General features: G+C 72.1%; 97 protein-coding genes and 4 pseudogenes. 52 read left to right on the plus strand and 49 right to left on the minus strand.

From position 1 onward, the window contains the following. The first annotated feature begins 312 nt into the window (after positions 1-312). Positions 313-441 carry a hypothetical protein gene (locus GUY59_RS49820; RefSeq protein WP_269128712.1) on the plus strand — a complete coding sequence of 43 codons (129 nt, stop codon included), beginning with the start codon at positions 313-315 and terminating at the stop codon, positions 439-441. Between the two features lie 198 nt (positions 442-639). Beyond that, entirely contained in the window at positions 640-1,788 is a 1,149-nt protein-coding gene (locus tag GUY59_RS05620) for a serine hydrolase domain-containing protein (protein WP_138200087.1), read from the plus strand. Here GUY59_RS05620 and GUY59_RS48345 read toward each other — a convergent pair. After that, positions 1,742-2,008 carry a hypothetical protein gene (locus GUY59_RS48345; protein WP_138200086.1) on the minus strand — a complete coding sequence of 89 codons (267 nt, stop codon included), beginning with the start codon at positions 2,006-2,008 and terminating at the stop codon, positions 1,742-1,744. The two genes, GUY59_RS05620 and GUY59_RS48345, sit on opposite strands and share 47 nt — an antisense overlap. Positions 2,009-2,233: 225 nt before the next feature. On the opposite strand from GUY59_RS48345, the gene GUY59_RS05630 reads away from it, so the two are divergent. Genes GUY59_RS05630 through GUY59_RS05650 form a run of 5 tightly spaced genes read left to right on the plus strand, consistent with a single transcriptional unit; the run spans position 2,234 to position 7,134 of the window. Then, on the plus strand, positions 2,234-3,739 hold the full coding sequence (locus GUY59_RS05630; protein WP_138200085.1) for an ABC transporter substrate-binding protein: 1,506 nt from the start codon (positions 2,234-2,236) through the stop codon (positions 3,737-3,739). Further along, positions 3,739-4,704: an ABC transporter permease gene (locus tag GUY59_RS05635; RefSeq protein WP_138200084.1), complete on the plus strand. Its 966-nt coding sequence runs from the start codon at positions 3,739-3,741 to the stop codon at positions 4,702-4,704. Before GUY59_RS05630 ends, GUY59_RS05635 begins: the two co-directional genes overlap by 1 nt. Beyond that, positions 4,701-5,513 carry an ABC transporter permease gene (locus tag GUY59_RS05640; RefSeq protein ID WP_138200083.1) on the plus strand — a complete coding sequence of 271 codons (813 nt, stop codon included), beginning with the start codon at positions 4,701-4,703 and terminating at the stop codon, positions 5,511-5,513. Before GUY59_RS05635 ends, GUY59_RS05640 begins: the two co-directional genes overlap by 4 nt. Continuing rightward, the gene (locus tag GUY59_RS05645; RefSeq protein WP_138200082.1) at positions 5,510-6,301 is read left to right on the plus strand and encodes an ABC transporter ATP-binding protein; all 792 of its coding nucleotides are present in this window, start codon (positions 5,510-5,512) and stop codon (positions 6,299-6,301) included. Before GUY59_RS05640 ends, GUY59_RS05645 begins: the two co-directional genes overlap by 4 nt. Continuing rightward, entirely contained in the window at positions 6,298-7,134 is an 837-nt protein-coding gene (locus tag GUY59_RS05650) for an ABC transporter ATP-binding protein (protein WP_138200081.1), read from the plus strand. The genes GUY59_RS05645 and GUY59_RS05650 overlap by 4 nt, the downstream gene beginning before the upstream one ends. A gap of 6 nt (positions 7,135-7,140) precedes the next feature. Here the strand turns inward: GUY59_RS05650 and GUY59_RS05655 are convergent, their stop codons facing one another. After that, on the minus strand, positions 7,141-7,311 hold the full coding sequence (locus GUY59_RS05655) for a hypothetical protein (RefSeq protein ID WP_161714422.1): 171 nt from the start codon (positions 7,309-7,311) through the stop codon (positions 7,141-7,143). A 47-nt stretch (positions 7,312-7,358) separates the two neighbouring features. Next, on the minus strand, positions 7,359-8,237 hold the full coding sequence (locus GUY59_RS05660; RefSeq protein WP_138200080.1) for a UTP--glucose-1-phosphate uridylyltransferase: 879 nt from the start codon (positions 8,235-8,237) through the stop codon (positions 7,359-7,361). A 270-nt stretch (positions 8,238-8,507) separates the two neighbouring features. On the opposite strand from GUY59_RS05660, the gene GUY59_RS05665 reads away from it, so the two are divergent. The 3 genes from GUY59_RS05665 to GUY59_RS05675 are packed head-to-tail and all read left to right on the plus strand — an operon-like array spanning position 8,508 to position 10,342. Beyond that, a complete protein-coding gene (locus GUY59_RS05665) occupies positions 8,508-9,092 on the plus strand; it encodes an ArsR/SmtB family transcription factor (RefSeq protein WP_171055343.1) in 585 nt (194 codons plus the stop codon). A 1-nt stretch (position 9,093) separates the two neighbouring features. Beyond that, positions 9,094-9,828, plus strand: a complete 735-nt coding sequence (locus tag GUY59_RS05670) for an SRPBCC family protein (RefSeq protein WP_138200079.1) — start codon at positions 9,094-9,096, stop codon at positions 9,826-9,828. A 31-nt stretch (positions 9,829-9,859) separates the two neighbouring features. Then, a complete protein-coding gene (locus GUY59_RS05675; protein WP_138200078.1) occupies positions 9,860-10,342 on the plus strand; it encodes a metallophosphoesterase family protein in 483 nt (160 codons plus the stop codon). On the opposite strand, the gene GUY59_RS05680 is transcribed toward GUY59_RS05675, so the two are convergent. Both GUY59_RS05680 and GUY59_RS05690 read right to left on the minus strand, forming a co-directional pair. Continuing rightward, on the minus strand, positions 10,335-11,363 hold the full coding sequence (locus GUY59_RS05680; protein WP_138200077.1) for an ABC transporter substrate-binding protein: 1,029 nt from the start codon (positions 11,361-11,363) through the stop codon (positions 10,335-10,337). The genes GUY59_RS05675 and GUY59_RS05680 overlap by 8 nt on opposite strands. 894 nt (positions 11,364-12,257) lie before the next feature. After that, positions 12,258-12,518, minus strand: a complete 261-nt coding sequence (locus GUY59_RS05690; protein WP_132331565.1) for a WGxxGxxG family protein — start codon at positions 12,516-12,518, stop codon at positions 12,258-12,260. Between the two features lie 572 nt (positions 12,519-13,090). Here GUY59_RS05690 and fusA point away from each other — a divergent pair. Next, positions 13,091-15,106, plus strand: a complete 2,016-nt coding sequence (gene fusA / locus GUY59_RS05695) for an elongation factor G (protein WP_138200076.1) — start codon at positions 13,091-13,093, stop codon at positions 15,104-15,106. 195 nt (positions 15,107-15,301) lie between these two features. On the opposite strand, the gene GUY59_RS05700 is transcribed toward fusA, so the two are convergent. The 4 genes from GUY59_RS05700 to GUY59_RS05715 all read right to left on the minus strand — a co-directional run bounded on the left by GUY59_RS05700 (position 15,302) and on the right by GUY59_RS05715 (position 22,237). After that, a complete protein-coding gene (locus GUY59_RS05700) occupies positions 15,302-17,863 on the minus strand; it encodes a M14 family zinc carboxypeptidase (RefSeq protein WP_171055342.1) in 2,562 nt (853 codons plus the stop codon). A gap of 16 nt (positions 17,864-17,879) precedes the next feature. After that, entirely contained in the window at positions 17,880-19,835 is a 1,956-nt protein-coding gene (locus GUY59_RS05705; protein WP_138200074.1) for a M14 family metallopeptidase, read from the minus strand. Positions 19,836-19,918: 83 nt separating this feature from the next. Continuing rightward, entirely contained in the window at positions 19,919-20,719 is an 801-nt protein-coding gene (locus GUY59_RS05710) for an IclR family transcriptional regulator domain-containing protein (protein ID WP_138200073.1), read from the minus strand. Between the two features lie 84 nt (positions 20,720-20,803). Continuing rightward, complete coding sequence (locus tag GUY59_RS05715) at positions 20,804-22,237, minus strand: amidohydrolase family protein (protein WP_138200072.1); 1,434 nt, start codon at positions 22,235-22,237, stop codon at positions 20,804-20,806. A gap of 158 nt (positions 22,238-22,395) precedes the next feature. On the opposite strand from GUY59_RS05715, the gene GUY59_RS05720 reads away from it, so the two are divergent. The 5 genes from GUY59_RS05720 to GUY59_RS05740 are packed head-to-tail and all read left to right on the plus strand — an operon-like array spanning position 22,396 to position 26,589. Continuing rightward, complete coding sequence (locus GUY59_RS05720) at positions 22,396-23,559, plus strand: CaiB/BaiF CoA transferase family protein (protein ID WP_132331577.1); 1,164 nt, start codon at positions 22,396-22,398, stop codon at positions 23,557-23,559. After that, positions 23,556-24,362: a citryl-CoA lyase gene (locus tag GUY59_RS05725; RefSeq protein ID WP_138200071.1), complete on the plus strand. Its 807-nt coding sequence runs from the start codon at positions 23,556-23,558 to the stop codon at positions 24,360-24,362. The genes GUY59_RS05720 and GUY59_RS05725 overlap by 4 nt, the downstream gene beginning before the upstream one ends. Beyond that, positions 24,355-25,221: an extradiol ring-cleavage dioxygenase gene (locus GUY59_RS05730; protein WP_138200070.1), complete on the plus strand. Its 867-nt coding sequence runs from the start codon at positions 24,355-24,357 to the stop codon at positions 25,219-25,221. Before GUY59_RS05725 ends, GUY59_RS05730 begins: the two co-directional genes overlap by 8 nt. Next, positions 25,218-25,577: a hypothetical protein gene (locus tag GUY59_RS05735; protein WP_132331584.1), complete on the plus strand. Its 360-nt coding sequence runs from the start codon at positions 25,218-25,220 to the stop codon at positions 25,575-25,577. Before GUY59_RS05730 ends, GUY59_RS05735 begins: the two co-directional genes overlap by 4 nt. 55 nt (positions 25,578-25,632) lie before the next feature. Beyond that, positions 25,633-26,589 (plus strand): quinone oxidoreductase family protein, encoded by a 957-nt coding sequence (locus GUY59_RS05740; protein ID WP_138200069.1) that lies wholly within the window; start codon positions 25,633-25,635, stop codon positions 26,587-26,589. A gap of 39 nt (positions 26,590-26,628) precedes the next feature. Here GUY59_RS05740 and GUY59_RS05745 read toward each other — a convergent pair whose 3' ends face one another. From GUY59_RS05745 to GUY59_RS05760, 3 genes are all read right to left on the minus strand, one after another. Next, complete coding sequence (locus GUY59_RS05745; protein ID WP_171055341.1) at positions 26,629-27,249, minus strand: aspartate/glutamate racemase family protein; 621 nt, start codon at positions 27,247-27,249, stop codon at positions 26,629-26,631. Between the two features lie 125 nt (positions 27,250-27,374). Beyond that, positions 27,375-28,310, minus strand: coding sequence for a hypothetical protein (locus GUY59_RS05755; RefSeq protein WP_161714423.1), 936 nt, complete (start codon positions 28,308-28,310; stop codon positions 27,375-27,377). After that, on the minus strand, positions 28,307-29,830 hold the full coding sequence (locus GUY59_RS05760) for an FGGY-family carbohydrate kinase (RefSeq protein ID WP_138205484.1): 1,524 nt from the start codon (positions 29,828-29,830) through the stop codon (positions 28,307-28,309). Before GUY59_RS05760 ends, GUY59_RS05755 begins: the two co-directional genes overlap by 4 nt. 61 nt (positions 29,831-29,891) lie before the next feature. Here GUY59_RS05760 and GUY59_RS05765 point away from each other — a divergent pair, with 61 nt between their 5' ends. Next, positions 29,892-30,668 (plus strand): DeoR/GlpR family DNA-binding transcription regulator, encoded by a 777-nt coding sequence (locus GUY59_RS05765; protein WP_138205482.1) that lies wholly within the window; start codon positions 29,892-29,894, stop codon positions 30,666-30,668. A 41-nt stretch (positions 30,669-30,709) separates the two neighbouring features. Here GUY59_RS05765 and GUY59_RS05770 read toward each other — a convergent pair whose 3' ends face one another. Beyond that, the gene (locus GUY59_RS05770; protein WP_201760543.1) at positions 30,710-31,057 is read right to left on the minus strand and encodes a hypothetical protein; all 348 of its coding nucleotides are present in this window, start codon (positions 31,055-31,057) and stop codon (positions 30,710-30,712) included. Positions 31,058-31,293: 236 nt separating this feature from the next. Here GUY59_RS05770 and GUY59_RS05775 point away from each other — a divergent pair, with 236 nt between their 5' ends. Beyond that, on the plus strand, positions 31,294-33,663 hold the full coding sequence (locus GUY59_RS05775; RefSeq protein ID WP_138205480.1) for a rhamnogalacturonan lyase: 2,370 nt from the start codon (positions 31,294-31,296) through the stop codon (positions 33,661-33,663). A gap of 94 nt (positions 33,664-33,757) precedes the next feature. Here GUY59_RS05775 and GUY59_RS50545 read toward each other — a convergent pair whose 3' ends face one another. From GUY59_RS50545 to GUY59_RS05790, 3 genes are all read right to left on the minus strand, one after another. Further along, a complete protein-coding gene (locus GUY59_RS50545) occupies positions 33,758-34,321 on the minus strand; it encodes a hypothetical protein (RefSeq protein ID WP_330849137.1) in 564 nt (187 codons plus the stop codon). Between the two features lie 242 nt (positions 34,322-34,563). Then, the gene (locus GUY59_RS05785; RefSeq protein ID WP_138205478.1) at positions 34,564-35,301 is read right to left on the minus strand and encodes an ABC transporter permease subunit; all 738 of its coding nucleotides are present in this window, start codon (positions 35,299-35,301) and stop codon (positions 34,564-34,566) included. Then, on the minus strand, positions 35,298-36,011 hold the full coding sequence (locus GUY59_RS05790) for an ABC transporter ATP-binding protein (protein ID WP_138205476.1): 714 nt from the start codon (positions 36,009-36,011) through the stop codon (positions 35,298-35,300). The genes GUY59_RS05785 and GUY59_RS05790 overlap by 4 nt, the downstream gene beginning before the upstream one ends. A 161-nt stretch (positions 36,012-36,172) precedes the next feature. Between GUY59_RS05790 and GUY59_RS48350 the strand changes: the two genes are divergently transcribed. From GUY59_RS48350 to GUY59_RS05805, 3 genes are read left to right on the plus strand one after another with little or no spacing between them, the layout of a single operon-like run. Then, complete coding sequence (locus GUY59_RS48350) at positions 36,173-37,357, plus strand: sensor histidine kinase (protein WP_138205474.1); 1,185 nt, start codon at positions 36,173-36,175, stop codon at positions 37,355-37,357. Positions 37,358-37,385: 28 nt separating this feature from the next. Further along, a complete protein-coding gene (locus GUY59_RS05800) occupies positions 37,386-38,015 on the plus strand; it encodes a response regulator (protein ID WP_289514287.1) in 630 nt (209 codons plus the stop codon). Then, a complete protein-coding gene (locus tag GUY59_RS05805) occupies positions 38,016-38,924 on the plus strand; it encodes a phosphotransferase enzyme family protein (RefSeq protein ID WP_138205470.1) in 909 nt (302 codons plus the stop codon). Between the two features lie 6 nt (positions 38,925-38,930). On the opposite strand, the gene GUY59_RS05810 is transcribed toward GUY59_RS05805, so the two are convergent. Continuing rightward, positions 38,931-39,896: a nucleoside hydrolase gene (locus tag GUY59_RS05810; RefSeq protein WP_132333477.1), complete on the minus strand. Its 966-nt coding sequence runs from the start codon at positions 39,894-39,896 to the stop codon at positions 38,931-38,933. Positions 39,897-40,000: 104 nt separating this feature from the next. On the opposite strand from GUY59_RS05810, the gene GUY59_RS05815 reads away from it, so the two are divergent. From GUY59_RS05815 to GUY59_RS05825, 3 genes are read left to right on the plus strand one after another with little or no spacing between them, the layout of a single operon-like run. Then, complete coding sequence (locus GUY59_RS05815) at positions 40,001-41,326, plus strand: MFS transporter (RefSeq protein ID WP_171055536.1); 1,326 nt, start codon at positions 40,001-40,003, stop codon at positions 41,324-41,326. Further along, positions 41,323-42,855: a sulfatase family protein gene (locus tag GUY59_RS05820; RefSeq protein ID WP_138205468.1), complete on the plus strand. Its 1,533-nt coding sequence runs from the start codon at positions 41,323-41,325 to the stop codon at positions 42,853-42,855. The genes GUY59_RS05815 and GUY59_RS05820 overlap by 4 nt, the downstream gene beginning before the upstream one ends. A 23-nt stretch (positions 42,856-42,878) precedes the next feature. Further along, positions 42,879-43,628 carry a GntR family transcriptional regulator gene (locus tag GUY59_RS05825; protein WP_236666885.1) on the plus strand — a complete coding sequence of 250 codons (750 nt, stop codon included), beginning with the start codon at positions 42,879-42,881 and terminating at the stop codon, positions 43,626-43,628. On the opposite strand, the gene GUY59_RS05830 is transcribed toward GUY59_RS05825, so the two are convergent. Together GUY59_RS05830 and GUY59_RS05835 are read right to left on the minus strand one after the other, a co-directional pair. Beyond that, entirely contained in the window at positions 43,622-44,359 is a 738-nt protein-coding gene (locus tag GUY59_RS05830; RefSeq protein ID WP_138205466.1) for a cupin domain-containing protein, read from the minus strand. The two genes, GUY59_RS05825 and GUY59_RS05830, sit on opposite strands and share 7 nt — an antisense overlap. Then, complete coding sequence (locus GUY59_RS05835) at positions 44,356-45,384, minus strand: LacI family DNA-binding transcriptional regulator (protein WP_246063956.1); 1,029 nt, start codon at positions 45,382-45,384, stop codon at positions 44,356-44,358. Before GUY59_RS05835 ends, GUY59_RS05830 begins: the two co-directional genes overlap by 4 nt. 315 nt (positions 45,385-45,699) lie before the next feature. Here GUY59_RS05835 and GUY59_RS05840 point away from each other — a divergent pair, with 315 nt between their 5' ends. From GUY59_RS05840 to GUY59_RS05855, 4 genes are read left to right on the plus strand one after another with little or no spacing between them, the layout of a single operon-like run. After that, the gene (locus tag GUY59_RS05840) at positions 45,700-48,009 is read left to right on the plus strand and encodes a beta-glucosidase family protein (RefSeq protein WP_138205462.1); all 2,310 of its coding nucleotides are present in this window, start codon (positions 45,700-45,702) and stop codon (positions 48,007-48,009) included. Next, positions 48,006-49,094, plus strand: coding sequence for a Gfo/Idh/MocA family protein (locus tag GUY59_RS05845; RefSeq protein ID WP_138205460.1), 1,089 nt, complete (start codon positions 48,006-48,008; stop codon positions 49,092-49,094). The genes GUY59_RS05840 and GUY59_RS05845 overlap by 4 nt, the downstream gene beginning before the upstream one ends. Further along, complete coding sequence (locus GUY59_RS05850; RefSeq protein ID WP_138205458.1) at positions 49,094-50,020, plus strand: PmoA family protein; 927 nt, start codon at positions 49,094-49,096, stop codon at positions 50,018-50,020. The genes GUY59_RS05845 and GUY59_RS05850 overlap by 1 nt, the downstream gene beginning before the upstream one ends. Positions 50,021-50,034: 14 nt before the next feature. Then, positions 50,035-52,056: a beta-galactosidase gene (locus GUY59_RS05855; RefSeq protein ID WP_236666876.1), complete on the plus strand. Its 2,022-nt coding sequence runs from the start codon at positions 50,035-50,037 to the stop codon at positions 52,054-52,056. A gap of 13 nt (positions 52,057-52,069) precedes the next feature. Here the strand turns inward: GUY59_RS05855 and GUY59_RS05860 are convergent, their stop codons facing one another. From GUY59_RS05860 to GUY59_RS05885, 6 genes and pseudogenes are all read right to left on the minus strand, one after another. Then, positions 52,070-52,789 (minus strand): class I SAM-dependent methyltransferase, encoded by a 720-nt coding sequence (locus GUY59_RS05860; RefSeq protein ID WP_138205486.1) that lies wholly within the window; start codon positions 52,787-52,789, stop codon positions 52,070-52,072. Between the two features lie 224 nt (positions 52,790-53,013). Next, on the minus strand, positions 53,014-53,424 hold the full coding sequence (locus GUY59_RS05865; RefSeq protein ID WP_138204776.1) for a VOC family protein: 411 nt from the start codon (positions 53,422-53,424) through the stop codon (positions 53,014-53,016). 85 nt (positions 53,425-53,509) lie between these two features. Continuing rightward, positions 53,510-54,376, minus strand: a complete 867-nt coding sequence (locus tag GUY59_RS05870; protein ID WP_201760544.1) for a TIGR02569 family protein — start codon at positions 54,374-54,376, stop codon at positions 53,510-53,512. After that, positions 54,373-55,320: an adenosine deaminase gene (gene add, locus GUY59_RS05875; protein WP_138204774.1), complete on the minus strand. Its 948-nt coding sequence runs from the start codon at positions 55,318-55,320 to the stop codon at positions 54,373-54,375. Before add ends, GUY59_RS05870 begins: the two co-directional genes overlap by 4 nt. Before the next feature lie 60 nt (positions 55,321-55,380). Then, positions 55,381-56,151 (minus strand): class I SAM-dependent methyltransferase, encoded by a 771-nt coding sequence (locus tag GUY59_RS05880; RefSeq protein ID WP_132333462.1) that lies wholly within the window; start codon positions 56,149-56,151, stop codon positions 55,381-55,383. A gap of 111 nt (positions 56,152-56,262) precedes the next feature. Then, positions 56,263-57,165, minus strand: a pseudogene (locus tag GUY59_RS05885) (RNA polymerase sigma factor); the annotation flags it as partial. 199 nt (positions 57,166-57,364) lie between these two features. Between GUY59_RS05885 and GUY59_RS05890 the strand changes: the two are divergent. Beyond that, entirely contained in the window at positions 57,365-58,021 is a 657-nt protein-coding gene (locus tag GUY59_RS05890) for a TetR/AcrR family transcriptional regulator (RefSeq protein ID WP_138204772.1), read from the plus strand. Between the two features lie 112 nt (positions 58,022-58,133). Next, the gene (locus GUY59_RS05895; protein ID WP_138204770.1) at positions 58,134-58,637 is read left to right on the plus strand and encodes a GNAT family N-acetyltransferase; all 504 of its coding nucleotides are present in this window, start codon (positions 58,134-58,136) and stop codon (positions 58,635-58,637) included. Here the strand turns inward: GUY59_RS05895 and GUY59_RS05900 are convergent. After that, a complete protein-coding gene (locus GUY59_RS05900; RefSeq protein WP_138204768.1) occupies positions 58,621-59,757 on the minus strand; it encodes a winged helix DNA-binding domain-containing protein in 1,137 nt (378 codons plus the stop codon). The genes GUY59_RS05895 and GUY59_RS05900 overlap by 17 nt on opposite strands. A 16-nt stretch (positions 59,758-59,773) precedes the next feature. Beyond that, positions 59,774-61,204 carry a WS/DGAT/MGAT family O-acyltransferase gene (locus tag GUY59_RS05905; protein ID WP_138204766.1) on the minus strand — a complete coding sequence of 477 codons (1,431 nt, stop codon included), beginning with the start codon at positions 61,202-61,204 and terminating at the stop codon, positions 59,774-59,776. Between the two features lie 213 nt (positions 61,205-61,417). Between GUY59_RS05905 and GUY59_RS05910 the strand changes: the two genes are divergently transcribed. From GUY59_RS05910 to GUY59_RS05920, 3 genes are read left to right on the plus strand one after another with little or no spacing between them, the layout of a single operon-like run. Next, positions 61,418-62,596 carry a cysteine desulfurase-like protein gene (locus tag GUY59_RS05910; protein WP_138204764.1) on the plus strand — a complete coding sequence of 393 codons (1,179 nt, stop codon included), beginning with the start codon at positions 61,418-61,420 and terminating at the stop codon, positions 62,594-62,596. Between the two features lie 57 nt (positions 62,597-62,653). Then, on the plus strand, positions 62,654-64,309 hold the full coding sequence (locus GUY59_RS05915) for an acetolactate synthase large subunit (RefSeq protein ID WP_138204762.1): 1,656 nt from the start codon (positions 62,654-62,656) through the stop codon (positions 64,307-64,309). A gap of 50 nt (positions 64,310-64,359) precedes the next feature. Next, entirely contained in the window at positions 64,360-65,331 is a 972-nt protein-coding gene (locus GUY59_RS05920; RefSeq protein ID WP_138204760.1) for a tyrosine-type recombinase/integrase, read from the plus strand. Between the two features lie 28 nt (positions 65,332-65,359). Here GUY59_RS05920 and GUY59_RS05925 read toward each other — a convergent pair whose 3' ends face one another. Both GUY59_RS05925 and GUY59_RS05930 read right to left on the minus strand, forming a co-directional pair. Then, the gene (locus GUY59_RS05925) at positions 65,360-66,973 is read right to left on the minus strand and encodes a SulP family inorganic anion transporter (protein WP_138204785.1); all 1,614 of its coding nucleotides are present in this window, start codon (positions 66,971-66,973) and stop codon (positions 65,360-65,362) included. Between the two features lie 219 nt (positions 66,974-67,192). Beyond that, on the minus strand, positions 67,193-67,702 hold the full coding sequence (locus GUY59_RS05930; protein ID WP_252375115.1) for an AraC family transcriptional regulator: 510 nt from the start codon (positions 67,700-67,702) through the stop codon (positions 67,193-67,195). A 160-nt stretch (positions 67,703-67,862) separates the two neighbouring features. On the opposite strand from GUY59_RS05930, the gene GUY59_RS05935 reads away from it, so the two are divergent. The 4 genes from GUY59_RS05935 (at position 67,863) to GUY59_RS05950 (ending at position 71,393) form a co-directional block, all read left to right on the plus strand. Then, positions 67,863-68,171: a hypothetical protein gene (locus GUY59_RS05935; protein ID WP_201760545.1), complete on the plus strand. Its 309-nt coding sequence runs from the start codon at positions 67,863-67,865 to the stop codon at positions 68,169-68,171. Between the two features lie 70 nt (positions 68,172-68,241). Beyond that, complete coding sequence (locus GUY59_RS05940; protein WP_132333447.1) at positions 68,242-68,838, plus strand: NUDIX hydrolase; 597 nt, start codon at positions 68,242-68,244, stop codon at positions 68,836-68,838. Positions 68,839-69,091: 253 nt separating this feature from the next. Then, positions 69,092-69,754, plus strand: a complete 663-nt coding sequence (locus tag GUY59_RS05945) for a lysophospholipid acyltransferase family protein (protein WP_236666877.1) — start codon at positions 69,092-69,094, stop codon at positions 69,752-69,754. A 64-nt stretch (positions 69,755-69,818) separates the two neighbouring features. Continuing rightward, entirely contained in the window at positions 69,819-71,393 is a 1,575-nt protein-coding gene (locus GUY59_RS05950; RefSeq protein WP_252375114.1) for a penicillin-binding transpeptidase domain-containing protein, read from the plus strand. A 118-nt stretch (positions 71,394-71,511) separates the two neighbouring features. Here the strand turns inward: GUY59_RS05950 and GUY59_RS05955 are convergent, their stop codons facing one another. From GUY59_RS05955 to GUY59_RS05970, 4 genes are all read right to left on the minus strand, one after another. Then, the gene (locus tag GUY59_RS05955; RefSeq protein ID WP_138204756.1) at positions 71,512-72,381 is read right to left on the minus strand and encodes an alpha/beta fold hydrolase; all 870 of its coding nucleotides are present in this window, start codon (positions 72,379-72,381) and stop codon (positions 71,512-71,514) included. A gap of 226 nt (positions 72,382-72,607) precedes the next feature. Further along, positions 72,608-73,252, minus strand: coding sequence for a PadR family transcriptional regulator (locus tag GUY59_RS05960; protein WP_138204755.1), 645 nt, complete (start codon positions 73,250-73,252; stop codon positions 72,608-72,610). Positions 73,253-73,307: 55 nt separating this feature from the next. Beyond that, positions 73,308-74,033: a TetR/AcrR family transcriptional regulator gene (locus GUY59_RS05965; RefSeq protein WP_138204753.1), complete on the minus strand. Its 726-nt coding sequence runs from the start codon at positions 74,031-74,033 to the stop codon at positions 73,308-73,310. Positions 74,034-74,160: 127 nt separating this feature from the next. Further along, positions 74,161-74,442: a DUF3040 domain-containing protein gene (locus GUY59_RS05970; protein WP_138204751.1), complete on the minus strand. Its 282-nt coding sequence runs from the start codon at positions 74,440-74,442 to the stop codon at positions 74,161-74,163. 134 nt (positions 74,443-74,576) lie between these two features. Between GUY59_RS05970 and GUY59_RS05975 the strand changes: the two genes are divergently transcribed. From GUY59_RS05975 to GUY59_RS05995, 6 genes and pseudogenes are all read left to right on the plus strand, one after another. Further along, on the plus strand, positions 74,577-75,608 hold the full coding sequence (locus tag GUY59_RS05975) for an Rv2578c family radical SAM protein (RefSeq protein ID WP_138204749.1): 1,032 nt from the start codon (positions 74,577-74,579) through the stop codon (positions 75,606-75,608). 460 nt (positions 75,609-76,068) lie between these two features. Further along, positions 76,069-76,305 (plus strand): hypothetical protein, encoded by a 237-nt coding sequence (locus tag GUY59_RS05980; protein ID WP_236666878.1) that lies wholly within the window; start codon positions 76,069-76,071, stop codon positions 76,303-76,305. 9 nt (positions 76,306-76,314) lie between these two features. Next, positions 76,315-76,437 (plus strand): annotated as a pseudogene (locus tag GUY59_RS05985) (mycothiol transferase); the annotation flags it as partial. Between the two features lie 169 nt (positions 76,438-76,606). Beyond that, complete coding sequence (locus GUY59_RS05990; RefSeq protein ID WP_138204747.1) at positions 76,607-78,463, plus strand: elongation factor G; 1,857 nt, start codon at positions 76,607-76,609, stop codon at positions 78,461-78,463. 89 nt (positions 78,464-78,552) lie between these two features. Then, positions 78,553-78,675, plus strand: a complete 123-nt coding sequence (locus GUY59_RS49825) for a hypothetical protein (protein WP_269128714.1) — start codon at positions 78,553-78,555, stop codon at positions 78,673-78,675. Positions 78,676-79,014: 339 nt separating this feature from the next. Next, positions 79,015-80,433, plus strand: coding sequence for a glycosyltransferase family 4 protein (locus GUY59_RS05995; RefSeq protein ID WP_138204745.1), 1,419 nt, complete (start codon positions 79,015-79,017; stop codon positions 80,431-80,433). 82 nt (positions 80,434-80,515) lie between these two features. On the opposite strand, the pseudogene GUY59_RS51255 reads toward GUY59_RS05995, so the two are convergent. From GUY59_RS51255 to GUY59_RS06010, 4 genes and pseudogenes are all read right to left on the minus strand, one after another. Further along, positions 80,516-80,704: pseudogene (locus GUY59_RS51255) on the minus strand (PDZ domain-containing protein); the annotation flags it as partial. A gap of 29 nt (positions 80,705-80,733) precedes the next feature. Continuing rightward, a pseudogene (locus GUY59_RS51260) lies at positions 80,734-80,970 on the minus strand (trypsin-like peptidase domain-containing protein); the annotation flags it as partial. Positions 80,971-81,006: 36 nt separating this feature from the next. Next, positions 81,007-81,363, minus strand: a complete 357-nt coding sequence (gene crcB / locus GUY59_RS06005; RefSeq protein WP_161714424.1) for a fluoride efflux transporter CrcB — start codon at positions 81,361-81,363, stop codon at positions 81,007-81,009. Between the two features lie 58 nt (positions 81,364-81,421). Then, a complete protein-coding gene (locus GUY59_RS06010) occupies positions 81,422-81,883 on the minus strand; it encodes a fluoride efflux transporter FluC (protein WP_138206228.1) in 462 nt (153 codons plus the stop codon). 74 nt (positions 81,884-81,957) lie between these two features. Between GUY59_RS06010 and GUY59_RS06015 the strand changes: the two genes are divergently transcribed. Beyond that, on the plus strand, positions 81,958-82,671 hold the full coding sequence (locus GUY59_RS06015; protein WP_138206226.1) for an HNH endonuclease family protein: 714 nt from the start codon (positions 81,958-81,960) through the stop codon (positions 82,669-82,671). Positions 82,672-82,674: 3 nt separating this feature from the next. Here GUY59_RS06015 and GUY59_RS06020 read toward each other — a convergent pair whose 3' ends face one another. Continuing rightward, positions 82,675-83,505, minus strand: a complete 831-nt coding sequence (locus tag GUY59_RS06020) for an SGNH/GDSL hydrolase family protein (protein WP_132341026.1) — start codon at positions 83,503-83,505, stop codon at positions 82,675-82,677. A gap of 218 nt (positions 83,506-83,723) precedes the next feature. On the opposite strand from GUY59_RS06020, the gene GUY59_RS06025 reads away from it, so the two are divergent. After that, on the plus strand, positions 83,724-84,953 hold the full coding sequence (locus GUY59_RS06025; protein WP_138206224.1) for an isochorismate synthase: 1,230 nt from the start codon (positions 83,724-83,726) through the stop codon (positions 84,951-84,953). Here GUY59_RS06025 and GUY59_RS06030 read toward each other — a convergent pair whose 3' ends face one another. The 6 genes from GUY59_RS06030 to GUY59_RS06055 form a co-directional block, all read right to left on the minus strand. Continuing rightward, entirely contained in the window at positions 84,954-85,574 is a 621-nt protein-coding gene (locus GUY59_RS06030) for a YigZ family protein (protein ID WP_252375157.1), read from the minus strand. A 26-nt stretch (positions 85,575-85,600) separates the two neighbouring features. Continuing rightward, the gene (locus GUY59_RS06035) at positions 85,601-86,890 is read right to left on the minus strand and encodes an MFS transporter (protein ID WP_138206220.1); all 1,290 of its coding nucleotides are present in this window, start codon (positions 86,888-86,890) and stop codon (positions 85,601-85,603) included. Then, positions 86,890-87,471 carry an ArsR/SmtB family transcription factor gene (locus tag GUY59_RS06040; RefSeq protein ID WP_138206218.1) on the minus strand — a complete coding sequence of 194 codons (582 nt, stop codon included), beginning with the start codon at positions 87,469-87,471 and terminating at the stop codon, positions 86,890-86,892. Before GUY59_RS06040 ends, GUY59_RS06035 begins: the two co-directional genes overlap by 1 nt. Before the next feature lie 284 nt (positions 87,472-87,755). Further along, a complete protein-coding gene (locus tag GUY59_RS06045; protein WP_138206216.1) occupies positions 87,756-88,511 on the minus strand; it encodes an ATP-binding cassette domain-containing protein in 756 nt (251 codons plus the stop codon). Next, a complete protein-coding gene (locus GUY59_RS06050; RefSeq protein WP_138206214.1) occupies positions 88,508-89,548 on the minus strand; it encodes an ABC transporter permease in 1,041 nt (346 codons plus the stop codon). The genes GUY59_RS06045 and GUY59_RS06050 overlap by 4 nt, the downstream gene beginning before the upstream one ends. A gap of 22 nt (positions 89,549-89,570) precedes the next feature. Next, positions 89,571-90,548 (minus strand): sugar ABC transporter substrate-binding protein, encoded by a 978-nt coding sequence (locus GUY59_RS06055; protein ID WP_212746306.1) that lies wholly within the window; start codon positions 90,546-90,548, stop codon positions 89,571-89,573. A 253-nt stretch (positions 90,549-90,801) separates the two neighbouring features. Here GUY59_RS06055 and GUY59_RS06060 point away from each other — a divergent pair, with 253 nt between their 5' ends. Beyond that, a complete protein-coding gene (locus tag GUY59_RS06060; protein WP_236666879.1) occupies positions 90,802-91,440 on the plus strand; it encodes a TetR/AcrR family transcriptional regulator in 639 nt (212 codons plus the stop codon). Here the strand turns inward: GUY59_RS06060 and GUY59_RS06065 are convergent. The 4 genes from GUY59_RS06065 to GUY59_RS06080 all read right to left on the minus strand — a co-directional run bounded on the left by GUY59_RS06065 (position 91,437) and on the right by GUY59_RS06080 (position 95,116). Continuing rightward, positions 91,437-91,673, minus strand: a complete 237-nt coding sequence (locus GUY59_RS06065) for a hypothetical protein (RefSeq protein ID WP_132341038.1) — start codon at positions 91,671-91,673, stop codon at positions 91,437-91,439. The genes GUY59_RS06060 and GUY59_RS06065 overlap by 4 nt on opposite strands. Before the next feature lie 14 nt (positions 91,674-91,687). Continuing rightward, positions 91,688-93,025: a TRAP transporter large permease subunit gene (locus GUY59_RS06070; protein ID WP_138206210.1), complete on the minus strand. Its 1,338-nt coding sequence runs from the start codon at positions 93,023-93,025 to the stop codon at positions 91,688-91,690. Positions 93,026-93,092: 67 nt separating this feature from the next. Further along, positions 93,093-93,932 carry an HpcH/HpaI aldolase/citrate lyase family protein gene (locus GUY59_RS06075; RefSeq protein ID WP_138206208.1) on the minus strand — a complete coding sequence of 280 codons (840 nt, stop codon included), beginning with the start codon at positions 93,930-93,932 and terminating at the stop codon, positions 93,093-93,095. Next, positions 93,929-95,116: a CaiB/BaiF CoA transferase family protein gene (locus GUY59_RS06080; protein WP_138206206.1), complete on the minus strand. Its 1,188-nt coding sequence runs from the start codon at positions 95,114-95,116 to the stop codon at positions 93,929-93,931. The genes GUY59_RS06075 and GUY59_RS06080 overlap by 4 nt, the downstream gene beginning before the upstream one ends. A gap of 68 nt (positions 95,117-95,184) precedes the next feature. On the opposite strand from GUY59_RS06080, the gene GUY59_RS06085 reads away from it, so the two are divergent. Beyond that, entirely contained in the window at positions 95,185-95,859 is a 675-nt protein-coding gene (locus tag GUY59_RS06085; RefSeq protein WP_236666880.1) for a GntR family transcriptional regulator, read from the plus strand. After that, the gene (locus GUY59_RS06090) at positions 95,856-96,569 is read left to right on the plus strand and encodes an HAD family hydrolase (RefSeq protein ID WP_138206204.1); all 714 of its coding nucleotides are present in this window, start codon (positions 95,856-95,858) and stop codon (positions 96,567-96,569) included. Before GUY59_RS06085 ends, GUY59_RS06090 begins: the two co-directional genes overlap by 4 nt. Here GUY59_RS06090 and GUY59_RS06095 read toward each other — a convergent pair. Beyond that, the gene (locus GUY59_RS06095; protein WP_138206202.1) at positions 96,513-97,304 is read right to left on the minus strand and encodes an inositol monophosphatase family protein; all 792 of its coding nucleotides are present in this window, start codon (positions 97,302-97,304) and stop codon (positions 96,513-96,515) included. The two genes, GUY59_RS06090 and GUY59_RS06095, sit on opposite strands and share 57 nt — an antisense overlap. Before the next feature lie 120 nt (positions 97,305-97,424). On the opposite strand from GUY59_RS06095, the gene GUY59_RS06100 reads away from it, so the two are divergent. The 4 genes from GUY59_RS06100 (at position 97,425) to GUY59_RS06115 (ending at position 102,264) form a co-directional block, all read left to right on the plus strand. Beyond that, positions 97,425-98,165, plus strand: coding sequence for a GntR family transcriptional regulator (locus tag GUY59_RS06100; protein ID WP_132341100.1), 741 nt, complete (start codon positions 97,425-97,427; stop codon positions 98,163-98,165). A 179-nt stretch (positions 98,166-98,344) separates the two neighbouring features. Continuing rightward, positions 98,345-98,497, plus strand: coding sequence for a hypothetical protein (locus GUY59_RS06105; RefSeq protein ID WP_161714425.1), 153 nt, complete (start codon positions 98,345-98,347; stop codon positions 98,495-98,497). 167 nt (positions 98,498-98,664) lie between these two features. Further along, positions 98,665-100,569 carry a glycoside hydrolase family 127 protein gene (locus tag GUY59_RS06110; protein WP_138206200.1) on the plus strand — a complete coding sequence of 635 codons (1,905 nt, stop codon included), beginning with the start codon at positions 98,665-98,667 and terminating at the stop codon, positions 100,567-100,569. A 15-nt stretch (positions 100,570-100,584) separates the two neighbouring features. Next, positions 100,585-102,264 (plus strand): ABC transporter substrate-binding protein, encoded by a 1,680-nt coding sequence (locus GUY59_RS06115; protein ID WP_138206198.1) that lies wholly within the window; start codon positions 100,585-100,587, stop codon positions 102,262-102,264. Positions 102,265-102,315: the final 51 nt, after the last annotated feature.

Genomic DNA, 102,315 nt, shown 5'->3' on the forward strand with positions numbered 1-102,315 from the left:
GTCCCCGATCCGTGCACGCTGCTGACCGAGGCGCAGGCGGCCTCCCTGTCCGGCGGCACCCCCTTGCCCGAGGACAGCGCCATGTGCGTCCGCGGGGACGTACGACACTCGAAATCAAGATCAACGGCTACGCGCAGGAGAGGACCGCCGGGAGGACCCTCGCGCTGCACCGCTCGGGCGCGAAGTCGGAGGCCGGCGCCGGCAAGGGCCAGGTCACCACCGTGAGCACCTCCCCGTACGGAACGTGTCAGACCTGGGCGACGAGGCACTCGCGCGGGATGAGGAAAGCTGCGGGGACACGCCAGGAGCACCGTGTGGCTGAGAGCCGGGACCACCCTTCTCAAGGTCACCCACACCCTGGAGGAGCAGTCGAAGGCGACCGACGAGATCCGCGACGGCGCGCTCCAGGCCGCCCGCCAGGCGCTGGCCAACCTGCCCTGACGACGCCCGCGGCGCGCCGGCCAGGGGCGGTCCCGCGTGGGGCCACCGCGAGAGAACGGGGCACGCGGGTCAGTCTGTGGTCGCAGCCCGGGTGCGACCACCGGGGCAGGCGAGGTTCGTCAGGAATGAGGACGAGGACGGCCGCGGGCCCTTCGAGGATGGAGATCGTTCACCGCCGTCCATCGAAGGAACGCGTACATGTCCCTCCTGACCGGCCGCCGTGTGGCGGCCACCATTCTCATCGCCGCGGGACTGCTGTCCCCTCTGCCGGCGAACGCGCAGGCGAAGGAGCATGCCGGCGTGCGCCAGGCGCTCGACGCGATGGTGGCCGCGGGCGCTCCCGGCGTCCTGGCCAGGATCGACGACGGTCACGGCACCTGGATCGCCACCAGCGGGGTCGCCGACCTGGAGACCCGCGCGCCGGTGCCGCGTGAGGCGCGGTTCCGGATCGCCAGCCTGACCAAGAGCATGGTGGCCGCGGTGGTCCTGCAACTGGTGCGGGAGGGCAGGGTGAGCCTGGAGGAGAAGATCGCCACCCGGCTGCCCGGCCTGGTCGAGGGTGGCGACCGGATCACCGTACGGCAGTTGCTCAACCACACGGGCGGCCTGGCCGACTACGCGCAAGCACCCGAGTTCGCCGACCCCGCCCGCCTGACCAAGACCTACACCCCGCGGCGGCTCGTCGCCGAGGCCGAGCGGCTGCCGCGCCCGGAGCGGGGCCGCTTCTCCTACTCCAACACCGGCTACATTTTGCTCGGCCTGCTGGTGGAGAAGGTCACGGGCCACGACCTGGGCGCCGAGCTGGAGCGGCGGATCTTCCGCCCCGCGCGGATGACGCGCACGTACCTGCCGCTGACCCGGCCGGGCATCCGCGGCCCGCACGCCACCGGCTACTACCTGCCCAAAGGCGCCGACCCCGGCGTGCCGGGGTCGCTCAAGCCGGTCACCCGGCTGAACCCGTCGTTCGCGTGGGCGGCGTACGGTGTGGTGTCGGACGCCCGGGATGTGAACCGCTTCTACCAGGCGTTGTTCGGTGGCCGGCTGGTCACACGCGAACTGCTCGCCCAGATGCGCACCGGGGTCGGGACGCCGCAGGCGCCGGTGTTCCCGCGGTACGGGCTCGGGCTCGAGTCGGCGGGGCTCACCTGCGGCGAGATGTGGGGCGCGACCGGGGCCATCCCCGGCTACCAGACGTTCGCCTTCGCCGACGCGACGGGAAAGCGCCGGATGACGCTCTCGGTCAACGTGCACCGCAGCGATCCGAAGGTCGCGCCGATGTTGCTGGCGGGTGTGGACGCGCTCAACCGCTACTTCTGCGGCGAGCCGTACAAGCCGCCGACGAAGTGACGCCGAGCCCGGTGATCGCGTAGGCGCCGGCCGCGATCGCCACGTCGGCCCAGCACAGTCCCCTGCCCCAGGCCATGGGTACGGCGGCCGCCAGCGCGGCGAACGGAGCCAGCACGGATGCCCAGAGCGCGGCCGCCGCCACGACCGGCCTGCGCTCCGGCGCGGGCGCGGCGGCGGCCGCACGGTTCTGATCGGCGATGCCCGTTTCCGTTGGAGCCATCCCAGATCCGCCTCCCGTCGAACGGCTGTAAGCGGAAGCCCACGCCTGCCCGACCAGAAACCGTCATACCGCTCATCGGTCCGGATTTGGCATTGACTAGGGTGATTCTGGGCCGGATCGCTGCGCGTGTTTGCCACCGGTCTACCAGCCGCCGCTGAGCGGCGACTCAGGCCCCCGGTATGATCCCACTAAACCTACTCATTTAGTGCATATTGCTCGGGAGTGATGGTGAACAGCAAGCTCGCCGGCGTCGTGGCCGCACTGGCGCTCGTTCTGGTCGCGTGCGGCTCCGGCCAGGAAGGTCCGGCGGGAGGCGGCGCCACGCCCGACACCGCGGCCGTGATCGAGATCGGATCCCTGTACGAGCCCCAGAACCTCGACAACACCGCCGGCGGCGGGCAGGGCGTCACCGAGGCGTTCAACGGCAACGTGTACGAAGGATTGTTCCGGCTGACCGACGCGGGCAAGGTGGACAACCTCCTCGCCAAGGAGTACGCCGTCTCCGACGACGGCCTGACCTACACCTTCGAGCTGCGCGACGGCGTCACCTTCCACTCCGGCAAGGCGCTGACGGCGGCCGACGTGAAGCACAGCATCGAGCGCGTCACCGCCGAGGACTCCCAGTCGGCGCGCAAGAGCAACCTCGAGGTGATCGAGTCCGTCGAGGCGCCCGACGACGGCACCGTGGTCGTCAAGCTGGCCCACAGGTCGGTGTCGCTGGTGTACAACCTCACGTACGTATGGATCGTCAACGCCGACGCCAAGGACCTGGCGACCGCCGAGGACGGCACGGGGCCGTACACGCTGGGGGCCTGGAAGCGCGGCTCCACGCTCAGCCTCGACCGTTTCCCCGGCTACTGGGGCACGCCGCCCGCCAACGGCGGCGTGGTGTTCCACTACTTCACCGACGCCACGGCGCTCAACAACGCGCTGCTGACCAATGCCGTGGACGTCGTGACCAGCCAGCAGAGCCCCGACGCGCTCGAGCAGTTCACCGGCAACCCCGACTACAAGGTCAGTGAAGGCCACTCCACCACCAAGCTGCTGCTCGCCTTCAACGACAGGAAGGCCCCCTTCGACAAGCCGCTCGTGCGCAAGGCTGTCTCGTCGGCCATCGACGACGCCAAGCTGCTGGAGTCGATCTGGGCGGGGCACGGCAGCCTGATCGGCTCGATGGTGCCGCCCACCGACCCGTGGTACGAGGACCTCACCAAGGTGAACCCGTACGACGTGGAACTGGCCAAGCGGCAGCTCGCCCAGGCCGGCTACGCCAAGGGTTTCCGCTTCACGCTCGACACCCCCAGCTACGACCCCCACCCGACGGCCGCCGCGTTCATCAAGAGCGAGCTGGCCAAGGTCGGCATCACGGTCGACATCAACGTCATCACCGCCGACGAGTGGTACTCGAAGGTGTACAAGAACCACGACTTCGCCGCCACCCTCCAGGAGCACGTCAACGACCGCGACGTGGTCTGGTACGGCGACCCCGGCTTCTACTGGGGCTACGACGACGAGCAGGTGAGCGAGTGGATCAAGGACGCCGAGCGCGCCAGGACCCCTGAGGAGCAGACCGAGCTGCTGAAGAAGGCCAACCGGCGGATCGCCGAGAACGCGGCCAGCGACTGGCTCTACCTCTACCCGCAGATCGTGGTGGCCGCGTCGAACCTGTCCGGCTACCCGGTCAACGGCCTGAACTCGCAGTTCTACGCGTACGGGATCAAGAAGAGCTGATGGGGCGCTACCTGCTGCGCCGCACCGCGTTCCTGCTGGCGTCGCTGCTGCTGGCGGCCTCGCTGCTGTTCGTGCTGCTGCGGCTGCTGCCCGGCGACCCGGCCAACGCGCTGGTGTCGGTCGGCGCGACGCCGGAGCAGCTCGCCGCGGCACGCCGGCAGCTCGGCTCCGACCTGCCGCTGCCCCAGCAGTTCGCCTCGTGGCTGGGCGGCCTGGCCAGGCTCGACCTCGGCACGTCGTTCGTCAGCAAGCTGCCCGTCGGATCCGAGATCGCCGCGCGGCTGAACGTCACCGTGCCGCTGACGCTGCTCGCGTTCGTGCTGGCCGTCGTGATCGCCCTGCCGGTGGGTTTCCTGGCCGCGTGGCGGTCTGACCGCTGGTACGGGCCGCTGCTGAACGGGGTCGCGCAGCTCGGCGTCGCGGTGCCGGTGTTCTGGATCGGCATGCTGCTGGTGATGGTGTTCGCGCTGCGGCTGCGGGTGTTGCCCGCGGGCGGCTTCCCGCGCGAGGACTGGGCCGAGCCGGGGTGGGCGCTGACGTCGCTGCTGCTGCCGGTCGTCACGATCGCGCTGGTGATGTCGGCCTCCCTGATCCGTTACGTGCGCTCGGCGACCGTGGACGTCCTGGGCAGCGACTTCCTGCGCACGGCCAGGGCGATGGGCGAGTCGTTCGGCTGCGCGATGTGGCGGCACGGGCTGCGCAACGCGTCGGTGCCCGTCATCTCCATCCTGGGCATCGAGCTGGCGACCACGTTCCTCGGGGCGGTGGTCGTGGAGAGCGTGTTCACCCTGCCCGGCCTCGGCACCCTGTTGATCGAGGGCATCTCCGAACACGACTACCCCGTCATCCAGGGTGTGCTGGTGGTGAGCACGCTCGCGGTGCTGCTGATCGGCTTCGCGGCCGACGTCGTCCAGCGGCTGGTCGACCCGCGGTTGCGCGCGCACGTCGGGGGAGGCCGTTCGTGAAGGGCCGGCACACGTTCGTCGCCGGGTGCGTGCTGGTCGGCCTCGTGCTCGCCGTGGCCGTCGTGTCGCTGGTGTGGCTGCCGTACGATCCGTCGGACACGACGGGCGGGCGGCTCGCGCCCCCGGGCGGCGAGCACCTACTCGGCACCGACAAGCTGGGCCGCGACCTGCTGACCCGGCTCATGGTGGGCGCCCGCATCGCGCTGACGGTGGGCGCCGGCTCCGTGCTGGTGGGCGGGGTGCTGGGCGTCGCGGCAGGGCTGCTCGCCGGGTTCGCCACCCGCTGGCTGGACGACGCGCTGTCGGCCGCGCTCGACATCCTCATCGCGTTCCCGACGCTGCTGCTGGCCATGCTGGTGGTGGCGGTGCGCGAGGCGTCGCTCGGCTCGGCGATCGTCGCGATCGGCCTGGCCATGTCGGGCGTCGTGGCGCGGCTGACCCGGGTGCTGGTCAAGCGCGTGCTCGCCCAGGACTACATCACGGCCTCGCGAACGTCCGGCACCCCGTGGCCGCGCCTCGTGACCGAGCACGTGCTGCCGAACATCTGGCCCACGCTGCTCGTCAACCTGGCTCTCCAGCTCGGCCTGGCCGTGCTCGCGGAGGCGTCGCTGTCCTACCTCGGCCTGGGCCCGCCGCCGCCGAACGCCTCATGGGGCCGGCTGCTGCAGGAGGCGCAGGCCACGGTGCTGACCGCGCCGCTCGGCGCCATCGCCCCCGGACTGCTGCTCGTCGTGCTCGTGGTGGGCGTGAACCTGGTCGCCGACGGGCTGCGCGACCTGGCCGACCCTACGCGGAGGAGCAGCCGATGACCCTGCTGCGGGCGGACGACCTGTCGGTACGCCACCCGGACGGCCACGACCTGGTCCGCGGCCTGTCGTTCGCCGTCGAAGCCGGCGCGCGGCTCGGCCTGGTCGGCGAGTCGGGGTCCGGCAAGTCGCTGACCGCGCTCGCCGTCATGGGGCTGCTGCCCGCGGGCATGACCGCCGGTGGCGGCGTGGTGCTCGGCGGGACGCAGGTCGTCGGCGCGTCCGGCAGGACGCTGGACCGCGTGCGCGGCCGGTCGGCGAGCATGGTCTTCCAGGAGCCGCTGACCGCGCTGGACCCGCTGATGCGGGTCGGCCGGCAGGTCGCCGGGCCGATCAGGCGGCGGCGCGACCTGCGCGGCGGCGCGCTGCGGGCCGCCGTCATGGACGCGCTGTCCGAGGTACGCCTGCCCGAGCGGGTGGCGGGGGCGTACCCGCACGAGATCTCCGGCGGGCAGCGCCAGCGGGTGGCCATCGCGATGGCGCTGGCCTGCGAGCCCGAGCTGCTCATCGCCGACGAGCCGACCACGGCGCTGGACGTGACCGTGCAGGCGGAGGTGCTGACGCTGCTGGACGGGCTGGTGGCGGGCCGGGGCATGGCGCTGTTGTTCATCAGTCACGACCTGGCCGTGGTCGCCGACGTGGCCGACCGGATCGTGGTGCTCAAGGAGGGTTCGGCGGTGGAGTCGGGAAGGACGCGGGACGTCGTACGGGAACCGCGGCACCCCTACACGCGCTCGCTGGTCGACAGCGCGTGGGCGCTGGAGGGTGAACTGGATCGGCTGGCCCCATGACCGGCACCGGAGCGGGAGCCCCGGAAAACGGCGGGGCAGGCGGCGGGGACGTGCCCGTGCTGGAGGCCAGCCGGGCGGGCTTCGCCTACCGGGGCGGGCGGCCGGTGCTGGAGGACGTGTCCGTCTCCGTGACGGCGGGGCGCAACGTGGCGCTGGTCGGCGAGTCGGGCGCGGGCAAGACGACGCTGCTGCGGCTGCTGCTCGGCCTGGCCAGGCCGAGCACCGGGCGGATCCTTTTCGACGGCGCGGAGCTCGCGCCGCGCGACCGCGCGTTCCGGCGCGCCGTGCAGCCGGTGTTCCAGGACCCGTACTCCTCGCTGGATCCACGCCAGCGGGTGGGCCGGATCGTTTCCGAGCCGCTGCGCTCGCTGGGCCTGCCGGCGGCGGGGTCGCGGGTGGCCAGGAGGGCCGAGGCGGCCGAGCGCGCGGCCGAGGCGCTGGAGTCGGTGGGCCTGCCCGCCGACGCGGCGCGCCGTTACCCGCACGAGTTCTCGGGTGGGCAGCGTCAGCGCATCGCGATCGCGAGGGCCGTCGTGTGCGGGCCCCGCGTGCTGCTCGCCGACGAGCCCGTCAGCGCGCTCGACGTGTCGACACGGGTGCGGGTGGTGGAGCTGCTGGCCGAGCTGGGCAGGAGCAGAGGGCTGACGCTCGTGGTCGTCTCGCACGACCTGAGCGTGGTGGCCGCGCTGTGCCCGGAGGCGGCGGTCATCGAGAGCGGGCGGGTGGTGGAGAGCGGCCCGACCGAGCGGGTGCTGGGCTCGCCCGCCCATCCGTACACGCGGCGGCTGATCGAGAGCGTGCCGAGACTCAGCCGCGCCGCCCGCCTCAGGTAGCGAACGTCACCCGCCGCGCCGCCGCTTCAGGTAGCGAACGTCACCCCCCGCGCAGCGCGGCCACCGGTGCGGGCCGTACGTCTTGACCAGGGTGCGCTCGCTCCACAGGGCCTCGCGCACGTGGGTGCGGGTGACACCGTCGAGCCCGAGCCCGATGGACGCCTCGGCGGCCGGCATGATGACCCCGGCGCCCGCCCATCGCCTCGAAGGTCAGAGCGGGCAACCTAGGGGGCGCCGCCGTCCTGGGCGAGTGCACGCAGTTCGGGGCCGTAAGCCGGGTGCGCGAGGGCGGCGGCGAACTGGGCTTTCAGATAGTTGAGCGGCGATCCCGTGTCCCACCAGGTGCCGTCGATGACCTGCCCGTACACGGGGCGCGTCCGCGCGTGGTCGTGCAGGGCGCCGGTGAGGTAGATCTCGCCCTTGGGGTGCCGGTGCCACGCCCGCGTCCTGGCCTCCAGCTCGTCGATGACCCCCGGCGTGACGACGTATCCGCCGATCGCGGCGTAGCGGGAGGGAGCCTCGTCAGGGGCCGGCTTCTCCACGAGCCCCGAGATCAGGAGCCGGCCGTCTCCGAGATCCTCCTTCACGATGGGGACGCCGTAGCGGGAGGCGTCCTCGAGCTCCATCGGCATCAGCGCCAGGACCGGGGCGCGCGTGGCCTCGTACGCGGCCTTCAGCTGCCGCGCCCGTGGCACCTCCGCCACGAAGACGTCGTCGGCCCACAACACCATGAACGGCTCGTCGCCGATGACCCTGGCGGCGTTCAGCACCGGGGTGCCGTTGCCGTAGGGGCCGTTCTGGTGGAGGTACGTGATGTGGGCCAGGGACGACACCTCGCCGACCGCGTCGGCCAGATCGTGTTTGCCCGTGGCGCGCAGTTGCAGTTCGAGATCGGGATCGGGAGCGAAATGCTGCTGGATGAGGCTCTTGCGGCCCGACGTGACGATGATGATGTCGTCGATGCCCGAGTCCACGAGTTCCCTGATGGTGTGCTCGATGACCGGTTTGTCGCCGATCGGCAGCATCTCCTTGGGAAGCGCCCGGGTCAGCGGCAGCAGGCGGCTGCCCAGACCGGCCACGGGAATCACGGCTTTGCGGACCACGTGTGTTCTCCCTTGATCGCGGACCCGACATTACCTGCCCGCCAGCCGGGGGTCGAGGCCGTGACGTGGGTCACGCGCCGCAGGCGGCCCGTACGTCCGCGGCCAGCCGCGCCGCCGCGTCGATGGTGCGGCCGATCTCCTCGGGGGTCTGCCCCACCGAGGCGAGCAGCTCGCCAGCCGGCCTGCGATCGGATGGAGATCCGGTACGCGCACGGGGCCGAGCCCACCCGGCCGTTTGACAAAGTTTTTTGTCGGTGACATGGTTCGTCCATGGACGAAGTGGCGGTGATCGAAGACCCCGCGGCGGCCGAGGCGTCCCTGGACCCCATGCGCTCGAAGCTGCTGGCCGAGCTGGTGGAGCCCGGCTCTGCCACATCGCTGGCCGCCAGGGTGGGCCTGGCCCGGCAGAAGGTCAACTACCACCTGCGCACGCTGGAGAAACACGGCTTGGTGGAGCTCGTCGAGGAGCGCAGGAAGGGCAACGTCACCGAGCGGGTGATGCAGGCCACCGCGGCGTCCTTCGTGATCTCGCCGATTGCGCTGGCCTCCATGCAGCCCGACCCCGGCCGGTCGCCCGACCGGCTCTCCGCGCGGTGGCTGCTGGCGCTGGCGGCGCAGCTCGTACGCGATGTCGGCGCGCTGATCAACGGGGCGGCCCAGGCGCGCAAGCGGGTGGCGACGTTCGCCATCGACGGGCAGGTGCGTTTCGCGTCGGCGGCCGACCGGGCGGCGTTCGCGGAGGAGCTGACGCAGTGTGTGACGTCGCTGGTCAGCAAATATCATGACGAGTCCGCAGCGGGGGGGCGTGATCACAGGCTGGTCGTGGCCGTGCACCCCGCCGTGAAGGAGCAGTGACGTGGGGCACGAGTTCGAGCTGCCCCAGGAGGCGCTGGTCGAGGCGGACCCCGGAGAGGTGTGGGAGGCCATCTCGACGGGTCCGGGCATGGATTCGTGGTTCATGGGCCGCACCGAGGTGACCGGCGGGGTGGTCCGCACGGCCTTCGGCGGCTTCGCGCTGCCGGAGTCCACGGTGACGGCCGCCGAGCCCGGCAAGCGCTTCGCCCACGGCAGCGCCACGGGCGAGGACGGCCGCTTCGTCGCCTACGAGTTCCTCATCGAGGGGCGCGGCCGGGGCAGCACGCACGTCCGCCTGGTGACCAGCGGGTTCCTGCCCGGCGACGACTGGCAGGACGAGTTCGAGGCCATGTCCAGAGGCATGGAGATGTACTTCGCGACGCTGGTCGAACGTCTCGGCCACTTCGCGGGACGGGCGGCGACGCCGGTCACGGAGTTCGGGCCGCCGGTCGGCGACTGGCCGCGCGCCTGGGAGCTCCTGCACACCGCTCTCGGCGGCCCGCCGTCCCCCGGCGACCGCGTGCGGTTCGGCCCCGGGCCGGTCGAAGGGGTGGTGTACTTCCGCAACTCCCAGACCCTCGGAATCCGGGCAGACCATGCGATCTACCGGTTCCTCCAGGGCTTCCACGGTCCCATGATCGCCGCACACCTCTTCTTCGACGACGCGGGCGCGGGCGAAGGTGAGGGCGAACGCTGGCGGGCGTGGCTGGGCGAACCGTACGCGCAGGATACGTGAGGCTCACGGCGACCGGGGCATGAAGGCGGGCATGAAAGTCGTCGCGCTGTCCGATACGCACGCGCCCAGGCGCTGGCGCTCCTGCCCGCCCCGCGTCGCCGAGCACGTACGCGGCGCGGACGTGATCCTGCACGCGGGAGACGTCTGCGTCCCCTCGGTCATCGACGAACTGGCCGCCTACGCCCCCGTGCACGTGGTGAAGGGCAACAACGACGGCCCCGACCTCGACGCGCCGGCGACCCTGGAGCTGACCCTGGACGGCCTGCGCATCGGCATGATTCACGACAGCGGCCCGGCCAAGGGCCGCCTGCCCCGCATGCGTCGCCGCTTCCCGCGCGCGGACCTGGTCGTGTTCGGTCACTCGCACATCCCGCTCGACGAGTCGGACGGCGACCTGCGCATCTTCAATCCCGGCTCCCCCACCGACCGCCGTCGCCAGCCGCACGGCACGCTCGGCTTGCTCACCATCGAGGACGGCAGGCTCACCAGGGCCGAGATCGTGCCCGTCACCTGACGACGTCGTCGCGCGACTTGTCGAGGTTGGCCTTGAGCTCCTCCATGACCTTGGCGTAGCCGAGGTGGCTGTAGCGTTCGGCCGCGTGCCACGGGTAGAGCTGGCCGGCCTTGACCGCGGGCAGCTTGGCCCAGGTGGGCTTCCCGGCCATCTCGTCGATCTTCATCGACTGGGCGCGGGCGTCCACCAGGATCACGTCGGCGTCGTACTTGTCGGCGTTCTCCCAGCTCAGCACCTCCCAGAAGCCGCCCTCGCTCTCCGTGGGCCGGTCCGGTGAGACGATGTTCAGGCCCAGCTCGCCCCAGTACTTGATGTCGGGGTGGTCGGGCAGGTAGGCGACGTACAGGTTGTCCGGGGTGCCTGTGACGATCATCACCTTCAGGTCCGGCCTGGCGGCGGCGAGCGTTCTCAGCGCTTCACCGGCCGCGTCGAAACGCTTCTTGGCCTCTGCCACGGGGGCGGCTTCCGGATCGGCGCCGAGGGCGGCGGCCAGCCTGCCGTACGTCTCGATGATCTCCACCAGGGGCTTGCCGCTGAGCTGCACGCCGACCGTGGGGGCGATCTGGTCGACCACCTTGACCGACTCCTCGGGGACGTACCAGAGGGTGTCCTTCTGGTACATGCCGGCCACCAGAAGGTCGGGCCGCAGCGAGGCGTACTTCTCGACGTTGAACTCGCCCCACACATTGCCGATCGACTCGACCGTGGAGATGTCGACCTCGCCCACCTCGGGGTCGCGGCCGCCGCCCTTCAGCCGGTGCGGGCCGAACACCGCGACGGGCCGCACGCCGAAGTCCCACAGCGCCGCCGCCGCGCCCGACTGGGCGACGACGCGCCGGGGCCGCGCGGGGAGGGAGATGTGTTTGCCTCGGTCGTCGGTCCAGGTCCACGGCCCCTGACCGGACGCGGAAGGCGCGGAGGGCGCCGCGGCTGACGGCGGGGCGGTCCCGCCGCACGCGCTGACGCCGAGCAGTGTGGCGGCGCCGACGGCGGCCAGGATGCGTCGCGGGACAGTGGCCATGGATTCTCCTCGTCGCGGCAATCTTCGCCTTGATGGACGACATATTAGATTAGCCTTACCTAACCGAAAAGTCCGGACGGCCTCGATGCACGTCGATCCGGCCCGCCGGACCGCGCGGGTCGGCCCCGGCGCCCGCTGGGGCGAGGTGGTCGCCGCCGCCGCGCCGTTCGGGCTGGCGCCGCTGTCCGGGTCGTCGCCCTCCGTCGGCGCCACCGGCTACACCCTCGAGGGCGGGGCTCGGATGGCCGGCGCGCGGACACGGGTTCGCGGCCGACAGCGTGGTGCGGGCCGAGATCCTGCTGGGAACGGCCGGCACGTGACGGCGAGCGCCGCTCGGCGCGTACCGCGACTGGATCGACGGCGCTCCCGACGAGCTCAGCGCGGCACTCGTGTTCAAGCGCCTGCCGGACGGCGAGGAGGTGCCCGCGCACGGTGCGCGGGCGGCACGTCGTGATGCTGAAGGTCCTGCACGCCGGGACGGCGGAGGAGGCACGGCGGCTGCTGGCGCCCGCTGTACCGGGCGGCGGGCCCTGCGGGCCGCGGAACAGTCGGGGACGGTGGAGATCCGGCACTGGGGCGGGGCGACGAGCCGGCCGGGGCGGACGCCGGGCCGGGGAGCCACCGCACAACGACGCTCTCGGCCATCGTGGACACGCGGGTCCCCGGGCCGGCCGAGGCGCTGCGGCCGTACGCCAACGGCGGGACGTTCCTGAAGTTTATGGCCGACCCGTCGCGGACGGCGTCCGCCTACACGGCGGGCCGACCACCGGCGGCTGCGCCCGCCCCCTGCGTCGGGCGGGCGCCCTGCTATGAAGGAGCCGCGTCGGCACGGCCGCCGCGCGGCGGCCGTGCCGCTGCGATCTCATCCCGGCACGATCGCCGGGCGGGGACGGCCTATGGGCGCATCCCGCGGTCGGAGACGTGTTCCGAGGTGCCGACGTGGCGCTGTTTACGCATGCCGGCCAGACCCAGCAGGCCCAGCAGACCCAACAGGCCCCACAGGCCGGCGTTACCGCCTCCGTCCCTCTCTTGCTGTGGCGCGGGTGTGACCTGGCTCTGCGCGACGGTGTCGACCGGTGTGTCGGCCGTCGCCGCGGCGGCCGGGACGAGCGTCAAGAAGAACGCCAGGCCCAGCCCGGTGAGCGTCTTACGCATTGGGTTTCCCCCGATCCGGCGGTCTCACAACCGCGGAGACCGCCTATCACGCCTTCCCCCCGGAAGGCTACCGATAGCGGGGCGATCTCCATTTCCCCTGCTAGATGGCCTCTACCATCGTCACGCCCGCCTCAAACGCCTTCTCCCGCCGGGCGGGGCCGAGGCACGCCCGCTCGTACGACGGGCGCGGCGATCCGGGCCCGCCGCCCTTCGGTCCTCCGGCAGCCGGTCCCCGCGGGCGCGCCGGGAAATCCGGTTTCCTCCGTCACCGGCGTGTCGTTACACTCCCCCATCGAACGCCGTACCGCATCGATGAGGGAGAGGAGCCGGCCGTGCGCCACCACAGCACCGCTGCCGTCGTCCCTCCGTCGCGGCACGAGGTGATCCTGGTGTCTTCGTCGCCCCGATGCCGGCTGCGCGGCCGCCATCGGACGCCCTGACGAAGCGACCTCGCCACCCTCGCGGGCCTGATCCCGCGCCGGGACTCTCAAACGGACCGGGCTCCTCCGGCCGTGCTTCGTCCGGGAGATCGCGCTGTCCTGTTCGACGACACCCCGAAAGGGTCATCGACTGTGCGTGCTCACCTTTCCACCTCCCTCACGACCGTTCGCAATCTCGGCATCCTCGCCCACGTCGACGCCGGCAAGACCACCGTCACCGAGCGGATGCTGTTCCTCGCCGGCGCCACGTACAAGCGCGGCGAGGTGCACGACGGCACCACCGTCACCGACTTCGACCCCCAGGAGCGCGACCGCGGCATCACGATCTTCGCCGCGGCGGTGAGCTGCGACTGGGACGGGCACCGGATCAACCTCATCGACACCCCCGGCCACGTCGACTTCTCCGACGAGGTGGAACGCTCGCTGCGGGTGCTCGACGGCGCGATCGCGGTGTTCGACGGCGTCGCGGGCGTCGAACCGCAGAGCGAGTCCGTGTGGCGGCTGGCCGACCGGTACGGCGTGCCGCGGATCGCGTTCGTCAACAAGCTCGACCGGGCAGGCGCCGACCTGGACGCCGCGGTCGAGTCGATCCGCCGGCGGCTGCATCCCGCGCCCCTCGTGGCGCAACTGCCGATCGGGCGCGAGGACGACTTCTCCGGCGTCGTCGACCTGGTCCGGATGCGGTCGCTGGTGTGGACAGGCGGCGCGTATGAGGTCGGCGAGGTGCCGGAGGAACTGCGCGAGGAGGCGCTGCGGCGGCGCCGGCTGCTGGAGGAGTCGGTCGCCGAGTTGCACGCGCAGGCGCTGGAGGAGTTCTGCTCGGGCACGTCGATCTCCGACGGCACGCTGGCGGCGGCGCTGCGCGACCTGACCCGCACCGGCGCGGGCCTGGTCGTGCTGTGCGGCTCGGCGTACCGGGACCGCGGGGTGGAGCCGCTGCTCGACGCGGTGGTGGCGTACCTGCCCTCGCCGCTGGACGTCCCGGCCGTGCGCGGGCAGGACGGCGAAGAACGCCCGGCGGACCCGGCCGCGCCGCCGGTGGCGCTGGTGTTCAAGGTGAACGCGACCGCCACCGGGCGGCTGACCTACGTGCGGATGTACTCGGGCACGATCCGGAAGGGGGACACGGTGCTGGACGCCGGCACGGGCCGTACCGAGCGGATCAGCCGCATCCTGCGCGTGCAGGCCGACCGGCGCACCGAGGTGGAGCGTGCGGCGGCCGGGGACATCGCCGCCGTCGTCGGGCCGAAGACGGCCCGGACGGGGACGACCCTGTGCGCGCCGGGCTCGCCCCTGGTGCTGGAGCCACCGGGCGCGGCCGACCCCGTGGTGTCGGTGGCGGTCGAGGCCCGCAGGAGCACCGACGCCGACCGGCTGGCCTCGGCGCTGGCGCGGCTGGCCGAGGAGGATCCGTCGCTGACGGTCCGTACCGACGCCGAGACCGGGCAGACGCTGCTGTCGGGGATGGGCGAGCTGCACCTGGAGGTGGCGGTGGAGAAGGTCCGCCGCGACCACGGGCTGGCCGTCGGCGTCGGCCGGCCGCAGGTCGCGCTCAGGGAGACCCTCGTACGCGGCGTGTCCGGCCTGCTGTACCGGCACGTCAAGCAGGACGGCGGCGCAGGACAGTACGCCCACGTCGTGATCGACGTGGAGCCGCTGGCCGAGGGCGACTTCGCCTTCTCCTCGACCGTCACAGGCGGGCGGGTGCCGCGCGAGTACGTGCGCGCGGTCGAGGCCGGCTGCCGGGACGCCCTGGCCGACGGGCCGCTCGGCGGGCATCCGGTGACGGGCGTGCGGGTGAGGCTGACCGACGGCGCCACCCACACGAAGGACTCCTCGGAGCTCGCCTTCCGCACGGCCGGCCGGCTGGCGCTGCGCGAGGCGCTGCGAGCCGGCACGATGGCGCTGCTGGAGCCGGTGGCCGAGGTGACGGTCACGGTGCCGGACGACGCGGCCGGCGGGGTGCTGGGCGACCTCGCGGCCCGGCGCGGGCGGATCTCCGGCTCGACGACGCGGTCGGGCACGGTCGTGATCACCGCGATCGTGCCGCTGGCCGAGGTGTTCGGCTACGCGACCCGGTTGCGCAGCCGCACCCAGGGCAGGGGCACCTTCACCGCCCGCCCGGCCGGCTACGCCCCGGCCCCGTAGGAACCGGCCCGTAGGAACCCGGCCCGTAGGAACCCGGCCCGTAGGAACCGGTCTGTAAGGACCGGACCCGGCCGGCGCATCGGGCGCCGCTCGCCGGGTGGTGCGCGCGTGCGGCCCCGTCGCGGGGGCGGGGCCGCACGTGTCCCCGTGGCGGCCAGGCCAGGGACGGCCGGCGCGGACACCGTGACGGCGCGGTCACGGGGTCGTCAGTGTGGAGCCCGTGACCGCGGCCGACCAGTACAGTGCCCTGGCCACCTGCGGGAACTGCCCCTTCGGGTGGTTGCGGAACAACGGCTCGGTGCCGAAGAGCACCACGGCCGCCCCCCGTTCGTCCCTGCCGCTGATCACGGCCGCCTGGCCTCGCGCCGCGTCCTGGCCGCCGGCGCCGTCGGGGCCGGGCCGCCAGTGGCCGGAGACGAGCGGCCCGTCGGCGGCGTACGACTGCTCGGCCGTGACCTCGGCCCCGAGCGCGGTGAACCAGCGCGGCGAGTACACGAACGCGTGCCCGGCCCACCCGGCTCCGGCGGGGCCGCCGGAGGAGACGGTGCGCACGACCCCGTTGGCGTCGCCGCGGCCGGCCACCGCGGTCGCGGTGAGCAGCCCGGCGGCGGCGTTGAAGGCCGCGCCCGTGCCGCCCCTGGCGACCACGCCGCCGGTGGCGAGGAACGCGTCGAGCGCCGTTCTGGCCGCGGCGTCGAGCGCCTGGTGGTTCAGCCCGCTGGAGACGAACAACACGTCGATCCCGCTCCAGTCGAAGCCCTCGTTGAGCACGGCGGTGGAGACGGGGGTGACGTCGAAGCCGAGCTCGCGCAGGGTGAACAGCTCGTCGGCGGACGCGGCGGCGGCGATCCGCACCCGCGGCAGGGGCGTGCCGTGCGTGGACGTGGCGCGGGCGAAGCGCACGCCGTAGCGATCGGACACCGTGGTCGCGGCCTGTCTCGCGGCGGCGGGCACGATCGCGGTGCCGTCGCCTCCCCAGGTGACGGGGACGCCGCGGGCGAGCAGGTCGTTCAGCGCCATGACGTCCTTCGCGTCGCTCACCTGGAGGGCGAGCGGCCCGCGCGTACGCGGCAGCGAGCCGGTCGGCGCGGCGGCCTTGACCGGGTCGGCGCGCACGCGCAGGGAGGTGACGCCGTCCACGCGGGCGCCCCACAGCAGGGCGTGGCTCCAGCCGGATATGTCGTACATGGCGTCCACCCGGTCCGAGATGTCGGCGCCCGCCTCCAGCATCACGTTGGCCAGGCCGCGTTTGGGCTGGCGCATGTCCACGACGTAGGAGCCGGCCGGGTAGGTCGTGCCGTCCGCCCTGAACACGTGCCTGGCCCGCCCGACCCGCACGTCGTTCGCGATCAGGTGGTCGACGAGGCGCGCGGCCGCGGGGGCGGAGCGCTCGCCGGTGATGACGTACGCCCGGGGGAAGGCGGTGGTGTAGACGTCCTCGGGACCGAAGCCGGGCACGATGCCGAGCGGCACGGCCCTGGACGGCTCGCCTGCCGCGCCCCGGCGGAACACCTCGATCTGCCCGGCGATCAGCCGGTCGTGCCCGGCCCGCACGAACCCGTACGTGGCCCGGATGGCGGCGGCGGCCACGTCGGTGTTGATCGCCGAGCGGCGGCGCAGTTCCTCGACCGGCTGCTGGGTGTAGTCGGAGCCGTTGACCCTGAGCGGGATCTCGACGGTGTGCGCGGCGACCGCGCCGTGGAACGGGGCGTACTGCGGGGTGAAGATCGGCGGCCAGTCGTCCCAGCCCTCGGCGGAGTCGCGGAACGGGATTTGCGCGGGGTGCACGCCGTCCTTCTCCACGGTGTAGCCGAGCGCGTTGACCGCGGCTTCCATGCCGAGCCCGTTGGCGTAGGTGTGGGTGATGAACAGGTCGTACTCGTAGTTGGCGCCGTGCGGCGGCGTGGTGGGCTCGATGAGCGTGCCGTTGACGTAGCCGTGCAGGTCGATCATGGCGACCGGCTGGGTGTCGATCATCACCTGGCGCATCGCCCGCACCTCGGGTTGTGAGGCGGTGACGAAGTCGCGGTTGAGGTCGAAGCCGGCGCTGTTGGGGCGCACGCCGGCGACGCGGCCGTCGGGGTTGGCGGTGACGTTGAAGTACAGCCTCGTCGTGGCGAGCAGCCGGGCGATCTCCGGATCGCGGCTGGTGGCGAGCTCCTCGATGGTGCGCAGGGCGGCGTCGGTGCCCTCCCACTCGTTGCCGTGGATGTTGGCGTTGACGAACAGCGGCGCCTTGTAGCGCCTGGCCAGCTTCCTGTCGCGGGCGGCGGCGGCCGGGTGCTCCTCGATGCGGTCGCGGATGCGGGCCTGCTCGCGGGCTTCGGCGGCGCTCTCGGGGGCGGTGACGGTCACGAGGTAGAGGTCGCGGCCCGCGGCCGAGCGGCCGATGATCTCGGCGCTCACCCGGTCGCCGCGCCACTGCAGGTCGTTGAGCCTACGTGCGATGTCGTGGTAGGGCACCAGGCCCAGCTTGACGGAGGCGTCGACGGGGTTCTCCGCGGGCACGGGCAACCGTGTCCGCCGGGGGTATCCGCGGTCGCGGGACAGCCCGTACGGCTGGTCCGTACCGGCCCCGGCGCGCGACGTGCCGGGCCGCTCGGGCAGGCCGGCGGCGACCTCGTTCCGTTCGGGGCCGTTGCCGAAGTCGCGCACGGCGGCGGGCGGCGGCTCGGCCGGTTCGGCGGTCCCGGTCCGCGGGACGGCGAGGAGCGCCGCCGAGACGGCCACTCCCAGGACAGCGGTGGCGAAGCGCAACGCGACCTCCAGAGGCTCAGCGTTCCCGGTAGTCGGCGGCCACCCCGACGAGCGCGATGAGCCCGGAGGCGAACTCCATCGCCTCGGCGTGCCCCTCGCTGAACGGCGGCTGGAAGCCCACGCCCTCCCACCTGCGCGTCCCGGGGTTCCACAGGTCGGCGCCGACCTCGAAGTCCCATCCGTAGACGCCGTGGTCGTACCAGAGCTCGTCGGCGGAGTTGCCGGCCGCCGAGTACAGCACGTCGGTCACGGGACCCGTCTGCTGCGGCCAGGTGACCGTGCCGCGTTCGGCGGCGATGGCCTCCTCGATCGTGCGGGCCGAGCGCAGGAAGTACGCCAGGTCCTGCTCCGACGGCCTGGGGAGGGTGACGCGGCCGTCGAGCTTGTAGGCGCCGGGCGGCCACATGAAGTAGCCGCCGTAGCTGTGGACGTTCAGGGCGAACCTGATGTTGGGGTACGTCCGTGCCAGCCAGATCACGTTGCGGCTCTCCGGCTCGGAGTGCTCGGCCGGTCCCGCGTACGTGCCGCTCTGGCAGTTGGCCGAGGCGCCGAAGTAGCCGTCGTGCAACGAGCCGACGGCGTAGTTGCGGTTGACGTCCACGCCCCAGGTGTTGCGCGAGGCCGGGTCGGACTGCGCGGCGGGGCAGTGGTTGGTCATGTTCTTACGCTGGGCGTTGAAGTCGTAGAAGCTGTAGTTGGCGCCGTCGGGGTTGACGGTCGGCACGATGAAGATGTCGGTGCGCTCCAGCAGCCGGCGGGTCGCCTTGTCGCGGGCGTGGTTGCGCAGCAGCCGCTCGGCCGCCTCGATGGTGACCAGGGGCGTCACCCATTCCCTGGCGTGCTCCTGGGCGTAGGCGAGCACGCCGGTGCGCGAGCCGTCGCGGTGCGCGCCGATGCGCAGCGCCAGCACGCGCGCCGGCTCGCGGGAGACGTCGGCGGGCGCCTGGAGGAAGTCGCTGAGCCGAGCGGGCGGCGCGGGCGCCATGACCCCGCTTCCGGCGTCGTCGCGGTAGGTCGTGGCGGTGAGTCCGGCGCCCTCCGTGGTGTTGATCGCGGCGGCGACCTGGGCGGCGGTGCTGACCGGCGTGCCGGAGCCGTCGGTGGCCAGGCTGACGGTGACGAGCTTGCCGTCCACGTTCACCCGCAGCGGCCGGTCCGGGGTACCGGGGGCGGCCAGCTCCACCGACAGGTCGTTGCCGCCTTCCGAGCCGTAGGCGGCGGAGGTGACCACGACGGCCGCCGCGGGCGGAGCGCCGATGAGGGCCTGGGCCTGGCGCCGGTAGCCGTTGGTCCGGTACGGCAGCGTGATGATCTCGGTGAGCCTCGGGTAGCGCCGGTGCAGGCTCTTGACCCGCTCGTCGAGCTGCGCGGGCGTCATGTACTGGGTGACGAAGTCGCGTTGGTACCCGTGGCCCTCGCGGTCCGGCCGCTCGCCGTCGGGCCACTCCTTGACCCGCGCCTCGGCCTTGCCGCCTCCGGCCGAGGTGACGGTGACCCACCGTGGCCTGCCGTCCGCCGGGACGGGGGCGCTGAGCTGGTGGCCGAGGTACGCGCCCGCGTCGACGTACGCGACCATGGGCGCCTGCCCCTGCGACCCGCGCGCACCCTTCCACGTCACGCTGAGCATGGCCGCCTGCCCCACGTTGCTGGACGCCTCGACGGACAGGAAGTAGCCATCGCGTGACCTGAACCAGACCGCCCGCTCGATGACGATCTGGTCCTTGCCCGCGGTGGTTCCGGGCCGGGCCTGGGGCGGGGCGCCGGGCGCGAGGGTGGCGCCCAGCGACCTCAGGCCGTCGAGCTGGCCGGGAGTGACGACGGCGTCGACCTGGATGCTGCCGTCGGGCTGCGGGCGTACCCGTTCTGTGAGGTCGGCGCCCGAGGCGACCAGGCGGTCGAACGCGGCCTGGTCGGGAACGGCGAGCGTGACCAGCGAGGTCAGAACGACTGCGGACGCCCGTGCAGCGCGCATCGGCCCCTCCTGGATCGCCGTATGGAGATCATTGAAGGACGACTTGACCCGCCGGGCAAGACCCAGACCGCTCCCGGCGTGGCTCAGGAGGCCGTGACGTGAGGGACCTCCTGGTAGACGGCCCAGTCGGCGCTGATCGCGCCGGCCGCCTTCAGCAGCAGCGGCAGGTGCACCTCGGTCAGCTTGTCGATGGAGGTCTCGGCGGCGTGGACGTTGACGTTGACGGCCGCGATGACGTTGCCGAGCCCGTCTCTGAGCGGCGCGGCGACCGACCGGATGCCGAGGGCGAGTTGCTCGTCCGTCATCGCCCAGCCCTTGGCCCGCACCTCGCGCAGCACCGCGTCGCGCTCCTGCGGGTCCGGCCGCCAGCGCGGCTCGATGCCGGAGCGGCTGGGCTCGGTGAGGACCCGCTCCACCTCGGCGGGTGAGAGCGCGGCGAGTAGCACCTTGCCCAGGGACGTCTGCAGTGCGGGGAACCGGGTGCCGATCTGCACCGACAGGGCGACGATCTTCGGCACGGCGACCCTGGCGACGTAGACGATGTCGGAGCCGTCGAGCTGGGCGATCGAGGAGGACTCGTGCGTCTGCATGACCAGCCGCTCCAGGTGGGGCCTGGCGACCTCCCACAGCCCCATGGAGCGCACGTAGGTGACGCCCAGCTCCAGCACCCGCGGTGTGAGGGCGAACCCGCCCGCCTCCTGCCGGGCGTAGCCGAGTTCCTGGAGGGTGAGCAGGATGCGGCGGGCCGTCGGCCTGGCCAGGCCGGCGGCCGTCGCCACTTCCGTCAGGGACATGACCGGGCGCCCGGGCTGGAATGCCCTGATGACATCGAGGCCGCGGGCCAGCGCCTCGATGAAGTCAGGTCCGGTGTCGCCGCGTGCCATCGATGCCCTCTCGTTCGGATCCGCCTGCTCCGACTTTAGACGGTCGGCCTGGTCGGCATGGTCGTCCGTCCGCACGGCGGCAGGTCACAGGCGGTGCGTGGAGTCGCTGCGGTAGTCGGTGTACGTGTAGGGGTTGTCGAGGATCTTTGTGGCCGGGATGTCAGGGTTCATACCCTTCTCCCATGCCTCGTCGCCCATCGCGGAGCGCAGGTGCTCGACCGTCCGCCCGACCTGCCGGCGGGCCGCGGCCAGATCGACGCCGACGAGGCGATGTTCGTGCTTGACCACCCGGCCGTCGACCAGGACGGTGTGCACGTCGCCGCGCTGCGCCTGGAACGCGACGTGGCCGAACGGGTTGAGCAGCGGGAACGACACCGGCGACGCGTCGTTCTTGATGAGCACCAGGTCGGCCTTCTTGCCGGGTTCGACCGTGCCGAGATCGTCGCGGCCGAGCGCGCGGGCGCCGCCCCTGGTGGCCCAGGTGACGACCTCGTCGGCGCGCAGGCCGCAGTGCGTGACGGTGTCGCCCTTGGCGTGGGCCTCCAGGTGCTCGCGTGAACGGTCGGCGCCGAGGGTGGCGCGCATGGCGGAGAACAGGTCGCCGCTCCACCAGACGCTCGTGTCCATGGACAGCGACACCGGGATGCCGTGGGCGCGGATGGCCCACGTGGGCGGGTAGCCCTGCCCGGCGCTCTGCTCGCTCTCCGTGGAGACCGAGATGGAGCCGCCGGTGGCCGCGATGCGGTGGTAGGAGTCGGCCGACAGCGAGGCCGCGTGCACGTAGATGGTCTCGGGCGTCATGAAGCCGTGCTCGTACATCAGCTTGATGCCGTCGTCGCTGGTGGCCCCCCACACGCCGGCGTGCGTGGTGACGGGCACGCCGAGTTCGCGGGCGACCTCGAAGGCGGACTTCTCCGGGAACGACGGGTCGCCTAGCACGTCGAAGGCGAGCTGGAAGCCGAGCAGGTCGTCGCCGGTGACGCGCCGGGCGACGAAGTCGCGGAACTCGGGGGTGGCCGTCCACTCGGCGGGCGGCTGCTGGATGTTGCCGTACGCGAGCACGTACCGGCCGGGGACGGACCGCAGCGCGTCGGCGGCGGCGTCGGCGTGGTCGACGGTCTGCAGGCCGTGCGACCAGTCGACGACGGTGGTGACACCGGCGTCCAGGGCCTCGACGGCGGCCAGGGTGTTGCCCGCGTGCACGTCCTCGGGCCGGAAGAGCTTGCCGTATTCCAGGTAGAACCAGACGAAGTACTGAGTGAGCGTCCAGTCGGCGCCGTAGCCGCGCATCGCGGTCTGCCACATGTGGCGGTGGGTGTCGATCATGCCGGGCATGACGATGCCGCCCGAGGCGTCGATCTCGATGGCGTCCTGCGGGGCCTGCAGGTCCTGGCCGACGGCGGCGATCCTGTCCCCGGTGACGAGGACGTCCGTGCCGGGCAGCACCCGGCGCCCGTCCATGGGCAGCACCGTGCCGCCGCGCAGCACCACGGGGCGTCCGGAGTCGAAGTCGTTCATGGCACGCTCCTCGCTGGCGAACAGTTGTCCGCTATACGGTCATCGTCACTGTGATGAGCGTTCGCCCGGCTGTCAAGGTGCTTGACGTCATAGCCTTTAGATGCTGGGATCGGCTGGGCGGACATATGTCCGTTCAACGGACGCGAGGATGGGACTCGATGACTGACACCGAGCCGCGGGGGCCGCTGTCCGGCGTGCTGGTCGCCGACTTCTCCAGGGTCCTGGCCGGGCCCTACGCCACGATGTTGCTGGCGGACATGGGAGCCGACGTCATCAAGGTGGAAGGGCCCGGCGGGGACGACACCCGTACGTGGACCCCGCCCGCCAGGGGCGAGGCGTCCACCTACTACCTGGGGGTCAACCGCGGCAAACGCTCCATCGCCCTCGACCTGCGCGACGAAGGCGACGCCGAGGCCGCCAGGGAACTGGCCGGACGCGCAGACGTCCTGGTGGAGAACTTCCGGCCGGGCGGGCTGGACAAGTACGGCCTCGGCTACGACGCCGTGCTGGCCGCCAACCCCGGCATCGTGTACGCGTCGATCAGCGGCTTCGGCTCAGGGGCCGGGGCACGGGTGCCCGGCTACGACCTGATGGTGCAGGCCATGTCGGGGCTGATGAGCCTCACCGGCGAGCCGGACGGGCCGCCCTACCGGGCCGGCATCTCCGTGTTCGACGTGATGGCCGGCAACCACGCCGTCATCGGCATCCTGGCCGCGCTGCGCCACCGCGAGGCCACAGGGCGCGGCCAGCACGTCGAGGTCAACCTGATGTCGTCGGCGCTGACCGGGCTGGTCAACCAGAGCTCGGCGTACGTCGCCGGAGGCGTGGTCCCGTACCGGATGGGCAACGCCCACCCGAGCGTGTTCCCGTACGAACCGCTGCCCACGGCCGACCAGGACCTCATCGTCGCGGCCGCCAACGACGGCCAGTTCCGCAAGCTGTGCGAGGTGCTCGGCATCCCCGAGGTGGCCGATGACCCGCGCTTCGCCCGCAACGCGAGCCGCACGGCCAACCGCGAGGAGCTGCGGCCGATCCTGGTCGAGCGGCTCGCCCGGCGCTCCGCGGACGAGTGGTTCGACCTGCTCGTGGAGGCCGGGGTGCCCTGCGGGCCGATCAACACGATCGACGGCGGGTTCGCCGCGGCGGAGCGGTTCGGGCTCGATCCGGTCGTCGTGGTGGGCGAGGGCGAGCGGGCGGTGCCGACGACGCGGCATCCGATCCGGTTCTCCGAGACGCCCGCGGGCTACGCCCTGCCGCCGCCCGAGCTGAACGAGCACGGCGCCGAGCTGCGCACGTGGCTCGCCGAGGAGCGGCGGTCATGACGCCCAGGGACTACCCCACCGCTCTCGGGGCGTCGTCGCCCACGTCGATCACGCTGCTCGGGCACGACCTCGCTGCCGACGTGATGGGCGAGGTGGGCTTCGGCGAGCTGGCCTTCTGGCTGGCCACGCAGCGCCGCCCGTCGCGGGGCGAGGTGCGGGTGTTCGAGGCGGTGCTGGCCGCGCTGGCAGACCACGGGTTCACGCCGACGGCCATCGTGACGCGGCTGACGTACCTGTCGGCGCCCGACTCCGTGCAGGGAGCGCTGGCCGCCGGGCTGCTCGGCGGCGGCTCGCGGTTCCTCGGCGTCACCGAGGACTGCGGGCGTTTCCTCGCCGGCGTGCTCAAGGAGCACGACCCCCTCCCCTCCGACGACGCCGGCTGGGACGCGCTCGCGCTGGAGACCGTGACGGCCTGGCGTGAGTCGGGGCGGCGCGTGCCCGGCCTCGGCCACCACGTGCACAAGGACGGCGACCCCCGCACGCCGCGGCTGTTCGAGATCGCGGCAGGGGAGGGCCTGTACGGCCCGCACCTGTCGCTGTTCGCGGCGGTCGGCCGGGTGCACCCGCGCGTGCTGGGCAGGACGCTGCCGCTCAACGGCGCCGGCGTCTGCGGCGCCGCGCTGGCCGACCTCGGGCTGCCGCTGGAACTGCTGCGCGGGTTCGCCCTCCTGGCCAGGACCGCCGGGCTGATCGGCCAGCTCGCCGAGGAACTACGGCACCCCGTGGCCAACGACATCTTCCTGTCCGTGGACCTGAACAACCGGTCCGTGCCCCCCGACCCCTACGGAGAGTCGCATGGCTGAACTCGTCGCGGTCATCGCATCCACCCACCACCCCTTCTACTACCGCGCCAGCACCTCCACGGGTGAGGACCGCCCGCCCTTCGCCGACGAGTGGGTGCGCAAGGTCGAGGCGTTCCGCGAGACTCTGACCAGGGCCAGGCCCGACGTGCTGGTCATGGTCGGCTCCGACCACTTCCACCAGCTGTGGCTGGACAACATGCCGCAGTTCCTCGTCGGCAAGGCGCCCTTCTACGACGCGAACTTCTACAACGAGGAACGCGAGTTCGGGCTGCCCAGGATGGTGTTCAGCGGGCAGGAGGACCTGTCGGTGTACATCCTGCGCGAAGGCCTCGACGCGGGCTTCGACCTGGCCTTCTCCAACGAGCTGCGGATCGACCACTCGATCACGTGCCCGATCATCACCCTGCGCCCGCAGAACGACCTGCCGATCGTGCCCGTCTACACCAACATCTTCGCCCCTCCCCTGCCGCAGCCGAAACGGTTCGTACAGCTCGGCCGGACCATCAGGGAGCTCGTCGAGTCGTGGCCGTCCGGCCAGCGGGTCGCCGTCATCGGCACCGGGCACCTGTCGCTCGAACTTGGCGGGCCGCGCCAGTTCGGGCCGCACGGCCCCGACCCCGAGTTCGACCGCAGGGCCGTCGAATGGATCTCCACCGGCGACCTCGAAGGCTGCCTGTCGGAGGTCACGCTCGACAGCCTGTGGGAGCCCGGCAACGCCACCCACGGCTTCATGGACTTCATGCTGATGATGGGAGTGGCCGGCGAGGGGAAGAAAGCCGACTATGTGGATACGTACGACCTGTTCCACACCATGGAGGCGTACTTCACCTGGTACCCGAACGGAGGTGACGGGTCATGAGCAAATACCTGCTGAACAAGTTCCTCTTCACCGTCGACCGCGACCCCGAGCTGGTCGAGCGCTACCGCGAGGAGCCGCGCGCCACGGTGGAGATGTGGGAGGCCGAGTACGCCAACCGCATCCTCGGCTGCCACACCGGCGAGTCGTCGACGTGGCTGCGCTTCGACGACGTCGAACGCGAGGCGCTGGCCGCCCACGACTACCCGAAGTTGTTCGAGCTGGGGGCTCATCCGTTCCTCACGCTGACGTTGTTCATCGCGATGTTCGAGCGCGACCATCCGCCGCTGGGCTTCCAGAAGGAGTACGCGCGGCGGTTGTCCCACATGAGCCTGCCGTACCCGGACATCGCCACATGACGGAGGTCGCCTGCCTTGCCGCCCGGGGCGGCCCTGCCACAGGGGTGGTGTCGTGATGCGGGCCGTGCTGATCGAGACGTGCGGCCGGCCGCCCGTGGTGGCCGAGCGGCCCGCGCCCGTGGCGGCTCCCGGAGCGGAGAAGGTCGGGGTCATCGCCGCCCCGATCACCCCGCTGGATTTGCTGTGCGCGGGCGGGGCCTCCTACTTCGGCACGCCCGCCGTCCCCTACGTGCCCGGTGTGCAGGGTGTCGGCACCGTGGGCGGGCGGCTCGTGTGGTTCCCCACGTCGGCGGGGATGGCGCCCGGCGACGGCAGCATGGCGGAACTGGCGGCGGTGCCCGCCGGGGACCTCGTGGAGCTGCCCGGCGGCGCGGACCCATTCGCCGTGGCCGCTCTGGGGTTGTCGGCCGTGGCCGCGCACATGGCGCTGACCTGGCGCGGCGAGCTGGCCGCCGGCGAGCAGGTGCTGGTGCTGGGCGGCGGGGGCGTGGTGGGGCAGGCGGCCGTCCAGCTCGCCCGTCTCGCGGGCGCCCGCCGGGTCGTCGCCGCCGCCCGCTCTCCGCGGGCCCGCGAACAGGCCGGGCAGGCGGGCGCGGACGCCGTCGTCGCCCTGGACACCGACGACGTGGACGCGCTGGCCGCCCGCTTCACCGCCGCCTGCGAAGGGCCGCTGGACCTGGTGCTCGACCCGCTCTTCGGCGTCCCGGCCGCGGCGGCGGCCCGCGCCCTGCGCCCCGGGGGCCGGCTCGTCAACCTCGGCGGGTCGGCGTCGGAGACGTCCCCGCTCGCCTCCGCCACGCTGCGCAGCCGGTCGCTGCGGGTGCTCGGCTACACCAACAACGAGCTGACCAGCGAACAGCGGGCCGGCGCCATCGCCCTGATCGCCGGCCGGGTGGCCGAGGGGCGGCTGTCGGTGGCGCACGAAACCGTACCGCTGGAACAGGCTCCCGAAGCCTGGCAACGCCAGGCGGCGGGCGAGGCCGTGGGCCGCATCGTCCTCAGCGCCACCTGAACGGACCCGCCCTTTGACCGGCTCGGGCCGGCGGGTGGTTCAGGCCAGCTGGGCGACGCCGGAGCGGGGGGAGGACAGCACCGGCACTCCCCCGTCCGCCTGCGTGACGATCCCGGCCATCGACGCCTGGGCGAGCACCACGACGTCCACCTGCCGGGCGAGCCGGCCGAATCCTTCGAGGACCAGGGCGTCGTGACGGGCCGGGTCGCCGCCGCGCAGCGCCTCGAAGGCGCCGTCGCACAGGTGCGGAACGATCTCCCGCGGCACCTCGCGGCGGGTGGCCGCGCGCCGTACCAGCCGGGTGGTCGGGCCGAGCGTGGTGGCGAGCGTCGCCAGCACGCCGATCCGGTCGCCTGCTCGCACCGCCTCCTCGGCCATCGGCTCGTCGATACGCAGGATCGGCAGCTCGGCCAGCGGGCGCGCCCGTTCGGCGGCCTCGCCGATGGAGCTGCAGGTGACGAGCAGCGTCCCGGCTCCCGACTCCTTGGCGTACATCGCGTACGAGACCAGCCTGCGCAGCACGTGCGGGGGCGGGCCGTCGTTGGCGATGGTGTCCTGGAGCAGGCTCTCGTCGGCGAAGTGCATGATCCGCGCGCCGGGCCGCACCTCGGCGGCCAGTTCGGCCAGCGGCGCGGCGAGCGCGGGCACGGTGTGCAGCATGGCGATTGCCGGCCCAGTGATCGGCCCAGTGACCGGCCCAGTGATCGGCCCAGTGACCGGCCCAGTGACCGGCCCAGTGACCGGCCCAGTGACCGGCCCAGTGACCGGCCCAGTGATCGGGGCGGTCATCGGGCGTTCCACGGGCGGGCGTAGGTGTCGACGATGGAGGCCAGCCGCAGGAGCCGGGGCACCGAACGGGTACGCAGCTCGGCGGCCGTGTCCTCGGAGCCGACCACGTCGCTCCAGATCGCGCGCCCGGCCAGCATCCCCGACGCGCCCGACCGGCAGGCCGCCCGGACGGCGGCGGGGAAGTCGTCCCGTTCGACGCCCTGGGAGAGCACCACCCACGGGACGGGGATCGCCTCGTCGAGCCGGGCGCACTCCTCGGCCAGCCGGTCCTCGGGCGCGGCGCCGCCGAGCGGAACCTGGGCCTTGTACAGGCCGGGCCGCAGCCCGGCGAGCTCCGCGGCGGCCTCCCGGATCGCGGCGGACCCGTCGAACTCCGCCTCCCGGCCCTGTACGGGCTTGGCCACCCCTTCGAGCACGGAGAGCACGCCCGCCTCGGCACACCGGCGGACGAACGCGGCGGCCGTCTCCAGGCGGCGCTGCCGGTGTTCGTCATCGCGCCAGATGAGCAGCAGCTTGGCCGCGACCGCTCCGGCACGCCGCGCCGCGGCCAGGTCGATCGTGCCGTCGATCGAGGTGTCCTCGACGGGGCCGTCGGGCGCCTGCCGGAGACTGTCCACGGCGATGATGAGCCCGCCGGGCACCATACCCTCGGCGGCCACCTGGCCGAAGCCGTACTCCTGGTCGATCAGGAACCCGGAGGCGTGCGGCCCGGCCTCCCGCGCCACCGCCAGTTTGAAGCCTGTCAGCGTGTCATCGTCCACACGTCGCCCCGTGGCCGCGGCGAACATCTGCCTGAGGCTCTCGCGCTGGTCCATCGCGACCATGGCGAACCCGCCGGAGGGGCGGGCCAGCAGGTCCAGCGTGGGGGTGGGCGGGGTGGTCTCCTGGCTGGTCAATGGGTGCTCCGATCTGATGGTGTCCGGCCTGGTCATCCGCGCTCCTGCCGGGCGATGGTGAGGAAGCGTTCGTAGAGGGGCCGGTAGGCGGCGGCGAGGCCGGGGTCGTGCGGCTGGGGCTCACGGGGCAGTACGGGAACGTCGTCGAGTGAGCCTCCCGCCTGGCCGGCGATGAGGGCGGCGCCCGCGCAGACCGCGTCGTCCGCGCGTACGACGTCGACCGGCACGGGCGAGAGCGCCGCCTTGACGCGCGTCCAGAGCGGGATCCGCACCTGCCCGCCGAACACCACGAGCCGCTCGGCTTCGGCGCCGGTCACGGCGGCGAGCTCGGCCACGGTCCAGCGGGTGTGCAGGCACGTGCCCTCCATGGCGGCCGCCAGCAGATCACCGTACGTGTGGTCCGGCCCCATTCCGAACATCGTCACCCGGCGTCCGCGGTCGGGAGCGGGCGCCACCCTGCCACGCAGGTACGGCTCGGCGATGATCCCCGTCGGCAGCCGCACGCCGTCCAGCAGCGCGGGCAGTGCGGCGTACTTGTCCGCCGTCGCACGTGCGCCGCCCTCCACCACGCCGCGGGCCGGTGGGTCCTCGGGGGCGGTGGTCAGGCCGAGGAGCCAGTCGAGCATGCCGCCGCTGGTCGGCAGGCCTCCGACGAGTACGGTGCCCGTGCCGTCGAGCGATGGGTCGGCCGTGATGCCCATCGCCAGGCCGGTGCGGGGGTCCGGCCGGTGCGCCGCCGGCGCCAGGACCGCCTCCGCCGTGCCCATGGAGTCGGCCACGTGCCCGGGGCGGCGCACACCGGAAGCCCAGGCACCCACCGCGTGGTCGTGGCCGGCGATCACCACGGGGACGCCTGCCGCCACCCCGCTCACCCTCGCCGTCAGCCCGCCCACGGGCTCCACCGCCCGGACCGTGGGCGCCAGGTGCCCGGGACGGAGCCCGGCCAGGGAGAGCAGGTCCTCGTCGTAGTCGCGGCGTACGACGTCGTAGGCGAGGGTGCGCGCGGCCAGCGTCTCATGGGTGCGCAGCACGCCGGTGAGCGCGTACGCCACCGCATCGGGCACGCTCGCCCACCAGCGCATCGCCGCCGGCACATCCGGTTCGTGCGCCCTCAGCCAGAGCCACTTCGCCAGCGGCGCCTTCGCGTCCACCCACCGCCCGGTCCGCGCGTAGACCTCCGCCACGTCGCCACCCGAGCCGACGTCACCACCGCCCCAAGCGCCGCCACGGGGCGCGTTCAGGGACGCGGCGGGGTCGCGCAGGGCGGCGGCTTCCTGGGTGCCCCGCGGGTCGTTCCACCACAGCAGGGGCGTGAGCGGGCTCCCCGAATCGTCCAGGGGCACGCCGGTCTCGGCCATGCCCGCGATCCCGATCGTGTCCGGACCGCGCCCCGTGCGGGCGGCGCACTCCTCCAGGGCCTCCAGTACGGCGGCCACGAGGGCGGGCAGGGTGCGCGGTGTCGGGCGGCGTACGGAGGAGACGCAGCCGCCCCTCTCGTCGAAGAAGCCCACCTTGACGTGGGTGGTGCCCACGTCAATCCCGCACAACAACGCCATGTTGTCACTATAAGTCCATGAGTTGGCTGAAAAGCGCCAACTTCTGGGGCATCATGGTCATATGAGCGATCTCGAGGCGAGCTTGCGCTACTCGTCCGCCCCGCACCGGCGCGAGGCGATCCTGCGCAGGATCGAGCTCGACGGGTACGTCGCCGCCGCCGACCTGGTCACCGAGCTGGGCGTCTCGCCCAACACCGTCAGGCGTGACCTGCGCAGGCTCGCCGGCGACGGTCTCGTCAGGGCGGTACGCGGGGGCGCCGCCGCTGCCGACGTGGGCGCCACGCCGTTCACCGACCGCTCCGTCCAGGCGTCCGCCGCCAAACGGGCGGTCGCCGCCGCCGCGGTACGCCACGTCGAGCCGGGCACGGCCATCGCCCTCGACTCGGGCACCACCACCCTGGAGATCGCCAAGCTCCTCCCCTCCGCGGCGGACCTGACCGTCATCACCCATTCGCTGCCCGCCATCGCCGTGCTCGCGCCGAGACCCGACGTCACCCTCATCGGGGTGGGCGGCCAGTACGGCAGGGACACGCGCTCGTTCGGCGGGCCGGAGACCCTGGCCTCGCTGGAGCACATGAGCGTGCGCACGCTGTTCCTGGCCGCCACCGCGCTCGACGGGTCCGGCGTCTACGGCGCCACACCGTACGAGGCCGAGACCAAGCGCCGGCTCATCTCCATCGCCCGCAGGACGATCGTGGTCGGCGACGCGCGCAAGTTCGTCCTGAGTGCCCCGATCCGGGTGTGCGGGTGGGACGCGGCCGACCTGCTGGTGACCGACGGCGTGCCGCACGGGTTCGAGGGAGTCGACGTCGAGTTCGGCTCACGGGCTCCCGTCTGACAGAAGCGGCGCGGCCGCCATGATGGTCATGCCCCACGTCATCAGGTGCTTGAACACGCGTCCCGGATCGCCACGTCGGAGTGCGCCACGATCAGCGCGCCGTTGGCGGAGAAGGGGCTGCAGTCCACCACCGAGGAGGAGATCGCCAGCGCCGTGACCATGCCGGCGGCGCCCGCCTGCCCGGTCTGCAGGAAGGGTACGGCGAGCGGGATCAGCGCGCCCAGGATGCCGGTCGTCGAGGCGAAGGCGGAGACCACGGCGCCGATCAGGCAGATCAGCAGGGCGGCCGGGAGCGGAGCGCCGACCTGGGCCACGCCGTCGAGCCGCTTCACGGTGCCCTGGTCCCGCAGGAGGGCGACGTACGTGACGATGCCGCCGACGAGGAGCACCGTACCCTAGCTGATCTTGTCGACGGCGCCACGGGCGGCGGGCGGGAAGATTGCCCCGAATAGCGGTCTATTCAAATCAATCCAGATAAGTCGTGTAAAAACGTAAATCACAGCAGATAAGCACCCTTGACACATCCCCACACCAGGAATAGCCTCCCGGATTATTATATCGATTTAATCCGCCAGGGTGCCGGGCAACCGCATCCATGCGGGCGTCACCCGAGGAGCCCGTGACCATGAGACCCCCCAGCAGCATCCGCCGCGCACTCATCACCTCCTTGGCCGCCCTGCTCTGCCTCCCCCTCATGGCGGCGCCGGCGAGCGCGGCCCACGGGAGCAGACACGGGAGCGGACACGGGAGCGGACACGGGAGCGGACACGGGCGGCCGGACGCGGGCGTCCGGCTCGAACACCTCGACCGCGGCCTGGTGGCGGCCACGACCAGCGGCGGCGTCTTCCTGAGCTGGCGGCTGCTGGGCGATGAGGTGACCGGGCACGGCGACACCGGCATGCGGGGCCCCGCCTTCCGCGTCTACCGCGACGGCCGCCCCATCGCGACGGTCACGGACAGCACCAACCACCTCGACCCCGCCGGCACCCGGGCCTCGGAGTACCGCGTGGCTCCGGTCGCCCGGGGCCGGGAGGGCCGGCGCAGCGCCGCGGTCAAGCCGTGGGTTAAATCGTTTTATGATCTCAAGCTGCGGAAACCGGCCGACGGTGTGACCCCCGCGGGCGAGGCCTTCACGTACACGGCCAATGACATGAGCGTCGGCGACGTGGACGGCGACGGCCGCTACGAGTACGTCGTCAAATGGGACCCCTCCAACTCCAAGGACGTCTCCCAGCGTGGCTACACCGGCAACACCTACGTCGACACCTACGAGCTCGACGGCACCCTGCGCTGGCGGCTCGACCTGGGCGTCAACATCCGATCCGGCGCCCACTACACCCAGTTCCAGGTCTACGACTTCGACGGCGACGGCCGTTCCGAGATGATGCTCAAGACCGCCCCTGGGACCAAGATCATCCGGTACGGGAGCAGGGGCCAGGTCGTGTCGGAGCGTCACGTCACCATGCCGCGCCAGGACGTCAGGGCAGGCTACTCGCACCAGGACGATTACCGGCAGAGCGCAGCAGACTATTTCGACCACATTGTGGAAATGTTCGCGAAATGGCATGAGCGCCCGGAGGTGGTCGCGAAACGCTGGCCGGCCACTCTGGAAGAGGCCTTCGGCATCGAGCCTGCGCACGAATACCCGCTCTCCCATGAGGACGCCGTGGAGCTGGCCACCTACTTCGTCGACGTCTACGCGCCGGGCCGCAGCGGCAACAACCGGTTGCGCGAGTTCGAGGGCTTCGTCCTCACCGGCCCCGAGTACCTGTCCGTGCTCGACGGGGCCACCGGCAGGGAGTTGCAGACGATCCCCTACAAGCCCGGCCGCGGCGACGACGGGCTCATGTGGGGCGACTACGCCATGTCCAGGATCGAGCCGGGCAACCGGGTCGACCGGTTCCTGTCCGCGGTGGCCTACCTCGACGGCAGGCGCCCGTCGGCGGTGTTCGCCCGCGGCTACTACACCCGCACCACGCTCGTCGCCTACGACTGGAACGGCCGGCGCCTGGAGGAGGTCTGGTACGCCGACAGCGGCCACGCCCCGATGGCGAACCCGTTCAACGCCTCACCGCACGGCGTTCCCGGCAGCAACCCGGAATATGCCGACCTGACCACCCAGGGCTTCCACTCGATGAGCGCCGCCGACGTGGACGGCGACGGCAGGCAGGAGATCGTCTACGGCGCCGCGACCATCGACGACGACGGCGACCTGCTGTACTCGTCGTTCGCCGAGGGACCACCCCAGAGCAGCGTCCCTGGCCAGAATGTGCGGCTCGGCCACGGCGACGCCCTGCACGTGGGCGACTTCGACCCCGGCCGCCCTGGCCTCGAGATCTGGACGGTGCACGAGGGCGGCACGTGGGCGCCGTACGGGTGGGCGCTGCGCGACGCGGCCACCGGCGAGGTGATCCACGGCGGCTACAGCGGCCGGGACACCGGGCGCGGCATGGTCGGCGACGTCGACCCGGCGATCCGCGGCATGGAGGCGTGGTCGTCGGTACCGCCCGACGAGGGGATCCAGGCGGGCCTGTGGTCGGCCCGCGGCGAGCACCTGGACCGCGTCACGCCCGGCACGAACATGAGCATCCGCTGGGCCGCCGACATGACCACGCAACTCGTCAACGGCACCGCGACCACCGAGCTGCAGACGCCGACGATCGACGACTGGAAGCGCGGCACGGTGCTCACCGCCGAGGGCACGCTGACCAACAACTGGACGAAGGGCAACCCGGGGCTGGTCGCCGACGTCTTCGGCGACTGGCGCGAGGAACTGCTCGTCCGTACGGCCGGCGGCGACGCGGTGCGGATCTACCTGAGCACCGAGGTGACCGGCAGGAAGATGTACACGCTCATGCACGATCCGCAGTATCGCGCCGACGTGGCCCGGCAGCAGACGGCCTACAACCAGCCGGCGTACCCGGGCTTCTACTTCGGCTCCGACATCGACTGGTCGCGGGTCCCCGTCCCCCGCATCAGCACCCCCAAGGGGTAACAGGGCGCGCATGCCGAGGGCGCTCCCCTGGGACAGGGGAGCGCCCTCGGCGTACGTGTGCGTGCCCGCTCAGGCGGGAAGCCTCACCACGACCTCACGCGGGAAGCTTCACCAGCAGCGGCGTGTTCGCCGGCCGGGTGTCCTTCTCGGCCCACGCGCCGGTCGAGAAGGCGACCGGGTGGTTCTTCTTGCCGACCCCGTCGCCCCACTTGGTGACGACATAGTTGATCTTGATGTGGCCCTTGCCCCCGTTGTTCTCGACGCCGAGCGTCTCGGGGTCGAAGGTGCCGCCGGTCAGCTCGGCGAAGGTCTTGGCGTCCAGGTCGAGCATGACGCCGCGGCTGGAGGGGTCTCCAGGGCCACGGTCGCCGACGAAGAACGGCACCTTCTTACCCTGGTAGATGGCGTACCCCTCGGTCATGAGGGGCCAGCTGGGGCTGGCGGCCAGGCCCTTCTGCATGGGCTTGCCCGCGGCGGGAAGGCCGGTGTCGCCGGCCCGGCCGGAGGCGTCGTCCCAGAAGTACGAGGCGGTCGTGGAGCCCTTGAGCATGACCTGCTGCACGGTGCCGGAGTCGGCGTGCGCCGGCGCGGCGCCCACGGTCAGGGCGGTCGCGGCGGTCGTGGCCAGCATGGCGAAGGTACGCAGGCGAGCTTGCATGATGGTGTCAGGTCCTTTGTTAGGGGACGATGGCAGTTCGCGCTCGCTTGGACGGACGTAGCCGGGCAGCACGCCGGACGGGACGCTACGCGGAGCACGGGGGAATCCAGTGGGAGGATCCGTGGGTTCCGGCGCCCTTCGCCGCGACTGCGCGGGCACGGGTCATCGCCGGACATGCACCAACCTAACCCCCAAACCGGACAAATGCAAATATATCGCCACGAAACGGGTATAGATCTACCTCAGCCGACCTCTCTGCGCATCGTCCGCACCATGCCGGCGGCCATCGGCAACACGATCCAGGCCAGCGACGACACGGCCACCCGGGCGGCGTCGCCCCCGGTCATGGTGCCGTTCACCAGCGGGATGGTGGCGGTGTTGAGGTCCAGCCACTGAGTCGCGGCCTCCCCCGCGGAGCCGAGCCGGGCCACGACGCTCCACATGACCGCGTTGGACAGGAAGACCACGATCGCCGCGGGCGCGTTCATGAGCACCGTACCCAGGGCCAGCCCCTGGGCGGTGAGCAGGACCGACGTGGCCGTCCATCCCGCCAGGGCCGGCAGGGCGACCCGCCAGTCGGCCGGCACTCCCTGGGCCGCCGCGACGGCCGCCGTCACCGGAGCCGCGACCAGCATCGCGAACACGCAGGCCAGGACGGAGGCGATCAGGGGCGGCAGGCACTTGGCCGCCCACACCCGCCCCCTCCGGGGTTCGAGCGTGAACGTGGTCAGCGCCGTGCGGTGGCTCCACTCGCCGGTCACGGTGAGGATGGCGAGCACGGGAAGCAGGATGCCCACCACGATGCCGGCCGTCACCGCGGCGGTGTAGAGCTCGGGACCGGAGGCGATGCCGCGAACGACGACGGCGCCGGCCGTCAGGGCGGCCAGCACGCCGGTGATGACTTTGCTGCTGCGGGTGTCGACGAGCTTGCGGGTCTCCACCCGCAGCAACGTCGGGAACGGGATGCGCCCGGTGGTCATGCGAGGCCCCTGTCGGCGGCGGCGGTCAGCTCCAGGAAGGTCTGCTCCAGGCTGCGGCCCCGGCCGAGCTCGGCCGGGGTGCCCTGGGCGAGCAGGCGGCCCCGCCCGATCATCACGATGCGGTCGGCGACCTGCTCCACCTCGTGCAGCAGGTGCGAGCTGAGCAGCACCGCGCATCCGGAGCGGGCCAGGTCGCGCAGCAGCCCGCGCATCCAGTGGATGCCCTGGGGGTCGAGGCCGTTGGCCGGCTCGTCCAGGATGAGCGCCCGCGGCCGGCCGAGCAGGGCGTGCCCGATGCCGAGCCGCTGCCGCATGCCCAGTGAGTAGCCGCCGACGGGCCTGCGGCCTTCCTTGCCGGTCAGGCCGACCAGTTCCAGGACCTCGTCCACCCGCGTACGGGGCAGGCCCAGCATCATCGTGCCGAGGGTCAGGACCTCACGGCCGGTGCGGCCGGGATGCTGGGCGGAGGCGTCGAGCAGCGTACCCACGTCGTAGCCGGGACGCTCCAGCTCGGCGTACGGCCGCCCGAGCACGGTGGCGGAGCCGGAGGTGGGGCGGGACAGCCCCGCCAGGATGCGCATGGCCGTCGACTTGCCCGCGCCGTTGGGCCCGAGGAACCCGGTGACGGAGCCGGCCGGCACGGTGAAGGACACGTCGTCGAGCGCCTTCACGTCGCTGTACGTCTTGCTGAGGCGATGAAATTCGATCACGCCCACAGTTCATCGAAGACGCGCCCCGCGTACATCGGACCTGGGTCCACGGCGGGTGGCGGCCCGGCCACACCCGCCGCCCCGGGTGTAGACCAGGGTCTGCAGCGCGATGGACCCCGGTCGCTAACCCGGCACGGCGGCGGGTCCCTAGGCTGGTGGACGTGCACGACGCCGACGAGCATCAACCGCCCCTCGACACGCTGGGCATCACGCTGCGCCACCTGTTCGCCGCGCTGCCCCTGCTGTTCTACGTCGTCACGGTGGTCCTGCTGTCGGGCCGCGCGCCCGTGCCGTACGCGTCGACCGGCTGGGTGCTGGCCGACATGGGGCTCGGCGTGGCGGGCCTGGTCGTCATGCGCTGGCGGCGCCGGTGGCCGTGGCAGATCGCGCTGGCCACCGCGCTGCCGACCGTCGTGTCGTTCACGGCGGGCGGGCCCGCGCTGGTCGCCTACACCTCGCTGGTCACGCACCGGCGCTGGCGCCAGATCGTGCCGGTGGCCGCGGCGAGCTGCCTGATCATGTTCGTGGCGGGGTGGCTCCAGGACGGCTCCCTTTCCATGGCCGTCGTCAACGCGGTGACCGGCCTCGTCATCCTCGCCGTCGCCACCGTGCTCGGCCTCTACGTGCGCAGCCGCCGTGACCTGACCACCTCCCAGCGGAAGGCGGAGGCGGCGGTCCAGCGGCAGCGGGTCGAGCAGGCCCAGCTCGCGGAGCGGCTGCAGATCGCCCAGGAGATGCACGACGTGCTGGCTCACCGGATCTCGCTGCTGGCGATGCTGGCCGGCGGGCTGGCGTACCGGAAGGACCTCACCCCCGAGCAGACGCGGGAGGCGGCGCTGGCCATCCAGGAGAACGCCCACCAGTCGCTGAACGAGCTCCGTGCCGTGCTCGGCACGCTGAGGCGCGACCCCGGCCCCGACGGCGGCCCCAACGGCGGCCTGCCAGGCCCTCAGGGCCCGCAGCCGACGCTGGCCCAGCTGGACACCCTGTTCGAGGAGGTGCGGACGGCCGGGCAACGGGTCGAGGTGGACGACGCCATCGACTGCCGCGAGCAGCTGCCCACCCAGACGGGGCGGCACGCGTACCGGATCGTGCAGGAGGCGCTCACGAACGCCCGCAAGCACGCTCCCGGCAGCCGGGTGACGGCCGAGCTGGGCGGGCGGCCGGGTGAGGGGCTGCGCATCCGGGTGAGCAACCCGGCGCCGGCCGGCGCGTCCGCGGGGCCCGGCGGCCGGCTGGGCCTGGTCGGCCTGGCCGAGCGCACCAGGATGGCCGGCGGCACCATCAGCCACACCGTCCGCGACGGGCGGTTCATCCTCGACGCCAGGCTGCCGTGGGAGGCTTGATCTCGTGACCCGTCTTCGTATTGTGATCGTGGACGACGACCCTATGGTGCGCACGGGGCTGAGCCTCATCCTGGGCGGCGAGCCCGACCTCGAGCTGGCCGGGGAGGCGGCCGACGGCAGGCAGGCCATGACCGTGATCCGCGACCTGCGCCCCGACGTCGTGCTGATGGACATCCGCATGCCGCACCAGGACGGCCTCACCACCACCGAGCTGCTGCTCAAGAGCCCCTCCCCGCCCAGGATCCTGGTGCTGACCACGTTCGACGCCGACGACATGGTGCTGCGCGCCCTGCAGCTCGGGGCGCACGGCTTCCTGCTGAAGGACACACCGCCGCCCAAGATGATCGAGGCGGTGCGCGCGTGCGCGCGCGGCGAGCCGGTGTTGTCCCCGAGCGTCGCCCAGCAGGTGATCGCCGCGGCCACCGGCAGGCACGACCCGCGGCGGCCGCAGGCGCTGGAGGAGCTGTCCCGGCTGACCGAACGCGAGCGCGAGGTCGCCGTCGAGATCGCCAAGGGAGGCTCCAACACGGAGATCGCGGCCAGCCTCTGCGTGAGCGTGGCCACGGTCAAGGCCAACATCACGCGCATCTTCGCCAAGCTCGGCACCGACAACCGGGTTCACGTGGCCATGAAGGTACGCGACGCGGGACTGATCTGAATGCCGCTGGACACCGACCGGCTGCTCGCCGCGCTGGCCGCGTGGAGCCTTCCGGTGGTCTCCGCCGAGCCGCTGCCGGGCGGCTGGAACTCCGTGACCTGGCTCGTCCGCGACGCTTCCGGCGCCCCCTACGTCGCCAAGCTGTCCGACGTCGGCTCCGCCACCGCCTTCCTCGGCGGTCTGCGGGTGGCGGCCCGCGCGGAGCGGGGCGGGCTGGCCAGCGGCGCCCCCGTCCCCCTGCCCGACGGCCGGCTGGCCACGGACCTGGACGAGGGGCTGCTGGCCCTGCTGCGCTACGTCCCCGGCCGCCCGCCGGACGCCTCCTCCGCGGGAGACCTGCACCGGATGGGGGCGGTGCTGGCCCGCGCGCACCGCGCGCTCGGCAACGACACCGCCGACGTCGGCAAGCAGCACCGGTGGCCGTGGCCGTGGGCGAGCGACTGCCTGCGCGAACTGCGGATGCCCGGCCACGTTCGCACGAGGGCCGCCCAGGTGCTGGAGGAGGCGCGCGAGGCCGCGCCGCACCTCCGCGCCGGCGTGGTCAACGGCGACCCCGGCCTGGACGGCTTCCGCCTCAGCGAGCGCTCGCCCGAGGAGGACGGCCTCGTCGACTGGGGCGCGGTCCTGCAGGCCCCCATCCTGTACGACCTCGCGTGCACCGCCGTGCTGACCCGCGAGACACCCCACGCGATCCGGCACGTCCTCGCCGGTTACCAGGCCGTCGACCCCGCCATCGCCGACGAGCTGCCCTGTCTGGACACGTTCGTCCGGCTGCGGTGGATGGCGCACGCCATCTACTTCTCCGACCGCATCGAACGTGGCCTGCTCAGGGGCGTCTCCAGCGCGGCGGGCAACGAGGAGGGGCTCGAGGAGGCGTACGCCGGCATGTGCGGGACGCACCGCTCCTAGGGCCCTCTACGCAGGTGGGCCGCTCAGCAGCGTGTCGAGGAAGAGCTTGCGGTAGCGGAGGGCGTCGACGGCGAGCGCGACGTCGACGCCGTTCGCCGTCCCGGCCAGCCCGTGAGCGGCGTCCTCACCGGGCAGCACCCGCCGGTCGACGAGCGTCTGACCCCTGCTGCGTCCGGGGGCGAGCTCCACGCTCACCGGCAGCCGCTCCGTGGTCAGGCCGCCGGGGTCGGCCACCGCGCACACCGCTCCGGCGTCGCCGAGCAGCCCGTCGCCGTTCACGCGGGGGTCGGCCCCGCACAGGGCGATCTGGTGGCGCAGCAGCAGGCCCGCCAGACGGCTGCCCGGCTCGTCGTGCCCGAGCAGCTCCGCGCACGTGGGGGCGTCCACGGAGACGTGGTAGAAGACGTCGAGCCCGTACATCGTCACGGGCACCCCGGCGTCCATGACGATCGCGGCCGCCTCGGGGTCGTGCCACACGTTGAACTCGGCGACGGGGGTGGCGTTGCCGATGGAGGCGCTGCCGCCCATGAGGACCAGCCGCTCGATGTTGCCGGCGACCTCCGGGCAGGCCCGCAGCAGGAGGGCGAGGTTGGTGAGCGGGGCCAGGCCCACGACAACGACGGGCTCGGGTGCGCCGAGGATGGTGTCGCGCAGCAGGTCCACGGCCGGCACCCCGGCCGGCCGCCGGGCCGAGACGGGGAGCCCGAGGTCGGCGAGGCCGTCGGCGCCGTGGATGTGGCCGGCGTCGCGGGCCGGCTCGATGAGCGGCCGTTCCGCGCCCGCGCTCACCGGCACGTCGGGGGCGCCGGCCGCGTCGAGGACCTTGAGCGTGTTGGCGACCACCTGTCCGAGGCCCGCGTTGCCGGCCACGCATGTCACAGCGCGCAGCCTCAGCTCCGGATGGCGTACGGCGAAGAGGAGGGCCAGCGCGTCGTCCACGCCGGTGTCCACGTCAAGAATCAGGTCCTTCATCCCATTCCTTCCTCGATGCACCTTGACAGGTACGCGCACACCATCCCACGATGTCCTATCTGACCAATGAGGTCTAGACGTCTACCTCCACCGGGAGCACCGCCGTGACAGACGTCCCGTCGACCGGCCACCCCACCACCTCCAGCGCCACCGCCCCCCGCACCGTGCCGTGGAAGCTCACCGCGGCCACGATCGTCGGCAACACCATCGAGTTCTACGACTTCACCATCTACGGCACGCTCACCGCACTGGTCTTCGGCCGGCTCTTCTTCCCCACGTCCGACCCGCTCGCGGGAACGCTGCTCGCCTTCGGCACGTTCGCGGTCGGATTCGTGTCGCGGCCGCTGGGCGGCGTGCTCTTCGGGCACCTCGGCGACCGCCTGGGCCGCAAGCCGACGCTCACGTGGAGCCTCGGGGTGATGGGGACGGCCACGTTCCTCATGGGTCTGCTGCCGACGTACGCCGACATCGGGGTCTGGGCGCCCATCATGCTCACGTTCCTGCGCTTCTGCCAGGGGCTCGGCATCGGCGGAGAATGGGGAGGCGCCGTCAGTCTCATGGTCGAGAGCGCGCCCCCGTCCAGGCGCGGCTGGTACGGCAGCCTCGTCCAGACCGGCAGCGGCTTCGGCATCATCCTGTCCAGCCTCACCCTCACCACGCTGCTGGCCACGCTCGGCACCGGCGACCTGCTGGCCTGGGGCTGGCGCATCCCGTTCCTGGTCAGCGTGGTGCTGGTCGGCGTGGGCGTCGTGGTGCGCATGCAGATCCAGGAGTCGCCCGAGTTCCGCGAGGTCAAGGCCGGGGAGCGGGTCGAGCGGGCGCCGGTGTGGCAGACCGTGCGGCAGCACCCGCGCACGATCGCGCTGGCCATCGGCATGTACGTCGCCATCGCGGCCTTCGGCTTCGTCATCGGCGTGTTCGTGATCTCCTACACCGTCCAGGAGCTGGGCCTGTCGCGGGAGCTGGCGGTCGCCGCCAACCTGGTCAACGGGGTCTTCTACGTGATCGGCATCCTGGTGGCGGGCGCGCTGTCCGACCGGATCGGCAGGCGCAGGACGTACCTGCTGTGCGGGCTGCTGCTGATCCCGGCCCCGTTCCTCTACTTCGCGCTGATCGACACTCGCTCCATCCCGCTGATCCTGGCGGGCAGCGTGTTCGTCGGCCTGGTCAGTGGCCTGCCGTACGGCGTGCAGGCCGCGCTGTTCTGCGAGCTGTTCCCCGCCAGGCTGCGCTACAGCGGGATCTCGCTCGGCTTCCAGGTCGCGACCGTGCTGGGCGGGGCGCTCGCGCCGACCGTGGCGTCGCTGCTGTTCGCGACGGCGGGGCACAGCTGGGCCATCTCGGCCTACATCGCGGGCCTCGCCGTGATCATGGTCCTCTGCACGCTGGCCGTACGGCCGTACTCGGAGACGAAAGGCATCATCGCATGACGAACCGGCCCGACATCGTGCTCGTCATGGTCGACCAGCTGGCCGCGCGCTGGCTGGAACAGGCCTGGCAGGGCGTGGTCGACCTGCCGAACCTGCGGGCGCTGGCCGAGGGCGGCGTACGGTTCCCCAACGCGTTCACTCCCAACCCGGTCTGCGCCCCGGCCCGCGCCACCGTCGCCACCGGGCTGACCAGCCAGGGGCACGGGGTGAGCGAGTGCGGCTACGACCTCGACCCGGCCCTGCCCACGTTCATGCGCACGCTCCAGCGGGGCGGGTGGCGTACGGGCGCGTTCGGCAAGCTGCACCTGCGGACGCAGATCGGCGGCGTACACCCCGACTACCGGCCCTACGGGTTCGACGTCACCCACATCACCGAGGACCCCCGCGCGGGCGAATGGCTGGACTGGGTGCGCGAGCACCACCCCGGGCACTACCGCGCGGCACTGTCCACCGTCTGGATGACGATGGTGCCCGAACTGCGCGCGTACGGGCCCGAGCGGCGCGACCTGGTGGCCGAGATCGAGGCCGCGCGGCGCGAGTTCCCCGAATGCACCGGGGAGGCGTACACGCTGCCCTTCCCCGCCGAGGTCTCCCAGACGAGCTGGATCACCGAGCGCGCGTGCGACTTCATCCGCGGCACCGAGCCGGACCGCCCGATGTTCGCGCACGTCAGCTACGTGCAGCCGCACAACCCCTTCGCGCCGCCCGCCGAGTACCTGCGGCACGTGCGCGCCGAGCGCGTCCCCCGTCCGCTGCCCGCGGAGTGGCGCTCCGGCGGGCCCGCCTATTTCGACCGGGAGCAGTACCGGCAGGCCTCCTACGACGTCGACGACTGGGAGAGCCACCGGCTGCACTACTTCGCCGACCTGGCGCACCTCGACGAGCAGCTCGGCCGGCTGGTGGACTGCCTGCGCGAGACGGGGCGGCTGGCGGGCACGTACGTCATCTTCACCTCGGACCACGGCGAGCTGCTGCACGACCACGGGCTGGTCGGCAAGTGGGAGCGCCACTACGACGCCTGCATCCGGGTCCCGCTTCTCGTCTCGGGCCCGGACCTGCGCCCCGGGGTGCGGCCGGAGCTGGTGGAGCTGACCGACCTCGCGCCCACGATCCTCGACGTGGCCGGCCTCGAACCCGACCCGCTGCCCCGCCCCGAGTTGGGCAACCCGCAGCTCCCGCGGCGGCTGCCGGCCCTGCCGGGCAGCTCGCTGCTGCCGCTGTGCCAGGGCCTGGACCTCGACTGGCGCACGGCGGTCTACGTGCAGAGCAACAACAACCACTGGGAGGCCTCGCCCCGGAGCTGGTCGCGTACGGTCCGCACCGCCCGGCACCGCTACACCCGCTATTTCGGCGGGGGCGGCGAGCAGCTGTTCGACCTGAAGGCGGACCCGGACGAGCAGCACGACCTCGCCCACGACCCGGCCGCCGAGCCGGTCCTGCGGCGCCTGCGCGAGGAGTTGCTGGAGCTCGTCGTGCTCGACGGATATCCGAACAGCCCGCGCGGGCTTTACGGCATCGGAACGTGGTGAGGCGGCTCTACAGTTGTACGGTGATGAAACCGCCCAAGCGAGCCGCCATGGCCGCGCAGGCGATCCGTGAGCTCATCGCGGCGGAGTTCGAGCTGGGCGACCAGTTGCCCTCCGAGGCCGAGCTGGCCCGTCGGCTGGCCGTGAGCCGGGTCACCGTCCGCGAGGCCCTCGGCCAGCTCTGGCTCGAAGGCCTCATCTCCCGCCGCTGGGGTGTGGGCACGTTCGTCCGGCAGCGGCCGGGCCCGGCCGCTGGACCGTTCACGAGCGTCTTCGTCGACCTGCACGACATCGGCTCACTGCCGCACCGGATCGCCGCCACGGGCCGCACGCCGTCGCTCCCCCACGCCCGCGCCGAGCAGGTGCCCGCCACGCCGGAGGCCGCCGCCGCGCTCGGCGTGCCGGAGGGTGAGCGGATCTGGCGGGTGGAGCGCTGCCTCGCGATCGACGGCACGCCCGCGATCGTGCTGCACGACCATGTCCCGCTCAAGGTCAACGGCGTCCCGTTCGACCCGGCGCCGGTGACCGGGCTGGGCGGCGACTTCCCCACGCTCGTGCACGCCACCGGCACCCGCATCGTCAGGGACGAAGCCCGGCTGGAGGCGGCGCTGGCGGGCGAGGGCGTGGCCAAGCTGCTCGGCGTCGACGCCGGCACACCGGTGCTGACCACGCGGCAGACCAGCCACGCCGACACCGGCACGGTGGTGTTGTCGACCCGCTGCTATTACCGGCAGGAGGTCTTCTCGATCCTCCTGGTGCGCACGGTCCCTTACTGACCCGGCCCGACGGGGCCGAGCACATCGTGGGTGCGCAGCCGTCCGCACATGCCCCAGCGGGTCTCCGCGCTCTGCGGCGACTCCAGGAGCTCCGACTCGCGCAGGTGCGCGCCGTCGCCGCGGGCCAGGGCGTCGAGCACGGCGGCGGTGTGGCGGGCCTGCGCGGCGACCGTGCGCTCGAAGGTCTCGCGCCAGGCCGCGACCCTGGGCCGCACCAGCGCGACCGCGTGGTCGTAGAAACGTTCCAGCGGGCCGTGGTCGCCGGCGGCGGCGCTGCCGGCGAGTGCGCGGAAACCCTGGACGGCCAGCTCGCGCCGGCGCATCGCGGCCGCCTCCATCGCCTCCTCCCCCTCGCCTTCGGGCAGGGTCGCCGCGGCCCGGTAACGTCCGGGGTCGGCCATGATTTCGGGCGGGAACGTCATGACCGCGTCGCCCGCCTCGGGCAGTCCCGCGTTCGCCATCACGACCACGACCTGCAGGCCCCCGCGGTTGACCGCCCGGTGGATCGTGCCGGGGGTGAACCACACGGTCGACCCGGCCGCCAGCTCCGTCTCCCTGAAGCCGTGCGTGCCGAGGGTCTGCAGCGCTCCGTGCCCGCCGATCACGACGTAGCCCTCGGTGGAGGCGGTGTGCAGGTGCGGGGTGCCGCCCTCCAGGCCGTCGGCGCACGCGCCGGTGTAGACCGACAGCCGGGTGACGGACGTGCCGCCGGGGAACGCCGCGGGCATCATGCGCTCCGCTCGCCGAAGGACGCGGTGCTGCCCCGCACGACGAGCGTGGTGGCGAGCTCGATGCGGGTGCCCGCCGGGCCCCGGGGATGGGTCAGCTCCTCGGAGACGAGCCGGACCGCCTCGTTGGCCATGTCGTCGAGCGGCTGGCGGACGGTGGTGAGCGGCGGCGAGAGCATCTCGCACACCATCGAGTCGTCGAACCCGACGACCGACAGCTCGTCGGGCACGCGGACGCCGCGCTCGGTGGCCGCCTGGTAGACGCCCGCGGCCTGCAGGTCGTTGGCCGCGAAGATGGCGCTGGGCGGGTCGTCGCGGCCGAGCAGCCGCGCGCCGTGGTCCTTGCCGCCGCTGACCATGAAGTTGCCGTAGTGGGTCAGCTCCGGGTCTGGGTCGATGCCGAACGTGCGGTGCGCCGCCAGATAGCCCTCGTAGCGGTCGAGCGTGCACTGCGCGTCGAGCGGGCCGCCGATGAAGCCGATCCGGGTGTGCCCGAGCTCCAGAAGGTGGGTGGTGGCCATGACGCCGCCCAGCCAGTTGGTGGCGCCGACGGTGGAGATGCGCGGATCGCGCTGGCCCGCGGGGTCGAGCAGCACGAGCGGCACGTGCAGGAGTTCCTCGATCGCCTCGATCTCCCGCTGGTCGGCCCGGGTCAGCACCAGCACGATGCCGTCGGTGCCGCGTTTGCGGACCGTGCCGATCCAGCGCCGCAGGTCGAAGTCGGGACGCGCGGAGGAGGTCACGACGAGCGAGAAGCCCCAGCGGGCCGCCGCCTGCTCCGCGCCTCTGATGAGCACCTCGGCCCACGGCGAGCCGAGTCCGTCGATGAGCAGATCGACCAGGCCGACCCTGGGCGAGCTGGGCGGGCGTGGGGTCTCGTAGCCGAACACCCTGACCGCTTCGAGGACTTTGTCCCTCGTGGCGGCGGAGACGTGTTTCTTGCCGCTGAGGACCTTGGAGACCGTCGGCACCGACACTCCGGCGGCCGCCGCGACGTCGGCCAGCGTTGCTCGCGGCGCTCGGGGCACAGGACCTCCCGTTGCCGTGGGTGCCGGTGTCCGGCCGGCACCTGCGAGGTGGATTTTTCGGAAAATGCCCATATCTGTCATGCCGCCAGCTGACCTGGTGATATCAGCGGACCGCCGCCGACTCCTGAGGCTGTTGACATGGATGCAGCTCGGAGCCTAGCGTAACGCATCGGCAATGTCACCGTAATTTTTCGGAAAGCTATCCGGAAACTTTCGGAGCGTTTCGAGGCGCGTTCAGGGCGCACGCCGCGATCGAGCCGACCGCCTGTTAGCGCTATCATCCGTTGGAGATCCCATCCCCACGAACGAGGGTGTATGCCTGCACAAGGTGAGCAGCCGGAGGCGGCGGCGCTCCGGGCCGGAAACCTCCTGGCGGAGATGTCGCTCGACGAGAAACTCGCCCAGCTCGTCGGCCTGTGGCGCCACGTCAACCGCGAAGAGGGCGTCGTCGCGCCGCTGCAGGACGCGATGCAGGGCGACGAGGAGGAGTTCGAGGCGTTCGCCCGCCACGGTCTCGGCCACGTCACCCGCCACTTCGGCACCACGCCCGTGGACCCCGCGCAGGCCGGCGCCGAACTGGCCGACATGCAGCGCTGGCTGCGCGACCACACCCGGCTGGGCATCCCCGCCATCGCGCACGAGGAGTGCCTGACCGGGCTGGCGGCCTGGCGGGCCACGACCTATCCCGTGCCGCCCGCATGGGGCGCGACGTTCGACCCCGCCCTCGTGGAGGAGATGGGGCGCAGGATCGGGGCCTCCATGCGGGCGCTCGGCGTGCACCAGGGCCTGGCCCCGGTGCTCGACGTGATCCGCGACCAGCGGTGGGGCCGGGTCGAGGAGTGCATGTCCGAAGACCCGTACGAGGTCGCCACCATCGGCGCGGCGTACGTGCGCGGCCTGCAGTCCACGGGCGTGATCGCCACACTCAAACACTTCGTCGGATATTCCAACTCCCGCGCGGGCCGCAACCTCGCCCCCGTGCACGCGGGCCCCCGCGAGGTGGCCGACACGTTGCTGTTCCCCTTCGAGGTCGCCGTGCGGGACGCGCGGGCGGGCTCGGTCATGAACTCCTACGCCGAGATCGACGGCATCCCGATCGCCGCCGACGCCCACTACCTCACCCGGATCCTGCGCGACGAGTGGGGCTTCGAGGGCACAGTGGTGGCCGACTACTTCGCCGTGGCCTTCCTGCACACGCTGCACGCCGTGGCCACCGACGCCGAGGACGCGGCCGTGCAGGCGCTCAGTGCGGGCATCGACGTCGAGCTGCCCACCGGGGTGGCCTACCTGGAGCCGCTGAAGCGGGCCGTGACCTCTGGGCGGATCCCGGAGTCGCTGGTCGACCGGGCGCTGCGCAGGGTGCTGACGCAGAAGGCGGCGCTCGGCCTGCTCGACGACGGCTACGAGCCCAGCGGGCCGGGCCCGATCGACCTCGACGACCCCGGTTCCCGCGCCCTGGCGCGGCGCCTGGCCGAGGAGTCGATCGTGCTGCTCGCCAACGACGGTGTGCTGCCGCTCGGCCGGGCCGAGGGCAGGCGCGTCGCGGTCCTCGGCCCGAACGCCGGCAGCGTCGCGGCGTTGTTCGGCTGCTACTCCTTCGTCAACCACGTGCTGCCGCACTCCCCCGGCGTGGAGACCGGCATCGCGGCGCCCACGGTGCTCGACGCGCTGCGGGAGGAGCTGCCGGAGGCCGTGATCCAGGTCGAGCGGGGCACGGGGGTGGACGACGGCGATCGCTCGGGGATCGCCGCCGCAGCCCGCCTGGCCGCCGGTTCGGACGTCGCGATCCTCGTGCTCGGGGACCGGTCGGGGCTGTTCGGCAGGGGCACCTCCGGCGAGGGCTGCGACGTGGAGACGCTCGACCTGCCCGGCGCGCAGCAGGAGCTGGCCGACGCGGTCATCGCCACGGGCACGCCGGTCGTGGTCGTGCTGATGACGGGCCGCGCGTACGCGGTGCCGCGGATCATCAGGGACGCCGCCGCCGTCGTGCAGGCGTACTTCCCCGGCGAGGAAGGGGCGGGCGCCATCGCCCGGGTGCTCAGCGGCGCGGTGAACCCCTCGGGCCGGCTGCCGATGAGCATGCCGCGCTCGACCGCCGGCCAGCCCTACAGCTACCTGCACCCCAAACTGGGCGCGGCCGGCTCGGTCAGCAACATCGACCCGGCCCCGGCGCTGGCCTTCGGGCACGGGCTCAGCTACACCCGCTTCGTCTACGAGGGCCTGAGGGCCGACGAGCGGGTGCGGGCCGGGGAGCCGATCCGGTGCTCGGTCGTCGTGCGCAACGCGGGCGAACGGCCGGGCGCCGAGGTCGTCCAGCTGTACGCCTCCGACCGGATCGCCTCGGTCACCCGGCCGCTCGCCCAGCTCGTCGGCTACGCCAGGGTCGAGCTGGAGCCCGGCGAGAGCGCGACGGTGGGCTTCGACGTGCCCGCGCGGCTGCTGGCCTTCACCGGCAGGGACGGGCTGCGCGTGGTCGAGCCGGGCGAGGTGGGCGTGTCGGTGCGCCGATCGGCCGCGGACGTGGTGGCCGAGGTGAGCGTGCTGCTGACCGGGCCCGTGCACGAGATCACCGGGGAAGAGCGGCGGCTGGGCGCCGTGTCGGTCGAGAAGGGACAGCCGTCATGAGAGTCGCGATCGTCGGCGCCGGCGGCATCGCCGGCATTCACGCCGCCGCCGTGCCGGCGCTGGGCGAAGGGGCGCGGATCGTCGCCGCCGTGGACGTCGACGCCGGCCGGCTGGACGCGTTCGCCGCACAATGGGACGTGCCCGAGCGTTACACGAGCGTCGAGGAGCTGCTCGAACGGTCGGAGTGCGACGTCGTGCACCTGTGCTCGCCTCCCGGCCTGCACCGTGACCAGGCCGTGGCGGTGCTGGAGCGGGGCTGGTCGGTGTTGTGCGAGAAGCCGCCGGCGCTGTCGCTGCGGGAGTTCGACCAGATCGCCGCGGCCGAGGCGCGCGGCCCCGGCTCGTTCGGCACCGTCTCGCAACACCGGTTCGGCGCCCGCGCGCTCGCGCTGCGTGAGGTGATCGCCCGCGGCGACCTCGGGCCGCTGCACCTGGCGCTCTGCAACACGCTGTGGTTCCGTCCCGACTCCTACTTCGCGGTGCCCTGGCGCGGCACCTGGGAGTCGGAGGGCGGCGGGCCCACCATGGGGCACGGCATCCACCAGATGGACCTCATGCTGTCCCTCGCCGGCCCGTGGGAGTCGGTACGCGCCACGGCTGGCCGCAAGGCCCGGCCGACCCGGACGGAGGACTTCTCGACCGCGGTGGTGACCCTCGCCTCGGGAGCCACCCTGGTGATCGTCAACAGCCTGCTGGCCGCCCGCGAGACCAGCTACCTGCGCCTCGACCTGGCCGGCGGCACGGTCGAGCTGGAACACCTGTACGGCTACGGCGACGACTCCTGGCGCTTCACCCCGGCCCCCGGCGACGCGGACGCCGAGTCCCGCTGGAACGCGCTGCCGCCCGGCGTGCCGTCCGGCCACTCGGCCCAGTTCGCGGCGGTCGGGGCGGCGCTCCGCTCCGGCGCGCCGATGCCGGTCACGACGGCGCAGGCCCGCCCGACCCTCGAGCTCATCGCCGCCGTCTACGCCTCCGCCTTCACCGGCCGGGAGGTGGCGCGCGGCGAGCTGACCGAGGACTCCCCGTTCTACACCTCCATGGGCGGGCACCAGGCCCCGTGGCTCGCGACCGAAGGGAACCTCTGATGACCGAACCCGTGGACGGGCTGCGGCTCACCGACGAGCGCGGGCGCGCGCTGACGCTCACGAGCGGCGGCGTCGAGCTGTTCCGTTACGTGTACGGCCCGTGGGACCGGCAGCTGGAGTCGCCCCGCCCCTACTTGCACCCGCTGCGCACGCTGTCCGGCCGGCTGGTGTCGCTCTACCGGCCGTGGGACCACGTCTGGCACAAGGGCATCGCGTGGTCGCTGCCGAACGTGGGCAGCCAGAACTTCTGGGGCGGCGTCACGTACTACCGCGACCGCGGTTACGTGCAGGCGGACAACAACGGCTCGATCGTGCACAACGGCTTCGACGAGATCAGCGGCGGCGAGGACCGGATGGCCGTGCGCGAGTCGCTGACCTGGGTGGCGAGCACCGGCGAGCCGTGGTTCACCGAACGGCGCTCCTTCGGCGCGCTGATCGGCCGGGACGGGTGGACGCTGGCGTACACCACCGAGTTCACCAACGTCTCCGGCGTCACCGTCCCGATCGGCAGCCCCACCACCGAGGGGCGGCCCAACGCCGGGTACGGCGGGCTGTTCTGGCGCGGGCCGCGCTCGTTCAGCAACGGGCGCGTCTACATGGACGGGCGCTCCGGCGGCGACGAGATGATGGGCGAGCGGGGCACGTGGCTGGCCTACTCCGGCGACCACGACGAGGTGGACGCGAGCTCGACGCTGGTGTTCGTCGACGACGGCCCCGCTGGTGAGGAGCCGGTCCGGTGGTTCGTCCGCACGGGGATCTTCGCGTGCGTGTGCCCCGCGCCGTTCTTCGACGTCGTACGGCCGGTCGAGCCGGGTGCGTCGCTGGCCTTCCGCTACGCGGTCACGGTCGCCGACGGCGACACCGGCCCGGACGGCGCGGCCCGCGTCGCCACGGACACCGCCGGCGTCACCTCGCGGCTCCTCTGATCGGAGATCCTGACATGACTCGCATGGAAGCGTTCCGCAGGCGCGTCGGCGGGTTCGCCTACGGCGGCGACTACAACCCCGAGCAGTGGGAGCCCTCCGTGTGGCGGGAGGACGTCCGTCTCATGCGCGAGGCCGGGGTCAACACCGTGAGCCTGGGCGTCTTCGCGTGGGCGTCGCTGGAGCCCGAGCCGGGCACGTACGAGTTCGGCTGGCTGGACGACGTCATGGACCTGCTGCACGAGCACGGCATCAGCGTCAACCTGGCCACGCCGACGGCCGCGCCGCCCGTCTGGCTCACGCACCTGCACCCCGAGGTGTTCCCCATCATGGCCGACGGGGAGCCGTTCGGCTTCGGCAACCGCCTGCACTACGACCCGTCGTCGCCGATCTACCGCGAGTACGCCGCCCGCATCACGACCAGGCTGGCCGAGCGGTACTCCTTCCATCCCGCGCTGGCGATGTGGCACATCAGCAACGAGTACGGCCCGACGGCCTACAACGAGGCCGCATCGGCCGGCTTCCGCCGGTGGCTGCGGCGCAGGTACGGCGACCTGGACACGCTGAACGACGCGTGGACCACCCGCTTCTGGGGCCAGGTCTACACCGACTGGGACCAGATCGAGGTGCCGAGCATCCCCCGCACCTGGATGAACCCGGCCCGCAAGCTCGACTTCAAGCGCTTCACCTCCGACGCGCTGCTGGAGTGTTATCTGGCCGAGCGGGACATCGTGCGCTCGTTCCGCGATGACGTGCCGGTGATGACCAACTTCATGCGTTTCTACCGCCATGCCGACTACTGGCGGTGGGCGCCGGAGGAGGACGCGGTCGCGCTCGACATCTACCCCGATCCGGCCGAGGACGACTCGCACGTCTCGGCGGCCTTCAACTACGACCTGTTCCGCTCGCTCAAAGGCGGTCAGCCGTGGATGCTGATGGAGCAGGCGAGCAGCGCGGTCTGCCAGTGGAGGCTCAACGTCGTCAAGGAGCCGGGACGGATGCGGCTGGGCTCGCTGCAGGCGGTGTCGCGGGCGTCCGACTCGGTGATGTTCTTCCAGTGGCGGGCCGGCCGGGGCGGGCACGAGCGCTTCCACTCGGCGATGGTGCCGCACTCGGGCCCCGGCTCGCGCACGTTCAAGGAAATCGTCGAGCTCGGCCGGGAGCTGCGGCTGCTGGCGCCCGTGGCGGGGACGACCTCGCGCGCGCGGATCGCGGTGCTGTTCGACTGGGACGGCTGGTGGGGTCTTGAGGAGACGCACGGCCTGCCCCGCGGCGACTTCAGCTACACCGGCACGGTCATGCGGCACTACACGCCGCTGTGGGAGCGGCACCACGCGGTGGACGTGGTGCCGGCGGGGTCCTCCTTGGACGGGTACAAGGTGCTGGTGGTGCCCAACGCGTACCTGATCGGCGACGAGGGCGCGGAGCGCATCCGGGCTTTCGCCCGCGACGGCGGGACGGTCGTCATGTCCTTCTTCTCCGGCGTGGTGGATGACTGCAACCGGGTGCGGCCGGACGGGTATCCCGGCGCGTTCCGCGAGCTGATCGGCGCCAGGATCGACGAGTACTGGCCGGCGCGCCCGCACGAGAGCTTCACCGTGGAGTTCGCGGACGGGCGGCGGGCGACGTCGACCTGGTGGCGCGACGACCTCCACCTGGAGACCGGCACGGCGCTGGCCACCTACGCCGACGGGCTGCTCGAAGGGCGGGCCGCGGTGGTCGAGAACCGCTACGGCGCGGGGCGGGTGGTCTACGTCGCGACGCTGCTGGAGCAGGCCGCGCTCGACGCGGTGGTGCTGCAGGCCGTCGAGTCGGCGGGCGTGCGGTCGCGGTTCGAGGGTGTGCCGGCGCACGTGGAGTGCTCGGTGCGGGGTGACGAGACGTACGAGTACGTGTTTCTGCTCAACCACAGCGGAGAGCTCCGCGCGTCCGTCCCCCTCGAAGGGCCGGGGACGGATCTGCTCACGGGAACGCCGGTGGCGAGGCAGGTGGAGCTGGGGCCGCTGGGCGCGGCGGTGGTCCAGCGGCCGCTGCGGTAGCGGCCCGGCCGCGTCACCTCGCGCTCCGGCGCAGCCGGACGGCGGCGCCCAGCGCCAGCGTCGTGGCCGCCGTCACGGCGGCCACGACCACGTGCGTACGGTCGGGGGCGGGCTCGGCCCTCACCGGGACCGGCGTGCCCAGCGCGGCCATCAGCTCGGGTGTGAGCGGCCGCATGCCCACGGTCCGGTCGGACAGCCGCAGCGGCCGCTCGCCGGCCGGGAGGCTCAGGTTGCCCGAGCACGACATCGTGGTCAGCCCGGAGCCGGCGAAGATCCGTGCAGCAGCTCGGGCAGCGGCCAGTGGGCTCGCCCCCACCTTGTCGCGCAGCCCCTGGTTCGTCCACGACGCCGTGGTCCGGTGCCGGTCGAGGTAGCCGGGACGAATCACCACGGCCTCCTGGTCGTCGGTGTGGACCATGACCGAGACGACCGCCGACAAGGCTCCGTCGCGGAACGGCAGCCACCCCGCGTCCGCGCGTACGACCGGCAGCCGGCGCGCGTACCGCAACATGCCCGCCGACAGGTCCGCGCCCACCGGCGTCCACCCCAGCTCTCCGATCAGCCCCGCGTACGCGCCCGTGCCGCATCCGGCATCCAGGCACGGCCCGCTCCCCCCGACCGACCAACCCGCGGATCGAACGCCGGATGCCGAGCCGGTCGTCCGTGTCCCGGCGCAGCAACTCCCGCTCGTACCAGCCGGCGATCTCGTCGTATGCCGCGTCCATGACACCATTGATCCCCGGTCCGCCCCCCGGTCCACCCCCTTTCGCCGGCAGCGTCACAGGAGCCCGAAATGCGGTCGTGGTCCCCGTGCGGGCGTGATATCCCTGGCCGCCGCACGGCAGGGTCGACGGGCTCTGACCTCGCTCCCGGCCGGCCACGCTCAGAACACGGCCTTCCCTTCACCGGGGCCGCCGGCGGCGGGCGAGATCGCGGCGACGGAGGCGCCCACGGCGTTCAGCGCAGCTCCTGGACGCGGACCATGGTGCCGGCGGGATCCCGGAAGGCACAGTCGCGCACCCCGAACGGCTGCTCGATCGGCTCCTGCATGACCTCCGCGCCACGGGACTCCGCCCGCGCGAAAAGACCGTCGAGGTCGTCGGTGGCCAGCAGGATGCCGGCGTAGGTGCCCTTGGCCATCATCTCGGAGATGGTGGTGCGCTCGGCATCGGTGATCCCCGGGTCGGCCGCCGGTGGTTGCAGGACGATGGACGTACCGGGCTGGCCGGCGGGACCGACCGTGATCCAGCGCATCCCGTCGTAGCCGACGTCGTCGCGCACCTCGAAACCGAGGACGTCGCGGTAGAAGACCAGGGACGCCTCCGGGTCGTCGTGCGGCAGGAAACTGGCGTGAATGGTGACGTTCATGCACGTCACCCTAAGCATGGCCGGCGGCGCACGCTTCTCGATTCCTGATCGCTCCGCCAGGTGAGCGCCCCGGCGCTGCAATCGTTCAGGGTGCCTGCGACAGGGCGAGGTCGACGACCGGCCGGTAGGCGGACAGGTGCTCCGGCGTCCACGCCGCGGGACCGGTCAGCGCTTCGTGGGTGACGATCCGGTAGATGAGCGCACGTATCATCATTTGTCCCCATTCGGGGAGATGTGCCCACCGTTCGGCCAGTGCGGGCGAGGCGCCGTACCAGCACAGCGCGTCCACGACCGCGACCGCCGCCGCCCAGGACGGCGGACGCCAGTAGACCGGCCAGTCGATGATCGCCGGTGGCAGGCCGTCCTCGAACAGCACGTTGCCGGGCAGGTCGCCGTGGACCGCCTGGGACGGAAGCTCCACCGGGCGCCGGGCCCGTACGAGCGGTTCGAGCAGCCCGGCTCCTCCGGACGGGCCGGGAAGCTCCTCCCACGCCACGCGGTCACCGTAGGACCAGGGATCCTCACGGACGTCCAGGAACGCGGGCCTGGGCAGGTGGGCGATCGCCTCGTGAAAGGCGGCACCGGTCCTCAGCACGTCGTCCTGCCTGCTCACGTCCGGCTCGCCCGGGACGAGCCGGGCCGCCTCCCATCCGTACGCCGTCCACGCGCCGTCGCACGCCCGCACGGGACGGGCCACGCGGAACGCCGGCGAGCCGGGCAGCGCGGACAGCACCTCAGCCCGCCACAACGTCTCCGGCAGGAACTCCACCTGCTTGACGACCAGGTCACCGACCCTCCAGGCGCCGCCCAGCCAGACCGGCCGCCCCTCGGCCCCGTACGCGTCGAGGACCTCTTCGGGAGGACCGGCAGGTGTCCCCTGGTCCGGCGCCGGGTCGCCGGAGGAACCGCTCGGTGTCGCCTCGGGGGACGGGTCCTGCTGGTGGCCGGTCACGAGGCGGTGGCCCAGGTCTCGACGCCGGCCTTGAGCTCGGCCTTCACCGCGTCGGGGGCGAAGGACGCGTCGATCGACGCGCGGGCCAGGCCGGCGAGGTCGTCGTCGGTGCAGCCGAAGGTGTCGCGCAGCCCGGCGTACTCGCCGGCCAGCGCCGTCTCCCCGTCGGTGTTGATCGTGACGACCAGCCCGGCCGCCCGCAGCCGTGGCAACGGGTGTTCGGGCGGCGACGGGACGAGCCCGAGCAGGACGTTGGACGTGGGGCAGACCTCCAGCGGGATCCCGCGTTCGCGCACCTCGGCCACGAGGCTCTCGTCGTCGAGGACCCGGATGCCGTGCCCGAGGCGCTCGGCGTGCCCCACGTCGAGGGCTTCGCGGATGCTGGCCGCGCCGGCCGACTCGCCCGCGTGGTGGACGAGGTGGAGGCCCGCGTCCCTGGCCGCGTCGAGCACCTCGGCGAACGGCGCCAGCGGGTGCCGCTCGTCGCCCGCCAGCCCCATGCCGATCACGTCGTCGTAGCGGGTGGCCAGTTCGTAGGTGCGCCACAGCCGCTTCACCGGCCGTCGCCTGGAGTGGTCGAGCAGCACCCGGCACTCGACGCCGTGGCGGGCCCGGCCCTCCCGCAGCCCGTCGAGCACCGCCTCCAGCGGCATCGCCGGTTCTCCCACCCGCTCCCCGTGGGAGGCGGCGGTGAAGGTCACCTCGGCGTAGCGGGTGCCCTGCGCGGCTTCGTCCTCGCAGAACTCCACCGCGAGGCGCCGGAAGTGCTCGGCCGTGCGCAGCAGCCCGCGCACCCGCGCCCGCTGGTCGGCGAACTCCCTGAAGTCGCGGAACATGCCGCCGTTCCCCGGCGTGCCGCCCAGGTCGCGAACGGTCTCCGGGCGGACTGTGCTTTCCAGGTGAACGTGCAAGTGGGCTTTGGGCAGCGTACGGACGTCTTTCACGCGCCACAGGGTAGGCGTGAGCGCCCCTCGCACGCACGTCGTTTTCCGGCCGTGCGCCTGCTAGAGGGCGTCGGCCGGCCGGGTGACGCGGATCTTCGACTGCTTGTGCGGCAGGCGTTCCCAGTCGTCCATGAATCTCGCCTGCAGTCCGTACTTGGACGCCAGCGCGATCAGGGTCTCGGTGCGGTAGTAGAAGTCCTCCCGCAGCACCTGGTGCTCCTTGCCTTCGGTGCGGTCGAAGGTGAAGTCGAACCATCCGCCGGGTTTCATGACCCGCCCGACGTGGGCGAAACACTCCTCGATCACGTCGAGCGGCGAGTGGGAGAAGACGCTGTGCGCGTGTACCACGTCGAAGTGCTCGTCGGGCAGGAACGCGAAGCGCAGGTCGCGTACGGGGGTCAGGTGCGGCAGCTTGTCGCCCAGCCCGTGCTCGGCGATGGTGTCCTGGGCCGCCATGAGGATGTCGGGCGAGATGTCGATGCCGTAGTAGTTGCCGGTGTGCAGGTAGCCGATGAACAGGTGACCGGCCCGGAGGTTGCCGCAGCCGATCTCCAGCATCCGGCACTCGGGCTTCAGCCCGTGCTCGACGAGGTAGTCGAACTGCATACGGCCCAGCGCCAGCCACCGTCGATGTGTGTGGGAGCCGACCGCGCCCTCGGGGTCTCGCGCGGTGTCGGACTTCATGACGGCACGGTAGTAGGCGACATGGTCGCGTGTACGCAGCCTGAACCAGGTGTCGCGGGCGAGCCGCCTCAGGTGGGGCAGAATCTTGCGCGGGTTCTTGAACGCGTACGTCACTTGGTGGACGAGGCTCGAACGGGAGCGTTTCACGCCTGGGAATCTAGGTCACTCACAGCGATATCCAAGGGGCTGTGGCGACAGTCTTGAGTTCCCGTTTGCGCAGCCTTTCTCTCCGCGGCTCTCGTGCGCCAGGTCGGACGGTCAGCTCAGGTAGTCGCGCAGCGCCAGCGAGCGGGACGGATGGCGCAGCTTGGACATCGTCTTGGCCTCGATCTGCCGGATGCGCTCCCTGGTCACGCCGTAGACGCGGCCGATCTCGTCGAGCGTGCGCGGCTTGCCGTCGGCCAGGCCGTAGCGCATGCTGATCACGCCCGCCTCGCGCTCGCTGAGCTGGTCGAGCAGGGCGTGCAGCTGCTGCTGGAGCAGGGTGAACGACACCGCGTCGGCCGGGGAGACGGCCTCGGTGTCCTCGATGAGGTCGCCGAACTCGCTGTCGCCCTCCTCCCCCAGCGGCGTGTGCAGCGAGATGGGCTCGCGGCCGTAGCCCTGGACCTCGATGACGCGGCTCACCTCGAGCTCGCTCTCCTTGGCGATCTCCTCGGGCGTGGGTTCGCGGCCGAGGTCGCTCTGCAGGCGCCGCTGCACCCGCGCCACCTTGTTGATCAGCTCCACCATGTGCACCGGGATGCGGATCGTGCGGGCCTGGTCGGCCATGGCGCGGGTGATCGCCTGCTTGATCCACCACGTGGCGTAGGTGGAGAACTTGTAGCCGAGCCGGTAGTCGAACTTCTCGATCGTGCGGATCAGGCCGAGGTTGCCCTCCTGGATCAGGTCGAGGAAGAGCATGCCGCGGCCGGTGTAGCGCTTGGCGATGGACACGACCAGCCGCAGGTTGGCCTCCAGCATGCGCTGCTTCGCCCGCATGCCGTCGTCGGCGATCCACTCCAGATCGGCGCGGAGCTCGGCGGGAAGGCCGGGCTCGGTGTCGAGCCGCTCTCTGGCGAACAGCCCGGCCTCGATGCGCTTGGCCAGCTCGATCTCCTGCTCGGCGGTGAGCAGTGGCACCCGCCCGATCTCCTTCAGGTAGGTCTTGACCGAGTCGGCGCCGAGGGCGGTGCCACCGTCAGGGACGCCTTCGTCCAGCTCGAGAACCTCTGCTGCTTGGGACAAAACACTCTCCTCGCTCGCGTTGGGCAGGATGGACGGCAACCCAAACTTAGGCCGCGCCCAACATTAGGTTCATACTTCTTTTGGGTCAACCTAAATGTGGGTCCAACCTAAAAATCTGTGGGAGACTGCGGCTATGAGCATCGACACCTTGGGTTTGAGGGAACAGAAGAAGCGCGAGACCAGGCAGGCCATCTCTGACCACGCTACCCAACTGTTCCTGAAACGTGGCTTCGACCGCACGACGATCGCCGACATCGCCGGCGCCGCCAGGGTGGCCAAGATGACCGTCACGAATTACTTCCCCCGTAAAGAGGATCTAGCCCTGGACCACCACGAGGCGTTCGCGGCGGGCCTGGCCGAGGCGGTCGCCCGGCGCCCACCTGGGGAGTCGGCGCTGGGCGCGGTACGTCGAGCATATGCGCAGGCGCTGGAGCAGCGTGACCCCGTCATCGGCTTCACCGGGCGCGACTTCGCCCGGATGATCGCCGACAGCCCGACCCTCGTCGCCCGGCTGCGCGACCTGCACGGCCAACGGGAAGAGGCCCTCGCCAGGCTGCTCGCCGCCGAGTGCGGGGAAAGCTCGGCCGAGGACGACGCCGAAGGCCGCGCGGTCGTCGCGCGGGCGGTCGCGGCGCAGCTGGCGGCGGCCGACCGGCTGCTCTTCCGCGAGTTGCAGAGCCGCGTGCTGGCCGGGCAGGACGAGGACGCGGTCGCCGCGGCGCTCGCCCAGGCCGCGCGGCGCGTCTTCGACCTCCTCGAACCCGCGATCGGCGGCTACGCCGTCCGCTGAGCGCGCGGCCCCTCCTGGCGGACGGAGTGCGGGCGCCATGCCCGCCATCCGAGCCGCGCATGCTAGTTTTACCTTCCCGGCCGGAGGTTGCTCCCGGCCGGAAGCTGCTTGTATGACTTGTCTTCATGCGACCGTGCGGCCCGTCTGCGCCGCCGACCATCCCGCCCTCGAACGGCTCTGGCTGATGTTCCGCCACGACATGGCGGAGTTCCAGGGCGGGCTGCCCAGCCCCGACGCCACCTACCACAGCGGACGGCTGCGTTCGGCGATCGAGGACGACGACTGGGCGGCCTACCTGTTCACCAGCGGCGACCGTCCGCTCGGGTTCGCTCTGGTGCGCGCGCTGTCCGGCCCCGCCCGGGTGTTGAACAGCTTCTTCGTGGTGCGCGGCGCGCGCCGTTCCGGGATCGGGACGACCGTCGTACGCGAGGTGATCTCACGGCACCCCGGCCCCTGGGAGATCGCCTTCCAGGACGCCAACGCGGCGGCCGCCGCGTTCTGGCGGCGCGTCGCCACCCACGCCGCCGGCGACGCCTGGACCGAGGAACGCCGGCCCGTCCCGGCCCGGCCCGACGCTCCACCCGACGTGTGGATCTCCTTCACCACCGCCCGCTGACCTCTGGCGCGACGCCCGCCGGCCGGTGAGCGTGACGGCGGATCGGCGACAGTGCTCCCGCGTAGGTGACGCTCCCCTGTTCGGCGCCGGCGAACGCCATCAGACGGGTTGCCTCGTCGGCGAGCTCCCCCATCACGTCGTCGGCCAGCGGGTGGAAGGGCTCGACCGTCAGCACGCCGTTCTTGAGGGCCCACATGCCGCCCACGGTCCCCTTGACCAGGAAGGTGGGGTGGACGACGGCGCCCACGCACACGGCCTTCTGCTGCTCGGCGGTCATCATGCGGCGGCGGTCGTCGAAGGCGACGACGAGGTTGTCGAACCACGGCAGGAACCGTACGGGCGCGGGCACGTCCTCCGCGGCGAGCGGGGCGTCGGGAAGGTCGTAGAGGACGCGGCCGTCGGTGTCCTGATAGGTCCGCAGCGACGGCATCGCCTCCACGACCTCCTTCAGCCGCGTCAGCCCCGACCACCGCTGCACGTCCCGTACGCTCGCCGGCCCGTACGCCGCCAGATAGCGCGCCACCAGCCGCTCCACGGGCGGCGCCGTCTCCAGCGGCCGGCCCAGCCACTCCTCGGCCAGCCTGAACGGCGTGGCGCCGCGCCGCCCCCAGATCCCGTTGGGCGGCGTGTGCACGATCGGCACCATCGCCTGCGCCGACCAGCCCAGGGCCGTCGGGTCGGCCTCGGGCCAGCGCCGCAGCAGCAGGTCGCGGAGCTGGGGACGGGTGAGCGTGCGCCCGGCCAGGTGCTCGCGGGTGAGCTCCGCCAGCTCCTCCAGATCCACCCCCTGGGTCGCGCGTCCGAAGGAGGCCTGCCTGGCCCGGGTGAGGATCACCTGGGTCAGCGGGCGGATCCAGGCGTAGTCGCCCGCCAGCGCCAGGTGCTGGGTGCCGCGCAGCAGCGATCCCCGCACCACCTGCCTGCCGTACAGCAGGCAGGACAGGTCGTCCTGGGTGAAGGCGGCCAGGCGCGTCCACAATCCGAGGTACGGCGCGTCGATCTCCTGCCCCTGCACCGCGACGAGCCGTTCGATGGCCTCGGCCGGCGACAGGGCGGCCCGGCGGAGCAGGAGCTGGCGGTCGAGCGTGGTGCGGTTGAGCACCCGGCGGTTCAGGATCATGGGCCGACCGTAGGCGCTATTGCGGCACGTCTGCTTCCGCGTTGCGCAGCTCGCTGAGGGCGTCGCGCAGGTGCCCGGCGAGTTCCCAGGCGTCGGGCACCATCGCGCGGTCGGTGATGACGCCGATGTCGAGTGAGCCGTCGTAGGAGAAGGCGGTGATGTTGACGCCGCCGCTCACGTCCGAGATGACCGAAACCGGATAGTGGTGCAGCAGCCGGGCGCCGCACACGTACAGGGGGAACTGCGGTCCCGGCACGTTGGAGACGATCAGGTTGATCGGCGGGGCGGCCTGTCCGAGCAGCGCGAACGCCGAGCGTGAGGCCAGTCCCATGAGCGCGGCGGGCATCGACTCGCTGAACTCGCGCAGCCACCGCGCGGACGCCGGCGAGAAGCGGTCCTTGAGCCGCCGCATGGCCTGCCGTACGTGCTGCAGCCGCTCGGCGGGGTCGGCGACGTGCACGGCCAGCGGGGCCGTCATGATCGTCACCTGGTTGCCCGGCCCCTCGGCGCCCGCGTCCCGCAGCGAGAACGGCACCCCCGCCACCAGCGGCTGGGCGGGGACGCCTCCGTGCGCGGCCAGCCACCTGCGCAGCGCTCCCGCGCACACGGCCATGACCACGTCGTTGACGGTGACGCCGAACGCCTTGCGCACCCTCTTGAGCTCGTCCAACGGCAGCGACACGTACGCGAAGCGCCGGTGCTCCGACACGGGACCGCTGAAGGGGGTCCTGGGCGCGGGCAACGTCGGCAGGTCGGGGACCTGCCGGGCGCCGGCCAGCGTACGGGCCAGCCCGGAGACGAACCGGGCGCCGGGCAGGGAGGACACGACGGGGATCTCGTCCAGGTAGGGGACGGCCATGGACGCGAACCGCACGGCGTGGGCGGGGTTGCCGGCCAGCCTGGCCAGGCCGCGCACCAGCATCTCCGCCTGCCCGGGAGGCGGGGAGTCGCGTTCGGGCTCGGCCTCGGGCGGCGGCGCGGGCCGGGGGCCGGTGTCGAGCAGCGCGGCCAGCACGTCGGCGCCGCCCACGCCGTCCACGGCCGCGTGATGGATCTTGGTGTAGAGGCCCATGCGGCCGCCGGCCAGCCCGTGGACGAGGTAGATCTCCCACAGCGGCCGGCGCCGGTCGAGGCGGCGGGCGTGCAGCCGCGAGACCTGCTCGGCGAGCTGCCGCTCGTCGCCCGGGGGTGGCAGGCCGATCTCGCGCACGTGGTAGTCGAGGTCGAGGTCGTCCTCCTGGATCCAGTACGGGTGGTCGAGCCCGAGCGGCACCGGGGCCAGCTTGCGGCGCAGCGCGGGCACGTACGGGAGCCGCTGTTCGAGAAGGTCCTGCAGGTCGGCGCGGTTCAGGTCGCCGTCGAGGATGGCCAGTCCCGCGATGTTGGCGACGTTGGTGGCCGTCTCGAAGTGGAGGAACTGCGCGTCCAGGGCGGTCAGCTGGGGCATCCGTCACACCTCCGCCCGGACCGGTGCCTCGGCACGCCGTCCGGCTCCCTTCCCATGAGCTCCGCGAACCTCCCGTGCTCCCGCTCCCTACCCGGCGTGACCCGCTTGAGGCCCCACCCGCACGTCGGTGCGTTCTTCGCATGACAGGGCAAGAAGGTGCTGGCGCGTCGGCACGGCACGATTGAGGCCTCCGAGGATGAGCATCTACATACCATGCCTTTCCCTATTAATACGGTACGCGCCACCTATCCCGCACTCTCCGACGGCTACGCCTATCTTGACGGAGCCGCAGGCACGCAAACGCCGCAATCGGTGATCGACGCCATCTCCACCGCATACCGGACCGGGATCGGCAACGTCGGCGGCGCCTTCCCGGCCAGCCACCGCTCCGACGCCATCGTCGCCGCCTGCCGCGCCGCGCTGGCCGACCTGGTCGGCGGCCACCCGGACGGCGTCATCCTCGGCCCGAACATGACCACGCTCACCTACCGCCTGGCCAGAGCCATCGCCGGCCCCGGCGACGAGGTCGTGCTGTCCAGACTCGACCACGACGCCAACGTGCGCCCCTGGGCCCAGACCGGCGCCACCGTACGCTGGGCCGAGGTGGACCCGGTCACCGGGGAGCTGCCGGTCGAGCAGTACGAGAGCCTCATCGGCGAGCGCACCAAGGTCGTGGCGGTGACGGCGGCCAGCAACATCCTCGGCACCCGCCCCGACGTGGCCGCCATCGCGGAGCTGGCGCACCGGGCGGGCGCGCTGACGTACGTTGACGGCGTGCACGCCACCCCGCACGGCCCCGTGGACATGCGCGCGATGGGCGCCGACTTCTACGCCACCAGCGCGTACAAGTGGTCGGGCCCGCACGTCGGCGCCGTGGTGGCCGACCCGGCGCTGCTGGAGAGCATCAGACCGGACAAGCTGGCCTCCGCGCCCGACACGGTGCCGGAGCGGTTCGAGACGGGCACGGCCGCGTTCGCCGACCTGGACGGGGTGACCGCGGCCGTGGACCACATGGCCGCCATGGTCCCCGGCACGGGCAGCCGCCGCGAGCGCCTGCTCACCTCGATGGCCGCGGCCGAGGAGCACGAGCTGGCCCTGTTCCAGGTGCTGATCGAGGGGCTGGAGACGATGCCGCACGTCACGGTGTACGGCAAGCCCGCCAGGCGCACCGCCACCGCCTACTTCAACGTGGCCGGGCACACCCCGCGACGAGTGGCCGAGCACCTGGCCAAACTCGGCGTGAACGTCTGGAACGGCCACAACTACGCCTGGGAGCTGACCGGCGTGCTCGGCATCCGCGACTCGGGCGGCGCGGTGCGGGCGGGCCTGGTGCACTACAACGACCGCTCCGACGTCGACCGGCTGCTCGAAGGGGTGGCCAGGCTGGAATGAACCGGGGCTCATCCGTGCTGTGAGAGACGCAGTCTTCGATGGAAAGAGGCGTTTCCCATGTCCCGGCAGGCCGTCGCCGCCCGGCTGATCGTTCAGGCTCTGGAGGCGGAAGGCGTCGAATACGTCTTCGGCATCCCCGGCGAGGAGAACATCCACTTCGTCGACGCCCTCCACGACTCGTCCATCCGTTACGTCCTCGTACGTCACGAGCAGGCCGCGGCGTTCATGGCGGAGATCTACGGCAGGCTGACCAGCAAGCCCGGCGTGGCGTCGGCCACGCTCGGCCCCGGCGCGATCAACCTGCAGCTCGGCGTGGCCGACGCCACCACCAACAGCACGCCGGTGGTGGCGATCACCGCCCAGGTGGGCCTCGACCGCATCTACAAGGAGTCGCACCAGGTGGTCGACCTGGTCTCGCTGTTCAGGCCGATCACCAAGTGGGCCGAGCTGGCGCCGTCACCGCAGGCGCTGCCCGAGATGATCCGCAAGGCGTTCAAGACCGCGCGGACCGAGCGGCCCGGCGCCGTCTACCTGGCGATCCCCGAGGACGTCGAGTCGGCGCCGATCCCCGAGGGGCTGGCGCCGCTCCCGGTCAACGTCGTACGCCCGCAGGACCCCTCGGCCTCCCAGATCGCCCGCGCCGCCGAGGTGCTGGAGGGCGCCCGCAGGCCCGTCGTGCTGGCCGGCCACGGCGCGACCAGGGCGGGCGCCTCGCAGGCGCTGGTGCGCTTCTCCGAACGGCTCGGGCTGCCGGTGGCGACCACGTTCAACGGCAAGGGTGTCTTCCCCGACGACCACCGGCACGCGCTGGGCGCGGTGGGGTTCATGCGCCACGACTACGTGAACTTCGGCTTCGATGAGGCCGACGTGCTCATCAGCGTCGGGTACGAGCTGCAGGAGTTCGACCCCGTCAAGATCAACCCGTTGCGCGACAAGGAGATCATCCACATTCACCGGTTCCCGGCCGAGGTGGACGACCACTACCCCGTGGCGGTCGGGGTGCACGGCGACGTCTCACGCTCGCTGGACGCGCTCGGCGACGCGGTACAACGCCGGTTCGAGACGAACGGCACCGGCGAGAAGATTCGCAGCATGCTCGCCGAGGAGCTCGCGCAGGGGCGTTCCGAGAGTGCATTCCCGCTGTCCCCGCGCCGGATCGTGGCCGACATCCGCGAGGCCATGGGCCGCGACGACATCGTGCTGGCCGACACCGGCGCGGTGAAGATGTGGATGGCCCGCATGTACCCGACCTACGAGCCCAACACGATGCTGGTCTCCAACGGGCTGTCGTCCATGGGCTTCGCGGTGCCGGGCGCGCTGGCGGCCAAGCTGGCCCGTCCCGAGCGCAGGGTGCTGGCGGCGACCGGCGACGGGGCGTTCCTGATGAACTCCCAGGAGCTGGAGACCGCCGTGCGGGAGCGGATCCCGTTCGTGGTGCTGGTGTGGGTGGACGACGCCTACGGGCTGATCGAGTGGAAGATGGATCTGGAGCTCGGGCGCGACTCCCATGTCGCGTTCGGCAACCCCGACTTCGTCGCCTACGCCGAGAGCTTCGGAGCCCGCGGCTACCGCGTGACCAGCGCCGCCGAGCTGCTGCCCACGCTGCGCAAGGCGCTGGCCGACGACGTCGTGTCGGTGATCGCGGCGCCCGTCGACTACGCGGCCAACCTGCAGCTGACCGACAAGCTGGGTGAGCTCACCGGCCCCTTCTGAGGGCCCACGACGCCACCTGGGACGGGTCGCGGGGCCGTAAGATCGGCCCGGTGAGCCTGCCCGCCGTGTCCGAAGCCGCCGCGCCGCCGGTCGAGCCGGCGCGCGACCCCTACCATGTCTATCTCGACTCGCTCACCAGCCCCGAGTCGCGCCGGACCATGCGCGGCTGCCTCGACCGGCTGGCCCGGCTGCTCACCGGCGACGACAGCGCCACGGGCGCGGGCCAGCCGTGGCACCTGCTGCGTTACGAGCACACTGTCCGCATCCGCACGATGCTCACCGACCAGGGCTGGTCGGCGGCGTACGTCAACAAGCACCTGGTGGCGTTGCGACGGGTGCTGAAGGAGGCCTGGCGGCTCGGGCAGACCAGCGCCGAAGACTTCGCCCGCGCCTCCGACCTCGCCCCCGTACGCCAGAGCCGCCTGCCCACGGGCCACCACGTGCCGCCCGAAGTGGTCGGGGCGGCCCTGTCGGCATGCGACGACTCCCCCGCCGGGGTGCGCGACGCGGCGCTGATCGCCGTCCTTTACTCCACCGGCTGCCGCCGGGCCGAGCTGTCCGGTCTGGCCCTCGCTGACTACGATCCCGGCGCCCGGTCGCTGCGGGTGCGCGGCAAACGCGACAAGGAACGGCTGGTCTATCTGACGGCGGAGGCGATCGGGCTGGTCGAGCGGTGGCTCGCGATCCGCGGCACCGCTCCAGGCGCGCTGTTCAGCCCGATCAGCAAGTACGGCACCTTGCGGCGGCGCGACGGCCGGCCGGTGCGGCTGACCGGGCAGGGCATCGCCGACATCCTGACCCGCCGCTTCGGGGAGGCGGGCGCGTCCCGGCGCACGGCCCACGATTTCCGCCGTACGTTCATCGGCGAGCTGCTGGACGCCGGGGTGGACCTGGCGACGGCCCAGGCACTGGTGGGCCACTCCTCCCCCGCCACGACGGCCCGCTACGACCGCCGCCCGGAGAAGACCCGCCGCGACGCCGTTGACCGCCTTCGCCTGCCCCCCGCCCGCCCGCTCGGCTGACCGGCGGCCCGCGCGACCGTGGGCGGGGTCAGCCGGCCAGGCCGGGCAGGACACCGGTGTGGTGGAGGCGGTCGCGGGCGGCCGTGATGGCCTCGCCGGTCGTGCGGAAGACCTGGCCGGCGCGGGTCAGGCGGCCGGCCACCCCGATTGCCTCCAGCGGCTGGTGGTGCCGGTCGGGGATGCCGGAGACGTACACCATGATGCCGCGGCGCTCGAGCTGTTCGATGGCGTCGGCGAGGGCGAGCGCCCCGCTGGCGTCGATGGTGGTGACGCGGGACATGCGCAGCACCACCACGGACACGCCGCTCACCTCGGAGAGGGCCAGCAGGAAGCGGTGGGCCGCCGCGAAGAACAGCGGCCCGTCGAGGCGGTAGGTGACGATGTGCTCGGTGAGCAGGGCGTGCTCGTCCACGGGGTGCAGGTCGCGGCGGAGCGGCTCCTGGTGCAGGCGCGCGTTCCTGGCGACGGCCCGCAGGGCCAGCGCCCCGGCCACGACCAGGCCGAGGACGACGGCCACCACCAGGTCGAGCGCGAGCGTGGCGACGGCGGTCAGCACGAGGACCACGGCGTCGCCGCGGGTGGAGCGGACCATGGCCCTGAGCGCCCCGACCTCCACCATGCGGATCGCCGTGGCGACCAGCACGCCGGCCAGCGCGGCCAGCGGGATGCCCGACACGAGCCCGGCCGCGCAGTAGACGATGAGGGCGAGGACGGCCGCGTGCGCCAGCGCCGCCAGCCGCGACCGGGCGCCCGCCCGGACGTTGACCACGGTGCGGGCGATCGCGCCCGTGGCGGGGATCCCGCCGAACAGCGGGGCGACGAGGTTGGCCAGGCCCTGGCCGAACAGCTCCCTGTCGGGGTCGTGCCGGTGGGCGCCGCTCATGCCGTCGGCGACGGCGGCCGACAGCAGGGTCGACAGCGCCGCCAGGGCGGCCACCGCGACGGCGGGCGCGACGAGGGACGGCAGCGTCCCGGGGTCGAGGAACTCCAGCGACGGCGCGGGCAGCCCGGCCGGCAGGTCGCCGATCCTGGCCAGCGGCAGCTCGGCCAGCTCGGCGACGACGGTGGCGGCGGCCACGGCCGGCAGCGAGAACGGCACGGCGGGCCGCAGGCTCGCGCCCACGATGAGCACCGCGGCGACCGCCACGGTGACGCACATGGCCCACCAGTGAGGTTCCGCGAGGAACTGCGCCAGGGCCTGCCAGGCGACGACGACGACGGTCTCACCGCCCTCGGCGGGCACGCCGAGGGCGTGGGGGATCTGCTGCAGGCCGATGACGAGGGCGATGCCGACGGTGAAACCCGCCACGACGGGGGCGGGCACGAGGGCGATGTACCTGCCCGCACGCGACAGGGCCAAGGCGATCAGCAGCACGCCGGACATCAGGCCGACCGTCAGCACGCCTGGCATGCCGTACGCGTGAATGATCGGCACGAGCACCACCGTCATCGCCCCGGTCGGCCCGGTCACCTGCACGCCGGACCCGCCGAACAGCGCGGCCAGCCCTCCGGCGACCACGGCGGTGGCCAGGCCCGCCGCCGCGCCGGCTCCTGAGGAGATGCCGAACCCGAGCGCCAGCGGCAGCGCCACGATGGCCACCGTGAGGCCGGCGAGCAGATCACGACGGGGGCTGCGGCCCATGGCGGCCAGCGCGGCGCGCTCGGGCAGGACGGAACGCGCCCGCGCCCATCCGCGGGACCACACTCCGCCGGTCACCGACCGTCACCGTCCGACCTGTTTCCGTAGCCGACGATGGGCAGGGGGAATCCGCTCACAGATCAGTCCTTTCAGGTAAGACCCCCGCTCGCGACATCCCGCATCGCCTCGACGCCGCACAAGGTCAAGGGGCGGTCATGATATCTACCAGAAACCATTCTCACCTGCGAGGACGTCAGCGTTCTTGCGGAATTCGCCGGGCGTCAAACCATGCCATTGCTTGAAAGCCAGGTGAAATCCAACCGTCGACTGATAGCCGACGCGCCGCGCGATCCGGCTGTGCGGGAGGGCGCTCCCGGCGAGCAGCCGCGCGGCCGCCTGCATCCTGCGGGCGGCCAGGTGCCGCATCGGCGCCTCGCCGGCGAGGTCGCGGAAGGCCGCCGCGAACGCCGAGCGCGACAAGCCCGACTCCTCGGCCAGCGGCTCCACCGTCCACGGCTGCGCGCGGTAGAGCGGGGACGCGGCGGCCGCGTCGTAGTGCAGCCCGCCGCACAGCACGGCGCTCAGCGGTCCGGGGCCGTCGATCGACACCCGGCGCATCAGGCCCGGCTCCCGCCCGGGGAGCCGCGTGTCCAGCGGTACGGCCGGACTGCCCGGCGCTTCGCCCAGCCGGTGCCCGGCGCCGTGCGGGAAGACGGCCCGTCCACGCCCCACGGCGCGCGGGCCGTCCAGCGGCTCCTGAACACCCCGCGCAGGCGGAGCGGCCCCAGCATCCTCCAGCTCTGCCGAAAGGTGACCGTTCCGGTTCACCGGCTCGACAGAGCCTCCTCTCCGAGGTGTGATGTGGTTCAGGCCTCGGAGAGGAGGCAGCGCAGTGACCGCTCCCCCTGACCCGCCCCACGGCGACGGACCCCCTGCCGGATGGTCCCAGCCGCCGCCCTACCCACAGCCGCCCCAGCAGCGGCGGCCGACCGACCAGGTGCTGTCGATCATCGGCTTCGTCTGCGCCGCGGTGGCCGTGCTGTTCATCCCGATCGTGTTCGGCCTGGCCGGCATCGTGCTGGGCATCGTCGGGCACTCGCGCGGCGAGTCCCTGGGCAAGTGGGCCGCCGTCGCCGGCGGAGTGGGGATGATCGTCGGCTTCGTGCTCGGCTACCTGGTCGTGAGCGGCTCGTACGCCTGACGCCGGCGACGTCCCCTGCCCCTCGGCCGCGGTCCCGCGCGCCTCACACGCGCCGTGAGATCCTGGTGGCGTGCTGTCGCCCATTGACGTGCTGCGCGAGCAGATCATCGCCCATCTGGCCGCCTTCGACCGCAGGCAGGTGCCGCCGGTCGGCGGGGTGCGCAGGGCCGCCGTCACCGTGTGCGTGCTGGAGGACGCCGAGCGCCACCCGTACACGATCCTGATCAGGCGGGCGCCGCACGGCCGCAACCCCGGGCAGTGGGCACTGCCCGGCGGGCGGCTCGACGACGGCGAGCGGCCGGTGGACGCGGCGCTGCGCGAACTGGCCGAGGAGACCGGCGTCACCGGGGTCGAGGTGGCCGGGCTGCTCGACGACTTCGTCACCGACTCCGGGTTCGTGATCACGCCGGTGGTGGCCTTCGGCGGGCGGCAGGAGCCGGTGGCCGACCCCCGCGAGGTGGCCTCTGTGCACGCGGTGCCGCTGGAGCGATTCCTGGCGCCGGGGGTGCCGCGTTGGAAGGGCAGGCTGCTGCAGATGCCGCTGGGCCCCTCGATCGTGATCCACGCGCCGACCGGTGCGATTTTGTGGCAGTTCGCCGAGGTGGCGCTGCGTGGCCGTGAACAGCGGGTCTTCGACGTTGCGCAACCACACTGGACCCGAACGTGACCGATTCTTTGGGGCGTATGGAATATGCGGCGCCGGATGTCCGTTAGCATCGAAAGGCCGATGTGGTCTGTGTCCCCCGGGCCGCAAATTACCGCCTTCACGGAATACCGTTCGGCTGGAGCCGTGTTGTGCATCTCGCCGAGGAGGCGACCGCCACATCGGCCTTAACAGCTTTTCCAGGCGTCCCGCCCACCGGCGGGGCGCCTGCTTTATGGTGGGGTGGCTGACCGCCCGATGATCGCAGGAGAGCTCGTTGCTGTACGAAGTGGTCAAGTTCGCCGCCGCGCCACTGGCACACGCGATGTGCAGGCCGCATGTCACCGGCGCGGCGCACGTGCCGAGGAGCGGGCCCGCGATCCTGGCCGCCAACCACCTGTCGGTGCTCGACTCGTTCCTGCTGCCCGCGCTGCTGCCGCGGCACGTGACGTTCACCGCCAAGAACGAATACTTCGACGGCAACCCGGTCTCAGGATTCTTCATGCGGCTGGGCGGGAGCCTGCCGATCGACCGCGAGAGCGCGCACGCCGCCCAGGTCATGCTCGACGAGGCCGCCGCGCTGCTGGAGCGGGGAGAGCTGTTCGGCATCCATCCCGAGGGCACCCGCTCCCCCGACGGCCGCCTCTACCGCGGCAAGGTCGGCGTGGCCTGGCTGACGCTCAAGACGGGCGCCCCCGTGCTGCCCGTGGCGCTCAGCGGCACCGAGAGGGTGCTGCCGCCCGGGACCTCGGTGCCGAGGCCGGCGCGGATCGGCATCGCCATCGGGGCGCCCATGCGCTTCGACGGCGACCACACCAAAGCACGTGACCGCCGCCGGGTGACCGATGAGATCATGGCGGCCATCCAGAAGTTGTCGGGGCAGGAATACGTGCCGGCGTACGCGTCGAGCCTCAAGGCCGCCGCCAACGGCACACCATGAGCCGGACCGTCCGGCATCGAAACCAGGGGGCTGACCAGTGGCGCGAGGTCGTAAGATCGCGATCGTGTCCGTCGCCGCCGTCCTCGCGGTGGGGGCCGCGGGCGGGGGCGCCTACTACGTGCTGCATACCAGGGGCACGCCCGCCGAGACGGCGCAGCGCTTCGCCGCCGCCTGGCAGGCGGGCGACAAGGCCGCCATGGCGGCCGAACTGGCCGCGCCGCAGCAGTTCAGCGCGTACGACCAGCAGCGCAAGGCACTCGCCGTCGAGTCGACGGTCATCCGGCTCGGCCCTGTCACCGAGGGCGACGACCAGGCCAGCGCCCCCTACACCGCGACCCTGACGTTGAAGGACGTCGGCACCTGGGTCTACGAAGGCAAGATCGACCTCAAGGTGGCCGACCGCACCTGGAAGGTCGACTGGAAGCCCTCCACGCTGCACCCCTCGATGACCGAGGGGGCGACGTTCGAGCTGGAGACCCACTGGCCCGAGCGCGCCGGGATCACCGACGCCGAGGGAGGGCGCATCGACACCGGCACCGTCGGCGGTTCGGTGCAGCAGCTCGTCGGCTACCTCGACAAGGCCACCAAGAAGGACGTCGCCAAGCTCGGCTCCGCCTACCAACCCGGGCAGACCATCGGGCACCACGGCCTGCAGCGCACGTTCCAGAAGCAGCTGGCCGGCACGCCGTCCACGGAGATCCTGCTCGGCGGCAAGACCCTGGAGACCATCGAGGGCAAGGAAGGCAAGCCCGTACGCACGACGCTCGACCCCAAGGTGCAGGACGCCGCCGTCGACGCGGTCAAGGACATCAAGAAGCCGGCGTCGATGGTGGCGATCAAGCCGTCGAGCGGCGAGATCCTGTCCGTCGTCAACAACAAGGGCGGCTTCAACCGGGCGCTGGACGGCCGCTACGCGCCCGGCTCGACCTTCAAGGCGGTCACCGCGATCGGGCTGCTGGCGGCCGGCGTGTCGGCGCAGGACAAGGTGACCTGCCCGAAATACGCGACCGTAGGCGGGCTGAAGATCCGTAACTCCGACGAGGCGGAGTTCGGGTCGGTGTCGTTCCTCGACTCGTTCGCCCACTCGTGCAACACCACGTTCGCGCCGCTGGCCCAGCGGGAACTGGGCTCCGACAAGCTGCTCAAGGCGGCCGAGTCCGTCGGCTTCAACCAGCCGCTCAACATCGGCGTGCCCGCCACCCAGGCCAGCTTCCCCAAGGCCGAGTCCGACGCCGAACTGGCCGCGGAGTCGTTCGGGCAGGGCAGGATCACCGCGAGCCCGCTGTCGATGGCGTCGGTGGCCGCCGCCCTCGCCGACGGCACGTGGCGGCCACCGACGCTGGTGCCCGAGCTCAAGCAGAAGGTCTCCGAACGGAAGCTGCCCGAGGGCGTCAAGGACCCCATGCACGAGATGATGTCCGCCGTGGTCACCAAGGGCACCGCGAAGGCGGCCGGGCTCCCCGCGGGCACGCACGGCAAGACCGGCACCGCCGAATACGGCACCGGGGAGAAGCTCGACAGCCACGCCTGGTTCATCGGGTTCAAGGACGACGTGGCGTTCGCGGTGGTCGTGGAGGGCGGTGGCGGCGGCGGGGCGGTGGCCGCCCCGGTGGCGGCCACCTTCCTCAAGGGCCTCTGAACTCACGAGCTCGCGTGCCTCACGGGCTCGCGGACCCCACGAACGTCGGGCCTCGCGGACGTGCGGGGGTTGCGGACGTGCGGGGAGGCGGGATTGAGGGTTTGCGGGGTTGCTGGACTCAAGCGAGGAACGCGCGGATCTCGGGGGCCACGCGCTCCGGCCGCCCACGCCGGGCGGTGTTGGCGGTGGCGCTGTGGCCGAGGCCCGCCATCTCCACCCGCCGGGCGCGCGGCAGCACCCGTTGCAGCGCGTCGAGCGCCGTACGCAGGTAGGCGGGGCTCTTGCCGCCGCCGAGCAGCAGCACCTCGGCCCCCACCGACCTGTAAGCGAAAGGATCGCCGGCCGTGGCCGTCTCCGCCACCACCTGAACGTCGTGGTGCAGCGTCGGGGCCAGTTCGCTGAACGTCGGCTCCCCGTCCGCCCCGGCCTTCTCCTGCCCCTTCTGCGCCACGACGGTGAGCCCCTCCAGCAGGAACCGCGGCATCCTCATGACGATCGACGGCCCCATGCGGGTGGCCCGCATGGCAGTGACCAGCGCCGCCGTCGTGTCACCCGCGGCGAGCTCGCGGTCGAAGCGGGACAGCCAGTCCGTCGGGTTGGAGCCGGCGATGTCCAGCGGGGGTTGGAAGAGCACGATCTTGTCGAGGGCGGTGCCGGTGAGGGCGGTGCGCAGCGTGATGATGGCGCCCGAACTGATGCCGACGGCGTAGCGGGCGCCGGTCGCCGCGAGCAGGGCGTCGAGGTCCTCGACCTCCCGCTCGACGCTGTACGCGCAGCCGTACGGGCCGCTTCCGCCGCGCCCGCGACGGTCGGGCAGGTAGCAGGTGAAGTCGTCCGACAGTGCCTGGGCCAGCTCGATCTGGCTGCGCCCGACCTGCATGGCTCCGTGCACGAACACCAGGCCAGGGCCGCGGCCGAGCCGGAGGTAGCCGATCGTGGTGCCGTCCTTGGACGTCACGTCGCCGATGGTGGTGCCGAGTGTCGTCATGCTGGGCTCCCATGGTGGGTTCGGTCCATGAAGGGAGCCCGGCTATTGTTGCGAGTGCCATCTCGTGGCCGGGGTCCGCTTCGCGGCTCTGCGGTGCGAGGTCTCCCGGCGGCGGTGCTGCAACACCGCCGCCGGTTCTTTCGTGGTACGTCCCCCGTGCTCGCCGGCGCGGGCCCGGGGTCGCTCGTGGTGCGCCCGCGGCTTCGGTCGCCGCGGTGCGGGTTGTTCAGTCGGTGCGGCCCCTCTCGGCGAGCTCCGCCACGTCGGCGGGCACCTGGCCGGTCCGGTGATAGGCCCGCCACTGCTCCACGCCGGGGAACGTGCCCGCCTCCAGTTCCGCCAGCAGCGCGCGCACCCAGCGGGCCTGGGCCTCGCGCATCGCCAGCGCGTACGCCGACTCCAGGAGGAAGAGCCGGGGCAGCTCGTCACGCTGGCGTTCCAGCGCCCGCCGGTCGTCGCCGATCTGGTGTTCCAGTCGGTCGAGCCGTTGCCGCAGCAGCGCCGTGACCTCCTCGGGCCCGAGGCCGCCCATCACCGACAGCCCGGCCTCGAACGCCGACGGCTCCCGCCCGGGGTCGGACAGCAGCTCGCGGGTCCAGTCGCCGGCCTCCTGACGGCCGGCGTCGGTGACGCGGTAGACCGTGCGCTCCGGCCTGGCGCCCTGCCGTGCGCTCTCCACGACCTCCAGCAGGCCGTGTTTCTCCAGGTTGCGGACCACGGTGTAGAGGGAACCCCATTTGATCGGCATGTCCTGGTCCTTGCCGCGCGCCCGCAGGACCGAGGCCATCTCGTACGGGTGCATCGGCCGGTCAACGACCGCGGTCAGCACGGCGAGCGCCAGGAGGTTGCCGACACGTCGCCGCTTCGCCATCCCGCCTCCTTACTCGCAGACGAGTATACGTAGGCGAGTAAGTGCTGTGAAGCCTCTAAGAGGACGAGGACGGCTCCTCGTAGTCGATGCCGAGCTTGGGAGCGAGCTCCCGCAGCCAGTCCTCGAAGACCGGCTCCAGGTCGGAGTAGGCGAAGCTCAACTGGCCGAGCACCTCCATGCAGAGCAGGCCGTACAGCCTGATCCAGCACTCCAGGAAGACGTGCACCGCCTCCACCGGCATACCCACGCCGGACGAGTCCGCGTACAGACGCAGTTGTTCCTGGATGGACGGATGCAGCTCCCCCGGCGCGGGCACCGGGAACGGGCGCTCCTTCCACAGCTCGGCGACCTCATCGAGGAAGACCTGCTCGAAGCCGCGCCCGGCCAGCTCGCGCGGCGAGTCGGGCCGCCTCTTGCGGGTGATCGGGCTGGCGAACACCCAGCCGAACTCCGCCGGATGCATGATCGCCCAGCCGCGCAGCGCCCGGCACGCCGCCAGCAGCCGGCTACCGCGCCGGTCCGGCGGACAGGAGTCGCGCGCCGCCTCCACCACGGCCGTCAGCTCGCGGAAGAAGTCGGCGGTCACCGCGCCGACCAGCTCTTCGTGCCCGGAGAAGTAGTGGTAGAGCGCCGGGCCGCTCATCCCCATCTCCCTGGCCACCGCGTTGATCGTCACGGCGGCCGGGCCGCGTTCGATGAGCAGTTTGCGGGCGACGGCGCGGATCTCCGCCAGCGTCGCCTGCCTGACCCTGTCACGCCTGCTGACGCCCTGCGCGGCCATGGTCCCCCTCCTCCTGGACACGACGGCGACATCCTAGGGCATCTACGTGTCCCTACTACGGGTATGGGAACTTAGCGCCTCTAGCGAGGGCACGTGATCACCCGCACCCGCGAGGAGGCCGGCAGGTTCAGAAAGCCGTGGTGAGAGCCAGAGCGGCGGCGGCGTCGAGGCGGAGCACCATGATCAGGAGGGTGGCGATGAGGGTCGCGATGAGCAGCCAGCTGATCAGAATGATCACGGTCGAGCGACGTGGTCGGCGGGCGGGGCCCGGTGGCCGGCGGGTCTTCGCCTCGCTGCGACGGACCCGCTCGTTGAACGACTCGAGCCGAGCCACGAGTCGCGGGTCGTCGTCGACGAGGCGCTGCTCGATCTCTGCCAGCATCCGCTCCTCGTCCTGCGACCAGGCCATGGGTGCACCTCCCGAACGCAAGCTCTTCAGGCGTGTTTCTGCCCAACCATGAAGATCATTAGCCGCCGCCCGACCAGGTAATTGCCACCTCTTTCCGTTTGCGATCACGCTCGAATCCTTGTTCTAATCATGGGATGCGCTGGGACAACCTGCGCCTGGCCACGCCCGGTCAGGACGATCCGGCCGTGCCGCTGTTCGCTCGCGGCGCGGTCACCCGCACGTTCGACACGCCCGAGTTCAGGGGGATGACCTTCTACGAGATCCGGGCCCGATCCATCATCAACAAGGTGCCGGGGGCCAGCCGGGTGCCGTTCGAATACACGATCAACCCCTATCGGGGGTGCAGCCACCGCTGCGTCTACTGCTTCGCCCGGAAGACGCACGAATATCTGGACATGGACGCCGGGGCCGACTTCGACTCGAAGATCGTCGTCAAGGTCAACGCCGCCGAGCTGGCCCGTAAGGAGCTGGCCGCGCCCCGGTGGGGCGCTCACCACATCGCGATGGGCACCAACGTCGACTGCTACCAGCGGGCCGAGGGCCGCTACCGGCTGATGCGCGGCATCCTGGCCGCGCTGCGCGACGCCGCCAACCCGTTCTCCATCCTCACCAAGGGCACGCTGATCCTGCGTGACCTCGACCTGCTGACCGAGGCCGCCGAGGTGACCGACGTGAGCACCGACGTCTCGGCCGGCTTCGTGGACACCGCGATGTGGCGGGCGGTCGAGGCGGGCACGCCGCACCCGCGGCGGCGGCTGGAGACGTGCGCGACCCTCAACGACAACGGCATCGCCTGCGGCGTGCTGATGGCGCCGATCCTGCCCTACCTCACCGACTCCCCCTCCCAGCTGGAGTCCACGGTGAAGGAGATCGCCGAGTCGGGCGCCACCCACATCGCGCCCATCGTGCTGCACCTGCGGCCGGGGGCGCGCGAGTGGTGGATGGAGTGGCTCTCGCGCGAGCACCCGCGGCTGGTGCCGCGCTATCGGGAGCTCTACGGCAGGGGCTCCTACGCACCCAAGGCCTACCAGGCGCGCGTGAGCGGGCTGGTCAAGGAGCTCGCCGAGCGCCACGGGGTCGGCCGTGCCACTCCTGCCGCCGCCCGTCGCGTCCCGCCCCGGCGCCCTCCGGCCCCGGCCGGTCCCGAACAACTCCGCCTCCTGTGAGCGTCACGGCGGGCGCCGTCCCGTCCTACGTGCTGGGGCGGTCAGCGTTTGCGACGGTCCCGGCCGGTCCTACCTGCTGAGCCGGTCAGGGTCGTGACGGTCCCAGCCGGTCGCGCCGGGATGGTCGGGGTTTGATGGCCCGGATGGGCGTGCTCTCCCTGCGGACCGAACAGGCCTCCTCCACGCCGAGCAGATATTCCCGTTCACCGAGCACGAACCTGCGCCCGGACCGGCGGCAGCAGCTGCTCCAGGGGGGTGGAGCCTGCCGTTCCCGAGACCGGATGCGGATCCGCAACTCTTCTTGCAAGTCCGAAACGGCGCTGGCGATGCTGTCCCTAACCCACCGGCGCCGCCGGCGCGTATCGGAGTGCCGGGCACGCCGGCCGACCAAGGGTACGTCTGATGGATTCCACCCGGCCCCACCGGCAAGCCCCCGGCAACGTCACGGGCGAGACGAACGGTGAGGACGCCGAGCTGTTCTGGGAGCGGCACCACCGCGCCCTGGTCGTGGAACCAGGACCCGGACGTCCGCTACCCCACGCCCGCCGAGGTCGCCGCCGGACTCGATCTCGACCCCGCGCGCTGGTCCGTCCTGCGCGCCGACACGCCGAGCCGCCGGGCGGCCGGGCCCGCCGGTGAGAGCGCCACCGTCATCGACCACGTCCTGCTCGTCCGGCGGGCCGCGGAAGCGGAGTGACGCTTGCGGGGAGAGCCCGCGCGAGCTTCCAGGACGCGGGCGAAGGTGGCGCACATGATCGAGAAGACCGGCCGGCACGCGGGCCACGCCGACATCCTGCGCGAGCAGATCGACGGATCGACCGGCCGCTGACCCGCCCGACGCCAGGTGCGGGCCGGAAAATCACTGGAGCGGGCGGTGTACGCGGTGGCAGCATGGGCGGGCACGTACCCGCTGACGATCAGGAGCACAGAGATGCGGCGTCGCCTCGGAATCTCCCAGCGCCCCATTGGCACGAGAGTTCTCGAGGGCTCCACCGCACATGAACATCCTGAACATCGGCATTCTCGCGCACGTCGACGCGGGCAAGACCAGCCTCACTGAGCGGCTGCTGTTCAAGACCGGCGTGATCGGCCGGCTCGGTAGCGTCGACGACGGCAGCACCCAGACCGACACCGGCGACATCGAACGCCGCCGCGGCATCACCATCCGCACGGCGGTCGCCTCCTTCACCCTGGACGACCTGCGGGTCAACGTGGTGGACACGCCCGGACACGCCGACTTCGTGGCCGAGGTCGAACGGGCTCTCACCGTGCTCGACGGGGCCGTGCTGGTGCTGTCGGCCGTCGAGGGCGTCCAGCCGCACACCCGGGTCCTGATGAAGTCCCTGCGCCGGTTGCGCCTGCCCACGTTGATATTCGTGAACAAGATCGACCGAGCCGGCGCGAGGGAGCGGGAGCTGCTGGCCGACATCCGGCGGCGGCTCTCACCGCACTGCGTCGCGCTCAACACCGTACGAGGCCTCGGCGGCCCGGCCGCCACGACGAGGCCCGTCGCCTCCGTGGAGGAGGCGTGCGAGATGCTGGCCGAGCGGGACGACGGGCTGCTGCGGCTTCTCGTGGACGGCAAGACGCCCGACGTCCAGCAGGTACGCGCGGCGCTGGCGCGGCAGTGCGCCGACGGGGTGGCCCATCCGGTGCTGTTCGGCTCCGCGCTGACCGGTCAGGGCGTCGGCGACCTGCTCGACGGTATCGGCCTGCTGCCCGCCACCCGCCGCTCCTCCGAGGGCGGCACGCACCGGGACGTGCGGGCGAGCGTGTTCGCGATCGAGCGGGCACCGTCCGGCGAGAAGGTGGCGTACGTGCGGATGCGCGCGGGTGTCCTGCGCGCCCGCAAGCAGCTGACCTTCCACCGCGGCGGGCACGAGTACACCGGCCGCCTGACCTCGCTCACCGTCGTCGGCTCCCCGAGGCAGCGGCAGGCGGTGGCGGGCGACATCGTGAAGGTGCGAGGCGTGCCCGCGATCCGCGTCGGCGACCACCTGGGCGCGCGGGGGCCCGCCGGGCAGGCGCACTTCCCGCCGCCAGGCCTGGAGACCGTCGTACGCGCCCGCGTGCCCGGCGAGGAGTCGCGCCTGCACGCCGCCCTGCTCGCGCTGGCCGAGCAGGACCCGCTGATCGCCACCCGCACGCTGGCCGGCGGCGACACTTCGGTCCTGCTGTACGGGGAGGTGCAGAAGGAGGTCATCGGCGAGACTCTGGCCAGGGACTTCGGCGTGGAGGCCGACTTCGAGCCGAGCCGTCCCGTCTACTTCGAACGCCCCGCGGGCACCGGCGAGGCGGTCGAGGAGATCCGGCGCCGCAGTCCCAACCCGTTCATGGCCGCGGTGGGCCTGCGGGTCGAACCTGCCGCCCCTGGCTCGGGGTTCACGTACGTCATGGAGGTCGATCCGGGTTCGCTGCCGGCGGCGTTCCACCGGGCGATCGAGGAGAGCGTGCGCTCGGCGTTGCACGCGGGCCCGCACGGCTGGCCGGTCACCGACGTCACGGTCAGGCTCACCAGGACCGGCTACAGCGCGCCGGAGACGGTCGCGGCCGACTTCCGCGGGCGTACCCCGCTCGTGTTGTCCGAGGCGCTGCGCCTCGCGGGCACTACGGTGTACGAGCCGTGCCACCGCTTCGAGGCGGAGGTGCCGCTGGAGTCGTTCGGCCCGGTCACCGGGAAGCTGGCGATGCTGGGCGGCGTGCTGCGCGACACCAGGAGGCAGGATGACATGTGGGTGCTGGCGGGGCAGATCCCGGCGGCCGCGGTGCACGAGGCGGAGCAGCGGCTGCCCGGCCTGACGCACGGTGAGGGCGTGTGGTGGTCGGAGCCGTCGGGCGACCGTCCCGCCCGATAGGCACTATGTCGAGTTTCGTCGTGAGTTGGGTATTAACGCCCGTGGTGCACCAATAGGGGTGCGCCACGTGCGTACACGGGGGGATTCCCATGGCTGACACGAAGAAGAAACCCGCGGCCAAGACCGGCAAGTCGAAGAAGCAGGCCATCAAGACGAGCAGGCAGGTCAAGGAGACGAAGAAGGAGACCAGGAAGGCTCCTGACGAGGAGTGACCCTGACGGGGCGGCGGGCGGCAGGGGTCACCCGCCCGCCAGACCGGACACCACGAAGGACAGCCGAGGGGGACCTCGCCTCGGCTGTCCTGTCGAACCGGGGGCCGGCGAGCGCATCGTGGGGCGCGAGGGCCGTCTGATCTGAAAGATCATCTGGCATAAGCCGCACATGCAACCTTAGTCATCCATCTGGCGTCTAAAGATCATAGGCGGGGAAAGCGCACAGGGGATGAACAACGTGCACTCCGCCGAGGCGATGCAGGCCGGTGGCAAGGCGGACATCCGTGCCACCGGCCATGTGTGTTCGGAGTTGTTCCAGTCCTAAGGGGGATTCGTCAGGTGCGCGCATTGGCCCGCAAGGGCAGGTCGGCCGTGGTCAGGCTGTATCAAGGATACGAACGGCGCCGGAGCAGGAAGGCCCCGCCACCCACGACGCGGCAGATCCGTATCCTGCTGCTGCACGCCAACGGGATGGGCGGAACCATCAGGACGGTCTTCAACCTGGCGAGCTATCTCGCCAAGGATCACGACGTCGAGATCGTGAGCATCATCAAGGAGGCCGAGCACCCGTTCTTCCCCATTGATCCGCGGGTGAAGTTCCGTTATCTGGACGACCGCCGCAAGCCCGGCCTCAACCCGTTGCGCGCGATGTTGTCGAAGCTGCCGAGCCGGCTCATCCCCAAGGGAGAGCCGGCCTACCACCGGTTCACCCTGTGGACCGACCTCGTGCTCATCCATCACATCCGCTCGCTGGACACCGGTGTGCTCATGGGCACCCGTCCGGGGCTCAACCTCGCGATGGCCCAGTTAGCCAGGCCCGGTGTGATCACCATCGGACAGGAGCACGTGGCACTGCGCAGCCATGCCGAGCCGGTCCAGGAGCTCGTCAAGTGGCGCTACCGCCGCCTCGACGCCCTGGTCACCCTCACCAAGGCCGACCTGCGCGACTACAGGGAGACGCTGCCGAAGCAGCCGCGCAAGCTGGTCCGCATCCCCAACGCCGTGCCGCCGATGACGGGCGAGCCGGCGAAGCTCGACGCCAAGGTGGCCGTGGCGCTCGGGAGGATGACTCGCATCAAGGGCTTCCACCGCCTCATCACCGCCTGGCAGACCGTCGCCGCAGCCCACCCCGACTGGAAGCTGCGCATCTACGGCGCGGGGCCGCAGGAGGAGAGCCTGGCCCAGCAGGTGGAGGAGCTGGGACTGCAGGGCTCCGTGGAGTTGCCGGGGCCCACCTCCGACGTGGGTGCGGCGCTGGAGCAGGCGTCGATCTACGTGCTCAGTTCCCGCCACGAGGGTTTCCCGATGACCATCCTGGAGGCCATGGCCAAGGGGCTGGCCATCGTGAGCTTCAACAGCCCGCACGGGCCCAAGGAGATGATCACGCACGAGGGCGACGGGCTGCTGGTCAAGCCGCGTACGAACGCCAACCTGGCCTCCTCGATCATTCGCGTCATCGAGGACGAGGAACTGCGGCGGGACCTGGGCGCGCGTGCGCTGGAGACGGCGCGCGGCTACGATCCCGACGTCATCGGTCAGAAGTGGGACAAGCTGCTGGCGGGCCTGCTGGCCCGCCGCGCCGGCACACGCGCGCGCCGGAGCCCGGCCTCCACGAACGCCGCCCAGGACCCCCGGCGCGACGCGGGCACCGCCCAGGACCCCCGGCGCGACGCGGAGACCGCCGTCGCGGCAGGGGACGAAACCGGGCCGGTGCGCGCCCGTCCGGCGCCGGTCGAGGCCAGACCTCAGAGCCCGTGATCTCGACCGGCTCGGCGATGACGTCCACGAGCGCGCCGTTGCGGTAGACGGTGGTCGGCAGCGGCCTGCCGATCGCGTCGGCGAACATCAGCCGCTGCAGGCCCTGCGCGTCGGCCACCGGGCTGCGTCCTGCGCCCAGCACCAGATCGCCCGCGCGCAGACCGGCCCGGTGCGCGGGCGAGCCCGGGACCACCTCGCCCACGCGCAGCGCGCCGGACCGCCCGGTGCGCCGCCGCAGGTGCTCGGGCAGCGAGCGGCCGAGCCCGGACACGACCCCGGCGGTGACGACCCGCTCAGCCCGAGAGGGTCGCCGACGGCAACCACGAGCTGCCGGACGACGGGCTCGTCGCTGTCGCCCAGGTCGGCGGGCTCGGGCGTGGCCGTCTGCGCCCTGATCATCGCGAGGTCGGACAGCGGATCGCGGCCGACGACCGTGAAGCCTCCCGACGTGCAGTCGGCGAACGCGACGGTGCCGGACCGGGACGAGCCGACCACGTGCGCGTTGGTCAGCAGGAACCCGTCGGCGGTGAACAACACCGCCGAGCCGCTGCTCCTGGAGGCTCAGGAGCACGCTCAGACGGCCTGCGCCAGGGCCACGCCGCAGTAGGCCGCGCCCAGGCCGGCCAGCACGCCGGCCAGCGCGTTGGCCACCGCGTGGAAGCGCGCCCCCTCCTCCACGAGCCGGACCGTCTCGTACCCCAGGGTCGAGTACGTCGTCAGCGCCCCGCAGAACCCCGTACCGGCCAGTGCCATCATTCCGTCACCCGCGGGCAGGCCGGCCAGGAACCCCAGCAGCAACGACCCGGCCACGTTGACCGTCAACGTCCCCCACGGGAAGACCGTGTCGTGGCGTGCCTGCACCGCCCGGTCCACCAGGTAACGCAGCGGCGCCCCCACCGCCGCCCCCAGCACGATCAGCAGCACCGTCATCCCGCACCCGCCCCTCGCCGGGCCCCTCGCCGGGCCCCTCGCCGGGCGCCCACGGCCGTCACACGCCCGCCCGCGTGACCCCGGCGATCCGGCGGGTCAGCCACATGCCCGCGGCCACGGCCGCCAGCGCCGCGGCCATCGTGGCGACCAGGTAGGCCAGCCCTGTCACCGGAGCGCCCGCCTCCACCGCCTGCCGCACGCCGTCCGCGTACGTCGAGAACGTGGTGTAGCCGCCCAGCACCCCCACGCCCAGGAACGGCCGGACGAGCCGATGGGCCCGCCGCACCTCGGTGATCATCACCATGAGCACCCCGATGAGCAGGCAGCCCGACACGTTCACCCAGAACGTCGCCCACGGGAAGTCCGCGGGACCTCCCGGCATGGCACTCTGCACGCCGTGCCGCGCGAGCGCTCCCAGCGCACCGCCGGCCGCGATCGCCGCAGGCACCTGCCAGCCCCCCTCGGCGCGCTGGGCGGGAACGTGCAGATCGACATCCGGGTCGATCGGACGATCAGTCATGGAACACTCCCCGTGTCGGCACACCGGATGCCGGGAACCTCTCTAGACAGCCTGGGAGCCGCACGGAGGACCGGTTGAGCACGAAGGACGCGATCGCCTTCCTCGCAGGAGCCGTCATCGTCGTTTCCCTCATCGACAGCGCCAAGACCACGCCGGCCACCGCGGCCGGCCCGCTGGGCAACGTCAGCGGCACGCTGCCCGGCCTGGCACCCATCATCTCCGACGCCGAGAAGGCCGACGCGCGCGCCCTCATCCAGCGCCTCCGGGTCAAGCGGCTCGGCACCGGCACCGGATACCGGCGCACCAGGTACGGGGACAACTGGGCCGACGACGCCGTGGGGGTGCCGTACGCGCGCAACGGCTGCCGCACCCGTGACGACCTGCTGGCCCGCGACGGCCGGGACGTGACCTACCGGGCGGGCTCCAGCTGCGAGGTGGTCTCCATGAGGCTGACCGACCCCTACACCGGCCGGGTCATCCACTGGCGCAAGTCCAGAGCCGACGAAGTGCAGGTCGACCACGTGGTGCCGCTCAACTACGGCTGGCGCATGGGCGCGCCGCGCTGGCCGATGACCAAACGGCTCGACTTCGCCAACGACCCGCTCAACCTGCTGCCCGTGTACGGCGGCGCCAACGAGGACAAGGACGCCTCCGGCCCCTCGCGCTGGTTGCCGCCGCGCCGGGTCGTCCGCTGCGCCTACGTCACCCGCTTCGCGCAGGTCGCGCTGAAGTACGACGTCCCCGTAACCCGTGCGGACAAGAAGGCCATGCTCGCCCAGTGCCGGTGACGGCTACCGGGGGTCGAGCCAGTCGAAGCCGCGTGCGTATGTCTGCTCCGCCAGCACCCGCTGCCCGGCCGTGCTGGGATGGAAGTAGTCCCACTTGCTGACGTGGTCGAGGGTGAAGGGGAAGGAGAACACCGCGCCGCCGTCGGTGCGGCAGGCGGGCCCGTACGCGGCGCACGCCCTGGCCGCCTCGCGGTTGTAGGCCATCACCCGCTCCCGCACCCGGGCCCTGCGCTCCTTGTCGGCCCGCTTGGCCGACCGGGGCTTGGCCAGCATCGTCTGGCAGATGCGGCCCAGCGTCCAGAACGAGCGGGCCAGCGCGTTGTCCTTGCCCGCGCGCCACAACCGCCGCAGGTCGGGGATGCTGGCGAAGAACACCCTGGCGCCGGGCATCCCGGCCCGCAGCTCCCGCAGCGCCCGGTCCAGCCGGGCGCGGTAGGTCGGCACGGGGGTCATCGCCTGCTCGGTGCGTACGCAGGCGTCCTGGGCTCCGATGAGGATCGTCACGTAGTCGGCCTTGGCCTCGACCGCCTTCTTCACCTGGCCGAGCAGGTCGGCGCTGGTCGACCCGGGGACGGCGAAGTTGAGGTTGTGGAGCGTTCCCGACAGCCGCGACAGGCGCAGATAGTGGCTGGACACCTCGCGGTGGTCGCCCGACGACCAGGAGCGCGCGGGGCAGGAGACGTACAGGCCGCAGGCGTTGAACCCGGTGGAGATCGAGTCGCCGAGCGCGGCCATGATCTCGGGCACGGGCTGGACGGAGGCGGCGCGTGCGGCGCCGGAGCCGGAGAGGACGACCACGACGGCGAGGGAGGCGGAGCCCAGACGAGCGATCATGGCCACCAAGGTAGGGAGTCGATCACGGGTGTCCTATGACGTCAGGGCGAGGTCTGCCATTTCAGGACCGACTTCATATCGCCGCTTGACAGGTCCGCAGGGGGTCGGGGCGTGGCGGAACACCCTGTGCGTGCGGTTTATCCGGGTTCAATGTCCATAACCTCACATTCGCAGGGGTCCGAGTCGAACATGTTCAGTTCCCGCATAGAGTGTCTCGGGTGAGTGTCGCGCTCGGAACAACCCGCCCGCTACCGGTTCGCACCACCCCTGTCGGCGACCCCGGTGACCTGCTGGCTTCCCTGCCCAGGACGGCACCTTACGCCTGGGTCAGAAACGGCGAGGGCCTGGTCGGCTGGGGCGAGGCCGCCCGGGTCACCGTGCCTCCCGGCCCCGGCAGGTTCGCCTGGGCCCGCCAGTGGCTGGCCACCGTGCTCGGCGACGCCCACCTCGACGACGCCGTGCGCGCCCCCGCCTCGGGCCCCGTCGCCTTCGGCAGCTTCACCTTCGACGAGGACGCCCGCGGCTCCGTCCTCGTCGTGCCGCGGGCGGTGCTCGCCCGGCGCGGCGGGCGCGCCTGGCTCACCACGATCGGCGAGGCGCCGCTGGAGACGTACTCCCCCGTCCGCAACCCCGGCCGCATCAGCTACGGCGACGGCAGCCTGAGCGCCCCCGAGTGGGAGCACGTCGTCGCCCGCGCCGCCCGGCGCATCCGCGACGGCGAGCTGGAGAAGGTGGTGCTGGCCCGCGACCTGCTCGCCACCGCCGAGCGGCCCATCGACGTGCGGCTGCTGCTCACCCGGCTGGCGCGGCGCTATCCCGAGTGCTACACGTTCTCCGTGGCGGGGCTGGTGGGGGCCACGCCGGAGCTGCTGATCCGGCGTACGGGCCAGGAGATCGAGTCGCTCGTGCTGGCCGGCACGACCCCGCGCGGCACCGGCCCCGCCGACGACCTCGCGAGGGGCGCCGCGCTGTTCGCCTCGGCGAAGGACCGCCACGAGCACGAGTGCGCGATCGCCTCCGTACGCGACACGCTGGCTCCGCTGTGCTCGGCGCTGATGACGCCCGACGAGCCGGAGCTGCTGATGTTGCCCAACGTCCAGCACCTGGCCAGCCACGTCACCGGCCGGCTGGCCGACGGGGCGTCGGTGCTCGACGTGGTCGCCGCCATGCACCCGACGGCGGCCGTCGGAGGCACGCCCACCGGCACCGCCATCAAGGTCATCCGCGAGCTGGAGGGCATGGACCGCGCAGGCTACGCCGGTCCCGTCGGGTGGATCGACGCCAACGGCGACGGTGAGTGGGGCATCGCGCTGCGCTCGGGGCTCGTGCAGGGGCGGCGGGCGCGGTTGTTCGCGGGCGGCGGCATCATGGGCGACTCCGACCCGGCCGCCGAGCTGGCCGAGGCCCAGGCCAAGTTCCGCGTCATGCAGTACGCCCTGGAAGGCTGATCACTCCGGGACGTGCAGGTCCTCGCGCACCGACACGCGGGCCCGGCCGGCCGTCAGCCCGGCCACCCAGTCGGTGAACGCCGCCACCTCGTCGGCGCCCACCGCCACGGCGAAGGCCACCTCTCCCGCGTACGCCACGTCCCGCACCAGGTGCCGTGAGGCGCGCAGGTCGTTCTCCACCCGGCCGGCCTGGTCGTGCGCGACCGCCACGCGCACCAGCCTGGCCGGCACCATCCGCACCGGCTCGGCCCGGTCGAGGGTCTCGGTCACCGCCGAGCCGTAGGCCCGCACCAGCCCGCCCGCGCCCAGCAGCGTGCCGCCGAAATAGCGGGTCACCACCGCCACCACGTCGCTGAACCCCCTGCCCACCAGCGCCTGCACCATGGGCGTGCCCGCGGTGCCGCCCGGCTCGCCGTCGTCGTCGCCCTTCTGGACGCGCTCGCCGATGACGTAGGCCGTGCAGTTGTGGGTGGCGGACGGGTGCTTCTGCCGGCGCTCGGCGATGAAGGCCGCCGCCTGCTCGACCGTGCGCGCCGGCGCCAGCGCGCAGATGAACCGCGATCGCCGCGCCTCGGTCTCGTGCTCGACGGGGGTGGTGATGGTCAGGTACGGCGCAGGCACATCCCCCAGCGTATTGCCCCGCGGCCTCACCCCCGATCCCCGGCAGCCTTCTCCGCGGCACCCTTCTCCGCCGCCACGGCGGGCGGCCCGTGACCGCGCTGCCGGTCCATCTCCCGCCATTCGCGCCGCAGCCCCGTCAGGCTGGTGGTGAGCCCGTACGCGGACCCGCCGGCCAGCAGGGTCGGCGCCAGCCCGGCCGCGGCGACCGCGACCCCGCCCAGCAGACCGCCCAGCGGGATTCCGGCCCAGGCCAGCGACGTCTGCAGGGCGTTCACACGGCCGAGCAGGGGCCGTGGGACCCGCTCGTACGAGATCGCCCCCAGGATGGGGTTGAGGAACCCGCTGGCGAACCCGCCGAGCGCGAACACCGCCACGATGGCGGGCAACGGCAGGTCGGTGGCGAGGATGAGAAATCTCGGCGGCCCGGCGATCAGGAACGCGACGAAGAACACCGGCCTGCGCCGCATGCGGTGCGCGACCGCCGCGGCGACCAGACTGCCGCCGGCCGCGGTCGCCCCCATCACGGCGCTGTTCAGGCCGAGGGCCGCGGGGCCGTGGCCGGACTCCTTGGCCCACACGGGCGCGAGCACCTGGCTGAAGGCCGCGTCGAGCAGGTTGGTGATGCCGACCATGAAGGCCACGGCGAGGAGCAGCGGCTCGCCGCGCAGGAACGCGAAGCCATGGCCGAAACGCCGCCAGTACCCCTCCTCGTCCTGCTCAGCCGGCGCGCGGTGTCCCATGCCGCGCGGCAGCGCCCAGGCCACCAGCATGGACCCGAGCGCGAAACACGCGGCGCTGATCACCAGGCTCGTCATCGCGCCGGCCAGCGCCACGACCGCACCGCCGGCCGCCGGCCCGGCCGTCTGCGCCAGGCGGTCCGTCACGCCCATGAGCCCGGCGGCCCGCTCCAGCGGCACCCGCCCGCGCTCGGCCGCCTCCGGGACCATGACCTGTTTCGCCAGATCTCCAGGCCCCCGGGCCGCGCCGATCACCGCCACCAGCGCGATCAGCGCGCCGAGCGGCAGGAGACCGAGCCCGTGCAGCAGGACCACCGCCCCGGCGGTGGAGGCGCTCACCAGGTCGGTGATATACGAGATCCGGCGCGGCCCCCGGTCGACCATCGGCCCGGTCAGCGCCTTGGCCAGCACGTACGGCGCCATCTCCGCGAACGCCACCAGTCCCGTCTGGGCCGCGCTGCCCGTGGACTCCAGCACGAACCAGGGCAGCGCGATGGCCGACACGCGCGTCGCGGTCAGTGACACGGTCACGGCGGCGAGCAGCCCGGTCAGCGGGCGTAAGGACGCACGCCCTCCCATCAGGTCTCCTCCGGCGGTTCGGGGAGCAGCTGGGTGATCAGCGAGACGCGTGCCGAGCCTTCGGGCGCGATCGCACCGGGCTCGTCCTGCCGGTAGCGGGCGATGACCGCGCCCAGTTCCTCGCGCAACCGCAGGCCCTCTTCCGGGGTGAGCCGCAGCGCGAACGAGCTGAGGTCGAGCACGTGCCGCCACTCCCCCGGCATGGTCTGCATCTCGTTGAGTGCCCGCTGGGCGCGCAGGTTGTAGAGGGCGGCGATCGACTGCAGGTAGGCGAGCACCGCCTCCGGCTCCCGCTCCGCCAGTTCCTCGCCGGTCAGGCGGGTCGTGCGGTGGACCGAGCGCCACCAGCGCTCGCGCGCGTTGCCGCGCTCGGTGTCCTCCTCGACGAAGCCCGCCGCGCCGAGCCTGCGCAGGTGGTAGCTGGCCGTGCCCGAGTTGACCCCCAGGCGCTCGGCCAGCCGGGTCGCGGTGGAGGGACCGTGCCGGCGCAGCAGGTCCACGAGCTGCACGCGAACTGGATGGGCCAGGGCCCGCAGACCTTTGGCATCGAGGACGACCACGCCGTCCCTGGATTGCGTCATGTGGCGAGACTAAACCACCAACAGTTCTTCGCAAAGACTTCTTCGCGAAGAACTGTTTGCATTCGGCGCGGCCAGGCATGCGACGGCCGCCCGGCTCCGGAGCTCGGGCGGCCGTCGCGCTGGGTAATAACGGGCCGTACAGGAGTGAGCGCCACCGTACGACGCCGGGCGCCTTTACGTTGTAGATCAATCGATCCCCCGATGGCACGAGTCGTACCTATGAGGGTCTCTGCCCGGTCCGTACGTTCGGAGAATCGCCCGAATCGGTCAAATGTCGCCCAAAGTCACTCCCGCTCCAGCTCGTGGGCGAGTTCCTCCAGCTCCGCCCCGCCGGACATGAGCGTGGTCAGCTCCTGCGTGGTGATCTCACCCTTGGCGTACTCGCCGAGGCTCGTGCCCCGGTTGAGCAGCAGGAAGCGGTCGCCCACCGGGTAGGCGTGGTGCGGGTTGTGGGTGATGAAGACCACGCCGAGGCCCCGGTCGCGGGCTCTGGCGATGTAGCGCAGCACCACGCCGGCCTGTTTGACGCCCAGCGCCGAGGTCGGCTCGTCGAGGATGAGCACGCGGGCACCGAAGTACACGGCCCTGGCGATGGCCACCGACTGCCGCTCACCGCCGGACAGCGTGCCGACCGGCTGGTCCACGTCGCGGATGTCGATGCCCATGGCCCGCAGTTCCTCGCGCGCCACCCGCCGGGCCTTGGCCACGTCGAAGGCCAGGCCCTTGCGCGGCTCCGAGCCGAGGAAGAAGTTGCGCCACACCGACATGAGCGGGATCATCGCCAGGTCCTGGTAGACGGTGGCGATGCCGCGGTCGAGCGCCTCGCGCGGGCTGGCGAAGCTCACCTCCGCCCCGTCGACCAGCAGCGTGCCCGCGTCGTGCCGGTGCACGCCGGACAGGATCTTGATGAGCGTCGACTTGCCCGCGCCGTTGTCGCCGAGCACGCAGGTGACCTGGCCGGCCGTCACGCCCATCGACACGTCGCGCAGCGCCAGCACCGAGCCGAACGTCTTGCCGATGCCGCGGGTCTCGAGAATCAATGTCGCACCTCCTCGGCGTACCGCCGGACCAGGCGGTTGGCCAGCGTCGCCAGCAGCAGCATCGCGCCGAGGAAGAACTTGAACCAGTCGGCGTCCCAGCCCAGGAACACGATGCCCTTGTCGGCCATGCCGAAGATGACCGCGCCGATGGCGGCCCCGACGGCCGAGCCGTACCCGCCCGTGAGCAGGCAGCCGCCGATCACGGCCGCGATGATGTAGATGAACTCCTGCCCGATGCCGATGTTGGCCTGCACGGACGTGTAGCGCAGCGCCATGATCGAGCCCACCAGCCAGGCCGCGAACGCCGTGGTCATGAACAGCGCGATCTTCGTCCGCGCGGCCGGCACGCCGACGTTGCGGGCGGCCTGCTCGTTGCCGCCCACCGCGAAGATCCAGTTGCCGGCCCTGGAGCGCATGAGCACCCAGGTGGCCACCGCGGTCACCACGACCCACCACAAAATCGCCACCCGGAACGAGGTGCCGCCGATCTCGATCGTGCCCGCGAAGACCGCGGCCGCGCCCTCGAACCCGTCGGCCCTGCGCAGCCCGCTGACCTGGACCGTCCCGGTGATGGCCTTGGTGACGCCGAGGTTGATTCCCTGCAGCATGAGGAACGTGCCCAGGGTGACGATGAAGCTGGGCAGCCGCGTCCTGGTGACGACCATGCCGTTGGCGAACCCCACGGCCAGCGCCACGACGAGGCCGGCCAGCATGGCCGCCCACACGTTGAAGCCGAACCGGGTGGCCAGCGTGACCAGGATCAGCCCGCTGGTGCCGGTCAGCACGCCGGCCGACAGGTCGAACTCGCCGCCGATCATCAGCAGCGCCACCGCGACCGCCATGATGCCGAGCGTGGCGGCCGGGTCCAGCCAGTTGGCGATGCCGGCCGGCGAGCGGAACACCGGCGACTGGGAGGCGAAGAACGCGAACACCGCGACCATGCCGACGACCGCGCCCAACTCCGGCCTGATCAGCAGCCGCCGGACCGCTCCCACGTCGGCCATGCGGTCGTCGGTCCGGACCTGCGCGCCCGTCATGCGGCCGCCCCGGCGCACGTCGTCATCGGGTGCCCGCCTCGGCCAGCTTGGCCACCTGCTCGGCGTTGTCCTTGGTGACGAAGCCGGGCCCGGTGTTGACCGGCAGGCCGCCGCCGACGGTGTTGAGGTTGGTCCTGTACAGGTTCAGGAACGTGATCGGCAGGAACCCCTGCAGGTACTGCTGCTGGTCCACGGCGAACAGGATCTCGTCCGCCTTGATCGCGTCGACCACGTCGGCCGACAGGTCGAACGTGGCGAGCTTGGCCTGCGAGCCGGAGTCGGCGACGGCGTCCCTGGCGGCGATCGCGATGGCCGGGTTGAGCGCCAGCACGCCGTTGACCTGCTGGTCCGACTGGAGCTTCGCGGTGACCTTGGAGGTCACGTCGGCCAGGTTGCCGATGTCCACCTGCAGCCGCTCGACCGTGCCGCCGAGCGTCTCCTCAGCGCCCTTGCAGCGCTGGTCGAGGCCGACGTTGCCGGCCTCGTGGACGACGCAGACCAGTTTGGTGACGCCTGCCGCCTTGAGCTGCTCGCCCGCGCCGCGCCCGGCGACGTCCTCCGACTGGCCGACGTGCGTGAGGGCGCCGAAGGCCTTCGACGACTCCGCGCCCGAGTTGATCGTGACGACCGGGATCTTCGCCGCGACGGCCTTGCCGACGGCCTCCTTGAGCGCGTCCGGGTTGGCCATCGAGACCACGATGCCGTCCACCTTCCCGGAGACGGCCTGGTCGATGAGCTGCGACTGTTTGGCGGGGTCACCGTCGCCCTGGTAGGTGACCCGCACGCCGTACTGCTTGCCCGCGGCCTCCGCGCCGTTCTTGACCACGTCCCAGAAGGAGTCGCCGGCCGCTCCGTGGGTGATGACCGCGAAACTCGCGTCACCGCCCCCGGCCGCGGCGGACGAGGCGGGCGGGGCGCTCTGCGCGCTCTCCCCTCCCGAGGAACAACCTGTCATGACAAGCGCGCCCACCAGGGCCAGCACGATCGGGGTACGTCTCACAGGACACCTCCAAGACCAACGGGCTAGCCACGGTTCTACCTCAATGTCAACACCATGTATAGACATACGGACCAATGCGGCGATCTTCTTCCCTTCGCGGCGGGCGCGGCACCGTCCGTGCTCGACCGGCCAGATGGGCCCGATGGGCCCGGTCGCCGCGGGATCATGGCCGTCACCTCGGCGACGCGATGCGTACCCTATACGCATATCACGGTCGGCAGAACGGAATCGTACGTTCCCATAAGATGGACCCATGACGAGCGCACCCATGAGCGGCCGCAAGGCCCAGGCCGCACGTAACGACGAGCTGATCCTCCAGGCGGCCAGGGCGGTCTTCACCTCCGACCCGGGTGCCCCCATAGCGGCCGTGGCCGAGAAGGCGGGGGTCGGGATCAGCGCGCTCTACCGCCGCTACCCCAGCAAGGAGGCCCTGCTGCAGAAACTCTGCGGCGACGGGCTGAAGCTCTACATCGAGGTCACCGAGCGGGCGCTGGCACAGGAGGGCGACGCGTGGGAGGCATTCGCCGGCTGCCTGCGCGGCCTCGTCCACGCCGACACCAGCTCACTGACGATCAAACTGGCCGGCACCTTCCACCCGACGGAGGAGCTCAACCGCGACGCGGCCAGAGCCGGCGTCCTGGCCGAGGAGATCCACCGCCGCACGGCCGAGGCGGGCGCGCTGCGGCCCGACGTGACGGTCACCGACATCTCGCTGCTGCTGGAGCAGATCGCCTCGATCAGGCTGGGCGACGAGAAGCGCACCGCGCAGCTGCGCCACCGCTTCCTTGCCCTCGCGATGGACGCGCTGCGGGTGCCGGCCGGCCACCGCGAGCTGCCCGGCCCGCCGCCCGAGGACGCGGAACTCGCGGCCCGCTGGAGCCCGGCAGGCTAGTCCTCGCCGGGTTTCCAGCCGAACACGTACGCCATCACGAAGGCGAGCAGGCCGGTCGCGCCGGCCGCCACGGTCATCGCCAGGCCCAGCGCCGACACGACGCCGGAGACCAGGCCGGGGCTGCCGGCGATCAGGCCGGCCGCCTGGGTCAGCACGACGACGACCCCGAGCACGAGGAACAGCACCAGGCCGATCTTGAACAGGACCATGGTCGTGGTCTTGACGGCGTTCACGTTGTGACTTCCTCTCAGATCGGCAACGCGCCGGTGGCCACCAGCACGCCGATGACGAGCGTCGGGATGACGAACCAGACGATCAGGCGGACGAACGTCCTGGCCGGATCGACCTGGGCGATGCCGCAGGCGATGTAGATGGGGGCGGCGCCCGGCGGGGAGGCCCCCTCGGTCGAGGCGAAAATCATGACGGCGGTGGCCGCGGCCGCCGGGTCCATCCCCGCGGCGGTCAGCGCGCTGAAGGCCACGCCGCCGACCGCGGCGATCGTCGCGGTGGAGGTCAGCGGCGCGGCGACGATCACGATCAGCAGGCCGACCAGGGTGGCGATGACCACGGCCGGGGCGTCGAGCGACTGCATGATCGCGGTCAGCTGCTCGACCAGGCCCAGCTCGCCCAGGGTGGCGGCGGCCGCGAAGGCGAAGAACAGCGTCGCGCCGATGACCGCGTACCTGGGGGCCAGGTCGGCGAGCAGCTCACTCCAGGCGCGGCCGGTGCGCGGCAGCCGCTTCCACGCCACCGCGAGGGTGACCAGCACCGTCAGCACGGGGATCCACACGACGATGCTGACGTCGTCGGCCGCCTCCCCCACCCGCGACTCCATGAGCTCGACGCCGAAGTCCAGGGTCATCAACACCGGGACGACGATGCCCGCGTACACCAGCAGCGACGTCCACCCGGCCCGCAGCGCCGCCCGCAGCGGGACGATGTCGGCCGCGTCGGTGGCGGCGATCCCGTGCCGCCGCACCCACAGGAACACCAGCACGAACCGGTACGCCACCGTCCACAGCCCGCCCACCAGCGCGGGCACGAACAGCTGGTCGGCGGTCAGGACGGGCGCCACCGCCGCGGACCCGAGCAGCAGGAAGATCGACGAGCTCGGCGGGATCGAGATGCCGAGCCCGGCGTTGCCCGCCACCAGTGAGGCGGCCAGGTCGGGGCGCCAGCCCGATTTCGTCATCCACGGGATGGTCACCGATCCCACGGACGCGGCGATGCCGGACCCGGAGCCCGACGGCCCGCCGAGCAGGGCGGCCGCCGAGGTGGAGACGTACCCGGCGCCGCCGCGCAGCCGGCCGAAGACCGAGTTCAGCACGGTGACCTGCTCCTGGATGAGCCCGAGCCGGGTGAGCAGGTAGCCCATGAACACGAACGCCAGCGCCGCGAAGACGACCTCCTCGGCCAGCGCCTCGGTGATGCCCGACCAGGCCAGGCCGAAGAAGTCGGCGCCGCCGAACAGGCAGATGGCCACGAACCCGAGGAGCATCGCCTCACCGATGCCACGTTTCAGCACGCCGTTCCAGACGACGATGATGGCGATGTAGGCGACGAGCGCCCATACGGCGATTCCCATGGCGAAGTTCCTCCAGTGGGGGACGGTTCCACGCGCTCCGGCGGGCGGTGGGCGGGGGTCCCGGGGTTCAGCCGTCCGAGGACGGCGGGTCGGCGAGACTGCGGGCCAGGGCCACGGTCCGGCGAGCCCTGGCGACGATCGGCGCGTCCACGAAACGGCCGTCGGGCAGCGCGATCGCGCCGGTGTCCGTCCGTTCGGCCCGTTCGGCGGCCTCGACGATCTCGGCGGCCCTGGCCACCTCGTCGTCGTCCGGGCGGAAGGCCCGCCTGATCACGGGGATCTGGCGGGGGTGGATCGCGGTCCTGCCGAACAGGCCGAGCGCGCGGCCGGCCCGGCAGGAGGCCAGCAGGCCGGCCTCGTCCTCGACGTGCGGGTGAACGGACATGGGCACCGGGGGCAGGCCGGCCGCGGCGGCGACCAGCACGACCTGGAGCCTGAGGTGGTTCATGGCGTGCTCGTCGGTGACGGCCAGCTCGGCGGCCAGGTCCTGCTCGCCGAGCGCGACGCCGGCGACGCGCGGGTGGGCGGCGATCTCGCGGGCGGCGACGATCCCCGCCGCCGATTCGAGCAGCGCGTACGCGGGCGCACCGGCGATCAGGTCGAGCACGGCGGGAGACTCGACCTTGGGCAGCCGTACGCCGTCGGCCAGTTCGCCGACCGCTTCCAGGTCGGCCCGGCCGCGCCCGGCAGAGAGGTCGTTGACCCGGACATGCACCTGCGGGCCGGACGGCTCGTCCGCGCGGGAGCGCAGGTAGGCGACGGCGTTGGCGCGGGCCTCGTCCTTGCGGGCGGGCGCGACCGCGTCCTCGAGGTCGAGGATCACCACGTCGGCCCCGGACGCGACCGCCTTGCCGAACCGCTCGGGCCGGTCGCCGGGAACGTACAGCCAGGTCACGGGCGGGTTCACGCGATCACCCCCGCCTCGCGCAGCGCCGCGATCCGCTCGTCCGGGTAGTCGAGCTCGGCGAGCACCTCGTCGGTGTCCCTGCCCAAGGGCCGGCCGGGCCAGCGGATCTCGCCGGGCGTGTCCGACATGCGGAACAACACGTTCTGCATGGTGACCGAGCCGAGCTCCTCGTCCGGCACCTCCACGAACGTGTTCAGGGCCCCGTACTGCGGGTCTCTCGCGACGTCGGAGATGTCGTAGATGGGCGCGACCGCGGCCTGCACCTCCTCGAAGCGGGCGATGACCTCGTCGGCGTCCCGCCCGGCGATCCACGAGGAGACCGCCTCGTCCAGCTCGTCGACGTGCTGCACCCGCCCGTGCCCGCTGGCGAACCACGGCTGCTCGACCAGGTCGGCCCGCCCGACGAGGGTCATGACCCGTTCCGCGATGGGCTGCGCGCTGGTGGAGATGGCCAGCCAGCGGCCGTCGCGGGTGCGGTAGGTGTTGCGCGGGGCGTTGCTGGTGGAGCGGTTGCCGGTGCGCTCGGGCACGATCCCGAGGGCCTTGTACGCGCTCATCTGCGGCCCCAGCAGGCCGAGGATGGGCTCGATGATGGCCAGGTCGATGACCTGCCCGCGGCCGGTGCGCTCGCGGGCGTGCAGCGCCACCATGATGGCGTACGACATGGCCAGGCCCGCGATGCCGTCGGCGAGAGCCAGCGGCGGCAGCGTGGGCGGGCCGTCGGGCTGGCCGGTCATGGCCGCGAATCCGCTCATGGCCTCGGCCAGCGTCCCGAACCCCGGCCGCGAGGACATCGGGCCGGACTGCCCGAAGCCGGTCATCCGCGCGACGACCAGCCGCGGGTTGGCCCGCAGGAGGTCATCAGGGGCGAGGTTCCAGCGTTCCAGCGTGCCGGGGCGGAAGTTCTCGATCAGCACGTCGGACCGCTCGGCCAGGCGGCGCAGGATCTCCTGCCCCTCGGCCCGCGACAGGTCGACGGCCGCGTTGCGCTTGTTGCGCGACAACGTCTTCCACCACAGCCCCACGCCGTCCACGGACGCGCCGTGCCCGCGTGAGGGGTCGCCGCGGCGGGGATGCTCGATCTTGACGACGTCGGCGCCGAAGTCGCCCAGCATCATCGCGGCGGAGGGACCGGCGAACAAGGTCGCCGCGTCGATGACCCGCAGGTCAGCGAGGCTTGTCATGGGAATGTAACTTATAAGAAATATGTCATAGGTCAAGACATGAGCCTCTTCTGGGAGACACTTGACGCATGCGGACCCCACGACCTCCCATGAGCAAGGCCGAGTACGTCTACAGCGTGCTCCTCGACGAGATCCGCAGCGCGCGGATCCCCGGCGGCACGGCGTTGCGGGCCGGCGAGGTGGCCAAACGGCTGGGGGTGTCGGTCACGCCCGTACGCGAGGCCCTGCGCAGGCTGGAGAAGGACCGGCTGATCAGCTACGAGGCGCACCACGGCGCGACCGTGGTCGACCTGGGCGACGAGGCGCTCGCGGAATACTACGGCCTGCGCGCGGTGGTCGAGGGCCTGGGGGCGCGGCTGGCGGCCGCCAGGATCACCCCGGAACAGCTGGCCTCGCTGCGCGAACTGCACGCCGCGATGGCCGCGGACGCCGAGCACGGCAGGTACGCCCTGCTCGGCGAGCAGAGCAGGCACTTCCACCTGCGCATCGTCGACATCGGCGGCCCCGCCTTCCTGGGCGCGCACGCCCGATCGGTGCGCAACAGCTTCCCCGTGCCCGCCGAGGCGTCGCTCTGGCTGGACGAGGCCCAGGTCAAGGCCCAGATGGAGGCGCACGAGGACATCCTGACCGCGCTGGCCGCGGGCGACGGGGCGGCCGCGGAACGCATCATGGTCGACCACATCAACCGCGCGGGCGAATACCGCCAGGAGACCTCCGGCCCGCTCACGGGAGACCTGGCATGAGAGGCGTCAAGGGGGTGCTGTTCGACCTTGACGGCACGCTGCTCGACCACCGGGGCGCCGCCGACGCCGCCATCGTGTCCTGGATGTCCGCCCGCGCGCCCAGCCGCTCCCGGCTGGGCGAGGTGGCCGCGCTCTGGGCGGAGCTGGAGGGGCCGTACCTGGCGATGTGGCAGCGCGGCGAGTGCTCGGTGCAGGAGCAGCGGCGGCTGCGGCTCCGCGCGCTCTGCGAGGAGCTGGCCGTGCCCGAACCCGGCGACCTCGACGCCGCCTACGCCGACTTCACCGCCCGCTACCGGCGCGGGTGGACGGCCTTCCCCGACGCGGCCGGGGCGGTGAGGGAGCTGGGCGGGTTCGCGCTCGGCGTGCTCACGAACGGAGCCCAGCAGATGCAGGAGGAAAAGGTCCGGGCGATCGGGCTCGGAGGGCTGGTGGGCCCGGTGCTGACCGGCGAGGTGCTGGGCGGGCACTTCAAGCCGTCGCCCGCGTCGTACGCGGGGGCCGCGTCGGCGCTCGGCCTGGCGCCGGAGGAGGTCGTGCTGGTGGGCGACGACGTGGTGAACGACGTGACGGGGCCGGCGGCGGCCGGGATGCCGTCGGTCTGGCTCGACCGGTCCGGCGTGGAGCCGCCGCCCGCCGGGTTCCCTCGCATCACCTCACTGACCGGCCTGGCGGGGCTTTTCGGCGACCTCGGCCAGCGTGGAGTCCTCTAGCGCGAAGCCGCCCACGTGGGCCAGGTAGTCGCCGGCGGCCAGGGGATCTCCCAGGTAGACGCCGCCGGCCCGGCGCACGAGCAGCGCTCCCGCCGCCACGTCCCACGGGCTGACCCGGGTACCGTACGCGGCGTCGGACCATCCCGCGGCCACGTGCGCCAGGTTCAGCGCCGCGCTGCCCGGCCTGCGCACGGCGGCGAAGGACTCCAGGAAACGCCGGTAGCGCCGCAGCGCCTCCTCGCCCTCGGCGTCCAGGTCGTGGGGTGAGGGGTAGCTCGTCAGCAACGTCGCCTCCCGGTCGGCGCCGGCCCCGGCGCTGCGCAGGGGCGTGCCGTCACACCAGGCGCCGTCGGCGGAGGCGGTGAACTCGTCCTCGCGCACCGGGTCGTACACGACGCCCGCCACCAGCTCGCCCCCGACGGCGGCGGCGATGGACACGCAGAAGAACGGCAGCCCGGCGGCGAAGTTGGCGGTGCCGTCGATGGGGTCGACGTACCAGACCAGGTCGCCCGAGCCGGTCGTGCCGCCCTCCTCCCCCACGATCACGCTGCCGGGGTAGCGGGCGCCGATGACCGCGCGGATGGTCTCCTCGGCCGCCCGGTCATGCTCGGTCACGGGATCGTGGAAGTCGCGTTTGGTGGTCACGGCGGGCCGGGACCTGAAGGCCTTGCGCAGCCTGGGGCCGACGGCTCTGGCCGCCTCGGTGGCGGTGTCCAGCAGAGGGGTCACGTCCATGCGGAGCTCCAACGTCAGTCGATCGAGGTCATCGCAACCGTCATGCCCGATCCCGGGCGGCAGCACGCCCTTCCCTGACCTGTTTGTCAGGACATTATGACCTCGGTTAAGCTGATCAGCATGACCCGCGATCTCGCCATCGACCTGGATCGATCCAGCCCCGTGCCACTCTATTTCCAGGTGGCCGAGCAGATCGCCGAGGCGATCCGGCGGGGTGACCTGGCACCGGGCTCGCGGCTCGACAACGAGATCCTGCTGGCCGACAAGCTCGGCCTGTCGCGGCCCACGATCCGCCAGGCGATCCAGTATCTCGTGGACAAGGGCCTGCTCGTCCGCAAGCGGGGTGTCGGCACGCAGGTGGTGCACGGGCAGGTCAAGCGCTCGGTGGAGCTGACGAGCCTCTACGACGACCTGCGCAGGGCCGGCCAGGAGCCGGCCACGCAGGTGCTCGCCCTGGAGCCGCGCCCGGTCGACGAGGACATCGCCGGCATCCTGGGCGTGGAGCCGGGCACGGAGATCCTCTATCTCGAACGCCTGCGCTTCGCGGCCGGCGAGCCGCTGGCCGTGCTGCACAACTGGCTGCCGCTCGGCCTGGCCCCGCTCACCGCCGCCGGCCTCGAGGAGCGCGGCCTCTACGAGCTGCTGCGCGGCGCCGGCGTGCGGATGCGGGTGGCCAACCAGCGCATCGGCGCGCGCGCCGCCGGCCAGTCGGAGGCGAAGCTGCTGGACGAGCGGCGCGGCGCACCCCTGCTCACCATGATCCGCACGACGTACGACGACCAGGGCAGGGCCGTCGAGCACGGCTCGCACGTCTACCGGGCCTCGCACTACTCGCTGGAGGTCACGCTCATCGAGCGCTGAGGACGCGGCCCCGTCAGCGATCGCGCCCGAGCGAGCGGGACAGACATGCGTACCGGAACGATGATCGCCGCAGGCGTCTTCGCGGCCGCCGCCATGGTCGCCGCTCCGGCTCCCGCGCAGGCGGCGGCACCGTCCTGCCTCACCTTCAAGCTCGACGACGACGGGGCCAAGGACAAGCTGTGGGTCTGGAACAACTGCTCGAAGGCGTGGAGTTCCGGGTCAGGCTGGCCAACGGGCCGGACGGCGTCTGCACGTACATGGAGCCGGGCAGCCGTTACAGCACGTTCACGTGGGAGTGGCCGCAACGTTTTGACGGGCTCAGGACCTGCTGAGACACGGCTGTCGCGGGGCCGGCGGCCACCGCGGGCGCCACGCACCCGACCCGTCCGGAAATTTCCGGACGGGTCATCTTCTTGTCATCAGTGCTCCCGCAACCCTTGGCAACAGGCCTTTCCGGCACTTAAGGTCAGTGCAATGCCACACATTACTGGGATGGTTCATGACGTCTAAGCAGGTCAAACCCCCGGCCGGCGCCGTACGTACGGCGGCGGGAGCGGTACGGCCCGTCCCCGCGGTGCGCATGACCGGCGGTCTGCTCCACGACTGGCGGCGCCGGAACAGCACGGCCACGATCCCGCACACCATCGAGCAGCTCAGGGCGGCCGGCAACGTCGCCAACCTGAGCCGCCTCCAGGACCCGGACCCCGCCCCCTACCGCGGCCGGTACCCCTTCCTCGACACCGACCTGTACAAGACCCTCGAAGGGCTCGCGTACGACCTCGGCGACGGCCGTGCCGCGGAGCCGGTCCGGCCGTTCTACGAGGAGGTCGTCGGCCTCCTGGAGCGTGTCCAGGCCCCCGACGGCTACCTCAACTCCTTCTTCCAGGACCCGGCGGCGCCCAAGAAACCGTGGGAGGACCTGGCCTGGGGGCACGAGCTGTACAACCTGGGCCACCTGATCCAGGCCGCCGTCGCCGCGCACCGCAGGATGGGCGACGACCGGCTGCTGCGGGTGGCGACGCGCTTCGCCGACCTGGTGGTCTCCCGGTTCGGCGAGACGGGCGTCTGCGGGCATCCCGAGGTCGAGATGGCCCTGGTCGAGCTGTACAGGGAGACGGGCGAGCGCCGCTATCTGACGCAGGCGGCCCGGTTCGTCGACCGCCGCGGCACGGGCGCGCTCAAGCACAGCATCTTCCCCGGCGACTACTTCCAGGACCACGTGCCCTTCCGCGAGCTGCCGTCGGTGACCGGGCACGCGGTGCGCATGGGCTATCTGGCGGCCGGCGCGGCCGACGTGCTCCTGGAGACGGGCGACCCGTCGCTGGCCGAGGCGCTGGAGCGGCTGTGGGACGACATGGTGGGGAGCAAGCTCTACATCACGGGCGGGCTGGGCAGCCGGCACTCCGACGAGGCGATCGGCGACCGCTACGAGCTGCCCTCGGAACGGGCCTACAGTGAGACCTGCGCGGCCGTCGCCGTCATGCAGTGGGCCTGGCGGATGTTCCTCGCCACAGGCGGCGCGGAGTACGTGGACGTCTTCGAGCGCGTGCTCTACAACGCCTACGCCGTGGGGTTGTCGGCGGACGGCACGGCCTTCTTCTACGACAACCCGCTCCAGCGCCGCCCCGACCACGAGCAGCGCAGCGGCGCGGAGCCCGGCGGCGAGCCGCTGCGGCGGGCCTGGTTCGGCTGCCCCTGCTGCCCACCCAACATCGTGCGGTGGATGGCGCAGCTCTCCGACTACGTGGCGGCCGAGCGGGACGGCGCCGTCTTGGTCACCGTCTACACTCCGGCCAGGATCGAGGGCTCGGAGCTGGACCTGGCCATGGAGACCGGCTACCCGTGGGACGGCGACGTGCTCCTCACGGTCCAGCGGGCCCCGGGCGAGCCGTACGAGCTGGTGCTGCGGGTCCCCGGCTGGGCCAGGGACGTGACCGTCGCCGTCAACGGCGAGCCGCTGGACGCCGCGCGGCGAGACGGCTGGCTCACCCTGCGGCGCGCGTGGGCGGCGGGCGACGAGGTACGGCTGCGCCTGCCCATGCCGGTCAGGGCGCACGGCTCGCATCCCTACCTCGACGCCACCAGGGGCGCGGTCAGCCTGGCCCGCGGGCCGCTCGTCTACTGCGTCGAGCAGCAGGACAGCCCGGTGCCCGTCGACGACCTGGTGCTGCGCGTTCCCGACGTTGTTAACGCGAACATCGAGCGGCGGGACGGAGCCGTCGTGCTCCACGTGACGGCCGGATCCGCTCCCCCGCCCTCGGCCGAGCTCTACCCCGAGTTGCCGGCCGCGCAGCCGGAAGCGCCGGCGGACGTCACCGCGACCTTCGTCCCCTACTTCCTGTGGGGCAACCGCGGCCCCCAAGCCATGCGGGTCTGGGTCAGGTCCCCGGCCCACGAGATCTGACGGAAAGAAGGCGACATGAGGAGATCGGCGGCGCTCACGAGCGTCACCCTGACCGTCCTGCTGGCGCTCACCGCGTGCGGAGGCGGCGGGGCCCCCTCGCAGAGCGCGGGCGCCGGGGCCGCGAAGCCCGCGACGGGCGGAACCGTGCACGTCCTGGCCAACGCGGACTTCTCGCACCTGGACCCCGCGCGCGGCTTCGACGGCGGCGTGAACAACTTCTACCGGCTCATCTACCGAGGGCTGACGACGTTCGGCGCGGGCCCGGGGGCCGAGGGCACGAAGATCGTGCCCGATCTCGCCACCGACACGGGAACGCCGTCCGACGACGCCAAGACGTGGACGTTCACCCTCAAGGACGACCTGTTCTTCGAGGACGGCACGCCGATCGACAGCGAGGCGGTGAAGTTCGGCTTCTCGCGGGCGTTCGACCCGGAGGCCGGGATCGGCTCGCCGTACGGCAGGATGCTGCTCGACGCGCCGAAGGACTACAAGGGCCCCTACCTGTCGGGCGACCTCGACACCATCGAGACGCCCGACGACAAGACCGTGGTCATCCACCTGCGTAAGCCCTTCCCCGACTTTCCGAGCGCGCTGGCACAGCCCGTCTTCGTGCCCTTCCCCAAGGGCACCGGCGCGGGGGGCGCGTTCGACAGCAAGCCGATCGCGAGCGGGCCGTACAAGGTGGCGAGCTACCAGCGCAACGCCTCGCTCAAGCTGGTACGCAACCCGCACTGGAAACGCGGGACCGACGACGTGCGGGCGGCCAAGCCGGACGCCTTCCAGTGGACGTTCGGCCTCGACGCGGCCACGATCGACGAGCGCATGCTGGCCGGTCAGGGCGCCGACGCCGACGCCATCGCCGGCCCGTCGATCCAGGCGGCGACCGTGGCCCGGGTGCAGGCGCCGCAGTTCAAGGCGCGCACGCTCAGCGGCCTGGGCGGCTGCACGACGTACATGAGCCTCAACACCACCAAGAAGCACCTCGGCGACGTGCGGGTGCGGCAGGCCATCAACCACGCGGTCGACAAGGACACCGTGGTGGCCGCGCTGGGCGGCTCCAGCCTGGCGCTCAAGGGCACGGCGATCCAGCCGCCGACCATCGCGGGCCGCGTGGAGTACGACCCGTACCCGTACGACGTGGACAAGGCCAAGGCGCTGCTGGCCGAGGCGGACAAGGCCGGCGGGTTCTCGCTCACGCTCGACACCCGTCCGGTGCCGAAGATGCAGGCGGTCGCGGTGGCGATCCAGGAGGCGCTCAAGCAGGTGAAGATCGACGTCAAGATCAACAACATCGACACCTCGACGTTCTACGAGGTGATCGGAACTCCGGCGCAGCAGCACGACGCCGCGATCACCGGCTGGTGCCCCGACTGGGCGTCCGGCGCGACGTTCCTGCCGCCGCTGTTCGACGGCCGCGCCATCACCGCCAAGGGCAACGCGAACCTGGCGCAGATCGACGACAAGGAGATCAACGAGCGGATCGACGAGATCGCCGCCATGCAGAACGTCGAGGCGGCCAACGCGGCCTACGGCGAGCTGGACAAGGAGATCATGAAGCGCGCGCCGATGGTGCCGCTCGCCTACGAGAAGGTCGTCCTGGTCACGGGCTCGAACATCGCGGGCGCCTACCTGTCCGACGCCTACTCCGGCGGGATCGACCTCGTCTCCGTCGGCCTGGCCAAGCCGACCACGTAGATGACCGTCGCAGCTCACTCACAGCAGGTGGCGGGCCCGCCCGCCACCTGC

The sequence above is a fragment of the Nonomuraea sp. K271 genome (assembly GCF_009908215.1).
GTDB classification, from domain to species: Bacteria; Actinomycetota; Actinomycetes; order Streptosporangiales; family Streptosporangiaceae; genus Nonomuraea; species Nonomuraea longispora.

Excerpts from the sequence above, each read along its gene's own strand:
- GUY59_RS05775 (WP_138205480.1), top strand. The coding sequence starts at position 31,294 with ATGAGACCCCCCAGCAGCATCCGCCGCGCACTCATCACCTCCTTGGCC.
- GUY59_RS05830 (WP_138205466.1), bottom strand. The coding sequence starts at position 44,359 with ATGATGCCCGCGGCGTTCCCCGGCGGCACGTCCGTCACCCGGCTGTCG.
- GUY59_RS05845 (WP_138205460.1), top strand. The coding sequence starts at position 48,006 with ATGAGAGTCGCGATCGTCGGCGCCGGCGGCATCGCCGGCATTCACGCC.
- GUY59_RS05690 (WP_132331565.1), bottom strand. The coding sequence starts at position 12,518 with ATGCGTAAGACGCTCACCGGGCTGGGCCTGGCGTTCTTCTTGACGCTC.
- GUY59_RS06110 (WP_138206200.1), top strand. The coding sequence starts at position 98,665 with ATGACGTCTAAGCAGGTCAAACCCCCGGCCGGCGCCGTACGTACGGCG.
- GUY59_RS06115 (WP_138206198.1), top strand. The coding sequence starts at position 100,585 with ATGAGGAGATCGGCGGCGCTCACGAGCGTCACCCTGACCGTCCTGCTG.
- GUY59_RS05720 (WP_132331577.1), top strand. The coding sequence starts at position 22,396 with ATGACTGACACCGAGCCGCGGGGGCCGCTGTCCGGCGTGCTGGTCGCC.
- GUY59_RS05635 (WP_138200084.1), top strand. The coding sequence starts at position 3,739 with ATGGGGCGCTACCTGCTGCGCCGCACCGCGTTCCTGCTGGCGTCGCTG.
- GUY59_RS05620 (WP_138200087.1), top strand. The coding sequence starts at position 640 with ATGTCCCTCCTGACCGGCCGCCGTGTGGCGGCCACCATTCTCATCGCC.
- GUY59_RS05865 (WP_138204776.1), bottom strand. The coding sequence starts at position 53,424 with ATGAACGTCACCATTCACGCCAGTTTCCTGCCGCACGACGACCCGGAG.
- GUY59_RS05745 (WP_171055341.1), bottom strand. The coding sequence starts at position 27,249 with ATGCTGCACACCGTGCCCGCGCTCGCCGCGCCGCTGGCCGAACTGGCC.
- GUY59_RS05960 (WP_138204755.1), bottom strand. The coding sequence starts at position 73,252 with ATGGCGAAGCGGCGACGTGTCGGCAACCTCCTGGCGCTCGCCGTGCTG.
- GUY59_RS05970 (WP_138204751.1), bottom strand. The coding sequence starts at position 74,442 with ATGGCCTGGTCGCAGGACGAGGAGCGGATGCTGGCAGAGATCGAGCAG.
- GUY59_RS05740 (WP_138200069.1), top strand. The coding sequence starts at position 25,633 with ATGCGGGCCGTGCTGATCGAGACGTGCGGCCGGCCGCCCGTGGTGGCC.
- GUY59_RS05915 (WP_138204762.1), top strand. The coding sequence starts at position 62,654 with ATGTCCCGGCAGGCCGTCGCCGCCCGGCTGATCGTTCAGGCTCTGGAG.
- GUY59_RS06100 (WP_132341100.1), top strand. The coding sequence starts at position 97,425 with ATGACCCGCGATCTCGCCATCGACCTGGATCGATCCAGCCCCGTGCCA.
- GUY59_RS06050 (WP_138206214.1), bottom strand. The coding sequence starts at position 89,548 with ATGACGGGCGCGCAGGTCCGGACCGACGACCGCATGGCCGACGTGGGA.
- GUY59_RS05665 (WP_171055343.1), top strand. The coding sequence starts at position 8,508 with ATGGACGAAGTGGCGGTGATCGAAGACCCCGCGGCGGCCGAGGCGTCC.
- GUY59_RS05955 (WP_138204756.1), bottom strand. The coding sequence starts at position 72,381 with ATGACGACACTCGGCACCACCATCGGCGACGTGACGTCCAAGGACGGC.
- GUY59_RS05755 (WP_161714423.1), bottom strand. The coding sequence starts at position 28,310 with ATGACCAGGCCGGACACCATCAGATCGGAGCACCCATTGACCAGCCAG.
- GUY59_RS05650 (WP_138200081.1), top strand. The coding sequence starts at position 6,298 with ATGACCGGCACCGGAGCGGGAGCCCCGGAAAACGGCGGGGCAGGCGGC.
- GUY59_RS06040 (WP_138206218.1), bottom strand. The coding sequence starts at position 87,471 with ATGACGCAATCCAGGGACGGCGTGGTCGTCCTCGATGCCAAAGGTCTG.
- GUY59_RS49825 (WP_269128714.1), top strand. The coding sequence starts at position 78,553 with ATGGCTGACACGAAGAAGAAACCCGCGGCCAAGACCGGCAAGTCGAAG.
- GUY59_RS06035 (WP_138206220.1), bottom strand. The coding sequence starts at position 86,890 with ATGGGAGGGCGTGCGTCCTTACGCCCGCTGACCGGGCTGCTCGCCGCC.
- crcB (WP_161714424.1), bottom strand. The coding sequence starts at position 81,363 with ATGACGGTGCTGCTGATCGTGCTGGGGGCGGCGGTGGGGGCGCCGCTG.
- GUY59_RS05655 (WP_161714422.1), bottom strand. The coding sequence starts at position 7,311 with ATGCCGGCCGCCGAGGCGTCCATCGGGCTCGGGCTCGACGGTGTCACC.
- GUY59_RS06090 (WP_138206204.1), top strand. The coding sequence starts at position 95,856 with ATGAGAGGCGTCAAGGGGGTGCTGTTCGACCTTGACGGCACGCTGCTC.
- GUY59_RS05785 (WP_138205478.1), bottom strand. The coding sequence starts at position 35,301 with ATGACCACCGGGCGCATCCCGTTCCCGACGTTGCTGCGGGTGGAGACC.
- GUY59_RS05855 (WP_236666876.1), top strand. The coding sequence starts at position 50,035 with ATGACTCGCATGGAAGCGTTCCGCAGGCGCGTCGGCGGGTTCGCCTAC.
- GUY59_RS05760 (WP_138205484.1), bottom strand. The coding sequence starts at position 29,830 with ATGGCGTTGTTGTGCGGGATTGACGTGGGCACCACCCACGTCAAGGTG.
- GUY59_RS05900 (WP_138204768.1), bottom strand. The coding sequence starts at position 59,757 with ATGATCCTGAACCGCCGGGTGCTCAACCGCACCACGCTCGACCGCCAG.
- GUY59_RS05840 (WP_138205462.1), top strand. The coding sequence starts at position 45,700 with ATGCCTGCACAAGGTGAGCAGCCGGAGGCGGCGGCGCTCCGGGCCGGA.
- GUY59_RS05895 (WP_138204770.1), top strand. The coding sequence starts at position 58,134 with ATGACTTGTCTTCATGCGACCGTGCGGCCCGTCTGCGCCGCCGACCAT.
- GUY59_RS06070 (WP_138206210.1), bottom strand. The coding sequence starts at position 93,025 with ATGGGAATCGCCGTATGGGCGCTCGTCGCCTACATCGCCATCATCGTC.
- GUY59_RS05820 (WP_138205468.1), top strand. The coding sequence starts at position 41,323 with ATGACGAACCGGCCCGACATCGTGCTCGTCATGGTCGACCAGCTGGCC.
- GUY59_RS05965 (WP_138204753.1), bottom strand. The coding sequence starts at position 74,033 with ATGGCCGCGCAGGGCGTCAGCAGGCGTGACAGGGTCAGGCAGGCGACG.
- GUY59_RS05905 (WP_138204766.1), bottom strand. The coding sequence starts at position 61,204 with ATGCCCCAGCTGACCGCCCTGGACGCGCAGTTCCTCCACTTCGAGACG.
- GUY59_RS05630 (WP_138200085.1), top strand. The coding sequence starts at position 2,234 with ATGGTGAACAGCAAGCTCGCCGGCGTCGTGGCCGCACTGGCGCTCGTT.
- GUY59_RS05715 (WP_138200072.1), bottom strand. The coding sequence starts at position 22,237 with ATGAACGACTTCGACTCCGGACGCCCCGTGGTGCTGCGCGGCGGCACG.
- GUY59_RS05725 (WP_138200071.1), top strand. The coding sequence starts at position 23,556 with ATGACGCCCAGGGACTACCCCACCGCTCTCGGGGCGTCGTCGCCCACG.
- GUY59_RS05675 (WP_138200078.1), top strand. The coding sequence starts at position 9,860 with ATGAAAGTCGTCGCGCTGTCCGATACGCACGCGCCCAGGCGCTGGCGC.
- GUY59_RS48345 (WP_138200086.1), bottom strand. The coding sequence starts at position 2,008 with ATGGCTCCAACGGAAACGGGCATCGCCGATCAGAACCGTGCGGCCGCC.
- GUY59_RS05825 (WP_236666885.1), top strand. The coding sequence starts at position 42,879 with ATGAAACCGCCCAAGCGAGCCGCCATGGCCGCGCAGGCGATCCGTGAG.
- GUY59_RS05710 (WP_138200073.1), bottom strand. The coding sequence starts at position 20,719 with ATGGCACGCGGCGACACCGGACCTGACTTCATCGAGGCGCTGGCCCGC.
- GUY59_RS05860 (WP_138205486.1), bottom strand. The coding sequence starts at position 52,789 with ATGGTGTCATGGACGCGGCATACGACGAGATCGCCGGCTGGTACGAGC.
- GUY59_RS05735 (WP_132331584.1), top strand. The coding sequence starts at position 25,218 with ATGAGCAAATACCTGCTGAACAAGTTCCTCTTCACCGTCGACCGCGAC.
- GUY59_RS05890 (WP_138204772.1), top strand. The coding sequence starts at position 57,365 with ATGAGCATCGACACCTTGGGTTTGAGGGAACAGAAGAAGCGCGAGACC.
- GUY59_RS06095 (WP_138206202.1), bottom strand. The coding sequence starts at position 97,304 with ATGGACGTGACCCCTCTGCTGGACACCGCCACCGAGGCGGCCAGAGCC.
- GUY59_RS05925 (WP_138204785.1), bottom strand. The coding sequence starts at position 66,973 with ATGGGCCGCAGCCCCCGTCGTGATCTGCTCGCCGGCCTCACGGTGGCC.
- GUY59_RS05990 (WP_138204747.1), top strand. The coding sequence starts at position 76,607 with ATGAACATCCTGAACATCGGCATTCTCGCGCACGTCGACGCGGGCAAG.
- GUY59_RS06085 (WP_236666880.1), top strand. The coding sequence starts at position 95,185 with ATGCGGACCCCACGACCTCCCATGAGCAAGGCCGAGTACGTCTACAGC.
- GUY59_RS06020 (WP_132341026.1), bottom strand. The coding sequence starts at position 83,505 with ATGATCGCTCGTCTGGGCTCCGCCTCCCTCGCCGTCGTGGTCGTCCTC.
- GUY59_RS05680 (WP_138200077.1), bottom strand. The coding sequence starts at position 11,363 with ATGGCCACTGTCCCGCGACGCATCCTGGCCGCCGTCGGCGCCGCCACA.
- GUY59_RS05910 (WP_138204764.1), top strand. The coding sequence starts at position 61,418 with ATGCCTTTCCCTATTAATACGGTACGCGCCACCTATCCCGCACTCTCC.
- GUY59_RS05705 (WP_138200074.1), bottom strand. The coding sequence starts at position 19,835 with ATGCGCGCTGCACGGGCGTCCGCAGTCGTTCTGACCTCGCTGGTCACG.
- GUY59_RS05730 (WP_138200070.1), top strand. The coding sequence starts at position 24,355 with ATGGCTGAACTCGTCGCGGTCATCGCATCCACCCACCACCCCTTCTAC.
- GUY59_RS06010 (WP_138206228.1), bottom strand. The coding sequence starts at position 81,883 with ATGACTGATCGTCCGATCGACCCGGATGTCGATCTGCACGTTCCCGCC.
- GUY59_RS05645 (WP_138200082.1), top strand. The coding sequence starts at position 5,510 with ATGACCCTGCTGCGGGCGGACGACCTGTCGGTACGCCACCCGGACGGC.
- GUY59_RS05765 (WP_138205482.1), top strand. The coding sequence starts at position 29,892 with ATGAGCGATCTCGAGGCGAGCTTGCGCTACTCGTCCGCCCCGCACCGG.
- GUY59_RS05975 (WP_138204749.1), top strand. The coding sequence starts at position 74,577 with ATGCGCTGGGACAACCTGCGCCTGGCCACGCCCGGTCAGGACGATCCG.
- GUY59_RS06060 (WP_236666879.1), top strand. The coding sequence starts at position 90,802 with ATGACGAGCGCACCCATGAGCGGCCGCAAGGCCCAGGCCGCACGTAAC.
- GUY59_RS05850 (WP_138205458.1), top strand. The coding sequence starts at position 49,094 with ATGACCGAACCCGTGGACGGGCTGCGGCTCACCGACGAGCGCGGGCGC.
- GUY59_RS06080 (WP_138206206.1), bottom strand. The coding sequence starts at position 95,116 with ATGACAAGCCTCGCTGACCTGCGGGTCATCGACGCGGCGACCTTGTTC.
- GUY59_RS50545 (WP_330849137.1), bottom strand. The coding sequence starts at position 34,321 with ATGCAAGCTCGCCTGCGTACCTTCGCCATGCTGGCCACGACCGCCGCG.
- GUY59_RS05810 (WP_132333477.1), bottom strand. The coding sequence starts at position 39,896 with ATGAAGGACCTGATTCTTGACGTGGACACCGGCGTGGACGACGCGCTG.
- GUY59_RS05805 (WP_138205470.1), top strand. The coding sequence starts at position 38,016 with ATGCCGCTGGACACCGACCGGCTGCTCGCCGCGCTGGCCGCGTGGAGC.